The 115343-nt window shown below is 66.6% G+C and carries 107 protein-coding genes (1 of these 107 cut by a window edge); 51 read left to right on the plus strand and 56 right to left on the minus strand.

Going from position 1 to position 115343, the window contains the following annotated elements:
* Positions 1-161: 161 nt before the first annotated feature.
* From AB0H00_RS16765 to AB0H00_RS16785, 5 genes are all read right to left on the minus strand, one after another.
* A complete protein-coding gene (locus AB0H00_RS16765) occupies positions 162-446 on the minus strand; it encodes a WhiB family transcriptional regulator (RefSeq protein WP_357267123.1) in 285 nt (94 codons plus the stop codon).
* A 627-nt stretch (positions 447-1073) separates the two neighbouring features.
* A complete protein-coding gene (locus tag AB0H00_RS16770; protein WP_357266704.1) occupies positions 1074-3221 on the minus strand; it encodes an ATP-dependent DNA helicase UvrD2 in 2148 nt (715 codons plus the stop codon).
* A 122-nt stretch (positions 3222-3343) separates the two neighbouring features.
* Positions 3344-3820 carry a MarR family transcriptional regulator gene (locus tag AB0H00_RS16775; RefSeq protein ID WP_357266707.1) on the minus strand — a complete coding sequence of 159 codons (477 nt, stop codon included), beginning with the start codon at positions 3818-3820 and terminating at the stop codon, positions 3344-3346.
* A gap of 9 nt (positions 3821-3829) precedes the next feature.
* Positions 3830-4252 (minus strand): EVE domain-containing protein, encoded by a 423-nt coding sequence (locus AB0H00_RS16780; RefSeq protein ID WP_357266710.1) that lies wholly within the window; start codon positions 4250-4252, stop codon positions 3830-3832.
* Positions 4249-4671 carry an SRPBCC family protein gene (locus AB0H00_RS16785; protein ID WP_357266713.1) on the minus strand — a complete coding sequence of 141 codons (423 nt, stop codon included), beginning with the start codon at positions 4669-4671 and terminating at the stop codon, positions 4249-4251. The genes AB0H00_RS16780 and AB0H00_RS16785 overlap by 4 nt, the downstream gene beginning before the upstream one ends.
* A 116-nt stretch (positions 4672-4787) precedes the next feature.
* Here AB0H00_RS16785 and AB0H00_RS16790 point away from each other — a divergent pair, with 116 nt between their 5' ends.
* Positions 4788-5018, plus strand: coding sequence for a mycoredoxin (locus tag AB0H00_RS16790; RefSeq protein WP_357267126.1), 231 nt, complete (start codon positions 4788-4790; stop codon positions 5016-5018).
* A gap of 35 nt (positions 5019-5053) precedes the next feature.
* Here the strand turns inward: AB0H00_RS16790 and nudC are convergent, their stop codons facing one another.
* From nudC to AB0H00_RS16810, 4 genes are all read right to left on the minus strand, one after another.
* On the minus strand, positions 5054-5959 hold the full coding sequence (gene nudC / locus AB0H00_RS16795) for an NAD(+) diphosphatase (RefSeq protein ID WP_357266717.1): 906 nt from the start codon (positions 5957-5959) through the stop codon (positions 5054-5056).
* 46 nt (positions 5960-6005) lie between these two features.
* The gene (locus AB0H00_RS16800) at positions 6006-7061 is read right to left on the minus strand and encodes an NAD-binding protein (RefSeq protein WP_357267129.1); all 1056 of its coding nucleotides are present in this window, start codon (positions 7059-7061) and stop codon (positions 6006-6008) included.
* A 300-nt stretch (positions 7062-7361) separates the two neighbouring features.
* On the minus strand, positions 7362-11399 hold the full coding sequence (locus AB0H00_RS16805) for an ATP-dependent DNA helicase (RefSeq protein WP_357266720.1): 4038 nt from the start codon (positions 11397-11399) through the stop codon (positions 7362-7364).
* Between the two features lie 129 nt (positions 11400-11528).
* A complete protein-coding gene (locus AB0H00_RS16810) occupies positions 11529-14957 on the minus strand; it encodes an ATP-dependent DNA helicase (protein WP_357266723.1) in 3429 nt (1142 codons plus the stop codon).
* A gap of 93 nt (positions 14958-15050) precedes the next feature.
* On the opposite strand from AB0H00_RS16810, the gene AB0H00_RS16815 reads away from it, so the two are divergent.
* The 8 genes from AB0H00_RS16815 (at position 15051) to mtnC (ending at position 22601) form a co-directional block, all read left to right on the plus strand.
* Positions 15051-15827, plus strand: coding sequence for an alpha/beta fold hydrolase (locus AB0H00_RS16815; RefSeq protein ID WP_357266726.1), 777 nt, complete (start codon positions 15051-15053; stop codon positions 15825-15827).
* 4 nt (positions 15828-15831) lie between these two features.
* Complete coding sequence (locus AB0H00_RS16820; protein WP_357266729.1) at positions 15832-16137, plus strand: MGMT family protein; 306 nt, start codon at positions 15832-15834, stop codon at positions 16135-16137.
* Between the two features lie 46 nt (positions 16138-16183).
* Complete coding sequence (locus AB0H00_RS16825) at positions 16184-16939, plus strand: VOC family protein (protein ID WP_357266732.1); 756 nt, start codon at positions 16184-16186, stop codon at positions 16937-16939.
* 82 nt (positions 16940-17021) lie between these two features.
* Positions 17022-18764 carry an NTP transferase domain-containing protein gene (locus tag AB0H00_RS16830; protein WP_357266735.1) on the plus strand — a complete coding sequence of 581 codons (1743 nt, stop codon included), beginning with the start codon at positions 17022-17024 and terminating at the stop codon, positions 18762-18764.
* A gap of 467 nt (positions 18765-19231) precedes the next feature.
* Entirely contained in the window at positions 19232-19411 is a 180-nt protein-coding gene (locus tag AB0H00_RS16835) for a hypothetical protein (RefSeq protein ID WP_357266737.1), read from the plus strand.
* A 288-nt stretch (positions 19412-19699) separates the two neighbouring features.
* Positions 19700-21346, plus strand: a complete 1647-nt coding sequence (gene mtnA / locus AB0H00_RS16840) for an S-methyl-5-thioribose-1-phosphate isomerase (RefSeq protein ID WP_357266740.1) — start codon at positions 19700-19702, stop codon at positions 21344-21346.
* Positions 21343-21918, plus strand: a complete 576-nt coding sequence (locus AB0H00_RS16845) for a cupin (protein WP_357266743.1) — start codon at positions 21343-21345, stop codon at positions 21916-21918. The genes mtnA and AB0H00_RS16845 overlap by 4 nt, the downstream gene beginning before the upstream one ends.
* Entirely contained in the window at positions 21915-22601 is a 687-nt protein-coding gene (gene mtnC / locus AB0H00_RS16850) for an acireductone synthase (RefSeq protein WP_357266746.1), read from the plus strand. Before AB0H00_RS16845 ends, mtnC begins: the two co-directional genes overlap by 4 nt.
* A gap of 23 nt (positions 22602-22624) precedes the next feature.
* Here mtnC and AB0H00_RS16855 read toward each other — a convergent pair whose 3' ends face one another.
* The 4 genes from AB0H00_RS16855 to AB0H00_RS16870 form a co-directional block, all read right to left on the minus strand.
* Positions 22625-23344: an MspA family porin gene (locus AB0H00_RS16855; protein WP_357266750.1), complete on the minus strand. Its 720-nt coding sequence runs from the start codon at positions 23342-23344 to the stop codon at positions 22625-22627.
* Between the two features lie 107 nt (positions 23345-23451).
* On the minus strand, positions 23452-24057 hold the full coding sequence (locus AB0H00_RS16860) for an MspA family porin (protein WP_357266753.1): 606 nt from the start codon (positions 24055-24057) through the stop codon (positions 23452-23454).
* A gap of 218 nt (positions 24058-24275) precedes the next feature.
* Positions 24276-25598, minus strand: coding sequence for a hypothetical protein (locus AB0H00_RS16865; protein ID WP_357266757.1), 1323 nt, complete (start codon positions 25596-25598; stop codon positions 24276-24278).
* Positions 25599-25650: 52 nt separating this feature from the next.
* Positions 25651-26325 (minus strand): RDD family protein, encoded by a 675-nt coding sequence (locus tag AB0H00_RS16870; protein WP_357266760.1) that lies wholly within the window; start codon positions 26323-26325, stop codon positions 25651-25653.
* Positions 26326-27362: 1037 nt separating this feature from the next.
* Between AB0H00_RS16870 and AB0H00_RS16875 the strand changes: the two genes are divergently transcribed.
* The 6 genes from AB0H00_RS16875 (at position 27363) to AB0H00_RS16900 (ending at position 35570) form a co-directional block, all read left to right on the plus strand.
* The gene (locus AB0H00_RS16875; RefSeq protein ID WP_357266763.1) at positions 27363-31046 is read left to right on the plus strand and encodes a nitrate reductase subunit alpha; all 3684 of its coding nucleotides are present in this window, start codon (positions 27363-27365) and stop codon (positions 31044-31046) included.
* 62 nt (positions 31047-31108) lie between these two features.
* Positions 31109-32884, plus strand: a complete 1776-nt coding sequence (gene narH / locus AB0H00_RS16880; protein ID WP_357266766.1) for a nitrate reductase subunit beta — start codon at positions 31109-31111, stop codon at positions 32882-32884.
* A complete protein-coding gene (gene narJ / locus AB0H00_RS16885) occupies positions 32881-33561 on the plus strand; it encodes a nitrate reductase molybdenum cofactor assembly chaperone (RefSeq protein ID WP_357266769.1) in 681 nt (226 codons plus the stop codon). The genes narH and narJ overlap by 4 nt, the downstream gene beginning before the upstream one ends.
* Complete coding sequence (narI, locus tag AB0H00_RS16890; RefSeq protein ID WP_357266771.1) at positions 33558-34316, plus strand: respiratory nitrate reductase subunit gamma; 759 nt, start codon at positions 33558-33560, stop codon at positions 34314-34316. The genes narJ and narI overlap by 4 nt, the downstream gene beginning before the upstream one ends.
* A 226-nt stretch (positions 34317-34542) precedes the next feature.
* Positions 34543-35067 carry a DMT family transporter gene (locus tag AB0H00_RS16895; RefSeq protein WP_357266774.1) on the plus strand — a complete coding sequence of 175 codons (525 nt, stop codon included), beginning with the start codon at positions 34543-34545 and terminating at the stop codon, positions 35065-35067.
* On the plus strand, positions 35064-35570 hold the full coding sequence (locus AB0H00_RS16900) for a DMT family transporter (protein WP_357266777.1): 507 nt from the start codon (positions 35064-35066) through the stop codon (positions 35568-35570). The genes AB0H00_RS16895 and AB0H00_RS16900 overlap by 4 nt, the downstream gene beginning before the upstream one ends.
* A 145-nt stretch (positions 35571-35715) precedes the next feature.
* Here the strand turns inward: AB0H00_RS16900 and AB0H00_RS16905 are convergent, their stop codons facing one another.
* The 5 genes from AB0H00_RS16905 to AB0H00_RS16925 form a co-directional block, all read right to left on the minus strand.
* A complete protein-coding gene (locus AB0H00_RS16905; RefSeq protein ID WP_357266780.1) occupies positions 35716-36168 on the minus strand; it encodes a VOC family protein in 453 nt (150 codons plus the stop codon).
* Between the two features lie 153 nt (positions 36169-36321).
* Complete coding sequence (locus AB0H00_RS16910) at positions 36322-37173, minus strand: class I SAM-dependent methyltransferase (RefSeq protein WP_357266783.1); 852 nt, start codon at positions 37171-37173, stop codon at positions 36322-36324.
* Positions 37174-37217: 44 nt separating this feature from the next.
* Positions 37218-37646, minus strand: coding sequence for a PIN domain nuclease (locus AB0H00_RS16915; RefSeq protein ID WP_357266786.1), 429 nt, complete (start codon positions 37644-37646; stop codon positions 37218-37220).
* Complete coding sequence (locus AB0H00_RS16920; RefSeq protein ID WP_357266789.1) at positions 37637-37831, minus strand: type II toxin-antitoxin system VapB family antitoxin; 195 nt, start codon at positions 37829-37831, stop codon at positions 37637-37639. Before AB0H00_RS16920 ends, AB0H00_RS16915 begins: the two co-directional genes overlap by 10 nt.
* 256 nt (positions 37832-38087) lie before the next feature.
* Positions 38088-38534, minus strand: a complete 447-nt coding sequence (locus tag AB0H00_RS16925) for a cupin domain-containing protein (protein WP_357266792.1) — start codon at positions 38532-38534, stop codon at positions 38088-38090.
* A 206-nt stretch (positions 38535-38740) separates the two neighbouring features.
* Between AB0H00_RS16925 and AB0H00_RS16930 the strand changes: the two genes are divergently transcribed.
* The gene (locus tag AB0H00_RS16930) at positions 38741-40444 is read left to right on the plus strand and encodes a metallophosphoesterase (protein WP_357266794.1); all 1704 of its coding nucleotides are present in this window, start codon (positions 38741-38743) and stop codon (positions 40442-40444) included.
* 6 nt (positions 40445-40450) lie between these two features.
* Here AB0H00_RS16930 and AB0H00_RS16935 read toward each other — a convergent pair whose 3' ends face one another.
* A complete protein-coding gene (locus tag AB0H00_RS16935; protein ID WP_357266797.1) occupies positions 40451-40786 on the minus strand; it encodes a TfoX/Sxy family protein in 336 nt (111 codons plus the stop codon).
* An 807-nt stretch (positions 40787-41593) separates the two neighbouring features.
* Here AB0H00_RS16935 and AB0H00_RS16940 point away from each other — a divergent pair.
* The 3 genes from AB0H00_RS16940 to AB0H00_RS16950 all read left to right on the plus strand — a co-directional run bounded on the left by AB0H00_RS16940 (position 41594) and on the right by AB0H00_RS16950 (position 44547).
* On the plus strand, positions 41594-42076 hold the full coding sequence (locus AB0H00_RS16940) for a hypothetical protein (RefSeq protein WP_357266799.1): 483 nt from the start codon (positions 41594-41596) through the stop codon (positions 42074-42076).
* Between the two features lie 696 nt (positions 42077-42772).
* Positions 42773-43255 (plus strand): hypothetical protein, encoded by a 483-nt coding sequence (locus AB0H00_RS16945; protein ID WP_357266802.1) that lies wholly within the window; start codon positions 42773-42775, stop codon positions 43253-43255.
* On the plus strand, positions 43252-44547 hold the full coding sequence (locus AB0H00_RS16950) for a flavin-dependent oxidoreductase (protein WP_357266805.1): 1296 nt from the start codon (positions 43252-43254) through the stop codon (positions 44545-44547). Before AB0H00_RS16945 ends, AB0H00_RS16950 begins: the two co-directional genes overlap by 4 nt.
* A gap of 30 nt (positions 44548-44577) precedes the next feature.
* Here the strand turns inward: AB0H00_RS16950 and AB0H00_RS16955 are convergent, their stop codons facing one another.
* From AB0H00_RS16955 to AB0H00_RS16980, 6 genes are all read right to left on the minus strand, one after another.
* Positions 44578-45336 (minus strand): sirohydrochlorin chelatase, encoded by a 759-nt coding sequence (locus AB0H00_RS16955; RefSeq protein ID WP_357266808.1) that lies wholly within the window; start codon positions 45334-45336, stop codon positions 44578-44580.
* Positions 45333-46574, minus strand: a complete 1242-nt coding sequence (locus tag AB0H00_RS16960) for a uroporphyrinogen-III synthase (RefSeq protein WP_357266811.1) — start codon at positions 46572-46574, stop codon at positions 45333-45335. The genes AB0H00_RS16955 and AB0H00_RS16960 overlap by 4 nt, the downstream gene beginning before the upstream one ends.
* Before the next feature lie 4 nt (positions 46575-46578).
* Positions 46579-46980 carry a nitrite reductase small subunit NirD gene (gene nirD, locus AB0H00_RS16965; RefSeq protein WP_357266814.1) on the minus strand — a complete coding sequence of 134 codons (402 nt, stop codon included), beginning with the start codon at positions 46978-46980 and terminating at the stop codon, positions 46579-46581.
* A gap of 64 nt (positions 46981-47044) precedes the next feature.
* Positions 47045-49570, minus strand: a complete 2526-nt coding sequence (gene nirB, locus AB0H00_RS16970) for a nitrite reductase large subunit NirB (protein WP_357266817.1) — start codon at positions 49568-49570, stop codon at positions 47045-47047.
* Positions 49571-49599: 29 nt separating this feature from the next.
* Complete coding sequence (locus AB0H00_RS16975) at positions 49600-51057, minus strand: nitrate/nitrite transporter (RefSeq protein WP_357267132.1); 1458 nt, start codon at positions 51055-51057, stop codon at positions 49600-49602.
* 332 nt (positions 51058-51389) lie between these two features.
* Positions 51390-52529: an MFS transporter gene (locus tag AB0H00_RS16980; RefSeq protein ID WP_357267136.1), complete on the minus strand. Its 1140-nt coding sequence runs from the start codon at positions 52527-52529 to the stop codon at positions 51390-51392.
* Positions 52530-52702: 173 nt separating this feature from the next.
* Here AB0H00_RS16980 and AB0H00_RS16985 point away from each other — a divergent pair, with 173 nt between their 5' ends.
* Both AB0H00_RS16985 and AB0H00_RS16990 read left to right on the plus strand, forming a co-directional pair.
* A complete protein-coding gene (locus AB0H00_RS16985) occupies positions 52703-53374 on the plus strand; it encodes a FadR/GntR family transcriptional regulator (protein ID WP_357266820.1) in 672 nt (223 codons plus the stop codon).
* Positions 53375-53589: 215 nt separating this feature from the next.
* Positions 53590-55074 (plus strand): MFS transporter, encoded by a 1485-nt coding sequence (locus AB0H00_RS16990; protein ID WP_357266822.1) that lies wholly within the window; start codon positions 53590-53592, stop codon positions 55072-55074.
* Positions 55075-55455: 381 nt separating this feature from the next.
* Here the strand turns inward: AB0H00_RS16990 and AB0H00_RS16995 are convergent, their stop codons facing one another.
* From AB0H00_RS16995 to AB0H00_RS17005, 3 genes are all read right to left on the minus strand, one after another.
* Positions 55456-55947: an RDD family protein gene (locus AB0H00_RS16995; protein ID WP_357266825.1), complete on the minus strand. Its 492-nt coding sequence runs from the start codon at positions 55945-55947 to the stop codon at positions 55456-55458.
* A 364-nt stretch (positions 55948-56311) separates the two neighbouring features.
* Entirely contained in the window at positions 56312-56737 is a 426-nt protein-coding gene (locus AB0H00_RS17000) for a cytotoxic translational repressor of toxin-antitoxin stability system (protein WP_357266828.1), read from the minus strand.
* A complete protein-coding gene (locus tag AB0H00_RS17005) occupies positions 56737-57150 on the minus strand; it encodes a prevent-host-death protein (RefSeq protein ID WP_357266831.1) in 414 nt (137 codons plus the stop codon). Before AB0H00_RS17005 ends, AB0H00_RS17000 begins: the two co-directional genes overlap by 1 nt.
* Before the next feature lie 287 nt (positions 57151-57437).
* Between AB0H00_RS17005 and AB0H00_RS17010 the strand changes: the two genes are divergently transcribed.
* Together AB0H00_RS17010 and AB0H00_RS17015 are read left to right on the plus strand one after the other, a co-directional pair.
* Positions 57438-60215, plus strand: a complete 2778-nt coding sequence (locus AB0H00_RS17010) for a DEAD/DEAH box helicase (RefSeq protein WP_357266834.1) — start codon at positions 57438-57440, stop codon at positions 60213-60215.
* A 146-nt stretch (positions 60216-60361) separates the two neighbouring features.
* Positions 60362-61594: a hypothetical protein gene (locus AB0H00_RS17015; protein WP_357266836.1), complete on the plus strand. Its 1233-nt coding sequence runs from the start codon at positions 60362-60364 to the stop codon at positions 61592-61594.
* Between the two features lie 49 nt (positions 61595-61643).
* Here AB0H00_RS17015 and AB0H00_RS17020 read toward each other — a convergent pair whose 3' ends face one another.
* From AB0H00_RS17020 to AB0H00_RS17065, 10 genes are all read right to left on the minus strand, one after another.
* Positions 61644-62417: an ESX secretion-associated protein EspG gene (locus tag AB0H00_RS17020; protein ID WP_357266839.1), complete on the minus strand. Its 774-nt coding sequence runs from the start codon at positions 62415-62417 to the stop codon at positions 61644-61646.
* A gap of 96 nt (positions 62418-62513) precedes the next feature.
* Positions 62514-63179, minus strand: a complete 666-nt coding sequence (locus tag AB0H00_RS17025; protein ID WP_357266842.1) for a hypothetical protein — start codon at positions 63177-63179, stop codon at positions 62514-62516.
* Positions 63180-63213: 34 nt separating this feature from the next.
* On the minus strand, positions 63214-63996 hold the full coding sequence (locus AB0H00_RS17030) for a hypothetical protein (protein ID WP_357266844.1): 783 nt from the start codon (positions 63994-63996) through the stop codon (positions 63214-63216).
* The gene (locus AB0H00_RS17035) at positions 63996-64319 is read right to left on the minus strand and encodes a hypothetical protein (RefSeq protein WP_357266847.1); all 324 of its coding nucleotides are present in this window, start codon (positions 64317-64319) and stop codon (positions 63996-63998) included. The genes AB0H00_RS17030 and AB0H00_RS17035 overlap by 1 nt, the downstream gene beginning before the upstream one ends.
* A complete protein-coding gene (locus AB0H00_RS17040; RefSeq protein WP_357266850.1) occupies positions 64319-64978 on the minus strand; it encodes a hypothetical protein in 660 nt (219 codons plus the stop codon). The genes AB0H00_RS17035 and AB0H00_RS17040 overlap by 1 nt, the downstream gene beginning before the upstream one ends.
* A 198-nt stretch (positions 64979-65176) precedes the next feature.
* Positions 65177-66451 (minus strand): hypothetical protein, encoded by a 1275-nt coding sequence (locus AB0H00_RS17045; RefSeq protein ID WP_357266853.1) that lies wholly within the window; start codon positions 66449-66451, stop codon positions 65177-65179.
* Positions 66451-66834 (minus strand): hypothetical protein, encoded by a 384-nt coding sequence (locus tag AB0H00_RS17050; RefSeq protein ID WP_357266856.1) that lies wholly within the window; start codon positions 66832-66834, stop codon positions 66451-66453. The genes AB0H00_RS17045 and AB0H00_RS17050 overlap by 1 nt, the downstream gene beginning before the upstream one ends.
* Before the next feature lie 15 nt (positions 66835-66849).
* Positions 66850-67374: a DUF3558 domain-containing protein gene (locus AB0H00_RS17055; RefSeq protein WP_357266859.1), complete on the minus strand. Its 525-nt coding sequence runs from the start codon at positions 67372-67374 to the stop codon at positions 66850-66852.
* 230 nt (positions 67375-67604) lie between these two features.
* Positions 67605-67817, minus strand: a complete 213-nt coding sequence (locus AB0H00_RS17060; RefSeq protein WP_357266862.1) for a DUF397 domain-containing protein — start codon at positions 67815-67817, stop codon at positions 67605-67607.
* Positions 67814-68689 carry a helix-turn-helix transcriptional regulator gene (locus AB0H00_RS17065; RefSeq protein WP_357266865.1) on the minus strand — a complete coding sequence of 292 codons (876 nt, stop codon included), beginning with the start codon at positions 68687-68689 and terminating at the stop codon, positions 67814-67816. Before AB0H00_RS17065 ends, AB0H00_RS17060 begins: the two co-directional genes overlap by 4 nt.
* Before the next feature lie 161 nt (positions 68690-68850).
* Here AB0H00_RS17065 and AB0H00_RS17070 point away from each other — a divergent pair, with 161 nt between their 5' ends.
* From AB0H00_RS17070 to AB0H00_RS17100, 7 genes are all read left to right on the plus strand, one after another.
* Positions 68851-69261 carry a hypothetical protein gene (locus AB0H00_RS17070; RefSeq protein WP_357266868.1) on the plus strand — a complete coding sequence of 137 codons (411 nt, stop codon included), beginning with the start codon at positions 68851-68853 and terminating at the stop codon, positions 69259-69261.
* Positions 69258-69566, plus strand: a complete 309-nt coding sequence (locus tag AB0H00_RS17075; protein WP_357266871.1) for a hypothetical protein — start codon at positions 69258-69260, stop codon at positions 69564-69566. Before AB0H00_RS17070 ends, AB0H00_RS17075 begins: the two co-directional genes overlap by 4 nt.
* 51 nt (positions 69567-69617) lie before the next feature.
* Complete coding sequence (locus tag AB0H00_RS17080) at positions 69618-69881, plus strand: hypothetical protein (protein WP_357266874.1); 264 nt, start codon at positions 69618-69620, stop codon at positions 69879-69881.
* A gap of 265 nt (positions 69882-70146) precedes the next feature.
* Positions 70147-70695 (plus strand): hypothetical protein, encoded by a 549-nt coding sequence (locus tag AB0H00_RS17085; RefSeq protein WP_357266877.1) that lies wholly within the window; start codon positions 70147-70149, stop codon positions 70693-70695.
* 435 nt (positions 70696-71130) lie between these two features.
* On the plus strand, positions 71131-71784 hold the full coding sequence (locus AB0H00_RS17090) for a Uma2 family endonuclease (protein WP_357266880.1): 654 nt from the start codon (positions 71131-71133) through the stop codon (positions 71782-71784).
* 238 nt (positions 71785-72022) lie between these two features.
* The gene (locus tag AB0H00_RS17095) at positions 72023-72562 is read left to right on the plus strand and encodes a GNAT family N-acetyltransferase (protein ID WP_357266883.1); all 540 of its coding nucleotides are present in this window, start codon (positions 72023-72025) and stop codon (positions 72560-72562) included.
* Positions 72563-72661: 99 nt separating this feature from the next.
* A complete protein-coding gene (locus AB0H00_RS17100; RefSeq protein WP_357266886.1) occupies positions 72662-73528 on the plus strand; it encodes a hypothetical protein in 867 nt (288 codons plus the stop codon).
* 12 nt (positions 73529-73540) lie between these two features.
* Here the strand turns inward: AB0H00_RS17100 and AB0H00_RS17105 are convergent, their stop codons facing one another.
* The 7 genes from AB0H00_RS17105 to AB0H00_RS17135 form a co-directional block, all read right to left on the minus strand.
* Positions 73541-74674 carry an SCO2521 family protein gene (locus AB0H00_RS17105; protein WP_357266889.1) on the minus strand — a complete coding sequence of 378 codons (1134 nt, stop codon included), beginning with the start codon at positions 74672-74674 and terminating at the stop codon, positions 73541-73543.
* Between the two features lies 1 nt (position 74675).
* On the minus strand, positions 74676-75689 hold the full coding sequence (locus AB0H00_RS17110) for an SCO2522 family protein (protein WP_357266892.1): 1014 nt from the start codon (positions 75687-75689) through the stop codon (positions 74676-74678).
* A 54-nt stretch (positions 75690-75743) separates the two neighbouring features.
* Entirely contained in the window at positions 75744-76655 is a 912-nt protein-coding gene (locus tag AB0H00_RS17115; protein WP_357266895.1) for an SCO2523 family variant P-loop protein, read from the minus strand.
* 4 nt (positions 76656-76659) lie between these two features.
* On the minus strand, positions 76660-78552 hold the full coding sequence (locus AB0H00_RS17120) for an SCO2524 family protein (RefSeq protein WP_357266898.1): 1893 nt from the start codon (positions 78550-78552) through the stop codon (positions 76660-76662).
* A gap of 172 nt (positions 78553-78724) precedes the next feature.
* Positions 78725-79576 carry a TIGR02569 family protein gene (locus AB0H00_RS17125; RefSeq protein ID WP_357266901.1) on the minus strand — a complete coding sequence of 284 codons (852 nt, stop codon included), beginning with the start codon at positions 79574-79576 and terminating at the stop codon, positions 78725-78727.
* A gap of 103 nt (positions 79577-79679) precedes the next feature.
* Entirely contained in the window at positions 79680-80864 is a 1185-nt protein-coding gene (moeZ, locus tag AB0H00_RS17130) for an adenylyltransferase/sulfurtransferase MoeZ (protein WP_357266904.1), read from the minus strand.
* A gap of 203 nt (positions 80865-81067) precedes the next feature.
* Positions 81068-82246 carry a DUF3152 domain-containing protein gene (locus AB0H00_RS17135; protein WP_357266907.1) on the minus strand — a complete coding sequence of 393 codons (1179 nt, stop codon included), beginning with the start codon at positions 82244-82246 and terminating at the stop codon, positions 81068-81070.
* A 283-nt stretch (positions 82247-82529) separates the two neighbouring features.
* On the opposite strand from AB0H00_RS17135, the gene AB0H00_RS17140 reads away from it, so the two are divergent.
* Entirely contained in the window at positions 82530-83195 is a 666-nt protein-coding gene (locus AB0H00_RS17140; RefSeq protein WP_357266911.1) for a TetR/AcrR family transcriptional regulator, read from the plus strand.
* 79 nt (positions 83196-83274) lie between these two features.
* Here the strand turns inward: AB0H00_RS17140 and AB0H00_RS17145 are convergent, their stop codons facing one another.
* Together AB0H00_RS17145 and AB0H00_RS17150 are read right to left on the minus strand one after the other, a co-directional pair.
* Positions 83275-83502, minus strand: a complete 228-nt coding sequence (locus AB0H00_RS17145) for a DUF3107 domain-containing protein (RefSeq protein WP_357266914.1) — start codon at positions 83500-83502, stop codon at positions 83275-83277.
* A gap of 268 nt (positions 83503-83770) precedes the next feature.
* On the minus strand, positions 83771-84322 hold the full coding sequence (locus AB0H00_RS17150) for a YceI family protein (protein ID WP_357266916.1): 552 nt from the start codon (positions 84320-84322) through the stop codon (positions 83771-83773).
* Between the two features lie 102 nt (positions 84323-84424).
* Between AB0H00_RS17150 and AB0H00_RS17155 the strand changes: the two genes are divergently transcribed.
* Complete coding sequence (locus tag AB0H00_RS17155) at positions 84425-85261, plus strand: helix-turn-helix transcriptional regulator (RefSeq protein ID WP_357266919.1); 837 nt, start codon at positions 84425-84427, stop codon at positions 85259-85261.
* Positions 85262-85341: 80 nt separating this feature from the next.
* Here the strand turns inward: AB0H00_RS17155 and AB0H00_RS17160 are convergent, their stop codons facing one another.
* On the minus strand, positions 85342-86043 hold the full coding sequence (locus tag AB0H00_RS17160) for a ferritin-like fold-containing protein (protein ID WP_357266922.1): 702 nt from the start codon (positions 86041-86043) through the stop codon (positions 85342-85344).
* Between the two features lie 618 nt (positions 86044-86661).
* Between AB0H00_RS17160 and AB0H00_RS17165 the strand changes: the two genes are divergently transcribed.
* Positions 86662-88410, plus strand: coding sequence for a DEAD/DEAH box helicase (locus tag AB0H00_RS17165; RefSeq protein WP_357267139.1), 1749 nt, complete (start codon positions 86662-86664; stop codon positions 88408-88410).
* Between the two features lie 18 nt (positions 88411-88428).
* Positions 88429-89658, plus strand: a complete 1230-nt coding sequence (locus AB0H00_RS17170) for a hypothetical protein (RefSeq protein ID WP_357266924.1) — start codon at positions 88429-88431, stop codon at positions 89656-89658.
* A 315-nt stretch (positions 89659-89973) separates the two neighbouring features.
* Here the strand turns inward: AB0H00_RS17170 and AB0H00_RS17175 are convergent, their stop codons facing one another.
* Entirely contained in the window at positions 89974-90597 is a 624-nt protein-coding gene (locus AB0H00_RS17175; RefSeq protein WP_357266927.1) for a hypothetical protein, read from the minus strand.
* Between the two features lie 3 nt (positions 90598-90600).
* On the opposite strand from AB0H00_RS17175, the gene AB0H00_RS17180 reads away from it, so the two are divergent.
* The 4 genes from AB0H00_RS17180 to AB0H00_RS17195 all read left to right on the plus strand — a co-directional run bounded on the left by AB0H00_RS17180 (position 90601) and on the right by AB0H00_RS17195 (position 92895).
* Entirely contained in the window at positions 90601-90939 is a 339-nt protein-coding gene (locus AB0H00_RS17180) for a nitroreductase/quinone reductase family protein (protein WP_357266930.1), read from the plus strand.
* Between the two features lie 81 nt (positions 90940-91020).
* Positions 91021-91626: an acid phosphatase gene (locus tag AB0H00_RS17185; RefSeq protein WP_357266933.1), complete on the plus strand. Its 606-nt coding sequence runs from the start codon at positions 91021-91023 to the stop codon at positions 91624-91626.
* The gene (locus tag AB0H00_RS17190) at positions 91623-92153 is read left to right on the plus strand and encodes a GNAT family N-acetyltransferase (RefSeq protein ID WP_357266936.1); all 531 of its coding nucleotides are present in this window, start codon (positions 91623-91625) and stop codon (positions 92151-92153) included. Before AB0H00_RS17185 ends, AB0H00_RS17190 begins: the two co-directional genes overlap by 4 nt.
* Positions 92154-92166: 13 nt before the next feature.
* Entirely contained in the window at positions 92167-92895 is a 729-nt protein-coding gene (locus AB0H00_RS17195; RefSeq protein WP_357266939.1) for an endonuclease V, read from the plus strand.
* Here AB0H00_RS17195 and AB0H00_RS17200 read toward each other — a convergent pair.
* Positions 92874-93287 carry a hypothetical protein gene (locus AB0H00_RS17200; protein ID WP_357266942.1) on the minus strand — a complete coding sequence of 138 codons (414 nt, stop codon included), beginning with the start codon at positions 93285-93287 and terminating at the stop codon, positions 92874-92876. The two genes, AB0H00_RS17195 and AB0H00_RS17200, sit on opposite strands and share 22 nt — an antisense overlap.
* 182 nt (positions 93288-93469) lie before the next feature.
* Here AB0H00_RS17200 and AB0H00_RS17205 point away from each other — a divergent pair, with 182 nt between their 5' ends.
* Both AB0H00_RS17205 and AB0H00_RS17210 read left to right on the plus strand, forming a co-directional pair.
* Positions 93470-94414 (plus strand): diacylglycerol kinase family protein, encoded by a 945-nt coding sequence (locus AB0H00_RS17205; protein ID WP_357266945.1) that lies wholly within the window; start codon positions 93470-93472, stop codon positions 94412-94414.
* A 252-nt stretch (positions 94415-94666) separates the two neighbouring features.
* The gene (locus tag AB0H00_RS17210; RefSeq protein ID WP_011211115.1) at positions 94667-94921 is read left to right on the plus strand and encodes a WhiB family transcriptional regulator; all 255 of its coding nucleotides are present in this window, start codon (positions 94667-94669) and stop codon (positions 94919-94921) included.
* Positions 94922-95190: 269 nt separating this feature from the next.
* On the opposite strand, the gene AB0H00_RS17215 is transcribed toward AB0H00_RS17210, so the two are convergent.
* The 4 genes from AB0H00_RS17215 to AB0H00_RS17230 all read right to left on the minus strand — a co-directional run bounded on the left by AB0H00_RS17215 (position 95191) and on the right by AB0H00_RS17230 (position 98187).
* A complete protein-coding gene (locus tag AB0H00_RS17215) occupies positions 95191-96705 on the minus strand; it encodes a histidine kinase N-terminal domain-containing protein (protein WP_357266948.1) in 1515 nt (504 codons plus the stop codon).
* Positions 96706-96727: 22 nt separating this feature from the next.
* Positions 96728-96943, minus strand: a complete 216-nt coding sequence (locus tag AB0H00_RS17220) for a biotin/lipoyl-binding carrier protein (protein WP_357266951.1) — start codon at positions 96941-96943, stop codon at positions 96728-96730.
* A 244-nt stretch (positions 96944-97187) separates the two neighbouring features.
* The gene (rsrA, locus tag AB0H00_RS17225) at positions 97188-97454 is read right to left on the minus strand and encodes a mycothiol system anti-sigma-R factor (protein WP_357267142.1); all 267 of its coding nucleotides are present in this window, start codon (positions 97452-97454) and stop codon (positions 97188-97190) included.
* A 100-nt stretch (positions 97455-97554) separates the two neighbouring features.
* The gene (locus AB0H00_RS17230) at positions 97555-98187 is read right to left on the minus strand and encodes a sigma-70 family RNA polymerase sigma factor (protein WP_195096945.1); all 633 of its coding nucleotides are present in this window, start codon (positions 98185-98187) and stop codon (positions 97555-97557) included.
* Positions 98188-98481: 294 nt separating this feature from the next.
* Between AB0H00_RS17230 and ybaK the strand changes: the two genes are divergently transcribed.
* Together ybaK and AB0H00_RS17240 are read left to right on the plus strand one after the other, a co-directional pair.
* Positions 98482-98976, plus strand: coding sequence for a Cys-tRNA(Pro) deacylase (gene ybaK, locus AB0H00_RS17235; protein WP_357266954.1), 495 nt, complete (start codon positions 98482-98484; stop codon positions 98974-98976).
* Positions 98977-99048: 72 nt separating this feature from the next.
* A complete protein-coding gene (locus AB0H00_RS17240) occupies positions 99049-99369 on the plus strand; it encodes a hypothetical protein (protein WP_357266957.1) in 321 nt (106 codons plus the stop codon).
* Between the two features lie 64 nt (positions 99370-99433).
* Here AB0H00_RS17240 and AB0H00_RS17245 read toward each other — a convergent pair whose 3' ends face one another.
* Positions 99434-100225, minus strand: a complete 792-nt coding sequence (locus AB0H00_RS17245) for an SOS response-associated peptidase (RefSeq protein ID WP_357266960.1) — start codon at positions 100223-100225, stop codon at positions 99434-99436.
* A gap of 168 nt (positions 100226-100393) precedes the next feature.
* Here AB0H00_RS17245 and AB0H00_RS17250 point away from each other — a divergent pair, with 168 nt between their 5' ends.
* The 5 genes from AB0H00_RS17250 (at position 100394) to rsgA (ending at position 107065) form a co-directional block, all read left to right on the plus strand.
* On the plus strand, positions 100394-101902 hold the full coding sequence (locus tag AB0H00_RS17250) for an aldehyde dehydrogenase family protein (RefSeq protein WP_357266963.1): 1509 nt from the start codon (positions 100394-100396) through the stop codon (positions 101900-101902).
* 328 nt (positions 101903-102230) lie between these two features.
* On the plus strand, positions 102231-103415 hold the full coding sequence (locus AB0H00_RS17255) for an FAD-dependent oxidoreductase (protein ID WP_357266966.1): 1185 nt from the start codon (positions 102231-102233) through the stop codon (positions 103413-103415).
* A 70-nt stretch (positions 103416-103485) separates the two neighbouring features.
* Positions 103486-104430 (plus strand): RNA polymerase sigma-70 factor, encoded by a 945-nt coding sequence (locus tag AB0H00_RS17260; RefSeq protein WP_357266969.1) that lies wholly within the window; start codon positions 103486-103488, stop codon positions 104428-104430.
* Between the two features lie 341 nt (positions 104431-104771).
* Positions 104772-106064: a 3-phosphoshikimate 1-carboxyvinyltransferase gene (gene aroA / locus AB0H00_RS17265; protein ID WP_357266971.1), complete on the plus strand. Its 1293-nt coding sequence runs from the start codon at positions 104772-104774 to the stop codon at positions 106062-106064.
* Positions 106040-107065: a ribosome small subunit-dependent GTPase A gene (rsgA, locus tag AB0H00_RS17270; RefSeq protein WP_357267145.1), complete on the plus strand. Its 1026-nt coding sequence runs from the start codon at positions 106040-106042 to the stop codon at positions 107063-107065. Before aroA ends, rsgA begins: the two co-directional genes overlap by 25 nt.
* 328 nt (positions 107066-107393) lie before the next feature.
* Here the strand turns inward: rsgA and secA are convergent, their stop codons facing one another.
* Positions 107394-110255: a preprotein translocase subunit SecA gene (secA, locus tag AB0H00_RS17275; RefSeq protein ID WP_357266974.1), complete on the minus strand. Its 2862-nt coding sequence runs from the start codon at positions 110253-110255 to the stop codon at positions 107394-107396.
* Positions 110256-110895: 640 nt separating this feature from the next.
* Between secA and AB0H00_RS17280 the strand changes: the two genes are divergently transcribed.
* The 4 genes from AB0H00_RS17280 to AB0H00_RS17295 form a co-directional block, all read left to right on the plus strand.
* Positions 110896-112317: a wax ester/triacylglycerol synthase family O-acyltransferase gene (locus tag AB0H00_RS17280; protein ID WP_357266977.1), complete on the plus strand. Its 1422-nt coding sequence runs from the start codon at positions 110896-110898 to the stop codon at positions 112315-112317.
* Between the two features lie 40 nt (positions 112318-112357).
* The gene (locus AB0H00_RS17285) at positions 112358-112921 is read left to right on the plus strand and encodes a hypothetical protein (protein WP_357267148.1); all 564 of its coding nucleotides are present in this window, start codon (positions 112358-112360) and stop codon (positions 112919-112921) included.
* A gap of 142 nt (positions 112922-113063) precedes the next feature.
* On the plus strand, positions 113064-114221 hold the full coding sequence (locus AB0H00_RS17290; protein ID WP_357266980.1) for a ferredoxin reductase: 1158 nt from the start codon (positions 113064-113066) through the stop codon (positions 114219-114221).
* A 46-nt stretch (positions 114222-114267) separates the two neighbouring features.
* On the plus strand, positions 114268-115343 hold the 5' portion of the coding sequence (locus AB0H00_RS17295; protein ID WP_357266982.1) for a fatty acid desaturase. Its footprint extends 388 nt past the window's final position; 1076 of the gene's 1464 nt are visible here — the first part of the coding sequence; it begins with the start codon at positions 114268-114270; the stop codon falls past the right edge of the window.

Here is a 115343-nt window from a genome sequence, read left to right on the forward strand (position 1 = left end):
GCCTCCGGGCCTGACGCTCACGCTGTGTCCATCACGGCATGAGCGGGGCCCTACGTGGTTACGCCAGCTGCCGCCTCCGGGCCTGACGCTCACGCTGTGTCCATCACGGCATGAGCGGGGCCCTACGTGGTTACGCCAGCTGCCGCCTCCGGGCCTGACGCTCACGCCGGGATCGCGACCTTGCGTGGACGGCCACGCGGGCGCTTGCGGGCGATCACGACACCCTGGTCGAAGATCTCACCGCCCCAAACACCCCACGGCTCACGCCGATCCATGGCCGCGCTCAGGCAGCCCTTGCGGATCGGGCAGGTCGCGCACAGCGCCTTTGCCTGCTCCAACTGGACCGGGCTCTCGGCGAACCAGAGATCCGGATCTCCAGCGCGGCAAGGCAGGACCTTGGTGACCTCTCGGGCCCGAGTAGTCGACGCCACGGCTCGGCATGTCACGTCAGTAGCGGCCTGCGGCCAACCCTGTGCGGTGAACACGTCGTTCTCCTTCAACTCGTTTGCAGCGGTTCGTTTCGTTGTGTCGCGAAACCGGTGCCGGTGGCTGAAGGGCCGAAAAATATTGGCCACGGTTTCGCTTCATGCGATCCGTGGCCAGGAGGTCGGGAGGAGGTCCCTACCTAAGTCGACATCTGCGTCGAGTCCTGATCACGGTCGCTGGGTGTGCGGTGCGGAGGCGTGCTGCCCGCGGATCCGCCGGCTCGAGTCCGGCTTCATCCGTGACGGCGCCGACTGCTGCCTGAGCAACTGCCGGGTGCCAACCCACGCTGGGCTTGTCCTGAATGAGGGTGCGGATAGGCGCATGCATGGAGGCAGAATTCACCTGCGTCCCAAAGGCGCCGAACGCACTGATGCAGGACAGACCGATCCCCTGCAAGGCGAGGATCCCCCGGGAGGCCGCCATGGGCGCATTGACCGCAACGCCATAAGCGTTGAAGTTCACGATGTTGTCCATTGCTCTGCCTCCCTCCTGTACTCGTGGTGTTTCGGTAACGGTGCGCGCCGAGATGACCTCCCAGTGCGTGACTCCCACCATATGCAAGTTCGCCTACGGCGACAACCTATTTTCTACCTGCGGTTTTGTGATCTAGATCGGAGCCGGGACGCGACGATCGCGAGAACCTCGGCGCCGTACTGGTCGAGCTTCTTCGCACCGATGCCCGGAATCGCGGCCAGCGCGGCGTCATCGGCGGGGAGTTGTTCGGCGATCGCGGTGAGCGTGGTGTCGGTGAATACCACGAATTCCCGCACCCGCAACGCTTCCGCCTTTTCCGCGCGCCACTCCTGAAGCGCGACAAGCAGTTCCGTGTCCAGCTCCGCCGGGCAGCGGCGGCAGCGTCCGAGCATGGTCGCGTAAGTGCCGATCAGCGGCTTGGCACACACTCGGCAGGTCGGGCGGATACCGTTCGACGTGGTGACCGGCGCCGCGACGCGTGAGGCGGGCGAGTCGTCGGGGACGAGGCCGTTGAGGAACCGCGAGCGCCGCCGGGTGCGCCTGCCACCCTCGTTCCTCGCCAGCGCCCAGGACAGCCGCAGCTGCTCACGCGCCCTGGTAACGCCGACATAAAGCAGGCGCCGCTCCTCCTCCAGCGCGGCCTCGTCGGCGACCGAGCCGTCGTCGGCGAGGACGTGCCCGATCGGCAGGGTGCCGTCGGACAGGCCGACGAGGAACACCGCGTCCCACTCCAAGCCTTTGGCGGCGTGTAACGAAGCCAGCGTGACACCCTGCACCGTCGGTGCGTGCCTGGCCTCTGCTCGGGCGGCGAGTTCGCGCAACAGCCCGGTCAGATCGAGCCGGTCGTCGTGGCCGACCAACTCCTCGGTCAGGCGCACCAGAGCAACCAGCGAGGACCAACGTTCCCGCGCCTGGGCGCCCACAGGCTCGGTGGCGGTCAGGCCGAGCGGGGCCAGTACCGCGCGGACCAGCGAGACCAGGGCGGTGCCGCTGCGCGCCTGGTCGGGCAGATCGTCACGGGCCATGGCCTGCCGTAACGCCTGCACAGCCTGCCTGACCTCGGCACGCGCGAAGAAACCCTCGCCGCCGCGCACCTGGTACGGGATGCCGCGTTCGGTGAGCGCCTGCTCGTAGCCCTCCGACTGGGCGTTGATGCGATACAGCACGGCGATTTCCGCGGCGGGCGTACCGCCGTCGATCAACCGCTCGATCGCCTTCGCCACCGCGGCGGCCTCAGCGGGACCGTCGTCGTACTCGGCGAACGTCGGCTCCGGTCCGTCGGCACGCCGGCCGATCAGCTGCAGCCTGGTGCCCGCGATGCGGCCGCGCGCCACTCCGATCACGCGGTTGGCCAGCGACACCACCTGCGGGGTCGAGCGATAGTCGCGTTCCAACCGGACCACGGTGGCTTCGGGGAAGCGGCGGGAGAAGTCGAGCAGATAGCTGGGGGTGGCGCCGGTGAACGAATAGATCGTCTGGTTGGCATCGCCGACCACGGTGAGATCGTCGCGGTCACCCAGCCAAGCGTCGAGCACTCGCTGCTGCAGCGGCGTAACGTCCTGGTACTCGTCGACCACGAAACTGCGGTAGCGGCCGCGGAATTCGTCGGCAACAGCCGGATAGTCCTCCAACGCGGCGGCGGTGTGCAGCAGCAGATCGTCGAAATCCAGCAGTAGCCCGTCCGGCGTCGCCTTGAGCTTCTCGTAGCCCGCGTAGACGTCGGCCACTCGCATCGCGTCATACGGAGTTTCCCGGCGGTGCTTGGCAACCGCGGCCGCGTAGTCCTCCGGCGCGATGAGCGAGGCCTTCGCCCATTCGATTTCGCTCAGCAGGTCACGGACGCTGTCGGTGCCGCTGGAGAGACCAGCCCGGTTCGCCGCCTGCGCGACGATCGGGAACTTACCGTCGATCAGCCGCCACGGCACGTCTCCGACGATCTGCGGCCAGAAGTATTTGAGCTGCCGCAGCGCGGCCGCGTGGAAGGTCCGTGCCTGCACCTGAGTCGCGTCGCCACCAAGGCCGAGCGCGCGCAGGCGACCGCGCAACTCCCCCGCCGCGCGCGCAGTGAAGGTCACCGCGAGCACCTGGTCGGCCTTGACATGCCCTTCCGACACCAGATAGGCGATGCGGTGAGTGATGGTCCTGGTCTTGCCCGTGCCCGCGCCCGCGAGCACGCACACCGGACCGCGCGGCGCGCGGGCGGCGGCGGCCTGCTCGGAATCGAGGTCGGCGAGGTCGAGTGCGGGCACGCGGTCCATCATGACAGCGCCCACTGACACACGCCGTGGCGAGCGGCGTCATCGCGGACATCGGCCGGCTCACCACTGCGGCATTCTCCCCGCGCAGGACCGAGGCCTTGTGCACTCGCTCAGCGCGGTCGGGGTCAGTGCACGCCGCGGTCGCGCAGCAACCGCAGGGCATCGGAGAATGCGCCACTGCTCGAGCCGAGTGGTCCGAAGAATTCCTGGTCGCAGGATTCGACTGCGACTATCGCCCGATTCACCAGCACCGCACCGGCTTCGGTGGGCACCAGCGCTTTCGCCCGACGATCGCCCGGATGGTCGCGGCGCTCGAGCAGACCCTTCTGTTCGAGCGTGCGCAGTACCTGGGAGGTCATCATCGGGTCGGTGGCGGCGTGCTCGGCCAGGTCACGCTGTCGCACCGGATCGTCGCGCCGGTCCGCGAGGTAGGTCAGCGAGGCGAGGAGCACGAACTGCACGTGCGTCAGGTCGAACGGGGACAGCGCCGCCCGCTGTGCGGCCTGCCACCGGTTGGTCACCTGCCACAGCAATAGGCCAGGACTCTCGTCGGCCTCGCGAAATCTGGTGCGCAGTCCGGCATCCAGCGCTCCCTCGTGCATCGGCCTCCCTCACTCGTCCCGCATTGCCCGCGCGATCAGCGCGTAGTCGTGCGCGCTGAGTTCTACCAAGCCACGGCGCAGCACCACGCCCCAGTTCGGCACGCTGGTGAGGTCCAGATCCGCGCGCAGCGCCTCGATCGGGATCTCCCGTGCCCCGGCGCGATAGCTGACCGACCGGCGCCACGGCTGGAAGCAGCCGTCGTCCTGCGGGTCGGCCTGCCAAACCGGCCGGTCGTCGATGGTGCCGATCGCGGTGAACGAGCGCACCGGCGCACCTGCCCGCATTCCTTCGCGCGGCGAATAGTAGACCAGTCCGTCGCCGGGCCGCATCCGCTCCACCGCCGAGCGTTTGCCGTGGTTGGCCTGCGCGATGCCGAGCCGCACACCGCGCAGGACGTGTTCGCGGGACACGACACCCAACCAGTACCTCACGCCTTCACCCCCTCGACGACGGAGACCAGTGCGTCGAGGTCGGGCTGTACGGACCTTGCCAGGTCGGCGCCGAGGATTTTCTTCCACAGCGAGCGCAGCGGACCGTCGATCGAGACCCTTACCGTCACCACGGTGCGGCCGGCTGTGACGCCGACCTCGTGGGCGAAGGTCAGCCGTGCACCGAACAGTTTCGAGACGTCGACGAACTCGGAATCGGTGAGGCGCTCGATGACGAACTCGACCTTCGGGCCGCCCTTCGGCTTCAACGTCCCGGTCGAGCCCTCGGCGAACGGCCCGCTCGAGCGCACCCACTCGATGTCGGTATTCCATTCCGGCCAGGTGGCCACATCGGCCCAGCGTGCGAAGAATGCGGCGGGCGGCGCGGTCGAGGTGGTGCGCGCGGTGGCGATGATCGTCATCGTTTTAGTATGTGCGCTTACTAAAATTCGCGCAAGCGGAGCGGAGTTCGAGTTGGAACAGTGAGCGGTCGTCCAACGTTGCACGGTTCGTGACTGACGCGAACCATGACCTGACGATGTACTCGACCACTTGGTGCGGCTACTGCCGCAGGCTGAAGAAGCAGCTGGACGAGGCCGGAATCAGCTATGTCGAGATCGATATCGAGCAAGATCCGGCGTCGGCCGAGTTCGTCGGCAGCGTCAACGGCGGCAACCACGTGGTGCCGACGGTGAAGTTCGCCGACGGTTCCACCGCGACGAACCCGTCGCTGGCGGCCGTCAAGCAGACGCTCGCCACGCTGTCCTGACCATTCCGCGCGGACCGCACAGCCCGTGCGGTGGCTCAGTCGATCGCAGCCCAGGATTCGACGATGGTGCGCGCGATGGAGATCGAGCCCGGCAGCAGCAGCCGCTGGCCTTCGCCCTGCGCCGACCAGTCCCCCACCGCCAGGGCTTCGCGCACCTCGGCGCGGGTGAACCAGTGGGCCTCGGCGATCTCTCCGTCGGAGAAGGCCAGCGGCTGCTCGGGATCGGCGACCGCGGCGAAGCCGACCATCAGCGACCGCGGGAACGGCCACGGCTGGCTGCCCAGGTAACTGATCTCACGCACGTCGAGGCCGACTTCCTCGCGCATCTCCCGCTCGACGCAGCGTTCCAGCGACTCGCCCGCCTCGACGAACCCGGCGAGCAGCGAGAACAGCGACTTGGGCCAACTGTGCTGCCGGGCGAGTAGCGCCCGCTCGCCGCCGTCGTGGATCAGGCAGATCACCGCGGGATCGATGCGCGGGAACTCCTCGTAGCCGCTCTCGGCGATCCGCGACCATCCAGCCTTGGACGAGGCCGTCAGCGCGCCGTCCGCGCCGTCGAACCTAGCCTTGTCGTGCCAGTTCAGCAGCGCGCTCGCGGTGGAGAGCAACCCCGCGGTGCGATCGTCGATACTGCCGCCCGCCAGCGCCCGCAGATCGGTCAGCGGGCCCTCGAGTTCCGGATCGCGCACCGCCCACAGGTGGATGCCGTTCTCGACACCCAGGAACACCGCGGCGGGGCTGGGCTCGGCGGACAACTCTACAGCCGCCTCCATGACCAGGGCGCCGCTGTCGAAGCGCACCTGCCCGCGCCGGTTGACCCGCAGCAATCTCGCCTGGTCCCAGCCTTCCTTCAGCGCCTGGGCGTCGCCCCGGATCTCCTCGGCCCGGTCGATCACGGAGCGGGACAGCAGCGGAACACCGTTGAGTTGAAATGCGGACACGCTTCGAGACTATCGCGCCCGAGTTACCAGCCCGTTCGTGCCGGTGTCACTTGCCCACCCTGCGGATGTACAACAGTTTGTCGCCTGCCTCGATCGCGTCGACCTCGGGCTCGCCGACACGCACCAACACCCCTTCACGCACCACCCCGAGCACGATGTCGCTGAGATGCCGTGGCGAACCCCCGATCTCGGACGGCTCCACCTCGCGTTCGGCGACCGCGAAGCCGTGCTCGGGAGTGAGCAGGTCCTCCATCACCTCCACCACGGTCGGCGTGGTCGTCGCGATACCGAGCAACCGCCCAGCGGTCTCGGACGACACCACCACCGAGTCGGCGCCGGACTGCCGCACCAGGTGGGTGTTCTCCGCCTCCCGGATCGCGACCACGATCTTGGCGGCCTTGTTCAGCTCGCGGGCGGTCAGCGTGACCAGCACGGCGGTGTCGTCGCGGTTGGTGGCGACCACGACCGCGGCGGCGTTCTGCACACCAGCCAGCCGCTGCACGTCGGACTGGGTGGCCGACCCGTGCACCGTGACCAGTCCGGCGTTCGCGGCCGCCTCCAACACGATGACATCGGTGTCGACCACGACGATGTCGGCCGGATGCACACCGTCACCGAGCATGGCGTCGATCGCGGTCCGTCCTTTCGTGCCGTATCCGACGACCACGGTGTGATTGCGCACGCTGTGCCTCCATCGCTGAATCTTGAAAGCCTGCCGGGAGCGTTCCGTCAGCACGCCGAGCGTGGTGCCGACCAGCACGATGAGGAACAGGATGCGCAGCGGGGTGATGATGATGATGTTCGCCAGCCGCGCTTCGGCCGTCACAGGGGCGATATCACCGTATCCGGTGGTCGACAGCGACACAGTCGCGTAATAGAACGCGTCCAGGAATGACAGTTCGTCGCCCGAGTTGTCGTGGTATCCGTGACGACCGAGATACACCACCAGCGCGGCCAGAAACAGCAGACTGACCGCGAACAGCACCCGCCGGGTCAGCGAAATCCATGGACTGGTCTGGATTTCGGGAATGCGCAGCACGCCGACCAATGCGAAGTGTGGGCGGCTCGACAGCTCGAGGCCGCGTGATCGGTCACCGAACACCGGATGCACCCGTCCTATCGTCGCACGCGTCGGTCATACATTCCTCGCCCTCCGGCACAGTGTTTATCTTTGCAGCGCCTACGGCACTGGGTGTTCGCGGCCCCCTTCTGGCTCGGGCCACACGAAATGCAGAACGCTGGGCCCAGGCTCGTTTTCGAGCGAAGCGAGACCGAACATTGCCCGTTCGCGGCTCGGCTCGCGTCCGAGCGGCCGAAGCGTCCGCGACGAAGTCGCCAGCGGCGGGTACTCGGACGCGAGCCATCAGGGGGCCGCGAACACGCGGCGCCGCAGGCGCTGCAATCAAACACGGGCGACGCTCCTGATCAGCTCGACCAGTTCGTCCGGACCGGCCAGCGTCGCGGGCGCGATGGTGCGCCCGGTGCGCACGTAGTGGAACGCGGCCCCGATCCGATCCAGCATCTCCCGCTCGGACCGGCCCTCTCGCACGGCCATCAGCCGAGCCCAGGCCAGGCGGTAGACGGCAAGCTGCATGGCGACCGCGGGTTCCTCGGCGGCGGTCGGCTCGGCGCCGGTCTTCCAGTCGACCACCACCCAGCCGCCGCCCGGTTCGGCGAACACCGCGTCGATCCGCCCGCGGATCACGGTGCCCGCGATCGAAGTTTCGAACGGGACCTCGACCTCGATCGGGCTGCGATTCGCCCATGGCGAGTCGAGGAACGCGTCCTGCATCGCGGTCAGCTCGGCATCCAGGCCCGCGTCGGCCGCGCCGCCGTCGGCCGCGCCGGGCAGTTCGTCCAGGCCGAGCAGACGGCTGGCACCGAACCACCGCTGCACCCAGGCGTGGAACGCGGTGCCGCGGCGAGCCAGCGGATTCGGCGGGTAAGGCAGCGGGCGGCGAAGGCGTGCGGCAAGTTTCGCCGGGTCAGCACGCAGTTCGACCAGTGCTGTCGCCGCGAGCTGGCCGGGAAGCTCGACCGTTTCGGCGGCGGCAGCGGCCGCCTGATGTTCAGCGAGCAGGGCGTCGACGTCGGCGGCCCAGCCCTCGGGGTCGTCCGGGTCATCGGGCGGGAGCACGAAGCGCGGATCGAAGGCGTGATCGTCGGCCGACAGGTACTCCTCGACCGGGTCCGGCGGCACGGGCTCGCCGTAGTCCTGCTCGAGATCCGCGTGCGGGTCGACGTATTCCCTTGCGGAGTCGACATGGGGATCGCCGGCGAACTCGTCCATCGGGTCCGGGGGGAGCTCGTCGTCGGGCGGGTAATGCTCGGGGCCGCCGATGCGACCGTGAGCTTCCTGGTCTGCCGCTATGTCGTCAATGGTCGACGTCGGAACGAGGTCGAAATCGAGGGTGAGTTCCTCAGCGCGGCGGGCCGTGGCGGTGCTGTGCGCATCCGGTTCGTGTGCTGTGGCTTGCCTCGCGGAGGCCGGGCGGGCCCGAAGCTCGGCAAGGGCCGTGCGGACCAGCGCGGCACCCTGCTCGATGGGGTCACGCCGGACGCCCAGCGGATCGCGTGGCCAGTGCGCGGTGGCGGGGTTGTCCGCGAAAGGGTTGACCGCGTCGGCGGCGGGCGGCTCGTCCCAGCGGTCGATCGCCAGGGCGCCGTTCGCCGGACTGTCGGGGGCCTCGCCCGCGCGCTTCAGCTCCAGAAGAAAGTCCGAAGGCCCCTTCGGGGAGGTTCCGGTTTCGGCCCAATGGTGGGCCGAAACGAGGAGGACACGTTCGGTTCTGGTGAGCGCGACATAGAACAGTCGGCGCTCCTCGTCGATCCGGCGGCGCTCCAGCGCCTCCTTATGCGCTTTGATCGCCCGTTCGAGGTCGGCGCGGTCGTAGAGGTCGGTGAGATCGAGAACCGGGACGCCCTCGGCCGCGTCGTCCTGCTTGCGGTCGCCACGCAGGGTAGTAGGCAGCTCGGCGAGCGCGCCGAGCCACGTGCCGGAACCTCCTTTCGACGGGAACACGCCGTCCACCACATGCGGAACCGCGACGACCGCCCATTCCAGGCCCTTGGCAGCGTGTACGGTCAGCACCTGCACCCGATCCCGGGCGACTTCCACTTCTCCCGGTTGCAGCCCGTTCTCGACCTCCTCCGCGGCGGCGAGGAACGCGAGCAGCCCACCCAGCGAGGCTCCGGTGTCGGCGGCGTATCCGGCAACCACCTCGGCGAACGCGTCCAGGTGCTCGCGCCCCGCGCCGGTACCCGCCATTGCTCGGCGAGCCTGAGTCTCCACACCCACACCGATGGTGCGTTCGACATCCGCGACCAATTCCGCCAACGGCTGCCCGCTACGCTCGCGCAGCGCGGCCAACTCACGCCCCAGCGCTTCGAGTCGGGCGAAACCGGCCGCCGAATACTGCTCCGCCGGACCGGGGTCGGCGATCGCGTCCGCAAGGCCCGCCTGTTCCGCGGGTTCCGGAGCCACCTCACGCAGCGCGGCGTCGAGTGCGGCGCGGTCGGCGATCTCGGCCGTGTTCTCCTGCGCGGGTCGCCTGATCGACAAGTCTCGGGCCCGGCGGGCGAGTGCCGCGATGTCGGCGACGCCGATGCGCCAGCGAGCGCCGGTCAGCACGCGCATGGCGGCGCTGCCCGCACCGGGTTCGGCGACCAAACGCAGGGTCGCGACGATGTCGGCGACCTCCGGGGTGGCCAGCAGACCGCCGAGTCCGACGATCTCCACCGGAAGTCCTTGCTCGCGAAGCGCTTCCGCGAGCGGTGCGGCATCGGCATTGCGGCGCACCAGCACCGCAGACGTCGGCGGCTCCTGTCCCGCCGTACGCCGGGCCGACCATTCCACGGCAATCCGCTCGGCCACCCACTCACGTTCCTCGGCGACAGTTCCGGTCAGCGCCAAGGCCACGACACCCGGTCCCGCGTCGGGTTTGGCGCGTAACGCGTCGACGGTCACACCGCCTGCCTCGATCGCTGAGCGGCGCAATGGTTCCGCGACCAGGTTCGCCAGCGCCAGCGCCTCGGGCGGGTTGCGCCAGCTGGTCAGCAGCGGCAGCGTCGGGGCGGGAACACCGGGCGCGCGGGGGAAGTCGGTGGCGAAGCGGGGCAGGTTCGCCGCTGACGCGCCGCGCCAGCCGTAGATCGACTGCATCGGGTCGCCGACGGCGGTCACCGCGAGACGCTGTCCAGTGCGCGGCTCGCCCCCTCTCGACGAACCAGAGATTCCGTCGTGTGCACCGGCACGCGGCGATGGCCAGGCCCGCGTCGGTGGATCGAAGTGCAGGTCGTGTGCACCAGCGTGCGGTGACTGCACCTCTCGCATCAGAGGGTCGGGGTGCGGGTCGTCTGCACCGGCGCGCGGCGACGACGCGTCCCCCGTCGACGAATCCGGGTGCGCTGCGGCGTGCTGCGACGACGGGTCCGCGTACCGGTCGTGTCCGCCGGGGCGGGTGGGTCCGTGCTCGGGCATGGACTCCGGTGACACGGACCCGGGCTCGTGGTCCGTCGCCGACTCCGGAGCTCCGCCGAACAGCGCGGCCAGCAGCACCCGCTGGGCATGGCCGGTGTCCTGATATTCGTCGAGCAGGACCAGCCGAAAACGGGCACGCTCGGCGGCGGCGACTTCGGGATACTCGGCGGCCAGCCGCGCCGCGAGCGACATCTGCGCGCCGAAATCCAGTGCTCCGCGGCGGCGCAGCGCATCGGCGAGCTGCTGCACCAGCGGAAGCAGGGCGACTCGTTCGCGCTGCACCTGCAAAATATTCAACAGTGCCTGACTGGGCCCGCCGCGCTGGCGTGGACCCGCGGGCAGCGTGTGCACCAGCTTCGCCAGCTCGGTGTGTGCCTCGGCCAACTCCTCGGCCTCCACCAAGTGCTCGGCCAGCTGACCGGACAACGCGAGCACCGCCTCGGTGACCGACACCGGCGTGCGATCGGTGTCCAGATCGCCATCCCAACCGCGGACGACCTGGTGAGCCAGCTGCCAGAGCTGGGTCTCGGTGAGCAGCGTCGCGGAGGGTTCCACCGGAAGCAGCAGCCCGTGCTCGGTGAGCAGCCTGCCCGCATACGAGTGATAGGTGCTGATCTCCGGTTCCGCTCCGGCCAGCTGGGCTCGCAACTGTCCGGTCGCGTCGAGTTCGCGCAGCAGCGGCGCACCGGCGAGCCGGGCGAGCCGGGTACGAATGCGGGCGGTCAACTGCTGCGCGGCCTTACGCGTGAAGGTCAGTCCGAGTACCTCGTCGGGCAGTACGAGCCGGTTCGCGACCATCCACACCACGCGTGCGGCCATCGTCTCGGTTTTGCCCGCGCCCGCGCCCGCGACCACCAGGGTCGGGCCCGGCGGAGCCGCGATCACGGCGGCCTGCTCATCGGTCGGCGGGGGCAAGCCGAGCGCTTCCGCCAGCCGGTGCGGTGTCACCCGGTCGGTCACGGCCGCGCCTCGCCGACGATACGCCGCGCCGGGTTCGAGGGTGCGGCGCACGGCTCACTCATGCCCGCGCCTCGCTGACGCTCGGCTCCGGCATGACCGAGAACTCGGCCCTGCCCATGGTTCGCTCGCTCACTCGTCGGTCACCTGCCTTCCGCGATCCTGCACGGGGCAGCTGCCGGCCACCGCGCAGTGGCGGCAGCCGTCGTTGCGCATGGCGACATAGCTCGGGCCCTGGGTGGCCGCTGCGGCTTCGTGAATCGTCGTGCGCCACTTGGCGAGTGCCTCGGCATCCAGCGCGGGCTGCATACGCTGAGCCGCGCCCTCCTTGCTGCTCGGTTTGGCGACGTACACCAAGCGGGCTCCGCCGGGCTCGCCGATCGGTTCGGGTCCGCCCGTGGCTTCGGATTCGGCCGGCGTGTCGAGAGCTCCCGTTGCCGCCGCCACCTGATAGGTCGCCAACTGGGCATGATCGACGGCGGCCTGCTTGGTGATCGGTGACTTTCCGGTCTTCACATCCACGATCACGAAGCGCCCCAACGCATCTCGCTCCAGCCGGTCGATGCGGCCCCGGATCCGCACGGCGCGTTCGTCTTCGGTCCGGGCAGGCAGCACGCAGTCGACCGGAACCTCGACACCGGCCTGGGTGAGTTCGCCGCGAGTGTTGCTTACCCACGCCATGAACGTCTCCAGCATTGCCTCGGTGCGGCGCAGCTCCTGCCGGGAGTGCCAGCCCGAACCGGGATCCACCGCCCGCCATGCGTGGTCCAGCGCCGCACGCACCTGCGCCTCGGGCACTTTGCCCGCGAGCGCCTGCACCAACGTGTGCACCAGGTTGCCCTTCACAGCATGCGGATTGTCGCCGTCGGTGCCGCCGTGGCGTTCCAGCGCCCAGCGCAGCGGGCAAGTGCGCAGCAGCTCGACGGTGGAGGGCGAAAGGCCCACCGCGCCTTCGTCTTCGGCCCACAGCGGCCGCTGCGAGCTCAGTTCCGCGATGCCGTACCAGTCGTCGGGATGGGTGCCACGCACACCCGCGTCCGCGAGCCGCGCCAGCTGGTGCGCGGCGCGCCGCCTGCGCTGCGGGTCGGCCTGGGGATCGCAGACCACGCCGCGCAATTCGGCCACCAGCGAGTGCATCACCAGGGCGCGGCCGGGATCGACGACCGGAAGCGCGCCTGGCTCGCTGGCGTCGTCGTGCCCGAGCAACTCGGTGAGGAACCGCGACGGCACCAGATCCCGTTCGCCGGACACCGACTCCACGGCGGTCACGAGCAGAGACCGGCGGGCGCGGCTACACGCGACGAGCAGCAACCTGCGCTCCTCGGCGAGGATCGGAGCCGCGCGGCTCACCCGCTCCCCCGCATCGATCACGCCCGCGGTGAGGTCGACCAGGTCCTCGGTGTGCAGCAGGGTTCCGCGCGACCGCGGGTTGGGCCAGATCCCTTCCTGCACCGCCGCGACCGCGACCACATCCCATTCCCGTCCCGCGGCGGCGTGCGCGCTCAGCAGTGCCACCGCCGCACCTGGGGCGGTGCGCGGTGCGGCGTCGTTCGGGATCTCCTGTTGGAGCAGGTAATCGACGAAACCTTCGATACTTGCCCGCGGCAACCGGTCGACATAGGCGGCGGCTGCGTCGAACAGTCCGACTGCCGCGTCCAGATCGCGGTCGGCCTGCATGCCGACCGCGCCGCCGCGCTCGGATTGCGCCACCCAGCGCCGCTCCAGCCGGGAACCGGTCCACAGCGCCCACAGCACGTCCTCCAGGCCCGCGCCGCGCCTGCGCGCCTTGCGCGCCCGGTCCAGCGCGTCCAGCACCCGGCGCAGCGGCGCCGCCTCGACCTCCGTGAGCCTGTCCAAGATCGCCAGGTCGCCGGACCCGATCAGCAGGTCGCGCAGTACCTGCGCGGAGGGGCGGTCGATCTCGCCGCTGCGATCCGGCGGCTGTTCGTCGCTCGTGGATCGAACCCCGTCGGAAACCGGTGTGTCCTTGGACCTGTTGCGTTCCAACTCCAGCACCGCGCGCCGGACGCCGCGTCGCAATCGGCGCAATGCGATCTGGTCGGCGCCGCCGAGCGGCCCTGCCAGCAAATCGAGTGCATCCTCCAGCTCGAAGTCCGGTTCCGCGCCGTGCCTGCGCGTCGCCTCCCCGGCCAGCACCGCGCGCAGCGACAGCAACATCCAGGCCGCGCCGCGCCTGCGCGCCAGCGGTGTATCGAGCGCGGGCTGCTGCACCGGCACACCCGCCGCGAGCAGCGCGCGCCGCAGCGGCGCCAGCGACAGCGGCACCGAACGGACGATCACCGCCATCCGCGACCACGGCACCCCGGCGGTGAGGTGCGCGCGGCGCAGATGGTCGGCGATGAGTGCGGCCTCCTTCGCGGGGGTGGCGAGCACGCGGACCCGCACCTCGGTGCCATCATCGTCCGGTTCGATCGCGCGACGCGGCACAGGTAGGCGCTGCGGTGCCGCGCCGGGCAGGCGTGCCGCGATGCGCGCGACCGCGAGCCGCACCTGGCCGCTGAAACGATGGTTGTCTCGTAGGACGATGCGCTGGCCGTCCGGTGCGTCCAGGTCGGCGAGGAAGCGAGCGTCGGCGCCACGGAAGGCGAAGACAGCCTGATCGGGATCGCCCGCGATCACCGTGGTCCGCGCGCTGTGCCCGATCACCTTGACCAGGATCGCCGCTTGCGGGTCGAGGTGCTGTGCGTCGTCGACCAGCAGGTACCTGATCCTGGCGCGTTCCGCGGCAAGCAGATTCGGGTCGGCGGCCAGCGCGTCCAGCGCCGCGCCGACCAGTTCGGCGGCATCCAGCGCGGGCGCCGTCGCCTCCGGCGCCTCCACGCCGACCGACCAGCGCAGCAGCATGGTCTGCTCGTAGCGGAGGGCGAACCTGCCCGCCGCCACCCATTCCGGCTTGGCATGCTCGCGCCCGAGCCGCACCAGATCCTCCGGCCCGATACCGCGCTCGGTGGCCCGGAGCATGAGGTCACGCAACTGCTCGGCGAACCCACCGAGCGCGAGCGCCGGACGCAACCGCTCCGGCCACAATCCGGGCGCGCCCTCGGCAATGTCGGCCAAGTCACCACGCAGCATCTCGCGCAGCACCGCGTCCTGCTCGGCACCGGTGAGCAACCGTGGCGGCGGATTGCCGTGCGCCGTGGCGTGCCTGCGCAGGACCGAGAAGGCATACGAGTGCAGCGTGCGAACCAGCGGCTCACGGGTAGCGCCGGGCACTCCGCCCTCGGCGCCGGGTTCCGGCCCGGACAACCGCGCCGTGACGGCATCGCGTGCGGCGCTCGCCGCCTGTTTCGAATGGGCGAGCACCAGCACCGATTCGGGATCGGCCCCGGCCGCGATGCGCGCGGCGGCGACGTCGACGAGCAGGGCCGTCTTGCCCGTACCCGGTCCGCCGAGCACCTGCCACGGCCGCCAACCCGAACGGGTCGGCCCAGCCTCGGCCGAGGCGTCCACCAGCGCGCGAACGTCGGCATCCCATGCCCACGGCTGGGGCGCCACCACTTTCCGGCGAACAAGTCGCACCGCGCCATCCGATCGCACCACGCGGGCTATTGCAACAGACACGACCGACACGCCGTCACGCCACTCCGCGCGACTCGCCCTGCGCCCAATTCCCGCGCAGGTCAAAATGGACCGGTGTCTGTCTTGAATGTCCACCGGTTCGGTCCGACGACCGGACCGGTGGTGCTCGCCCTGCACGGCGTGACCGGCCATGGCAAACGCTGGGAAGACCTGGCCACCCGGCACCTGCCCGATGTCCGTGTTCTCGCCCCCGACCTGCGCGGACACGGTCACTCGACGCCGCTGCCGCCGTGGAACTTCGAGACCATCGTCGCGGACCTGGTCGAGCTGCTCGCCGCGGAGGCCGACGGACCGGTGGTGGTGGTCGCGCACTCGTTCGGCGGCGCGTGTGCACTGCATCTCGCCCATCGGCATCCGGACCTGGTGCGCTCGCTGGTGCTGCTCGACCCGGCCATCGCACTGGAACCGGAGTTGCTCAACGAGATCGCGCTGTCCACACTGGTCTCGGCCGACTACGGCAGCGTCGAGGAGGCCCGTCAGGACAAGCTGGACACCGGCTGGGGCGACGTGGAGCCACGCCTGCTGGAGGCCGAACTCACCGAGCATCTGCTGCCCACCGCGGACGGACGTTTCGGGTGGCGGATGAGCCTGCCCGCGATCAACTCCTACTGGGGCGAGCTGGCACGCCACTGGGTGTTGCCGCCCGCCGACCTGCCGACGGTGCTGGTGCAGGCGATGAAGGTCGACCCGTCCTTCGTCACGCCGGAGTTCCGTGCGGCGCTCACCGCGCGCATGGGCGAGAACCTGGCCGTGCACGAATGGAATTGCGATCACATGGTCGCCCAGGCACGTCCGGCCGAGACCGGCGAACTCGTGCGCTCAGTACTCTGATCGGATGCCCACCACCGATGCCCAGGTCGAGCAGGTGCGCGCCCTCGTTGCTTCGATCCCGGCGGGCCGGGTGGCCACCTACGGCGACATCGCCGCGGCGGTGGGGCTGTCCACCCCACGCACGGTGGGCTGGATCATGCGCACCGACGCCGCCGACCTGCCCTGGCACCGGGTGATCGGCGCGGGCGGCAAGCCCGCCGCACACTTGGCCGGCCGCCAGCTGGGACTGCTCGCCGAGGAGGGCGTGCCGATCCGGGACGGGCGAGTGAACCTGCGCGCCGCACGCTTTCCGTTCCTTTCCGCGCGCTGATTCGAAAGACCTCCGGGCCGGGCACGCGCCCAGTACGGTTGATTTCATGTCCACCCGCCTGGCATGTGTCGCGTTCGACACCGACCAGCCGCGGTTCGTCGCGGACTTCTGGGCCGCGCTGCTCGGCTGGGCTGTCACCCTCGACCGCCCCGACGAAGTGGACGTCGCGGCACCCGATCCCGACGGCCTCGACATCGCCCTCGCCTTCCTGCCTGCCGCGCGGGCGAAGAGCGGTAAGAACCGCATGCACCTCGATCTGGCCAGCCGATCGATCGATCATCAGCGCATCCAGGTGGACCGGGCACTGGCGCTGGGTGCGCACCCCGTCGACATCGGCCAGGGCGCGGTGCCATGGGTAGTCCTCGCCGATCCCGAGGGCAACGAGTTCTGCGTGCTGGAGCCGAGGGAGGAGTACGTGGACACGGGCGCCGTGGCGGCCATCGTGGTCGACACGCGCGACCCGGTGCGGCTCGCCGAATTCTGGTCGGCCGCCTCCGGCTGGCCGGTCACGCACCACAATGCGCGGGTGGCCGGGCTACGTTCGGCGACCGGCCTCGGCTCCTGGCTGGAGTTCGTGCGCACACCTGATCACAGGTCCGGTCGAACCAGGCTGCACCTGGATCTCACCTTGTATCCGGCCGATGACCAGCCCGCGGAGGTGGCCCGGCTCCGCGCCGCCGGCGCGACTCCACGCGAGCCGATCGCCGCGGATCCCCGCGCTGCGGACTACCTTGCACTCGCCGATCCGGAGAACAACGAACTCCGCCTGCGGCGACTCGCCCGCGACTGGTCGACCACGTGATCCACGCCGTCCGCTGCCGGGCTTTCCGGTAGCGACGAATTAGCATGTCCGCCATGGTGCACCTAGCTCGAGGTCGTGGCGTGTGACGGCCGCCGACGCGATCGTGCTCGCGGGCGGCCGGGCCAGCCGGATGGGCGGCGTGGACAAACCCGCGATCATCATCGGCGGCCGCTCCATGCTCGAGGCGGCGCTGGCCGCCGTAGCCTCCTGCACGCACACCGTGGTGGTCGGACCGCACCGACCCGAGCTGCCCCCTCAGATCAGGCAGGTCAGGGAAGTGCCACCGGGGTCTGGGCCGGTGTCGGCGATCGGGGCGGGGCTGCGCGCCCTCGGGTCGGCCGCGCCGCTGGTGGTGGTGCTCGCGGCCGATCTGCCGTTCCTGTCGGGACAGACGGTCGTCGAACTAGCGAGGCACGCCACGGAATCCGGCGCGGACGCGGTGTTCGCGGCCGACGAGTCAGGACGTCCGCAGTACCTGATCGGCGTGTGGCGGAGGGCCGCGCTGGCGGCCGCTTTGGACCGGCTGGACTCGCTGATCAATCAGCCGATGAAGGCGTTGGTTCCGGACGACTCGGCGATCATCGCGCTGCCCGGGGTCGCCGACTGTGACACCGAGGAGCAGGTGCGGCAGGCCAGGGCCGCGGTCGAAACGCCGCGCCAGCAGCCACCCATGGATCTCGACCAGGCGCGAAATATCCTGCGCGGCACGCTCACCCGGCTCACCGCCTACGAGGCCGACCTACGGTCGGTGCGCGGCGCCGCCCTCGCGGGCCCGCTGATCGCGGCCGGGCCGCTGCCTCGCTTCGATGTGTCCGCGATGGACGGCTACGCGGTGTCGGGCGACGGGCCGTGGCGCCTGCGGCGCGATGTCGGCTTCGCAGGCGGACGGCGTCCGGTCGGGCTGCTGTCCGGCGAGGCGCTGCGGATCGCCACCGGCGCGCACGTACCGGACGGCACCACCGGCGTGCTCCGCGATGAGTTCGTCCGCGTCGCCGACGACATTCTTTATCGGCTGCCGGACATTCCGCTCCGCGACGACATCCGCCGCCGCGGCGAAGACCGGGAACTCGGCGATCTCGTCGCGCCGGAGGGGACTCCGGTCACCGCGGCGCTGGTCTCCGCGGCAGCGAGCGTCGAGGTCACCGCCGCGCCGGTGCGCGGCCCGGTGCGCGCGCGCATCATCATGACCGGTGACGAGATCCGCAGCGAGGGTCCGCTGCAGCGGGGCCAGACACGCGACTCTATCGGGCCTATCCTGCCGGACCTGCTGTCCTGGTATGGCATCCGCACCGCCGACCGCGTGCACCTGCGCGACACCCCGCACGGTTTCGACGAAGTCCTCGCCGCCGCAGCGGATTGCGACCTGCTGGTGATCGTCGGCGCGACCGGCGGCGGCGCCGCCGACCAACTGCGGGCCGCGGTGGCCCGTGCCGAGGCCCGGATTCTGGTGCGGCGCCTGCGCCTGCGCCCCGGTGGGTCCACTGTCGTCGCCCAACTCTCCTCGGGCACCACGGTTCTCGGCCTCCCTGGTAACCCGTTGGCGGCCGTCGCGACGCTTATGGCCTTGGCTCCCGCGATCGTCGCGGGCCGGACCGGCGCATCCCCGGCCCGTCCGCTGCACGGTCCGCTGCGCAACGCGGGCGCGATCGCAGGCTCGGTTCCGCGCATCGTCCCCGCCCGCGCCGCCGCCGGGGGCGGCTGGCTCGGCGACCCGACCATCCGCACCACCCACCTCGGTGGCCTGGTCGACCGCGACGGCCTCGTCATCGTTCCCGTCGATGCCGCCGACGACGCGATCGTCGAATTTCTGCCCCTGCGTGGCTGAGGTCGAAGCGGCGCGCTTGACGCAGTCGGTGTCTCTCGAAAGATTTTGTGGCGCTCGGCTTTCGAAGCGTCGACGGAAGATCGCCGGTGCGGCGTTATAGGTCGGCACTCGCGCTGACGGTCACGTCGTCGTGGCAGCAGCCTGTTTCGAGTCCCGACATGAGCGTTCGGGAGAATCAGCGCGATCGCGCACTTCTTGCGCAAGGCGCCCCGAACAGGTACCCGACTTGACGGAATCCAGTTTTCCGGATACACCACAGGGCACGATCGAAGGAAATAGCCCATTCGCCGCCCAGACGACCGAATTCCTTATCGAAACCCACGTGCAATAGACTCTCTACCTGCGGAAATGTCACGTTATGGCCGCTAAAGCCCATATTTTTCCGACCCCCTTCCGGAAGCGATATCTGATGGCTATCGTGTTTGTGGTTAGGCGAATATCAATCACCCGGAAAGGACCGAGTGGAGATGGCTGAAAAGTCTAAGAAAGCGCCTAAGAAAATGCCGAAGCAGATGCAGAGGCAGCAGCAACAACAGCGCCAGGAGCAGGACACGCCCGAGAGCGCGAATCCCGAAGGCCGCCGGTCCGGCAACCAGCGCCAGTCGGAGACGCCCGACCGGCGCGGCGAGCAGGACCGCCGCTACTAACTGATCTGCACCACACCGCGCCGCCGGTTCCCCTCCTCCGGGACCGGCGGCGGCGGTCGTCCTGACACCCTGCGCGACCCGCCGACCGGCCTCCGCACAAGGCTTACCCGCGAGAGGCGATCCTGCTGCTGATCGAGGGGGTCGACCCGAACTACGACCCGCGCGAACGAGCCGCGAAGCTGCGTTCCGAGGCGGCCGGAGCCGCCTGACGCGAATGTCGGCCAGCGACCAGCGTCCGATACCGTTGACCAGGCACGACACTGCTCGACGCGATGAAGGATGTGCCTGATGGACGACAGTTCTCTGATCTGGGACGACGGTGCGCTCGTCACCATCGACCAGCGCGGACTGCCGCACGAGGCGCGCGAGCTGCGGTTGCGCACGGTCGACCAGGTGATCGACGCCATCAAAGTTCTTGCCATTCGCGGCGCGCCCGCGATCGGTATCGCGGGCGCGTTCGGCGTGGTCATCGCCACGGCGGCGCACACCGCCGACGGAGTGGTAGACGAGCAGGCGGTGCACGCCGAGGCGAATCGGATCGCGGCGGCCCGGCCCACCGCGGTCAACCTCGCCTGGGCTGTCGAGCGGGTACGGGCCGAGGTGGGGAAGGGCGCGGACGCCGTGCTCGCCGAAACGCTCGACATGCTGGCCGAAGACGGCAGAGTGAACCGGGCCGCCGCGACCAACGCCGCGGACCTGGTGCGGGAACTCTGCCCCGACCGGCCGCTGCGGATACTGACCCACTGCAACACCGGCAGGCTCGCGACCAGCGCATTCGGCACCGCTATCGGCACGCTGCGGGTGCTGTCCGAGCGCGGCGCGCTCGAGCACGTCCTGGTCGGCGAGACCCGTCCGCTGCTGCAGGGCGCCCGCCTGACCACCTGGGAACTGGCCGAGGCAGGCATCCCGCACCGGCTGACCGTCGACTCCGCCGCCGCCTGGGCGATGGCCACCGGGCAGGTCGATTGTGTGCTGGTCGGCGCCGACCGCGTGACCGTGAACGGCGACGTCGCCAACAAGATCGGCACGTACTCCCTTGCGCTGGCGGCCCGCCACCACGGCATCCCGTTCCTGGTGGTCGCCCCGGAGTCGACCCGCGATCCGCATATGACCACCGGCCGCGAAATCGTGGTCGAGGAGCGAGCGGCGGCCGAAGTGACCGGATTCGGCGGCGTGGCAACAGCTCCCGCGAACACCGAGGTCTTCAATCCGGCCTTCGACGTGACGCCGGGCAACCTGGTGACAGCGGTGGTCACCGAGCGCGGCGTGGTGCATCGCTCGGACCCGTCGCACGGCACGGCGATCGCGGACATCGCACGCGAGCTGTATCGGCGCGGCTGGATGCCCGGCACAGCGGGCAACATCTCCGTGCGCACCGGTGAAACCGCCGTCGTCACCGGAAGCGGTCTGTCCAAGGGCGAACTGACCGAGCACGACATGGTCACCGTCCGCGTCGCGGACTCGGCGGCGGTGTCCGGCCGTGGTCGTAAACCCTCGGCGGAGACCACGATTCACACCGCCGTCTATCGGACCGGCCCGGCTCGAGCCGTGGTGCACATCCACCCGCCGTACGCCACGGCGCTGGCCACTCGGCCGGCCGTTCGCGACATGGTGACCACGATTCGGATCACCGATTACGAGCTCATCAAGGGGCTCGGGGGCAGCGATCCGGCCACCATCGACATCCCTGTGTTCCCGAACTGGCCGGACGTGCCGCGCATCGGCACGGACATCGAGCGCTATCTTCTCGACCACCCCGATACTCCCCCGGTCCTGTTCATCGCGGGCCATGGGATCACCACGTGGGGCGATAATCTTTCCCAGGCGCGTGATCGCGCCGAATGCCTGGAGGCGCTGTGCGAGCTGGTGTCGCGGACCGGTAGCCCAGCCGCGTTCGGCTCGCGTGACGATATTCTCGAGATTGGATCGACATGACCCTGCTCCAGGTGATGGCCGCCGGCAACGCGGCCGACGTTCGCTTACGGACCACCGACGACGAGCTGATCGGCACCGAATTGGCCAGGCATGGCATCACTTTCGGCCGTTGGCCGGTGGTCGAGAACGCCGCGTCCCGCTCCTCGGACGATGTGCTCGCCCAGTACGCGGCCGAAGTCACGGAGCTGAACCAGTCGGGGCGCTACCGGCACATCGACATCGCCCGCATCCATCCCGACGACGCCGACCCACAGTGGCCGCAAGTCGCCAGGGGTGCGCGGGAGAAGTTCCTCGATGAGCACCGGCACGCCGAGGACGAGGTGCGTTTCTTCGCCGCCGGCCGCGGCTGCTTCTACCTGCACTTGGACGACGAGGTGCTTGCCGTGGTGTGCGCTGGCGGCGACCTGCTCTCGGTGCCCGCCGGAACGCTGCACTGGTTCGACATGGGCGCGCGCCCGGACTTCATCGCCATCCGCTTCTTCGAGGAGGAGGACGGCTGGGTCGGCGATTTCACCGGCGACAAGATCAGCGCGGGCTTCCCCACTCTCGACGAGCTGCTCACCGCATCGTGATCAGCGCCGTCGTCGTCGACATCGAGGGCACCACCAGCCCCACCCGTTCGGTCCGCGAAGACCTGTATGGCTATACCCGCGAACGGCTTCCGAATTGGCTGGCCGAAAACAGTGCTACGGCAGCGGAGCCCGTGCTCGCCGCGACCAGGAAACTGGCCCGGCGGACGGACGCCGACCCTGCCGAGGTCGCCGAGATCCTGCGCACCTGGCTCGACTCGGACGTCAAGGCCGAGCCGCTCAAGACCGCCCAAGGCCTGATCTGTGCGGAGGGCTTCCGCGCCGGTGCGCTGCACGGCGAGTTCTTCCCCGATGTCCGGCCCGCGCTCACCGCGTGGCGCGCCGCGGGCTTCGCACTGTACGTCTACTCCTCAGGATCTGTTCGCAACCAACAGGATTGGTTCGCCTTCGCGCGAGGCGGCAGCCTCGCCGAGCTGATCAGCGGATACTTCGATCTGACGACGGCAGGCGGCAAACGCGAATCCTCCTCCTACGGGACGATCGCGGACGTCATCGGCATCCCAGGTGAACGCATCCTGTTCCTGTCCGACCACCCGGACGAGCTCGACGCGGCCGTCGCCGCGAGCTGGCGGGTCGTCGGCCTGGCCCGCCCCGGCGAGCCCAATCCCCCACGGCCCCCACACCGTTGGGTCGACACGTTCGCCGACATCGACCCCGCCGACTAGCACGCACCCGTCCGAAACGCGGACTACCCGATGCTGAAGGGCTGCCCCCAGAGGGTCTGCGAAGCGTCCATGACATTGTCCTGCACGACGATTGTCAGATACGAACGCGCCTCGGCGTAGCCCGCGCAGCCGTCGATCGACAATGTGTGGTCCACGTACTGCGTGGTACCTGAGCTACCGCTGAAGTTGTAGGTCTCGATCTGCTTGGTGGCGACCTTGCCCGGTTTCAGCTGCAGCGACATATCGGGGTCGGCATATGGCGTGATCCCCGAGCTGTTGGCGCTCGCGCCAAGGTCGTAGCTTCCCACTGTCAGGCCACCGCCCCCACCTCCACCACCGGCACCGCCCGAGCTGGATGGGTTTCCACCCCCATCAGGCTGCGCACCACCGCCGGATGTGTCCGGTCCCTGACTTTTCGGCTGATCGGCCGCGTCACCACTGGCGTTGACGTGCACGCCAGAACCGAGATCGACCTGGCAGCCGACCAGATAGCCGGTCTGGATGCGGCCCCCGGTGACCGTAACTCCGGCTGGCGCGTCGACACTCACCGAGGTAACGCCGGAAACCCACACGTTGCGGGAGAGGGGACTCGACGCTATCGACGGAGAGACCGTCACATGCTCCCCACTGCGGTCGACCTGGACGACCACCCCATCGCGAGTGGTGAACTGGCCGTGCCCGTCAGGCAGCACCACCTGTGTGTCGGCATTCGCCGAACCGGTCCCGACCAGTATGACGGGCACGCAGGCACACGCCACCATTGCAGTGCACAGCGGACCTCGCACGGCACGTTTCCTCTCTCCCGATCGAACTATCACCGATCTCCTTGCGGCATCGGAACGTGTGGAACTCATCCGATGCTGAACGGATCGCCGTACAGCGTCACCTCGGCCGAACCACGCTGATCGGTCACGGTCAGTGTGGTGAATGCACGAGCCTGCGCATATCCAGCACACCCATCGACCTGGACACTTCGATCGTGATACTCGAAGCCGACCGCACCGGCTCGAGGATCGATCTGCTTGGTGTCGAATTTCACCTGCGAGACACCTCCCGGCACCAGGTTGATGCTGGGTGCCAGTTCCGGTGAAACCGAACCCGGGGCCACGTACACGTCACCGCCCACAGTCACTCCACCGGACAGATCGGCCTGGCATCCGATCAAATACCCGGAGACGAGAGTGCCGCCGGTCGCGCCGGCGACCGTGGCGTACACGGTGCCTGACATGCTCGCAGTGCGTGACAAGCCGTTGTACGCGAGCGACGGGGAGACCACCGCGCTCTCCCCTGTGCGGCTCAGCTCGATCCGCACACCCGTCGCCGTCGTGAAATCCTGTTTACCGTCGGGCAACGGCACCACCGTATCGGCCTGGGCCACACCGCATCCGAGCAGTAGTACCGCGAGCCCCAGGCCGATGCCGGCGGGCAATCGGCCGAACCCAGCAACCAACCTCATCTTTTCCTTCTGCTCGAACGTCAGCGAACGCCGCCCACGGTCGCGTCCGCAGCTGAACTCCAGCTGGGAGCCAGCAGGGGATCTGCTGGGACTTTTCGGGGACGGCAACGGCCGATCCCCGTCGAGACGGATCACTTCGCCGTGCTCCCCGCACCGTGACCGGATTCCGGCAGCGCTTCGAGGCGACCCGATTGTGCAGGTCACCGCCGGATCAGCGGCTATTCGCGCTCGCGCCTGTCAGTAGTGTTCGTGTCGTCCTGTTCCCCGGTTTGTTCCCCAACACCCGGGCCGATTGCCCGGCGGCCCCTTCGGGTTCGATCCCATCGCAGACGGCGATGCAGCACCGGCAACCACAGCAACCCGAGCACGGCCAGCCCGAGCGCATGCCACGGCAACCGCCACCACCACCCCACCACTGCGCCGAACGTGCCGTCCGATGCCTGCGGAGCAGCGTAGGACCAGGCCAGAAAGGCATCGCCGACCGGAAACATCCCGAATCCGTACCGCTTGCCCGAACCTACGGACACGGGCACCCCCAGTGCCTCACCCAGACTGGTGAGCGGACCGGCCAGCGAGCGGTCGCCGTGGACGCGCGCGGCACCGAGCGCCACTACCGACGCGGACAAGCTCGCCCCGAACAGCAGCGGGCCGGAGTCGACATCCCCCTCCCCGTCGACCCCGTGCGGATACTCCCGCACGGCGGGCAGCCCGAGCGGTCGGGCGGCGAATGTCGAACGGAACAGCCGGTACTGCTCATCTGCCCAGTCCTTGTCGACTTCCGGCAGGAAGCGTTGGATGAGCGACTGGGAGGATCCCCGTGCTCCCTCCGCCATCGGCAGTACACGGTGTGGAAGCAACCCGGTGGCCGGGTCGAGTCGTGCCCGCGCCGCCGCCGTCCAGTGCTCGACCACCGCCCCGAACCGCGGCTCGAGCACTCGATCGTGCATCCGCAGCGCGGCCACCGCCACCACGCTGTCCACCGGCCACGCCTGCCTCGGATACGCAGGCAGGAACGGCCCTTCCGCCTCGAACGACGCCGCAAGCTCGGCACAGTCCGCGCCGAGCCGCGCTGCCTCCGGAGCGGCGGGCCCGGCCAGTTCGACCACCGCGCCTCGCAACCTGCTCGACCACCCCGCGTAGAACACTCCATATCGCGGACGCAGCCATGAATCGAAAACCGCTGTACCGGAAGTTGATTCGAGCTGCACGAGCGCCCATCGGGACTGTTCGAGCGCGCGTTGCCGGTACGACGGCTCGGCCTGCGCAACCTCTGTCCACGCCAGGCCATAGAGAACATGGGAGAAGAAATACCCTTCGGGAAAGTATCGCTGCATCCGCTCACCCGCACCCGAGCGCAGCTCCTGCCCGAGGAACCGCAGCTGCGCCACCACGTCGGCAGGTCCCGGTTCCGCGCCGTACAGCCGTACCTGCGTCACCACCACCACTGCCGTCAGCGCGAGGACAGCCACAGCGTCCATAACGCGCCGAGACCAGCGCAGTATTTGCCGCCGACGGGCAGCTGAGCTCAGTACCGACCGCATCGGCTTCGCCTCCTCCGAAAATCTCCAGATCTCGAGTCGCCGACAGACGACGTCACATCCGATGTAGCCACGCCTCAATCGTGATCAGCGTGTAGGCCGATACCGCGCAAAGCGCGGTGATGAACCAGGGCGCCAGGCCACGCGACGACCGCTGCCCGGGCTGTGCGGCGACCGGTTCCCGACCGCGCACCACGATCGTGTTCGCAAGCATGTCCGCGACTGTGCGTCGCCGCGCATCGAACAGCGGCCACAAGAACCCGAGGCAGCCGGGGAGTGTGTCAGCGATGTGGGCGAGCTGCCGAAGGAAACTCCGACCGGCACCCACCGGGCGGTGTGTACGCGGGTCCACCACACGCAGGCCCGTCACGAGCTTGCCGAGACTCCGCCCCGTCCGTCCCTGCACGACTACGGTGTTCACCGCACTCAGGATCATGGCAGTGACCAGCATGAGCACGTACAACCACATAGCCACGTCCCCCGGATGAATGGGCGCCACCCCGTTGACACTGGCCCCCCACGGGATGTTCTCAATCGCCTCGCCATAGATCAGGATCTCGAGATTCTCCGCGAAATCCACCGCGAAGCCCTCCGTGTTCATGGGGTCGTACAACATGTTCCAGTCGATATACGTTGCCAGCGCCAAGAGCGCCACAACCACCAGAAGATCGATGAATCCGGCCGACATCCGTAGATGCCATGGGGCGTACCGGGGCTCACCTGTTGACATCGCAGGTTTCTGACACGGTGCCCAGTACGACCGCTTCGGCCGCTGCGAACAGCGGCGATTCGAACGGGTTCATGGTCGAATGTCCTTTCTGTATCGCCGACTGTTTTCCATTGGTGAAGGCATCCAGTGGTAGCCGCTCACATGGGCACGCGCCGAATCCGTGCATTCACGTCCTCTTACAGATCCGAATTGGATGTGCGTGTACTTGCAGGTGTAAGTGGACATCGGGGGTTGCGCCGCGATAGTGCGAGCGGTATCGGCCAGAACTAGCGCGGGAAGCCCGAGGCGAACCAGGCGGGTTGCGATCATCAAGACTCCTGTTCGAAATCGAAGATTACTGTCGCAGTAGAACGCGGGCGCCTGTTCGGCGTCAGAGTCCGAGTCCGTATGGATTCCAAAGATGGACCGCTGGTTTCACGATCACCCTTGCCGATCGGTCTTAAGGAATCCTTAACGAAAGGTAAGCACGGTGGACCGGTCGCGGCTCCCGCACAAGCATTTTCTTGCCGCAGCGCATCACGACCGGCCCGAACAGGGGAATACCTTCGCGTCGACGAAATCGACCGCCAAACCTTGCTGAGACCACCTCGATGACGTACACAATTCCCCGATATCACACAAATTCGCAGCGAATAGCTTTCCGTTCGACTAAAACGCGGCCGTAAATGCGACACCGAAGCGCGCAAAAACGAGTGCACCGAACATCTCCGCGAGCCCGCCCGGTTGTGTTAACAAATGTAAAGCGCCGGAGAACCAGTCGTTTCCAAAGCATCACCGAGACTCGCGCGAACCCTGCCTCTGGACACTACTTCCGCCAGGTCATAGCGCATCTCCCCTGTTCGGGTCGCGCCCGACACCTCGAACGCGCTGCACGACCATGACCACCACGTTGCGGCATTCTCACAACTCACGTCCGCCATAAATGGGCTGTGAGAGAGTCGTTTGGTCCGCCGTACCCCGCTCCTTACAGTCGGAACATCACACCGATTTCACAGCTCGAAGGGGACGTCGTGGTTAATTCGCGTAGCCAGGATCGCGTGCCCTCCGCCCCGGCCACGGACGCCGGGGACGCGCTTCTTCGGCTGGGAAAATACTTCCACCGCGGCGAGGTGTCCTCCGACCATCGCACGCTGCACAAGGTCGGTGGCCGCAGCGCCGACGAGTTCTACCGGGACCGGTGGTCGCACGACAAGGTTGTGCGCTCCACGCACGGCGTGAACTGCACGGGATCCTGCTCATGGAAGATCTACGTCAAAGACGGTGTGATCACCTGGGAGTCGCAGCAGACCGACTATCCGTCGGTCGGGGCCGACAAACCCGAGTACGAGCCGCGCGGCTGCCCGCGTGGCGCCTCCTTCTCCTGGTACACCTACTCACCGGCCCGGGTGCGCTACCCCTACGTGCGCGGCGTGCTGCTCGAGCTGTACCGGGAAGCCAAGTCCCGATGGAAGGACCCGGTGCTCGCCTGGGGCGAGATCGTCGAAGACCCGGAGAAGGCGCGCAGTTACAAGGCCGCCCGCGGCAAAGGCGGATTCGTGCGCGCCGAGTGGTGGGAGGCAGCCGAAATCGCCGCGGCCGCCCACGTTTACACGATCAAGCAGTACGGACCCGACCGAGTGGCCGGGTTCTCCCCGATTCCAGCGATGTCGATGGTCAGCCATGCCGTCGGCGCCCGGTTCATCTCGCTGCTCGGCGGATCGATGCTGTCGTTCTACGACTGGTACGCCGATCTGCCGGTGGCCTCGCCGCAGGTGTTCGGCGACCAGACCGATGTGCCCGAGTCCGCGGACTGGTTCGACGCGGGCTACCTCATCATGTGGGGCTCGAACGTGCCGGTGACCAGGACACCGGACGCGCATTACATGACCGAGGCCCGCTACCGCGGCCAGAAGGTCGTCGTAGTCTCTCCCGACTACGCGGACAACACCAAGTTCGCCGACGAGTGGGTCCCCGCCCGTCCGGGCACCGATGCGGCATTGGCCATGGCGATGGGACACGTGGTGCTGAAGGAATTCTTCGTCGAGAAGAAGACCTCGCGCTTCCTCGACTACGTCAAGCGCTACACCGACCTGCCGTTCCTGATCACCCTGGACGAACGCGACGGCGCGTTCGTGCCTGGCAAGTTCCTCACCGCCGCCGATCTCGGTCAGGTCGGTGAAGGGGTCGAGTTCCAGACGGTGCTGCTGGACGCGCAGGCGCGACCGGTGGTGCCCAACGGGTCGCTCGGGTACCGATTCGGCGCGGCAGGCACCGGACGCTGGAACCTCGATCTCGGGGATGTCGATCCCCTGCTGACTCTGTACGGCCGCACCGATGATGCTGCGGCCGTGCGGATTCCCCGCTTCGACAGCGACAGGCCCGGCGTGCTCACCCGCGGGGTGCCCATGAAGACCGTCGCAGGCAAACGGGTGACAACGGTCTTCGATCTGCTGCTCGCCCAGTACGGCGTCAGCCGCGACGGTTTGCCGGGCTCCTGGCCGGCCGGCTACAACGATCCAGCCGAGCCCTACACCCCGGCCTGGCAGGAGACCATCACCGGCGTTCCCGCCGCGCAGGCCGAGCGCATCGCGCGGGAGTTCGCCGACAACGCTGATCGCTCCGGCGGCCGGTCGATGATCCTGATGGGCGCGGGCACCAACCACTGGTTTCATTCCGACCAGATCTACCGCGCGTTCTTCACCCTTACCCTGCTGACCGGATGCCAAGGCGTGAACGGCGGCGGCTGGGCGCACTACGTCGGCCAGGAGAAATGCCGACCGGTCACCGGGTGGTCCACGCTGGCCTTCGGGTTGGACTGGCAGCGTCCGCCGCGGCAGATGCAGGGCACGGTGTTCTGGTATCTGACCAATGATCAGTGGCGCTACGACCCGTTCACCGCGGAGTCGTTCGCCTCACCGCTGGGCGCGGGGACGTTCGCCGGTCGCACCGCAGCCGACAACATCGCCCTGGCGACCCGGCTCGGCTGGATGCCGAGCTACCCGACCTTCGACCGCAATCCCCTCGACCTCGTGGATGAGGCCGAGGCCGCGGGCAAGACGGCGCAGGAACACGTGGTGGACGGGCTGAAGTCCGGAGATCTGCGGTTCGCCTGCGAGGACCCGGACGCGCCGGAGAACTTCCCGCGCTGCCTGACCGTGTGGCGGGCAAACCTGCTCGGCTCCTCCGGCAAGGGTAACGAGTACTTCCAGCGCCACCTGCTCGGCGCCGATTCCAACCTGCAGACCACCGACGCCACCGGTGTACGGCCGCAGGAGCTGACCTGGCGCGAGACCGCCGCCACCGGAAAGCTGGATTTGCTGCTGTCACTGGACTTCCGAATGACCAGCACCACGCTGTTCTCCGACATCGTGCTACCCGCGGCCACCTGGTACGAGAAACATGACCTCTCCTCGACCGACATGCACCCGTTCGTGCACGCCTTCTCCCCGGCGATCTCGCCGCCTTGGGAGGCGAAGACCGACTTCGACGCCTTCCACCGGATCGCGCGTGGCTTCTCCTGGATGGCCGAAAAGCACCTGGGCACGCGTAAGGACCTGGTGGCCGTGCCGCTGCAGCACGATACGCCGGACGCGACCGCGCAGGCGGGTGGCCGGGTACTGGACTGGAAAACCGGTGAGTGCGAACCGATCCCGGGCAAAACCATGCCGAAACTGGTGGTCGTCGAACGCGACTACCCGAAGCTGGCCGAGAAGATGGCCGCGCTCGGGCCGCTGATCGATACGCTCGGCGTCACCACAAAGGGTGTCACCACCTATCCCGATCAAGAGGTCGAGTACCTCGCCGGAATGAACGGCACCGTGGTTTCCGGTGTGGCGCAAGGGCGTCCGTCACTGGCCAAAGATACACACGCGGCCGAGACCATTCTCGCGCTCTCGGGTACCACCAACGGCCGACTCGCTGTGGAGGGCTTCCACGCGCTGGAGCGCCGCACCGGCACCGAGCTGGCCGACTTGGCGGCCGAGCACGAGGGCAAGCGAATCTCGTTCGCCGACACCCAAGCTCGCCCAGTGCCGGTGATCACCTCGCCGGAGTGGTCGGGCAGCGAAACCGGCGGGCGCAGGTACTCGCCGTTCACCATCAACACCGAACGCCTCAAGCCGTGGCACACACTGACCGGGCGGCAGCACTTCTACCTCGACCACGACTGGATGATCGAACTCGGCGAACAGCTGCCGATCTTCCGCCCTCCGCTGGACATGACGGCGTTGTTCCGCGAGCCGTCCATCGGCGCGGTCGACGACCGGGGCGTCACCGTGCGCTACCTGACACCACACTCGAAATGGTCGATCCACTCCGCCTACCAGGACAACCTGCACATGCTGACGCTCTCCCGCGGCGGACAGACGATCTGGATGTCCGACCGGGACGCCGCGAAGATCGATGTCGCCGACAACGATTGGATCGAGGCGATCAACCGCAACGGCATCGTGGTGGCCCGCGCTATCGTCAGCCATCGGATGCCGGAGGGCACGGTGTTCATGTACCACGCCCAAGACCGGGCGGTGGACGTGCCGCGCATCGAAGGCATCGGCGAGGACACCAAGGGCCGCGGCAAACGCGGCGGCATCCACAACGCGCTCACCCGCATCATGATCAAACCCTCGCATCTCATCGGCGGCTACGCGCAGCAATCCTTCGCGCTGAACTACCACGGCCCCACCGGAAATCAGCGCGACGAGGTCACCACGATCCGCAAACGCTCGCAGGAAGTGGAGTACTGACATGAGTTCGACGAGGCCACCACACTGCGTCCGTGAACGCTCGCAGAAAGTGGAGTACTGACATGCGAGTCATGGCACAGCTGGCCATGGTGATGAACCTGGACAAGTGTATCGGCTGCCACACCTGCAGCGTCACCTGCAAGCAGGCGTGGACCAACCGGGGCGGAACCGAGTACGTCTGGTTCAACAATGTGGAAACCCGCCCCGGGCAGGGCTATCCGCGCCGGTACCAGGATCAGGAGAAGTGGAAGGGCGGCTGGACGCTGAACAAGCGCGGCAAGCTCACTCTGAAGTCGGGCTCTCGGATCAAGCGGCTGCTCAATATATTCGCCAATCCGGACCTGCCCACGGTGGACGACTATTACGAGCCGTGGAGCTACGACTATGACAACCTGCTGTCCTCGCCGCCGATGGACACCACACCCGTCGCCCGCCCCAAATCGCTGATCACCGGGGCGGATACGAGTATCACCTGGGGCGCGAACTGGGACGACGACCTGGGCTCCGGTCCCGAGCAGGTCGGTAAGGATCCACTGCTGGCGAAGCTGTCCGACCAGGTGAAGCTGGAGTTCGAAGAGACCTTCATGTTCTACCTGCCACGCATCTGCGAGCATTGCCTCAACCCGTCGTGTGCGGCGTCGTGCCCGTCCGGCGCGATCTACAAGCGCGCCGAAGACGGCATCGTCCTGGTGGACCAGGACAAATGCCGCGGCTGGCGGCAGTGCGTATCGGGCTGCCCGTACAAGAAGATCTACTTCAACCACAAGACTGGCAAGGCGGAGAAGTGCACTTTCTGCTATCCACGTGTGGAAGTCGGCATACCGACGGTGTGCTCGGAGACCTGTGTCGGGCGGCTCCGCTACATCGGTGTGCTGCTTTACGACGCTGACGCCGTATCGGAGGCCGCGTCGGTCACCGAGGACAAGGACCTGTATCCGGCGCAGCTCGGGGTGTTCCTCAACCCGCACGACCCGCGGGTGGTCGCCCAGGCCGAACGCGCCGGGATCTCCCCGGAGTGGATTCAGGCGGCCCAGGATTCGCCGGTCTACAAGCTGATCGTGGACTACCAGATCGCGCTGCCGCTGCACCCGGAGTACCGCACCATGCCGATGGTCTGGTACGTGCCGCCGCTGTCACCGGTGGTCGACGTGCTCGCCGGGACCGGGCACGACGGCGAGAACGTGTCGAACCTGTTCGGCGCCATCGACGCGCTGCGCATCCCGGTGGAATACCTGGCCGAGCTGTTCACCGCAGGCGATGTCGGGCCGGTGCGCGCTGCGCTGCAGCGCCTGGCGGCGATGCGCTCGTTCATGCGGTCGGTGAATCTCGGAGAGGAGCCCGATCCCGCCATCGCGCCGTCGGTGCGCCTCGCACCCGAAGAGATCGAGGCGATGTACCGACTGCTGGCCATCGCCAAGTACGAGCACCGCTACGTCATCCCCACCGGCGCGGGAGCTCGTGCGCACGAATTGGATTCGCTCGCCACCGGGTGCAGTCTGGATACCGACGGCGGTCCAGGCATGACGGCATTCGACCAGATGGTGGACAAGTTCCACCTCACCGACACCAATGGTGCTGCGCCGCAAGAGAAATCGTCGCGGGTAAACCTTCTGAATTGGGACGGCAAGAGCACCGAAGGCCTGGTGCCGACCAACGGCGCCGCGAATGGCACGAGTAACGGAGCGCACGTCGACGACTCGGCGGGCGGCAAGACCAGCAAGGCACACGCCAACGGCGCCGCCGGCGGTGACACCGACGGAAGGCACACCACGGGCACGGACCGCAATGGTGCCGTAGCTGGTGACCCGACCTCGGCGCCGAGCGGAGCCGGGCGATGAGCCTGCTGAAGTTGCGCCGCCGCCCCGAATCCGCGGTGCAACTCGCCCAGCGCGACCGCCATCTGGTGTGGCGGATCGCCGCACTGCTGCTGGACTACCCGACCGAGCAGACGCTGGCCATGATCGACCAGTTGACCACTGCCGCGACCGGATTGCCGGATGTGATCCGCGAGCACTTGAAAGAGTGCCTCGAGTACCTTCAGGTGACCGCGCCGTTGGAGCTGGCGGCCTCCTACGTCGAGACCTTCGACATGCGCCGCCGCGCCAGCCTGCACCTGACCTTCTACGCCTACGGCGACACCCGCAAGCGCGGAATGGCGCTGCTGCGGTTCAAGCACGCCTACCGGCACGCCGGGGTAGAACTCGGCAACGAAGAGCTGCCCGACCATCTGCCGGTGCTGCTGGAGTTCGCCGCCACCGTCGACCCGATCGGCGGTGAGCGGCTGCTCGGCGAGCACGTTCCCGTTCTGGAGCTGCTGCGGCTTTCGCTGTCCGACAACGGCTCTCCATACGCTGGGGTGCTCGCAGCGGTCGGGGCGACATTGCCGCCGCCGACCACCGCCGACCGGCGGCGCATCGCCGAACTCGCCGCGCAGGGCCCGCCCGAGGAAGAGGTCGGGTTGGAACCCTTCGCGATGGACCCCGCTCTGTTCGACGGATCGGAAGGCCGACGATGAACGCAACGCCGCATCTGCCGACCGCGCTGTGGCTGATCCTGCCGTATATCGCGTTCACCTCGTTCGTACTCGGCCATCTGTGGCGCTACCGCAACGATCAGTTCGGCTGGACCACCCGCTCCTCACAGATCTACGAAAGCCGCCTGCTGCGCCTGGGTAGCCCGCTGTTCCACTTCGGCATGCTCGGCGTGATCGGCGGACACGTGCTCGGCGTGCTGATCCCGGAGTCGTGGACCGCCGCGGTCGGCATCTCCGAGCACGCATACCACCTGATCGCCGTCTCGGCGGGCTCGGTAGCCGGCCTCGCCGTGCTCGCGGGCGTCGCCATCCTGGTCTACCGGCGGATCACCGTTCCCGCCGTCCGCAAGGCCACTACCGGCAACGACCGCCTGATGTACGTCCTGCTGGCCGCGGCGCTGATCACCGGCCTGCTCAACACCTGGGGCAGCAACTTGCTCTGGGGCACCTACAACTACCGCGAGACGGTCTCCCCCTGGTTCCGCAGCCTGTTCACGCTCGCCCCCGAACCCGAGCTCATGGTGGACACCCCGTGGACCTTCCAGGCGCACGGCCTGATCGTTCTCACGTTGATCGGCTTCTGGCCCTATACCCGGTTGGTGCACATGTTCAGCGCCCCTGTCGGCTATCTGGTACGGCCCTATGTGGTCTACCGCAGCAAGGAGTTCGACGCGCCGGACAAGCGCCGCTATGCCCGTGCCTGGGATGCGCCGGTGACACCGGAGCGCTGGCGCTGACGAACATGTGAAGCACTGCCCGGCAAGGGGATTCGCCGACGACGAACCCCGTGTGGGATTATCTGCCGCTATTGACGGTGCCGTTATTTAACGGTACGTTGCACAGGTCGCGACAGGTGGTGTCGCTAGCAGACGGAGATATGGTTCCTCCTCCAGAGGGTCCGGTCGAGCCGCATCGCTGGTTCGTGATGGCGTTTACCCCCTGAACCGAAGGACGTGTCTCGTCGTGGCCGTCGTCAGCCTTGGGCTTGTATTTCTGTTCATCCTCGTGTCCGGTGGGCTGCGGTCCATCGAGGTCGGGTGCCAGAACACACAGAAAATCTATGTGCGGAACACGTGGCTGTGCGCGGTGTTCTCGTATGCCGTTGCACTGGCTGGGTTTTTGATTTTCCTCGCGGTGTCGCGGTTGGTCTCGGACTCGCCGCTACCGACCCTCGACGATGTGCGGCACATGCCGTGGTGGGCACCGTTCGGTGGCCTGATCGGCGGCGTGGCGGTGGTCGGCATGATCACCGTCGCCAAGTACGTCGGCGTGGCGACCTTCAACGCGGTCGTCATCGTGAGCGAAATGCTGGTCGCGCTGGTGATGGACGACCTAGGCCTGATGGGATTCGCCGCCAGAGAGATGACTCCGCCTCGTCTGTTGGCCGCCGGTTTGATCACGGCAGCGGTTTACCTGATGGCCAGCGACTCGACGAAGCAAGAACCTGCCCCCCGCACCGCTGAGCCGGCCGAAAGGGTTTCCCGATGACGACGACCAACACAACCGAGACACGCATGGCGCTGCCGCGCTGGGCGATGGTCCTGATCTTCGTGTTCATGCTGGTCGGCGGCGCGTTGCGGTCCGTGGAGGCCGGGTGCCAGAACACACTGAAGCTGGCACTGAAGAACGTGTGGCTGTGCGGGGTGATCTCCTATGCCGTAGCCCTCACCGGCGTCGGCGCGATTCTCGTTGTCTGGCTGATCATTTCGCGCCGTCGGGAGTGGCCGACCCGCGCCGACCTCGCGGCTATGCCCACATGGGCGCCCGTCGGCGGCCTCACCGGCGGCGCGGCGATCTTCGCGATGATCACCGTCGCTTCCAGCGTCGGAGTCGGCACGTTCAATGCCTTGATCATCGCCGGTCAGATGTTTCTAGCGGCAGCGATGGACCACTACGGAGTGATGGGCTTCCCACGGCGCCGCATCAATTCCCGACGAGTCGCCGCGTGCGCCATGATCATCGTCGGCTCCTACCTGATGGCGAAATACTGAGACGCTTCGAATATGGGTGGCGTCGGAGTCGGGCAAGGCTGGACAAGTCCGCGTTCGTCCACGAGCTGACGGCGGAACGCTGTCATCGACGACGCTGTCGCCCACTGGAAGACCCGCCCGAACGGAGAGCGGGTCTTCCGGCATGTCAGGCGTTGTCGTAAGCGTCCCGGAGGACCTTGACGTCGAGCTTGGACATCGAGCGCAGGGCGGTGCCGACGGCCATGGTCTTGGCGGGATCGTCACCGCTCATCAGCTCCAGCAGCGCGGAGGGCACCACCTGCCAGAACAAGCCGTAGCGGTCGGTGAGCCAACCGCAAGGCCCCGGCAGACCCCCTTCGGTGAGGGCATCCCACAAGCGGTCGACCTCGTCCTGGGTGTCCACGACGACCTGCAACGACGCCGCGTCGGTGAGCGGATGGTCCGGCCCGCCGTTCATGATCGTGATCGCCTGGCCGTCCAGGTCGAGCGAGACGATGAACGCCGAGCCATCGGAGTTGCGCGAGATATCGACCACCCGCGAATTCGGAATCACCGAGGCGTAGAAGTTGGCGGCTTCCTCGGCACCGTTCTCGAACCAGAAGAAAGTATTGACCGACATGATGTGCTCCTTGTCGTGTACGACCTGCTGTCACCCCTTGGTCGAAGCCACCCACACCCATTCGACATAACTCTCGAACTTTTTCGAGATATTTTCCAGCCCCATCCGCCAACCGTTCCGCACCGACACCCGGAAGTCCATTGTCGACAACCTCTAGGTGGTAGCCACGAGCAGCTCCTCCGAAGACGAGGGGCGCAGGCCATCGGCGCGGTCGGCGAAGTAGCGCCGGGTGAGGGCGGCCGCCGACACGTGCTCGGTGGCGGCGAAACCAGCTTCCCGGGCCGAGGCAGCGATCTCCGACGGGGTGAAGAAGCTGATGAACGGCGTGCCCGCTGCGCGCGCGGCGTCCTCGGTCCGCTCGCGTTGGGGCCGCTCGTCCGGTTCGACGAGCTCGAATGGCACGATGAACGTCATGGCCAGCGTGGCGCCCGGTGCCAGCGCGGCGAGGTGGCGTAGCGTGCCGGCGGTCGCGTCTTTCGTCAGATACATGGAGACGCCGGTGGAGGCCACCACCGCGGGTCGTTCCGGATCGAACCCCGCCTCGACCAATCGGTCCCACCATCCGGCCTCGAAATCCACCGGTACCAGTCGCAGCCACTCCGGGAGTCCGTAGCCGAGCTCGAGCAGGCGTTGGCGCTTCCATTCCTGCGGTCCGGGCTGATCGACCTCGAAAACCGTCAATTGGGCTGCGACTTCCGGTCGACGCTGGGCGAAGGTGTCCAAACCTGCCCCGAGGATGACGTACTGGTCGACGCCGCGGGCCGCCTGCCGCACGACGAGATCTTCGATGAAGCGGGCACGGGCGACGACCGTGGCCCTCGAACGGCTGGTGGTCCGCAGGTCCATGTCGGGACGTTCGCGCCAGTCGTACCCGGGAGCCGCAAGCCGCAAGCCGATCTCGTCGTCGAGCACGTGCGGGGGTGGGTCGACCTGAACGTGCAAGGCCCGCCACAGTGCCACCCGCAGTGCCGTACTCTCCGGTGCCACGGTCTGCTCGACCGGCATAATGATCTCCTTCGTCTACGTCCGATGCCGTCTCGGAGGCTGGTTCAGCCGCCGGTGCCGGGAGGCACTATCCACTCGGTGGGCTGACCGGTCAGGTCGGCGATGATGTCGAAGTCGTGGTCGTAGTGCAGCACGGTGAGGCCGGCCAGTTCCGCGGTCGCCGCGATGATCAGGTCAGGCAGCGGCCTGCGGTGCTGACCGCGCTGCGCGAGCTGGCGCTGAACGTCGAGAGCGCGCCGCAGGGCGGCGTTATCAGTCGCGATCCACGGCAGCGCCTCGAGCGCCGTGTTCACGCGCAGATAGTCGGAACTGTTCCGTGCCGAATACAGCAACTCGAGGACGATGATCTCGCACACCGCGAGTCGCCCGGCCGCGATTTCCTCATCGAGCCGGCGGGCGGCCTCAACAGAGGTGTAGCGCTGGGCGTGAGCGCTCTTGTCGGCCAGGAACACCGGCTGTTCGGTCACTCCCATGCCCCGCGCATCGTGTCCGAATCCAGCTCCAGCCGCACCGACCGCAGGGTTTCGACAGCTTGCGCCCGCCGACGCTCGGCCAACACGTGTTGCAACGCGCGGTTGACCGTCTCCGTCTTGCCAGTGGTGCCGAGCACCTTCGCTGCCTCGGCCCAATCGTCAGTGAGGTCGATCGTGGTGCGCATCTAAATCGCCTCCATCATGATGCATCCAATACGTCTACGATGATATCGCCAATCTAGGGAATTTCGCATCATCGAGGACCGGTTGCACCGCGGACTATCCGAGCTGCGACCAAGACCGGGCATGCGCGAACTGGCCGCCGAAGCCGAAGCAGCGCTGAACCCGCTCCCTACTGGCACCGGGCCGCAGCCCGTAGGGCACCGACCGACCTCTTCCTGGAGCCGCGCTCCGACGGCGGCGGGTCGGGCGCGACGTCGACTAAGCGCAGGACGGCGCCGGGGCATCCACGAACAGCGGCTTGCCGATGGGCGGGGCGTAGACCACGTCGAGAATCAGTGGTTCGGTGCCGAGGTTGCGGCCGATGTGGATGTTCCATTCGCCGGCGGGCTCGTAGATGAAATCGCCCGTACGGTAGATGGGAGCGTCGCACTCGGGCCCAGGATGGGTGAGCGTGCCCGCGCGGACGAAGCCGAAGACGGGGCCGTCATGGTAGTGCCAGCCGGTGGAACCACCGGGGCCGATGGTGATTTCACGGACGACGATATCGGTGGCCGCGACAAAAGGCAGCAGTCCGGCGGGAATCTGCGCCTGACCGAGGGTGACCGCGGTGATGTCCGTGCCGGGCGTCGCGTGCGCGGTCGCCACCCCCGCCAGTGCGCCGACGAGCACGACCGCCGCGAACGCGGTACGGGTGAAGGTCGCCATCACGGCAGCCTAGCCACGGCGGCGCCGCACCGGACCCGTTATGCGAGCGAGAAATTGGCCCAGCACCTGCCAATCGCTCTATTTGCGCGAATTGTCCGGATCGCGTTCGCGATCGTAAACGTGTGCGGACACTGTTCATCCATTGTTCCCGCACACGGTGCGATGCCGAGTTGCCCAGACTGCCCGGTCCGTACAACATCAGCGGTATGCCGTCCACTCCGCTGAATCCAGCAGGCGACATTCCGGATACCGGAATTCCTGGCCGTCTCGCCGCCGATATGACCATGACGGAACAACACGAATGGCACCGCGCCTACCTGCGCCGCCATCCGGTGTCCCGGCGCAATATCCTGCGTGGCGCCGCGGCGGCCGCGGCCGTCGCCACGGTCGGCGTCTCGCCGTTCGGCCGGCGTGCCTATGCCGAGGAAGCCCAACTCGCGGTGGGCGGACGACACGTCGGATACGGGTCCGACGCCGCGAGCCAGCTGCGCTTCGCGGGCCAACTGTCGCGGCGTCCGGCGGGCGCCACGGTGTATCTCGACCACGGCCCCACGCCGGCGCTGGGCGCGACGGTCGAGGCCGAAGTGCGCGATCTGCTCACCCAGGTGCCCACCGCCGACGGCGGGGTCCTCGCCACGGAACAGTTCTATGTCCACGCTCCGGTGGACGGCCTACCCGGCCGGGTACCGCACTTCTACCGCTGGCGGACCTCCGACGGGTTCGTCGGCGACATCCGCACCGCAGCGCCCGCGATGCCGACCGGACGAGCGGGGGTCCTGCCGTTCCGCTTCACCATGATGGGCGACCAGGGCACCGACGGTACTCCGGCGCTGCCGGACGGCGTCGCGCCTGGCGACTACGACGACAAGTACTACAAGGCCGACAACGATCCGGCCACACCGCATGCGAGCAATGTGCTGCGCCAGATCGCCGCGGCCCGACCGGATTTCCACATCCTGGCCGGCGACATCGCCTACGCCGACCCCTCCGGCGCGGGAAAGCCGGGTCAATTCGTCGCGCACGGAGCGCGACCGGCGAGCGGGTTCGACAAGTACAACCCCTACGTGTGGGATGTCTACTTCGGCGCCATCGAGGTCAGCGCCGCGCAGACGCCGTGGCTGTTCACCACCGGCAACCACGACATGGAGGCGACCTACGGAGCACTCGGCTACGGAGGACATCTGGCGCGGCTCGACTTTCCCGGCAACGGCCCGGCGGGCTGTCCCTCGGCGTACTCGTTCACCTACGGCAACGTCGCGGTGCTCTCGCTGGACGCCAACGACGTCTCCTACGAGATCCGTGCCAACTCCGGCTACTCCGATGGTGCGCAGACCAGTTGGGTGCAGCGCGCGCTAGCCGCCTACCGCGCCGACCGCGACATCGATTTCATCGTCTGCTTCTTCCATCACTGCGCGTACTCGACCACCGAAGCGCACGCCAGCGACGGCGGTGTGCGCGACGCCTGGGTCGAGCTGTTCGACCGCTACCAGGTCGACTTGGTGCTGCAAGGCCACAACCACGTCTACGAGCGCACCGATCCGATCCGCGGCGGCAGCGCGACGAAGGTCGCGGGCGACAACGCGATCGTCTATCCGGAGACCGACGGCACCGTCTACTACACCGTCGGCGGGGGCGGGCGTCCCCGCTACGACTTCCAGCCGGATTCGCAAGAGTCCTTCCGCGGCAACGAGCTACCGGACACCACGGTGCCGAACAGTTACGTCTGGACGCCCGGCGGCGGCAAGCAAGAGGAGGCCGCACCATGGTCACGAGTTCGGTTCCGGAACTACTCGTTCCTGCGTGTCGACGTCCGCCCCGGCATCTTCGCCAGCGAGATGGACGTGGTCGCGGTGGACGAGTATGGCCGCGAGTTCGACCGGGTGACCTTCCGCCGCCAGGTCCGGCCCTGAGCCGGGCTACTTCCTCTTGGGCGGGAGGGTCCGAGCGTAGGCGACGCCGCGCTCGACCCACTCCCGCAGCACCTCGTCGTCGTCGGCCGCCTCCGGGGCGACCCGGAGCCAGCCGACCATCTCGCGACCCCCCATGACCATGGGCTCGACCGAGTCGCCGACCAGCCGCTCGCCCTCGTCCGGGTCGACACGGACCATCAAGCCCCCTTTGCCGCTGGCCGCCACCGCCATGTTCCCACCGATCAGGAATGCCAGGCCGCCGAACATCTTCTGCTCGGTGCACTCGGGACCGGGCACGATCAGTTCGCGGATCCGCTCGGCCAGTTCCTCGTCGTATGCCATACCGGGATTGTCCGCTCCCGGTATGACAGATTCGCGGCTGAACGCCCAGCGCGGCGGCGAACAACGGCCAGGTATCAGGACGTGCGCGCCACCTTCCCGAACACCTCGTCCGGATCGGACCGAACCAAGTCGGTGATGATCTGCGCCGATGACCGCATCTCACTATGCACCGTTCATGCCGCGCTGCACTGGTCACAAGCAGCTACCTGGTGCGCCCAAAGCTCCGCGACCGATGATCAACGGTTCGGTGGCACACCGGCTGTCGTTGCGCCGACGCCATCACCGCGCGCCACATCCTTGCTGTTCGGTCTTCTTCGCGACGGTATTCGACTCGCGTCCCCCGCGCAGGAAGGCTGCCACTGCCCTCCTACCTACGGCCTACCGATGCCAGGTCTGCAGGTAGTCGGCCATGCTCGTCTCGATTGACCGCTCCAGTCACCGAATCGGCACGGTCCGCGAGCCGACCGGTGACGATCTGCCAGAACTTTGCGAGGTTGAGTCGAATGGTGTTCTACACGCTGCGTGGGGGATTGATGCGTTCGGGGTTGCAGACGGTGTCCATTCGGAGCGGGGGCGGCAACCGATGAGTCGCCGCGCAGAGGCACACCGGGTGTTCACGGCGTGTGGGCACCTGACCGGGATGGCGACCCCGCGTACGTGCCTGCTCGATGTGATGGCCGCTCGCGGCCTCGCACACGTATGTGCGTTACCGGCGTGATGGCGCACCGAACTGCCACCGGCTCGGCACGGAGAGCGCTCATGTCGTCTGACGGCTCGGCAGAGTCTGTTCCTGCCCATCATGTCGCGGTGACCGAACGGGCGATCCGCCCGGATTCCGAGCGGCTGATCAGGCTGCTGCGGGACAGCGATAGCGCAACCCGGACCCTCGCGGCCTGGACCGGCGGCCCGGTGCTGCTGGAGGTCGTGGACCGACACGATGACCGGCTTTCCGCCACCGAGTTCGCCGACCTCGATCTTTGGCGGCCGGAACCGGTGCAGCGGCGGAAAATACGCTTGCTGAACAACCGCAATCGCGTGCTTTCGGAGGCGACAGCCATCGTCGTGCTCGGCCGGGTCCCGTACCGCACAGCCCTCGCGCTCCGAGACGGCGACGTGCCATTGGGATTACTCCTTGCTCCCTTACATCCCAAGCGGCACACACTCAGCGTGGTACGCGGCTCCGACGACCAGCCCGACAACCCGCTGTTCGACATCACCGCCCGACTGGACGTAGGTGGCAGCCCAGTCGCGTTCGTGCGCGAGCGATACCTGCCAGAGGTGCTGCGGTGATGTGACAGGCGCGCATGGCCATGTGCGACTTCGTGATCCGATAGTACCGACCGAAAAATGTTCGGATGCCGAATCCTCTGGTCCATTCGGACCCGGATCAACGAAATGATCCACCCGTGGACACACTTTCGCGCCGGCCACCTCGATGATCAACTCCACGCGCGTCCGGACGTGCTGATACACCACCGGATACGTCACCAACGCCGGCAAATGCCGCCCGTGCCGGATCGGCGCGGTCACCCCATCGGCACGGAAGCGGGTGACATGCACCACAATCACATTGCCGTGCATGTCGGTGACCGAGAAAACCTGCGCCGCAATCGCTCCTCTGACAGCGGCGTGGACATGTCGGTCGAGTTGTGGCTCCACGACCGTTCCAGCTCGACGATTCGGCCTTCATCTGGGCTTTCATCTCGAGAATCAACCGGCCCCGCGGGCCGATGCCACGAGCAACTGCTCCACGGTCGGCGCAGAATCGGAAACTTGCAAGCACATCAGTAGCCGGATCCACGATCAAGCCGCCACACCGCTCGAAGCGCAAGTCGCAAAGTTCAATGGTTACAATGCCTTTCGAGCGGTGCTGATCCTGGCCGGGGGGCGCAGCGTTCCTGCCCATTCAGCTACCAATGTTTTCCCCGTGGAGCGCTCATGTCGTTTGACGGCTCGGCAGAGTCTGTTCCTGCCCATCATGTCGCGGTGACCGAACGGGCGATCCGCCCGGATTCCGAGCGGCTGATCAGGCTGCTGCGGGACAGCGATAGCGCAACCCGGACCCTCGCGGCCTGGACCGGCGGCCCGGTGCTGCTGGAGGTCGTGGACCGACACGATGACCGGCTTTCCGCCACCGAGTTCGCCGACCTCGATCTTTGGCGGCCGGAACCGGTGCAGCGGCGGAAAATACGCTTGCTGAACAACCGCAATCGCGTGCTTTCGGAGGCGACAGCCATCGTCGTGCTCGGCCGGGTCCCGTACCGCACAGCCCTCGCGCTCCGAGACGGCGACGTGCCATTGGGATTACTCCTTGCTCCCTTACATCCCAAGCGGCACACACTCAGCGTGGTACGCGGCTCCGACGACCAGCCCGACAACCCGCTGTTCGACATCACCGCCCGACTGGACGTAGGTGGCAGCCCAGTCGCGTTCGTGCGCGAGCGATACCTGCCCGAGGTGCTGCTGTGATCAGCGGGACCGACGCGGGCGTGCTGATCGCCGGCGCCGGGATCGCGGGGCTGACCACCGCGCTCAGCCTGCACGCCGCCGGCGTCGAATGCGTGGTGGTGGACAAGGCGCGGGAACTCACCACCGCGGGCGTCGGCATCAACCTGCTGCCGCATGCCGTGCGTGAATTGACCGAACTCGGTTTCGGCGACGAATTGGCCGCACTCGGCGTGCCCACCGCCGAGATGATTCATTACGACCGGTTCGGCAATCAGATCTGGTGTGAGCCGAGGGGAATCGCGGCGGGTTACCGATGGCCGCAGTACTCCATCCACCGCGGCGAATTGCAGCTGATGCTTTTGCGTGCGGTGACCGAGCGGCTCGGCGTCGACGCGGTCCGGACCGGAGTGGCGCTCAGCCGCTTCGCCGACACCGGGGACGGAGTGCGAGTGCACTTGCTCGACCGCCGTACCGGCGAGCTGGGATCGTGGGATGGCGACGCGCTGATCGGCGCGGACGGGCTGCACTCGGCGGTTCGCGCTCACCTGCATCCCGGCGAGGGCCCGCCGATCGGCTCCGGCATCCGGATGTGGCGGGGTACCGCGATACGCCAACCGTTCCTCAATGGACGGACCATGATCATGGCGGGGTGCAATACGGCGGCGAAGTTCGTTGCGTACCCGATTTCGCCGACTGTCGACGGTCTGGCGACCATCAATTGGGTGGCGGAAGTCCGTCGGCCCGATGCGGGGTTCGCCGCGGACTGGACGGCACGGGGTCGGCTCGACGACGTGCTGCCGCACTTCGCCGACTGGCAGTTCGACTGGCTGGATGTGCCGGAGCTGATCCGGGGCGCCGATTCGATCTTGGAGTATCCGATGGTGGACCGAGATCCCCTGGCCTACTGGGGTACCGACCGGGTCACCTTGGCCGGCGACGCGGCACATCCGATGTATCCGATCGGGTCGAACGGCGGATCCCAGGCGATCCTGGACGCGCGCGAGCTGGCATATCACCTGGCGACCGCACTGGACACGCCGGCCGCGCTGGCCGGCTACGAGCGTGCGCGGCGGGAGACGGTCAACGCGATCGTGCTGGCCAACCGGGAGTTGGGACCTGAGCGCATCTTGCGCATGGTGGCGCGGCGGGCCCCGCACGGATTCGCCCGGATCGAAGACGTGCTGTCCGAACAGGAACTCGCCGCGATCGGCGATGCCTACCGGAGCACCAGCAGCAGCGACGCGTCGACGCTGAACACCCGCGCTTCCTGGACTGCGCCGGCGCGCGCCGCGGACACCGCCGCGCTCACGTGACCATCCGCAGGGAAGGGCGGATTCGAGAACTCAGCGAGCGCGCGCCCGGACGATCTCGCGGGCGGCGGCCCGGTAGCGGTCGGCGATGAGCCGGACGACGGCCGAGTGCACGCCGATGGGTTCGGCGACGCCATCGGCGCTCGCTTCGTGCAGACGCTGCTGGAACAGGCCGTGTGCCAGCAGATACGAGGCGATGAATACCCGTCGCGCGCCCGAGGCACGCAGGTCGGCGACCACCTCCGGTATGCGGGGCGCACCGGTCGCGACGTAGCCGATGCGGACCGGAACGCCGAGGCGTTCGGCCAGCAGCGCGGCCGCACGCCGAACGTCCTGCCGGGCACGGGCATCCGAGGAGCCCGCCGCAGCGAAGACCACCGCGTCACCGGGCTGCCAGCCCGCGGCGCGCAGGCGCATCGTCATGATCCGCGCCAACGCTGGATCGGGTCCCATGGCCGGCGTCACCACCACCGCGGGATGGGCACTCTCTGCCACTTCGCGTGGCACGTCCTGGTAGACGTGGTACCCGGAAGCCAAGAACGCCGGAACAAGCACCGTGGGAACGGCTTCCTCAGCCGGCGTCACCAGGTCGCGCAGCACCTCTGACGGCGAAGGGCCGAGCACGTCGACGAAAGCCGTGCGCACCCAGGGTGCTTCGCCGGCCTCGGTGCCGGGCCCCGAAATCCCGGCACCGAGTTCCTTCGACACTGCTTCGGCGAGCGCCGCGATCATCTGCACACCCTTGGTGCTTCGGGTCCCGTGGGCCACCAGCACCAGGGCGGGCGAGGTCACCAGCTCCCCGCGGCCTGGATGTACCGCGGTGCCCGGGTCGGAATTCCGATACCGGGTACCTGCGGGCCTCCTGTCGCCTGGGGCCGTGGGGTGTTGTCGATGCACTCCGCGGGGTCCAGCGCGAGCCGGTATCCGCGTTTGACCACGGTCTGAATCGCTTTCGGTGTGCCGAGCCCGGCACGGAGGCGGGCGATGGCGGTCTCCACCGCGTGCGTGTCGTCGCCACCGCCGGGCAGCGCGGCGAGGAGGTCCTCGCGGGAGACGACCCGTCCGGGCTGCCTGGCCAACGAGCGCATCAAAGCCATCGGCGCGGGCGCGAGCTGGCGCACCTGACCGTCGACCACCACGCAGGCGCCCCGCACGCTGATGTGGTGACCCGCGGCGTGGATTCGATTGGCGCGCCGCGGCAGTTCCTCGGCGACGTGGCGGGCCAGCGCACCGAGCCGAGCGCGGCCCGGCATCGAGGTGGGCACCCCGAGCTCTTCCAGCGGCGCCGCCGTGATCGGGCCGACGCATGCGGGCAGCACCCGGCCGCGCAGCGCGTACAACAGACCTTCGAGCAGCCCGGTCTCCTTGGCGCGCATCAACATCGACGCGACCGCGGGCGCGCTGGTGAAGGTGACGCAGTCCAGGCTGGAAGTGACGATGGACTCGATCAGCTGATCCATCGGCCCCCGGTTGTCCGGCGGCACCCAGCGATACACCGGCACCGGCACGACATCCGCGCCGGCGCAACGCAATACCTCACAGAAGTCGGGCACCGGCTCCCACTCGGTGGTCGCGCCGTGCAGCTGCACCGCGATTCGGACGCCCTCCACGCCCTCGGCGAGCAGGTGGTCGAGCACCTCCGCGGAGGACTCCGAGACGGGCGACCATTCCTCGCGCAGTTCAGCGGCACGGATGGCACCCTTCGCCTTCGGGCCGCGCGCGAGCATCCGGGTGACACCGAGCGTGCCGCGCAGATCCTCGGCCAGTCCCCAGCCTTCGGCCGCCTCCATCCACCCGCGGAAACCGATGCCGGTGGTGGCCACGGTGATCTGGGGTGGATCGGCGACAAGCTGCCGGGTGACTCGCTCCAGCTCGGTGTCGTCGGCCAGCGGAATGATCCGGATGGCTGGTGCGGACACGGTGGCGGCCCCTCGCCGTTCGAGCAGCGTGGCGAATTCTTCGGCCCGTCTGGCGGCCGTGATGCCGACCGTGAACCCGGCCAGGCCGGGGCCGGTGTCAAGTGTTGTCATGCCGTCATCCATCCGAGGAGACGAGTCCGGATGGCACCGGCTCGTTGGAAATCGAAACGATGCCGTCGTCCACGCGCACCGCGTACACCGGCAGCATCGCCGATTCGTCGTCCAGGCAGCGCCCGTCGACCAGGGAGAACGCCTGCTTCAACAAGGGCGAGGCCACGACGGGCACGCCGCCGCGATCCCCGACGATACCGCGCGACATGACCGCGGCCCGCCCGATCGGGTCGATATTGCCGACGGCATAGAGCATGCCGTCGCTCTGCAGGAACAGCGCAGCCTGTTGGCCACCTTTCAGCAACACCGCAACGCCGCGGCCGGGAATCAAGTAGTCGAGCCGGCATGCGTGCGTCCACCCAGTGGTGGTTGCTGCGGCGATGCCAGGGGTATCGATCACGGTCATCGGTGTCATCCTCCAAACGCCTTACTCATTCGTACCGACGTTCTGTTTCCGTGCGGTTAAGCGGTCATTTCCCCGGCGTGGCGATAGGCACTTCCGGAAGTCCGAGCAGGACGGGAACCTTCCGCTCCCCGGTTTCGTCGAAGGAAATCGTCGGATCGGCCTCCTCCGGGGCATTGACGAACGAGACGAAGCGAGACAGCTTCTCTTCGTCTTCCAGCACAGCGGCCCACTCGTCGCGGTAGCCCGCGACATGCTGGGCCATCGCCACCTCCAGATCCTCGGCGATGCCGAGGCTGTCCTCGCAGATCACCTGCTGGAGGTATTCGATACCGCCTTCGAGCGCCTCCTGCCATGGCGCGGTGCGCTGCAGACGATCGGCGGTGCGGATATAGAACATCAGGTAGCGGTCGATGTACCTGATCAGCGTCTCGTCGTCGAGGTCGCCCGCGAGCAGCACCGCGTGCTTCGGGGTGAGGCCGCCGTTGCCGCCGACGTACAGGTTCCAGCCGTTCTCGGTGGCGATCACACCGACATCTTTGCCGCGTGCCTCGGCGCATTCACGCGCACAGCCGGAGACCGCCAGCTTCAGCTTGTGCGGCGAGCGCAGGCCACGGTAGCGCTTCTCCAACAGCACGGCCATGCCGACCGAGTCCTGCTGGCCGTAGCGGCACCAGGTGGAGCCGACGCAGCTTTTCACGGTGCGCAGCGACTTGCCGTAGGCGTGGCCGGATTCCATGCCCACGTCGACCAGTCGCTTCCAGATCAGCGGCAGCTGCTCCACGCGCGCGCCGAACAGGTCGATGCGCTGGCCGCCGGTGACCTTGACATACAGGCCGAACTCCTTGGCCACCTCACCTATGGTGATCAGCTGCTCGGCGGTGACCTCTCCGCCCGGCATCCGGGGCACCACCGAATAGGTGCCGTTCTTCTGCAGGTTGGCCAGGAAGTGGTCGTTGGTGTCCTGCAGCGCGGCCTGCTCACCGTCGAGGATGTGGCCGCTCGAGGTGGAGGCGAGGATGGAGGCGACGGTCGGCTTGCAGATGTCGCAGCCGGTTCCCTTGCCGTACTTGGCGATCAGGGCCGAGAAGGTGCGGATGCCGGTGACCTGGACGATCTGGAAGAGCTCGGCACGCGACTGCGCGAAGTGCTCGCACAGCGCCTTGGACATCTCCACGCCGGACTGCTCGAGCAGCTTCTTGATCATGGGAACGCAACCGCCGCAGGAGGTTCCAGCGGTAGTGCACTTCTTGATGCCGGGAATGTCGCAGGCGCCGTCCGCGATCGCCCCGCAGATCGCGCCCTTCGTCACGTTGTTGCAGGAGCAGATCTGCGCGTCGTCCGGCAGCGCGTCCGCACCGAGCTCCGCGCCGGCGGGTGAGATCAGCGCGGCCGGTTCGGCGGGCAGCGGACGGCCGACGAGCGGCCGCAGCGCCGAGTAGGCGGAGGCGTCGCCGACCAAGATCCCGCCGAGCAGGATCTTCGCGTCGTCGGAGACGACGAGTTTGGCGTAGGTGCCCTTGGCCGCGTCGTGCAGCACCACCGAGAGCGCGCCCGCAGTGGTGCCGTGGGCGTCGCCGAAGCTTGCCACGTCGACGCCGAGCAGCTTGAGCTTGGTCGACATGTCCGCGCCGGGGAATTCGCCCGCGCCGCCGAGCAGCCGGTCCGCGACGATCTCTGCGGTGCTGTATCCGGGCGCGACCAGCCCGTAGCACACGCCCTCCACGGCGGCGCATTCGCCGATGGCCCAAATGTTCGGGTCGGAGGTCTGCAGCCCGAGGTCGGTGACGATGCCGCCGCGGGGGCCGACCTCGAGGCCCGCGTCGCGGGCGATCTGGTCGCGCGGGCGGACACCGGCGGAGAACACCACCAGCCCGGCCTCGATCACCGACTCGTCCGACAGCGTGACCTGCACACCCTGGTCGCCCGACTCGATCGAGGAGGTGCCGACACCGGTGTGCACGTGCAGGCCGAGATCGGTGACCAGCCGCTCCAGGATGGCGCCGCCCCCCTCATCTACCTGGGCGGGCATCAGTCTGGCGTTGAACTCGACCACATGCGGGGTGAGCCCGAGCAGTCGCAGCGCGTTCGCGGCTTCCAGGCCGAGTAGGCCGCCGCCGACCACCACGCCCGACGCGCCGGGTCCGGCGGCTTCCGCGGCCGCGCGGATGCCGTCCAAGTCCTCTATGGTCCGGTAGACGAAACACCGGGGGTGGTCGTGGCCCGGCACCGGCGGCACGAACGGGTAGGAGCCGGTGGCCAGCACAAGCGCGTCGTAGGCGAGAGTGTCACCGGCCGACGTGGTCACCTTGCGCGCCTCGCGGTCGATCGACTCGGCGCACTGGCCGAGCCGCAGCTCGACCAGGTCGTCACCGGCATACTCGTTGCCGGGCAGCGCCAGCGCGCTCGCGTCCCAGGCGCCCACGTAGGACGACAGACCTACCCGGTCGTAAGCGGGCAGCGGCTCCTCGCTGAGGATGACGACCTGCCACCGGCCTTCGGTGTCACGCGAACGCAGCGCCTCGACGAACCGGTGTCCGACCATGCCGTGGCCGACGACCACCGCGGTCTTGCGATCGACTGTGGGGTTCATCTGTTGGTCCTCCTGGACTGGATCGAAGGTCAGGCGCGGGTCGACGAGCCGGCGGACTGGGACGAGCGGGTGGCTTCGGCATCGAGCACGAACGCCTCGGCCCGCACCACGACATCGGGGTCCGCAGGGACGACGCGCACACCGGGGCGACGCAGGAAGACCGCCCAGACCACCAGCGCGCAGGCCACGTAGAAGGCCGTGAACACCCAGAACGCCGTAGTCGCCGAGGTAGTGGAGGCGTACGAGGAGCGCAGCACGAGGTTGATGGCGACGCCACCGAGCGCGCCGATGGCGCCGACGAATCCGATGAGCGCACCGGAGGTGTTCTGCGACCACGCGGCCTGTGCGGCGGTGCTGCCGTCCAGGCTCTTGGACTTCGCGTCGAACACCGACGGAATGATCTTGGTGACCGATCCGTTGCCGATACCCGACAGCACGAACAGCACGATGAATCCGATGACGAGGGTGGTCATCACCGGGCCGCTCGCCACACCGCCGTTACGGTCCGCCAGAGTGCTCGCCGTCGCGACCAGAACCGCGGCCGCCATCATTGCGCCGAACACGTACAAGGTGACCCGGCTGCCGCCGATCCGGTCGGCCCACTTTCCGCCGTAGGGCCGGGCCAGTGAACCGAGCAGCGGGCCGACGAACGCGATCTGCGCGGCGTGCAGTGTGGCCTGCACGACGGTGTCACCGCCGGCCTTGAAGCTGATCTGCAGCACCTGGCCGAAGGCGAAGCTGTAGCCGATGAAAGAGCCGAACGTGCCGATGTAGAGGAACGCGATCGCCCAGGACTGTGGCACCTTCAGCGCGGTGAGCATGTAGGACAGATCGGCCTTCTGATTGGGCAGGTTGTCCATGTACAGCGCGGCGCCGAGACCGGCGAGCGCGACGAGCACCAGGTAGACCGCGCAGATCAGCGAGGCGTAGCCGTTGCCGAGCGTCGCGATGACCAGTAGACCGATCAGCTGGATCACCGGAACGCCGATATTGCCGCCGCCGGCGTTCAGGCCGAGCGCCCAGCCCTTCAACCGCTGCGGGTAGAAGGCGTTGATGTTGGTCATCGAGGAGGCGAAGTTGCCGCCGCCGAAGCCCGCGAACGCCGCGACCACGAGGAACGTCCCGTACGGGGTACCGGGCTGGTTGACGAAGTACAGCGTGAGCAACGTCGGGAGCAGCAGCAGGACGGCGCTGAAGACCGTCCAGTTGCGCCCGCCGAACCGCGCGGTCGCGACGGTGTAGGGAATCCGCAGAAACGCGCCGACCAGAGTCGGCATCGCGACCAGGAAGAATTTGCCCGCGGCGTCGATGCCGAACTTGTCGGCCGGCATGAACAGCACCATCACTGACCAGATCGACCAGACCGAGAATCCCACGTGCTCGGCGATGACCGACCAGATCAGGTTCCGCTTGGCGATGTCCTTGCCGCCCGCTTCCCAGGCCGCGACATCTTCGGCATCCCAATGCTCGATGTGCGGGCGCTGGATCGTCGTCCGTCCCAGCGCTCCCCAGCGGTTGCGCGTCAGCGTGCTCAACAGGGCCTCCCAAAATCGGTTGGCCCCACGGTAGAAAACAGGTATTGCCGAAATGCTGCGCGAAATGACCGTCAAATCAACGGTTGCTCACGATTATCCGAGAACAGACGTGAGTTCCGGCAAATGTTTCGGGCATGTGACACAACGATTTCCGTGCGTCGACAAAGGGGCCGATTCCGAATTCGGCAGCCGGTGAGATGTGACGCGCACAGCATGCCCCGGCCCGCACACCCACGCAACTCGAACGGTGAGATCGCGGTGCGCCGCGATCGCACCGTCGAATATCACCAGGTGTCTTCGAGCATTCGCGGTTTGCATGCCTGCCAGGCACCCGCCAGCAAGACAAGCACCGCGACACCGAGCAGCGCGAACGGTGCGAGCCAGCCCCCGGTCGCCGTGTGCAGGATGCCGAACAGCAGTGGACCGACGCAGGCCACGGCGTAACCGACGCCCTGGGTGAAGCCGGACAGCGCGGCCGATCCGACTGCCGTGCGGGTGCGCAGGTTGATCAGGGTCAGCGCCATCGGGAAGGTGCTCGGACCGAGACCGAGCAGCACGACCCACAGGATGGTCGCGCCCATCGGCGCGATCAGCAGCCCCGCGAACGCGACGAAGTACAACACCGCGCAGGCCACCACGACGAGGAACGGATTGCGGAACCGGGCGACCACCGTCGGCGCGGTGAGCGCCGCGACCAGACCGACCACAGCGAACAGCCCGACCATCGCGCCGCCGAACCCGGCATCGGCGCCCGCCTCGCTCAGAATCTTCGGCAACCAGGCGAAGATGGCGTACGTGGTCAGCGAAGTCATGCCGAACATGCCGGACATGCCCCAGGCGATCGGCGAGCGCCAGACGCGTCCGGTCCGCGGTGCGGGCGCGGCCGTCGTGTCCGCGCGGTCACGGCCGCGGCGGTCGCGCAGCACCCCGATCCACGGCACCGCCGCCGCGAAACCGAGCAGCGACCACACTCCGATCGAGACCCGCCACCCGTGCGCGTCGGCGAGTGGAACCGCCGTGAACGCGGGCACGACGGTGCCCAGCTGCACCATCATGATGTACAGCGAACTGGTCACGGCGAGGCGATCCGGAAAGTACCGCTTCAGCAGCGGCGGGATCACCACATTGCCGATGCCCATCCCGGCGAGCGCGAGCGCGGAGAACACGAGTAGTTCTCCGGTGCCGGACACCAGCACCCGGATCAGCATGCCCGCGCCCGCCATCAGCATGGCGGTCAACGCGGTGCGCTCCAGTCCGAGACAGCGAGCCATAACCGGGGTCAGCAGTCCGGACAGCGCGAACATGGCGGTCGGGATCATGCCGAAAACGCCGACCACAGCGGTGCCGTAACCGATCTCCGCGCCGATCCGCTCGGCCAGCGGGCTGAACGCGGTGACGGCGACCCGTAGGGTGAGCGCCGACATCACAATGGCGGCGAGGACCAGCAGGCGGCCCTCCGTCAGTGCGCGTCGACGGCGCTCGACCAAGACGGATTCCTGACGGACCTGAGTTTCCGGAAGGGTCGTTGTCACCGAGAAATCATAGGATGACCGGATGATGACGGGCAACAGTTTGTGACGGGCGGTACCCTGTCGGAGTGCAACCCGTCCGGCGAACCAGCCTCATCGCTCAGGTGACCGAGCAGCTGCGTGCCGAAATTCGTTCCGGCCGTTGGCCGATCGGCTCCCGAATTCCCACCGAACCAGAGCTCACCGAGCTCACCGGCACCGGCCGGAACACCGTGCGCGAAGCCGTCCAGGCCCTCGTGCACGCGGGCATGCTGGAACGTCGGCAAGGCTCGGGCACCTATGTGATCGCCGCCTCCGACCTCGGTGGCACTCTGGGGAAATACTTCGCCGACGCCGAGGAACGCGACATCCTGGAACTCCGCCTGGCACTGGACACCACCGCCGCCGGGCTGGCGGCGCGCCGCCGCGACGACACCGACATCGCGAACCTGCTTCGCCTGCTCGGCGAACGCGACAAGGTGTGGGAGGACGACCCGGCCGCCGCGATCGCCGCGGATGTCGAACTGCACCGCGCGATCGTCGTCGCGAGCCACAACACGGTGTACCTCGAATTCTACGATTCGCTGCTGCCTATTATCGAGCAAGTAATTCGTGCACGGACTTTGAAGTCCAACAACTCCTATCCCGAGGAGCACGCCGAATTGGTGCACGCGGTGATCGATGGCGATCCCGAGCGATCCGCCTCGGCGGCGAGGTGCTTTCTCAATTCCTTGATCGCTGAGTATCCGGACGCGCGATAACGGCGAAAACCAGGCTCGCGAGGACACCAGGTAACCAAGTGGTCACCATCGGAATATTCCCGATGTGAGTCCGATTTGCCTGGAACGTCACGGAGCGCCACCGGGACGCAACAACCGGCTCATACCTTTGTCTCGACCGTAGCTAGGCACTCGACAGCCGCCGGCGGCGCTTTCGCCGCGATGAGGGCCGGTCGAGCCGAATCGAGAGGAAGCCGATGACCGCCGTAGTAGCTGCCACCGGCCAGCAGTCGCCGACAACGACTTTCGAGTACCGCAAACGCGGACGCTGGCTCCACCACTGGGACCCGGACAACACCGAATTCTGGGAATCCGGAGGCGCGAAGACTGCCCGCAAGAATCTGCTCTTCTCGGTGTTCGCCGAAAACCTCGGCTTCAGCATCTGGGTCATCTGGGGCACCGTGGTCACCAGCATGGGCGCCGCGGGCTTCGGCTTCCTCGCCGGACTCGGCAGCGGCAACCCGACCGCGGTGAGCAACGCACTGCTGCTGACCTCGACGCCGACCCTGGTGGGCGCGGCGCTGCGGATCCCGTACACGTTCGCCATTCCCAGGTTCGGCGGCCGAGCGTTCACCGTGTTCAGCGCGGCGATGCTGCTCGTGCCGACCCTCGGACTGGCCTACTTCGTCAACCAGCCCGGCACACCGATGTGGGTGTTCATGGTGCTCGCGGCGCTGGCCGGCGTCGGTGGCGGAAACTTCTCCTCCTCTATGGCCAACATCAACTTCTTCTTCCCGGAGGGAAAGAAGGGCTCGGCGCTCGGCATAAACGCCGCGGGCGGCAACCTCGGCGTCGCGCAGACCCAGCTGGTGCTGCCGCTGGTGATCACCCTCGGCACACATATCTTGGCCAAGGACCCCGCTGGCTATCGCTTCGGCATTACACTCTCGGTGCTGGTCTGGGTGCCGTTCATCCTCGCGGCCGCGTTCGGGGCGCTGCGTTATATGGACAGCATCAGCACCGCCAAGTCCGACGGTAAGTCCTACCGGCTCGCGCTCACCAACCAGCACACCTGGGTGATGGCGATCCTGTACATCGGCACCTTCGGCTCGTTCATCGGCTTCTCCTTCGCCTTCCCGACGCTGATCAAAGCCAACTTCCCGGACCTGGCCAAGATCGGCTGGATCACCACGCTCGGCAACCTCGCCTTCCTCGGCGCGCTGGTCGGCTCGTTCAGCCGTCCGTTCGGCGGCTGGGTGTCCGACAAGGTCGGCGGCGCCAAGATCACGTTGTACGTGTTCGGCGGCATGGCGGTATCGGTCGCGCTGATCATGGCCGCGCTGCAAATGAAGAGCTTCCCGCTGTACCTGATCGCGTTCCTGCTGCTCTTCGTGCTGACCGGCGTCGGCAACGGCTCGACCTACCGGATGATCCCGACCATCTTCAGCGCGGAGTCCAAGAAGTACGCCGCCGAGCACGGTCTCGACCTGACCGAATCCGCCGCCTCGGCCAAGCGCCAGGCGGGTGCCGCGATCGGCGTCATCGGCGCGGTCGGCGCGTCCGGCGGCTGGCTGTTGCAGCAGGCGCTGCGCCTGTCCAACACGAACTACCACAGCATGGCACCCGCGTTCTGGGCCTACGCCGGAGCCTTCCTGGTGATGGCCGGCGTCACGTGGTGGTTCTACCTGCGGTCCACGTTCGCCATCCAGCGAGTCCCCTCGCTCGCCTACGCGAAGGTGTAACCGCCGCGGCGTGTCCCGCGATCCACATAGCGCGGGGCAGGGAGCGCAATGGCCGCCGAGACCTTCCGGCAGGCACGCGCCCACCGCACAGAGACCGAACGTCCGCCGAGTCGCCCGGGGTGTATCCCGGGTCCGGCAACGGGTCCCGGCCTCCACCGGGACGACGACGGACGTTCGGTCTCGTTGCTCATTGCCGCGATCACGTCCGCGCCAAGTCCTACTCGACGGATCAGCAGGTGCACGACATCCGCTGGCAGCGACTCGCGCGGAGGGCTCCGGGATGGCCCGATTCGGCACCACGCACTCGAGCACGCACTGCCAGAACGTAGGGTTCCCGCGCCGCGGCACCGAATTCCCCAGGGACGCGGCGGGTAATGGTCGTCAACCGAATATTTGAAGCACCTGCAGGGATAAGCTCACGGCGCCGAAGCCGCCGCTGAACCATTGCTTGATCAACTCCCACAGTGTTGCCCTAGAGCCGTCGGGATGGTGCAGCCGGAAGGCGAACAGCGCTTTGCCGACAGTCGTGTGCAGCACGCGCTGCACGAAGGTGCGATGGATGAAAGATGATGCGAGCCAGGCGAATACAGCGAGCGGCACCGCGGTCTGCGGTCGGTCGGAGTATGTGGTGACGGCGAACCAGACCGCTGCACCGATGCCGAGGTGCAGCGCCATATCGATCACCAAGGCAACGACCACGAGGGACCCCTTCAGCACGCGCCGGGCATCGTCTACCCAGGGACTGGAGACAACCAGCTCCTTGTCCTTCTTCGGCTTGATCTCGGGTGTCGGATCGGTGTACTGCGGCTGCCCATCGCCGTGACCGTTGTACCCGCTGTACATCGCGGCCGGTATCGGTGGTCGGTTCGCCATCACGTTGCCATCCACTCCGGAATTCGCAGTGCCGTGCGGTGTTTGTTGCCGGTACATTGCACCCTCGATGAATCCTGAGTTCCGCTGCTCCATAGTGGCCCGGTAGTTTACCGCCGCCCAAAATCCGTGGCGGTGCGGCGTGCTCGCGGGGTAATTCTGAAGGTCGATGTAAAGCGTTCCACCACAACGGCTTGGTGTCGACTTCAGCCGGGTCCTCCAGGGGTCCGCGCTCGAACCGGGTGTCGAGGACGTTGTGTTCCTCTCGGGCGACCTCGACGCAGTCCTGCGAAGTCCGCCCAGTGACAACACTTAATCCAACTCCCTGACCACGCGTCGGCAATGCCGTGCTGAGTCCGGTTACAGTTCAATTACCTTCGGTCCAGAAGCGTTGAAGGCGGGCAATCGCCTGTTCCTTGCTCATTGCCGCGATCACGTCCGCGCCGAGTCCCACTCGATGGATCAGCAGGTGCACGACATCCGCTGGCAGCGACTCGCGCGGAGGCTCCGGGATGCCCCGACTCGGCACCACGCGCTCGAGCACGCACTGCCAGAACGTTTCCTCGGTGACGTCGAGTTGATCCCGAAGGACATGCGACCACAGGGCAGCACCGTAGCCTGTGCGATCGACCGGATGGGAGATACGTGTGCGCAGTATCCTTCCGTCCGGGAGTCCGAATTCGTATGTCACGTGGTGGGTTCCGGTACGGCCACGCGCATCACGCACCTGTTGCCAACCCTCCGCCTTGCAGAACTGCTCATGCCGATCCCGCGTGGGTTCCGGCCATGTCATCAGGCGGCTCCGAGCAACCAGTCGCGCAACTGCGCGTCGTCGCTGAGGCCGATCAACTGCACAAGACCCCAGTTCTCCCGGTGGTTCGGAGCCGTGCGCAATCGGCTTTGCCAGTCGTCGGCGTACTCACGGAGCGCAAGGATCACCTCGTCCACCGCTTCGTCGAAGGTGGCGCCGTCGGCGGCGATCGGAAGTCCCGGCAGAAACACCGACCAGCCCTCGTTCTCCGCCACTACCTCGGCACCGGCGGCACACAGCTTGGTCAAGGCATAACGTAGGCGCTCCGCATCGACCACCGCCGCGTATTCGGCATCACGACGAACCGTGGCGACTCGCCCCTGTCCCGCAGCATCCAGCAAATCTTTCAGGTGTGCGCGGGCTTCGGTGTAGCTCTCGTAATGCACGGCAGACATGGCACCTCCATTGACTACATCCAGCATCCCGGACGCCTGGCAGTACGTCAAGTACTTTAAGTACGTCGAGTACGCGTCATTCGCTGACCTAGACCCGACGTCCGTCGTCGCAGGCGCCCAGCACAGAAGAGCCGCGCGCGCCCGTGTTCTCCGCGTGTGATCCCGACGAAACTCCTGCCGGAAGTTGACCTCTCGAAGGGTGATCGGTTGTCGTCGCCGCGGTCGGCTATCGTGGCGGCGTCGTTCAGTCTCGTCACGCCGAGTCACCGGCAATGGTGGGAATCGGCATGTTTCAGTCCACGGAGGTCGCGGTCAAGTCGATGGACAACGAAGGTGACAGTCCCGCGGCAACAGGCACTACGCCAGTACTGCTCTGGTTGAAGATCGCAGATCCATCAACCGCACTCCCGGTATATCCACCCGGCACCGACGTTCGGGTGCTACTCCCCTCGGATGGGCGCTTCGCCGACTTGAAACGTCAGCTTCTCGCGGCCCGAGTACCTTTCCGTGAGGTCGGTTACCTGCTGGAGCAAGAATCCGTCAGCACGCTGAACGAACAGGGTCACCTCACCGTGGCTGTCGCACCGTCCGGTCCGGCACGGATGTCCGCACAGAAGCGTCCCCCCATCACAGGGGCCGCGGCGGAAGCGGCACGCGACGCGTTCGAGCTGATGTGGCACAGCCATGCGGCTGCCGATGGCGCGGTAGTCCGTCCACTTCCGATAGAGCACGTCGTGCCGCCCGAATGGGTTCGATTCCTTCCCCATCCGCTGGTCAATCCGGCACAGGCCGAAGCGATTCCGCACATCATCGGCAGCGATGAGCACCTGATGGTGGTGGCGCCGACCGGAGCAGGCAAAACCGTCATGGGCATGGTCGCGGTCCTGCGCACAGTCTTGGAGCAACGGAGGAAGGCCGCCTGGCTGGTACCACAGCGTTCGCTCACCGATGAGTTGAACGATGAACTCGACAGCTGGCGCCGACGCGGACTGCGTGTCGAACGGCTTTCTGGCGAGTATCGGGTTGACGCGCAACGTATTCGAGACGCGGACCTGTGGGTGACAACTACCGAGAAGTTCGAGGCGATCTGCCGGACCTCCTCGCTCAAGGAGGCGTTGGCCGAGGTCGGCTGTCTGGTTGTCGACGAGATCCATCTGCTGGGCGACGCGACCAGAGGACCGTTCCTGGAGGCGATTCTGGCTCGCGTGCGCGGTACGGACTCATTGATCCGGATTATCGGACTGTCGGCCACCGTCGCCAACGCCGACCAACTCGCGGCATGGATGCACGCACGGACGGTTCGGGTAGCCTGGCGCCCCACTCAGCTCACATGGCAACTACCTACCGTCCCCAACAGTGCCGACTGGAGTTTGGTCGAAGCCGCCAAGGCACGGCTGACCACTGCCATCACTCACATGGTGGCGGCTGACCGCGGTAGCGTGCTCGTATTCTGCGGCAGTAAGCGCAACGTCCGCCGCACCGCCTTGATCATCGCGGCCAGTCGAGGCGCCAACGTCTTCGGCATCGACCCCGACGACACCGACGTGGTGCACAAGGTCTGCGCGGCAGCCGGTGTCGGCCTGCACTACAAGGGTTGGGAACACAAGCGGGAGGCCGAAAAAGGTTTCCGCGCACGCGAATTGAATGTCCTTGTGGCCACCTCGACGGTGGCTGCCGGGGTGAACATGCCTGCTCGTGCGGTGGTCGTGCAAGATACGGAGGTCGGGCTCAAAGCCATAGACGTCGCGACGGTGCAACAAATGTTCGGCCGCGCAGGGCGTGTCGGTGCCGGCGAGCGCGAGGGGTGGGCGTTCCTTCTCGTCGACGAGACCGAACGCGCGACCTGGCAACGCAAACTGCTCGCGGGATTCAGGGTCGACTCGCAGATCCAGTCGAGCCTGCCGGAACATCTTCTGGCCGAAGCTACCCAAGGCCGAATCCGTTCTGTGGCAGAGGCCGAGCGCTGGTGGGTGCAAACGCTGGCCTACCACCAGGGCAGCCGGGATATGACCCCGCTTCGACATGCCGTCCGGTTCTTGATCGATGGCGAGTTTCTCACCGAGACACAAACATCCGACGGCGAGCTGATGCCCTCCGAACTGGGCCTGCTGACGGCGCGGCTGATGGTGTCGCCGCAAGTGTGTCACCAGCTGCGTATGACTCTGTCCGAGTTCGGCATGCCGGAATCCGCACAAGCAGCTGAGGACCTGTTGGTCCAGACGGTCGCCTCCCATGTACCGAAACTCGCTCAGGCGGGAATAAGTGAGGACCTCAAGCCGCTCGCTGTCAGATTGAAGCTCGCCCGCGGAGTGGTCGCACATCTCAGTAACAACAATCTGGCGCGCTCGACCGAGGGCGCTTTCGCCTACCGCCCGGGTGACCTGGCGAGCGCCGCAATGCTGACTGTTGCCAACTCTCCGACCGAGTTCCATCAAGCCGCCCGCACCATCAGCGGAATTCCTTACGCCACGATGTATCCAATACTCGAGGAAGCGCCCCGCTACCTTCATTGGTTGGGCTGCCAGGGATTTCTGGGTACCGTGCACCCGTGGGTGGCGATCGTTGCCGCTGATCTGAGCAGACGGATCCGATGGCGGCGATGCCAGCCACCTCGGGGTGCCGGTCGTCTGCTGTGGATGTGCGAACAGATGGCCACACCCGCACACCTCGACGACGTAGTACCGGCCCTCTGGCAGGCAGCCAGGGCGCGCGCGCTCACCAATCCGGACTGGTCGGAAACCGGCAGACCAGAAGCATGCCGGCTGGACCAGCCGGAATACGCAGCGCTGCTGCGCGATCGCGCGACCAACACAATGCTGGAAAGCGCATCGGACGAGATGCACCTGATCGGGCCGACCACAGCCGCACTCGCTGTGTGGTGCGGAGCAAACTATGTGGTCAGTGCGACGACACAGGGAAGGGCGACAGCCGGTTTCCCGATAGGTGATGCGCAAGAGCGGGGATCAGCGATATTCACGTGGCGTGGGGATTACCGTGCGGTCGGCTGGCTCAACGTGTACTCACAGTGTCAGGTCACGTCAGATCACACCTCCGCTCTGACGTAGAGCACCTGTTACGCCGGCTGCGCTCCTTTCCGCAACAACAAACCCTGACTGGGCCCACGACGGTCGTCATCCGACTCTCTCATCATCAGCGTTTCCTGGTGCGTAGCACGATCGCCACGTGTTCTCCGCTATCCACATCATGGAAAATGACGACCATCATGGAGAACGACGAATTCGCGAACTTGATCGCAGACACGGTCATCGGCTCGACCGGGCTGGTCGAGCCGGGTTCTTCGGTAGTAGAGCGCGTCCCACCGGTATGGCGCCCGATCGCGTCTTCGCCCTATGCCCACATCCGGTGCGAGCTGGCGCTAGCGCTGTGGAATCTTGATTTCCTGCTGGTAGTGCCGCGGTTCGCCGCAGCTTTCCAGCGGGACGTTGTCGACGTGCGGGTGGGACTGCTGCGCGGCGACTGGGTGCTGTACTACGCCATCCGGCGGCGTTATCGGCCTTTCCTGCTGCGCATCGGCTGGCATCCGGAGACATTCGGCGCCCACCATCCGCCGCATTGGGGCTGCATTCCGGAGCCATTGCAGTTCTTCCTCAGCACGATCCATACCGGGTTCACCGCGCCGGACGGATCGTACGGACCGCTCCGGCCCCGTGACATGGAGGTGTACGAGGACATTCCCGAGTGCGACTACCGCGTGCGCAACTGGGACGCCGAGGCCGACGTGCCGAGCGACCGGGTGATGCTCCTGGCCAAGGCCGGTGGCATCTTCAACTGCTGTGTGTCGCCGGACTTTCCGTCCGGCACGATGGGGCGCGAAGCCGACGGCAATATTTCGCATGCCGAGGAGTTCGGCCTCTGCTTCGACGAATTCCTGAGCACCGGATTCGACACCGACACCGACGTCGACTTCATGGCTGAGCAGCAGGCCTCCACGTCTGCCTCGAACAGCCAGGCGCTCTCGATAGCTCCCGCCGCACTTCGGGCCGCAGCGGCAAGCGTCTCGCCAGTGGCACGAGCGGTCGGTGTCGTCCCGAAGCTCACCGAAGCCGTGGCGCGTCACCGAGTTGACGAATGCCTGGACGAGCTTCTGCGCCATCTGCCGGGTCCGGTGTCGCTCGACTACCCGGCCGGCCGTGGAGCCGTGGCGCCGTGCGACGACGGCATCGGGACCGAGTACCCGGTGCTGAGTCTCAGGCTGAGATGTCTGCTCGTCGGCCCAGCGAGGCATGAGACCGCGCAATATCTCGGGCTCATCACCGGCATGTGCCGCCACCTCGGATGGCGGGTCGACGACCCCGCCGACGGGCCGTCGCGGCGCCTGCGCACCCCCGATTACTATCGATTCATCGTCACGGACATCGGAGGCGCAATCCAGATCGACGTCGAGTCGCCAGGCTTTCCCCGAACCGCCGCGGAGCGCCTCTGAGTGAAGATCGGGTTATCGGTGCCTGATCCGCCGCATGACCGCACGGTGGTCAGTACGGCAGATGGACACCGTCGCGCACTTCGGTGACCGTTCGCGTGATCATCTGCTGCAAGGTGGCGGTGATTCGTTCGGCGGTGGTGGGTTTGATCGTCAATGTGTGCGTGCCGAAGGTGACGTAACGGCCGTCTTCTTCGACGTCGTTGACCTGGAAATCCTTACGGCCGTGAGTATGCCGATTGTCCACGCTGCCCATCGCGTACACACCGACATGGCCGATCAAAGTCATCGCGCGGGTGAAGAACTGCTCGAACTCCTCCCGCGGTGTCGGCCGCCAGGTATCGCGGACCGGCGGCCGTGGCTGCCCCAGCTCCTCGGCCGAAAGCTGCAGTTGCTTACCCCGTCCTGCGGCGCAGCCGGGGAGCACATCGACCACCGCGCGCGCCACCGCACCCTGGGACAGCAACGTCAACACCACATCACCGCCGTGCTCATGGTCCGGACCCGGTTCCTGCACCGCGACCGCGCCGTGCTGGTCATACACCCCCGCATGCGCACGCAGCTTGCGGTCCCGGCGGGCTCCGACGAACCCGGCGAGCTCCACCCGGGCCTCCGGTGCCAGCAGCACTTCGACCGCGCGCAGCAGGTCGTCGTCGATGTGCGGGCGCAGGGACTGCGCCGCGGCCTGCCGCAACCGCAGACTCTCCGAACGGAACTCCGTCGTGTGCTGGTGCTGCAACGGATAGGGCAACACGTCCCGGCCGGTGGATTCCCACAGAGTCCGGAATTCGAGCGAGGTGAACCGCCAGCTCTGCACTTCAGGCATGGGTGATGTCTTTAACGCGCTGGGATGTCACCGATTGCTCAGGATGAGCCCGCTCCGGCAGACGACCTGCGGTTCTCCCTCGCCGACGAGCCTCCCTCATCGCGTGCATCCTGCGCACGGGTCGATCTCCCATATCGCCAGCTCGGACTGCCGAGAGGGAGTGCCATCCCACGGATGGTTTTGGAAGTTCTTGTCGCTGAGGAAAGCTCGATACGGCGGATGGTTGGAACCCCAATTGGTGACAGATAGCTCGGCTGCGCGCTGTGCGACTTCAGTGCCTTTCAGCGCATGAGCGATGTCGGTAGCGGCCGCGCGAAGATCGTCGGGGCTGGTCGAGTCCCGCACGTTTAGGTCGACATATACAGAGACTTTCCCGGAACGGTCGGGTAAGTCGACCGTGTCCACTGCGAAGAAGCACGTGCCGGCCGGAAGCTGCAGTTTCGCCATCACCGCCGTGAACTGCTTCTCGTCCGGATTCTGGTAGTCCTTTGCCTCCATAATGATGCATTTGGCGGATTCTGCCGTAGCAAGCGGCGAACTAGGCATTGTCTTCACACTCGTGCCACTATCCGAACTGCAGCCTATAAGAAGTACTGCGGAGGCAACAGCAACCACACCGATCAATGCGGTTCTCACCCGAGAGCGGTCTGGGAAAGCAGCCAGTGATCGAATGGGTAGCAGTGATGCCGACATGACCAGAATTTTTCGGCGCACTTGACTTACCTCTCTTTCTGAATTTATATATGCGTCGAGCAAACCCATCGAATGATCAAATAATTTAAGATACCAACCGTATTTACTCAGCCAATTTCCATTCCGTCTTGTCATCGAACCCATCGGCTACCGATTCGGGCCAGTGATCCTTGCCGTCCGCTCCAGTCGGAAATCCGGGTGGATGGTTTACTATGTTCTTGAGTTCGTTCGATGATATAAACACCTTTGACTGAAGTTCGAAGAAGCTAGTGATAGTCCCTGCAACAAGTTCAACGGCGGTAACTATTGCGTCGTTGAACTTGTCTATCCCCCAGGGCGCTCCGACAACGGATGCGATCTCCTCCAAGGCAATCACCAGCTGAGCGAGCAGAGTCGCCAATTTGTCAATAATTTGCTTGTAGAAATTTCGGCCTTCAGCCGCTAGTGTCAAAAGTTCTGTATGAACTTTTTGGCACATGTCGGCTATGCTGATCATGGCCGCCGCCTGATAGGCCCTTGATTCTTTGAATTTCGTGTAAGCAGTCCCGTCCCAGTGTCCTTCCATACTCAGAGCGGGCCTGCCTTGAATACTGTAAACCCGCGATACTTCATTTCCCACCAATTGCCACTTCGCCGCATAGTCCATAAATAACAACGGTGCGGCTATTCCTTCGGCAGCTTCTTCGAGTTTCTCCAGCAGCGTCTTCAGATTTTCTTGCGCCTCGTCTCTGACGTCGGTATACATCAGGTAGGCTGACGTCCACGCCCATTTAAGTTTGTCGAACTTGTCATTCAGCTTGGCCGGTTGCTTTTTGACTTCATCAAGCTTCGCCCTGAATTCTTCGACGATTCCATCGAGTTCCTCTTTGGTAGTGGTTTCGCCCATTATATTGTGAAGTCCATTTCTCCGGCGAGCTTGTTAGTACTCTGCTCTTGTTCCGTTTGCTGTTGTTCGTAGGTGCTCGCTACGGTGTGCAGGGCGTTTCCAACCTGCTCAGCCGCGGCGGCTCCTTCCCTGAGACGCTCCTGAATGTATGCAGCCGCCAGGGAATACGAGCTCCACGCGCCAGCGAAGAGACCGAACTGTATCGCCGAGTATTTCAGCTCATCAATCGATGTTGCCGCATTTCGTAATCCCGGGGCAACATCATTGATCCACGCCTTGGATGCGTTCTCGAGAAGCTGGAGTTCTACTTTTAGATCAGCCATCAGATTTCATTCCGTATTAATTGTTGTTCGTGCCGGATCAGGCGATCCGTCAGTTCTTGGTCGGTCTCTTGGTCCAGGTAGATGTCCCGAACCAGTTTCGGCTTCTTCGCTCGAACCTGAGCGCAGCATTCCAGGATGTCTTGCGCGATGACTGTCCCGTCCACTGTCATGGCCCAGCTCGTGTCGATGGTGATCGATAGAAGTGCCGACCGCGTTGCGGTGACTGTTAGACCGGGCTCGTCATACTGGTTGTATCCGGGGCCGCGGACAGTGTATTCAGTATCCACGAAGAGGCTATTCCATGTCCTACGGAATTCTTCGTAGGTGCGCTTCTGCAGGAGCAGGGGCACGACCTCACGTAAGGATGGTTGAGTCGAAGGTGGTCGCTTACCGGACTCGACAAGAAGAACTGCCCGCTCGTAGAGGGCATAATGATAGGCGTCCATGATCGACTTGCCGTATTGCGATGGCTCGAATGCGTCCTTCCAGCGACGGCTCAGTTTTATATTTATCGGTAAGCGATCGTCACCGATTTCCACCTCAACTAGAGAAGATTTCTGTGGCGGCGTGAATGCGGCTTCGTCGGATTCACCGTTCTGAGCCGAATAGTCATCCATGTCATCCGGATCGTCGCCATAGAGGTAGTGATTCGAGGCCATACATACTCCTTTCCGATCTACTCGAGATGCCGATCGAGTCGGCCCCGACTGTGGGCAGTTTCAATGGACTGGCTGTCGTGGACTGCGACGGACAGGGCAGCACGTCGCGGCCAGTGGACTCCCATAGGGTTCGTAATTCGAACCAGATGAACGGCAATCTCCGCACTTCGGGCATGGAAATGTCCCTATCGTGCCGGGCTATTCGCCGATGACCGGCGGTACCGCCTTGGGCATGTTATCCAGCCCGGTGAGCTCATCTCCGTGTTCCTGAGTGACCAGGTAGTCCGGAATGCCCTTGCTGGATTCGTCATCGGACTTGCCGCCGCGCGCACCAGGTCCCGTTCCGCCCGGCATGCCGCCCATGCTGGAGCGGCCAGGAGCGGTTCCTGACCGCGCGGCGGCCGCGGTCGCGCTGGAGTTGTTCGGTGTGCCCGGAATCGAACGCCCCGGGCTTGGCACCGGGGCACCCGGCCCGGTGGGAGTTCCGGTGCTGCTCGGCGTGCCGAGATGCGGGTTGCCAGCGGTGCTGGACGTAGTGGTTGAGGCGGGAGTGGTCGAAGCCGGTGTCGTAAACGCGGGATCGGAGCTGGTCGACTGTGGTGTCCCGGCGTCCGTGGGCTGGGTGCTCGAAGGAGTGGTCGAGTCGTCAGAGGAGTCTGTGCCGAGAGGATTCGAGCCGGGGGATGGTGTGCCCGATGGGTTTCCGCTACCGGTATTCGTGCCACCGGTGTTGCTTCCATTGTCGGCACCGCCCGGGTTCGTGGCGGGCGCCGGACGGGGTATCACAGGCACATTGGTATCGGACTCCATCACGACCGGGGCGTACACGGTGCGCAGCACCCGCAATGCCTCGATCTTGGAATTGTGCTCGGCGACATCATCATTGCGCCAGCTGCGCCCGGCCAGAAGGCCGATCGCGTTATCCACTCCGCTGCGATGTTCCGGTGCATGCGGGACCAGTTGTTTGGTCGGTTCCAACCCGGTCTGCAATTCGGCCAACTTGCTGCTGGTCAGCCGGGCCGCATTCGTGACCTGCGCGCCTTGATCGGCGTAGTCACGGACGCCGCTCGCCGCCGCGTCGCGCGCTTCGCCCCGCCACACACTCTCATCGGTGGCCCGAGCCATCGCCAAGGTGAAAGTTTCCAGTGAAGTCTGATGCCGATCGGCGATGGTGTTCCACGCGGACACCAGGTCGCTGACCGCCTGCAGATCGATCTGATCGACCTTACTGCGCAGCGTCCTGACGTCGTGCCTTTCGAACTCGTCCGCATCGAGAACTTCCCTCGGCCGGAATTCTCCCTGGAAGCCGAGACCGGCAGCTCTGCTGCGCACGTCGTCCCGCTGCCGGTTGTATGTGTCCTGCACAGCATATGGATCGGCATCGGGCTGCACGCGGAAGATCCAGTCCGTGACATTGCGCAGCACTGTCAAACCCAGGTCCTCGACCGCCGGGTTACTGAATGGGTTACCCATTAGCCCACCTGCTCGGTGGTATTCGCGATCTGTGCCGCGTTCTCGATGTCGCGACCGGTGATGCGCTTGAACGAGATCGCCATGACCTCACGCATGTTCTTCACGGTTTCGATGTGTTCGTTGATCACCTGGTCGATCGAGTGATCCTCGCCGGTAGCCTGTTTCAGAAACTTCTTGACCAGGCCATCCGCCATCTTGAAATCACCGAAACCGGAGACATTCTGGGTTCTGCGAGTCAATCTGCGCATTGCTTCCAGATCGGCGATACGCTGGTCGCATGCCAACGCGCAGTGGTATGCGGCGTTCTCGTCATCGAGGTACAGTTCCCCGGCCCGAGCTTGGCTGGTGAATCGACTCCACAGCGCCGCGTTGTCCTCACTCATATAACCCCTCCCCGATCAGCGCGGTAGTACAGGCACTATCGACTCGCCGACGCGATATACGACTGTGCACGGGTCCTCGAGACCGTCCATGGCAGCTCGGTTCATGATGGCTAATTGGACGACGCCCTGGGACGTGGGGAACAGGACATCGCAATCGAGGTACATCGACGCGCCCTCGACCCTGAACTGCCGACCTTGACGTCCCGCGACCGTCACATCCTGAAAATTGACGTTCCCAGGCTTGCGTTCGAACTCTGCGGCCGTGCGACCAGTTGAATACACCGTAATGGAGTACTTGGATCCATCCCAGCTACAGATCTCCCAACCGGACTGGTGCACTCCACCGATACCAGCCTCCTCGGTCGCCGGATCGACTCCCGCCGCCCGCAACGCTTCATCGGAAATACCCGTGCACGGGTTGAACAGGGCGTTGACTGTAGTGGTGCTTGTGGTGGGTGACCCGCTCGTGGTGTCCCCACACCCAACGACACCCAACGCAAGCCCGAAACCGAGCAGCATCAACGTGATTCGGCGCCCCATCCCCACCCTCTCGACCCGTGACGGCTCAGATTGCGGCCACTCTAGCAGACGCCTCGCTGATCTGGCTTGGCCGCGACTCAGCCATCATCCCGCGCCTGAGATGCATGGAAGGACGGAAGGACAGCACCTCAATGAGGGTTTCTGGGTGACGGTGCGTCGCGTGGCTCGGTTGGATAGGACGATGCGCACCCGCCATACTTCTTCGCTAATTCCGAGACCAATCGCCTGGATCAGGCAGTGGGCCTGCGGAACTCTCCGTCCTTCACGACAGCGGCGAAAGCATCCCACTCGCCCGGCGCGAAGACCAGCGCCGGACCCGACGGGTTCTTCGAATCGCGGACACCGACGGAACCGGCGGCGAGCCACGCGACTTCCACACACGCCTCGCCGCCACCACTGCGGCTCGACTTGAACCACTTCGCGCCGGATAGCTCGATGCTCACTGTTCGTATCTCCTTGCGATGTGCCGGAGTAGATCTCTCGATGGTTGCTCTTCCAGTGCAGCACACCGGAGCTTGTCATGAATCGAACGAAAGCGTCTGATGTCGTCGTCTTCTTCGAAAATCATGGTTCCTATTGCACCCTCGATGTAGACGACGGGCGGCTCACTGTGCGGGAAGTCGACCGCGATGTACGGCGGTATCGCCAAACCGGCAGGGAAACCAGCAGTAAACGGAACGATTCGGATCGAGATGTTATCCCGTGTACCCATGTCTGCAACATGCCGAAGTTGTGAAGCCATGGTCCGATTAGAGCCGACAACCGTACGCAGCACCGTCTCATGAAGTAGAAATTCGGCTCGCACTGGCTTGTGTCGACGGGTAAGTATCGCCGATCGTTGCACTCGCAAAGCTACACGCCGATTCACTTCGTCAACGGTGTCAGTCGCCGTATACGTTTCGACATTCCGTGCGTACTCGGCAGTTTGCAATAGCCCAGGTATGACAAGCGATTGGAAGAAGTGTAATTCTGTTGCCGCAACTTCCAATTGGAGATACGTGTTGAATCCCGGTCGAATCAGGTGCCGGTAGTCCTGCCACCACACCTTCGTACTGGCCTGTGTTACAAGCGTCTTCAGATACTCTGTCCGATCTTCCGAAAGTCCATAGTACTGACAGATGAATTCGACATCCCGAACCTTGACCTTCTCGTTCTGACCGAGTTCGAGCCGACTGAGCGTGGACCGGCTGATCTCCAGAACTTCGGCTACTTGTTCGAGGGTGTGGCCGCTGGCCTGACGCGCGTCGCGCAGCGCCCGGCCCAGCTGGCGACGCGGCAGCGTCGTCCTGCTGAGGTCTGACTTCGTACCCACCACTCCGCTGTGTCCTCCCCTTGTTCTCACGATGCGACCTGCGTTTTCCCACGGCGAGAGTCGTCGTGCACCGAACTCGGGAAACGCTCAGGGCGTACGCATGGATTGCCGTGCTCCGGCGATTTCGAGTCCGCCTTCATCAGCACACTCCGCAGCATAAGGGCATGTCCGACGACACGAAAGAGAACTTCGAACGTTCGCAAACTCCATTGGCAGAACCGATTTCGCCCGATAACCGCGCCCAACCGAACGCGGTGGGGTTTGTGCGGGCCGAGGTGTCGGGCCTCCATGCGCCCCGGCACGCGGTCGCCGTCCAACGGCACGCCCGCTCATTGGGCTATCGGTACGTGTACACCGTCACTCCCCCTGGCGACAACGCCGATCCGATCGGGTTCGTGCTGGCTGTCGCGGCCGGGTTGGGCGTGGCCGCGATCGTGGTCTTCGACCTGGCCCAGGTCGATGACCAGCCCGCACGGGTCTGCGAGGACTTCGACCTGGAGACAGTGTGCCCGCCGGGCACGTGGGCACGGGTCACGTCACGAACTCACACCGTTGCGAAGGTGGTGGAGCGATGAAGCAGGATGCTCTGCTTACCCCCCACACCGATGTGCGGCTGGCACATGAGCAGATGCGGGTGCATCGGGTCTGGCGGGCCGAACGGTGTGTGTGGAATGCGGCGGCGTATCGCACGCTGGGATCGGGAGGACGGCCTGCGCCGCAGACGGTGAGCCCGCGCGAACGCGCCGCCGCGCGCGGTGTGCAGTTCCCGCCGCCGGATGAGCCCGGCCGCACCGACCGGAGCCCGGTCGCGCACACGCGGCAAGAGGTGCTGAAACGGCTCTCGGATTCAGCCACACCACCGGAACCGTTCCGGGGGTGAAAACGGTTGCGTCGGACCACGATCGGAAACACACACGCAGGTTGGCGACTGGTGGGGCATCGCATCGAAATCCTGTTCTTTCGCGACGACGCCGACCCCACGTCCGCCTACCGACTGCGCAATGACGGCGAAACTGTCCCGATTCCGTTGGGGCAGTGTGGGTTTGTCGCGTTCGACGAGCGCGCGTTACCGGATCTCGCTCAGGTGCGGGAGTGGTTCCCGCGCCACTTCCGGCTGTGGGACGCGGTACGCGCCCAATTCTGGGAGGCGTTGCTGCCCCCAAGCGGCGCCCGCGGCTCGACGAGTGGCACGTGACTGCGCCATAGCGCGAGTAGGCCCCTCCGTGGTGTGCCAGTCATCAGAACCGCAGACCTCCCCGTCCTACTCCACCCGCCGCACGCGGCGGCCGAATCGCCTGACCGCACCAGCGACCCGATGTGGGTCACCTACCCGAAAGAGGGAAATGCACAAGCGACGTAATCGCCAGCGGCACAATTCGAAAGCACTGCGGAAACCGACGCCGACATGGTCCACCATCCGATACCCGCCCCGTGCCACGATCGACGCGATACTCAGGGCCATGATGGCCGAACGCAACGCCGATACGGCCGACCCGAATATCGACACCATTCATTTCTGGGGCTTCGCCAGTGCGGACAACCTCGTCACGCAAGAGATGGCCCACACCGCGATAGTCCTCGATCCTGACGCCGAGCGCTCACCGATCCTGGATTCGGCCGAATGGCTGATGCGGAGACTCCCCGGCCGCCTGTGGGGGTTCGGGTTGGCGTACCGGACGGTCGGCGAGATGTTCAGCGGATCCGACGGCGTGCCCGAGGACGCGATTCAGGCGGCAAGGGCGGGCAGGCTGAACGAACGCGCCGGGGCCGACGAGATGTGCGCGGCAACGATTTTCGATGCCCGCGGACGCTCGTACACCGCACTGACCTACGCACACCTACCGGATCTGGGGCCGACACCTACCTGGGTCAACGACACACGCAATTCCACCGACACCTGGATTGCCCTGTTCGATCAGCGTGCCGTGGCGGCGCACGTTTGGGCGGCGGCGATAACGCTGGACCCGGACGGCAATCACGCCACCATAGCCCGGCTACGGACGCCATGAGGATGCGGAACTGACGCCTTCCGGCGGCGTACCGGGTTCGATCTGGGACTGGCAGCCTGCGCAAGTGGCGGCGGTCGCCGAACATCACGTCTCGCAGCACGAGCAGCGTCCAGCGATCGCCGAGCACCTCGACCGCGGCGTTGATAGGGCAGCCGGAGCGCGGCCCGTCGGGTGGGGATCTGCTGCTCGCCGCTCGTTCCAGCTCGCTTGTCTGGGCCACCGACCCTCAGGCTCCGCCATTCGCCGAAATTGGCGGTACAGCTGTCCTGGTTTGCCCGAAAAGCTCGATCCAGGCTGCCCCGCACCCACGGACCTACAAGCGAAAGGCACTCCATCTCCGCGCCCGTGGAACCCGCTCGAAACAAGCCGACCAGGCCCGACCTCAACTGCCACTCGGTCGCCCCCGAGGTGGGGCAGGTCATCTACCATCGCGGCATGCCTGCCCCGCGTACCGAGCGGCCGGACCTCCCCGAGTACATGACCTGGGAGGAGCTGGAGCGACTCCCGGAGGAAATCGCAGGCCAGATCGAGTTGTGGAACGGCCGCGTGGTGTGGGTTCGCCGTGACCCCTCCGAACATGAAATTTTCACGAATCTGATGTGGAACGCCTTGCGCCGCTGCGCCAGGAACGACATGTCGGAGCACACGCAGCATTGCTGGCGCGTCACGACGGAGACGAATATTTTCCTCGGCCGCAGCGGCAAGTCCGACTTCCTGACTCCCGACTTCCTCCTCCACCGGTGTCTCGAAACCCCGTACCAGGATGTCCGTGGCGGCGATGCCCTGCTGGTCGGCGAAGTCCTGTCCCCATCCAACACCCAGGCTGATATCGAGGCGAAGAAGGCTCGCTACGCGAGCGCCGGAATACCTTGGTACTGGGAAATCACCCTGGCTCGCGAAGCGAGCGCCATAGCGATCATCCGTGCCTACGCACTCGAGACCGGGCATGCCCAACTCCCGGACGGAGTTCGTCCGCTCCATGCGACCAACTACCTCATGGTCGGCGAATGGGCGCCCGGCGATTCGAACAGCATCGAGATCGACTTTCCCTTTCCGATCGCCATTTCCTGGTCCGAACTCGAATTCTGAACGCGCGACCTACACCATCGTCCGCGACAACGGCCGGTGGCGGATCGCGGCCGTGCAGAAGACCCAGCGCACACCGCTCATGGAAGTCATCTCCTTCAGGTGCCAGCCGGCCAGCCCGTCCGCCCGCTGATGGCCACCCCCACGGCTCTGCATGTTTGGCTTCGGCCGTCTCCACCCCGGAACCACGCGAGCGCTCTACTCTGGAAGCGAACTCACGCCGGGGTGGAGAGGTGAGGATGTGAACATCGCGAAAAGACTTGGGACACCGGTGTTCCGGTCTGCGCTGCTGGACGATCTCGCGGATATCGCCACACTCGAGCAGACGGAGTTCGCGGACCTGGCGTACCCATACTTCGCGTTGCGTCAGCTCTTCGATCTGCACGGAACGCAGTGGGTGGTCGCTGATCTCGACGGCACGGTCTGCGGCTATGCGATGGTGGCGCTCGGCTCGCCGCAGTGCGCCTGGGTGATCGGCCTCGCGGTCGCGCCACAATGCCGTGGCCGCGGCTACGGACGGGCGCTGATGGACGGCGCGCTGGCCCGCTGCCGGGTGGCCCAGGTAGACGAGGTGTTCCTCACCGTCCGGCCCACCGATCAATCGGCGTCGAACCTGTACAAGAATTCCGGATTCGTCTGGGCCGGACACGAAGAGCGCTACTTCGGCGCCGGCGAGCCCCGCGACGTTCTGGTTCGCCGAATCCAGTACCGCCCCAGTACACCGTCGATCACCGATCCGACCTCGGACGTCTGGCGCAAGCGCGGTCCGAGCTCGGAGTAGTCGACGAATTCCGTTGCTATGGTGGGTATCACGGCGCTTTGTTGCGCAGGCCCGGGGGGAGGAACACCCATTACCGAATTCGAAGATCCGGTCACCCACGTGCAGTTCGGGAATTCACCCGACATCTGGATCGATCAGCATGCGACGGGCTACGCCCAGGAAGTCGCGGACTACCTGGACGAGTTGACTGCCAGGACCAGACGACCGGACGAGAAGCCGCTCCTGGATTCGTTCAACAATCACGTCGAAAAGGTGGTCACCGCCTTCGATCATTCGAAGATCAAGCATCGTGGCGACAGCCTGCTCTTCTCCGACATCTACGCGGCGGCCGACGACACCACCACCGCAATGGACGAGGTCCTGCAGCGGGCGCACATCGAACTGCTGATGGCACTGCTGGCCGCGGAGGTCGAGCTGCGCGGCCCGCTACGCCTCAGCCGCACCCAGAACATGCGGCTGGCCGACACGTACGAGCAGCTCGGCCATCGCCTCCTCTCGGCCGAATTGCCCGGTCAGAAGGCCAAGACGTTTCTCCCCGGGCACGCGGCCATGGCCTTTCTGCGCGCCTCGGGTCTGCACGCACTCAATGAAGACATCGACGCGCAGGACCGCTGCGGCCTCGCGCTGGCCAGAGCGCGCAGGACGGCGATCTATCCGGCCTGGCGCCGCACCGCCGGGTGGGCCTCGGACCTGATGTGTGGCTACGGCTACCGGCCGTTCCGGCTGCTCGTCTGGATCGCCGCACTACTGCTCGTGTTCACCGTCGCGCTGTGGCTGAGCACGCCCATTCCGATCACCACATCGCTGCACATGTGCCTGATCAACTTCCTCAATCCGCTCGGCCTCGGCGATATCGAAAAGGTCAGCCGGGCCGGGCACGTCTTGCTCCTCATCGAGTCGTACGCCGGGATCGTCTCCACCTCGGTGTTTTTCGCGCTACTCGTCCGCCGATGGTTCCGGCTGTGACCGCACCTGAGCTCAATCCGGTGTGTTTATCTTGGAGGGGCGCATGGCGGCAAGGGTCGCCGCCGACATCCGGTCGCGCAGCTGACCCACCTGGGCCTGCCATTCCCGGGTGAAGCCAGGGTTGCGCTCCACTTGTTCCCATAGGCCGCGCAGCGCCCCGGGCGTGTGCGCGCCAGGCATCCAGAGGTGTGCCAGATGCGTGAGCAGCGGCGCGATGATTTCGGCCGATTCCGTGCTGGACGGCGGGTGGAGGTCGGCCTCCTCGACTACCGCGCGGGCGACCGTCAGCAGCCAGTCGTGCAGCGCGAGATCCTCGCAGAAACGGCGCGCAACCGCGAGTTCCGACTCGTCGTGCACCGTCACCAGCACGGTGCGCACCAGTTCGTCCTGCAACTGGAACCTCAGGATCGGCTGCGGCACGTCGGCGATTCGCGCGGCCCAGCGCAGGCGCGCCGTCCGCGTCTGCATCGGCGCATGCTGATCGAGCCCCATGTCCATCCGGATCCTGGCGAGCAGCCGCTGACTGATCGAGGCCAGATCCAAGGTGCCGTCGGGCTGCTCGCCCGGGGCGAGGAAACAGTCGGCCAGCTCACCACCGGTCTCGTCGGTGACCCGCGAGATCACCTCCATCACCCCTACTCGGGTCAGATAGTGCGCCCAGGTCTGCCGCTGACGTGTCTCGGCGGGAACGACCGTGGTGTGCGCCGAACTCTGCAGCACCCGTCCACCGACGACCACCGCGTTGGTGGCCACCGTCCCGACCGCTCGGACGCCGCCGCGCGGCCGGGTGGCCAGCTGGCAATCGACCCCGACCGCGATGGTCGGCGACGTGGCCAGCGTCGTCGGCCGCTCGCGCCACGGCATCTTTTCGCCGGGAATCAGTGCGAGCAGTTCCTCCAACATGTCGCGGCTCAGCGCCGTCGAATCCGGCACCAGACAGGTGCGAACCTCACCGAGCAGGATCAGCGGCCGGGTACCGGCAGCCGCGGGCGTCGGGGACTTTTCGGAGACTGCGCGCGGGGTCCTTCCGGCCAGTGGTGGCTGCCGGACCGACCGGCGGCCCCGGGGCATTGCCGGCCGCCGACGCAGCCTTCTGCCGTGCGAGGGCCGATCCGGGTCGGAACCGAAGTCCGATGCTTCGCCCATATCAAGATCCATCCAGCAGCAGGTGGCTGATCCGCTCGGTCACCTTGCGCGGCACCATGATCGGGACGTCCTCGTCGGTGCCCCGCGCGATGACCTGATCGACCACTTCTTCCTCGAGATCGATGTGATCGAGGATTACCCGCACCGCGTGTTCGATACCCAGGTACCGCTGCGGCAGCAGCGACAGCGAGCGGTAGGCGGCGAAGGGTTTGGCCTGCGGGTTGAGTTTCACCACGGCCGGCATCTCCCACCAATGCTGCGGCCACCCGTCCTCCGGCCGCCACAGCTGCGGATCCACGACGGGTTCACCGTCGTAGCGCAGCATCCCGAGCCGCAGCAGCTGCCAGATCGAGGCAAGGAAGGGGCACGACCATTTGGTGTGAACCTCCGCCCGCCCGTTCACCTTCTTGGTCTGCTTGGTCCACATCTGCACGTCGAGGAAGATCGAATGCTCGCGCCTGCCGAACTCCTCAGGCGGCTCGTACGGCAGGCGATGCATGGCCTGGCCCGGCTCGTCGTCGGAAGCGCGGCGCCCGTTGCACAGCCAGCCGGACTCCGCGGTGGGCGGACGACGCCCGGTCGAGCCCTCCGGCGGCTCGGCCACGATACGCGCGGCGACCATTTCGGCCAATTGGATGCGGCGCTCACCGGTCGAGCCGGACGGCGTCTCCCAGCAGCCTGCCTCGCGTGCCAAATAGTCGATGGTCACCCCGCAGTGCGCGGCGGCGCCGAGCAACTGGCCGAGGATCTCGCTCGGGTCGGTATCGTGCCGAAAATAGTCATCGATCAGGAAGCAGGTGCTCACCCGCACCCGTGGCCCGAACTCGGCCTTCGCGGCTGCGGTGAAAGCCGTGATCAACGGTGCGATCTTGCGGAACTGTGCGCGGATGCGCTCCTCGCCGTTGCTGAGATCGTTCATGTAGAAATGACCCACCTCGATGGACAGGTGGGACAACGGAACCTGGGCGATCCGGGTACGCTCGGTCGCTTCGCTATAGCCTGCTACGTAGTCCACGGGGATCGAAACCCTTCTAGGATGGCGCTTTCGGAAGCAGCGGCGAGTTCGGATCTATTCCCAGGTGGCCGCGTGCACGAGGCGACCGGCAAGCTGGTTGAAGGCGGCGGCGGTCTCCTCGTTGGCGATGCTGTTGGCCACATCGGCGTCGAGAATGATCTGCTCACGCCATTGCAGCACAGGCTCCACCGGTGTCTTGCCGAGCAGCGATGTCGCGCCGAGCCGATTCTTCCCGGCCAGCGTGACCAATGCTCCGTTCTGTTCTTGCAACCACTTGACCTGGGCCGCACCGGGACCACCGGTCATCTCGTTCAATTGTGGCACCGCGGTGCGCACGTAGCGAATGTTGGCGAGCAGCTTCTGCGGGTCGTGTTTCCACTGACCGCCGGTCTCCAGCAATCCGTGCGGACCGTGCACCAACCCGCTCGCCGCCAGGATGTGCTGGCGGGTCCAGCGGTGGAAGACCAGCCACCGCACCGTCTTCGAGGCCAGCTGCGGCGCCGCTGTGGCCCGCAGCACCAGCTCCATCGCCAGCGAGCGGCCCGCGCTCAGGTCCACGAAACAGACCTTGAATTCCTGTTCGAGGCCGACGAGGAGTTCCGTGCAGCGCTTGACCACCTCGTCGTTGATACTGTCGAACTCGGCGCCGCCTTCGTCACCAGGAAACAGTACGAGCCGTCCAGTCCTGGTCCGCATCTTGCGCAGGCCACTGCGATCGGTCTTGGCGCGCACGTCGATCTGCCGGGCAATACCGTTCTTCCCGAGCAGATACTCGTGCAGTCCGTCCCCCTCGGGAGTTCCCCGCTCCACCGAACCGATTTCGAACAAGGCGCCCGCGGTCGGCGAACCGAAGTCGAAATCGAGATAGACCACGCTCATCCCACTGAGGCACAGACGGTAGGCGAGGTTGCAGCTGGTCACCGAACGTCCGGTGCCGCCCTTGTCGGAGGTCGCGAACACGATCATGCGATTACGTGCTCCTTGTCGCGTCCATGCGGGCATAGGCCAGTTTGTGCAGTTCACGTAGCGCGTCGGCGGCGAGCACGAACGCGGTGCCCGCCTGTCTGCGAACCACCAGTTGCCTGGCTTGCTCCAGGTGCTCTTCCACCCGGTCCAGGGTGATCCTATTCTCCGAGAAGTCCTCGATACTGACGCCGAGCATTTCCTGGTTGAGCAAGTGCTCGGCCTCGTTGAGCAGTTCGACCGCGCGCACCACCATCGCGCGGGAGGTCAGCGGGGGCTCGCGGAACGTCCGGTCCGCGGTGACCAGGCATTCGATCACGCGTTCTGTCATGTACCAGGACGGATCGGTCTCCCGCGGCGTCCCGTTGCCGAAGACGCCGGCGGGATCGTCCCAGAGCCCGGACGCCTTGCCGGAGCTGATCATTCGCGCTTCCAGATGATCCATTGTCGATTTGGCCAGATCCATCAGCCGGTCGCGGGCCGTGATGTCGCCGGAGAGACGGGCGGCCTGCAACGTTCGCTTCAACAGCACCGCGGCGAAGTCGGAGACCTCCCAGTGCAACAGCGGCCCGTTGTCCACGGTTTCACTGCCGCGCAAGGACAATCGCACGCCGGGCGCGTGCAGCTCCACCGCGGGATCGTCACGCGTGGTCCTGCGGATGATCCGTCCACGCCTGGCCAGTTCATCGAAAATCGATACGGCTCTGGTCAAGTCGTCGTCGGAGGCGGTTCGGGCGATCAGGTCCTGGATCAGCACAGCGGACACGATGAGACTGAAGTAGTCCGATTCCTCGCCGTCGGAGGTGCGCCACGGGATATCCTCCAGCGGCCACGAACCGGACCCGAATCGGGCGACCGTCGACCAGTAGCGCTGAGTCAGGTCCCAGCGGATGCGCAGTGCCTCGGCCAGCCGATACTGCTGTTCATCGAGCAAGTCCAGTTCCCTGGTGCGCTGGGAGATCAGGTCGTTGATGCCGTCGAGCGCGATGACGGTGAAATACAGGTAGGGGCGCGGATCGGCGACACCGGGTTTTCTGGCGATGTCGCTGTCCACGAAGCCGACCGGCGCGGCCTCGCGGACCAGTCCCCAGCTCCAGCCGCATTCGAACAGCAGATCCTCGTCGTCGAGCTCGGTGTCCGGCGTCTGGCCGAGCGTGATGTCATTGCGCAGCCGCGCGCGGACCCGCTCCAGGCTGCGCGTGATGCCCTCGGCGACCGTTTTCTCGGGTAGGTCGCTCTGATTGAGCATGCCCAGCATCACTTGTCCGGCATCGGATTTGGGCTCGACGGTCGTGACGACGAAACTGCGCACCAGCCCGGTCATCGCGGCGGTGAGACGGGTGCTGAGCCTGGCGGCGAGCTTCTCGATCCGTTCGGTGAGGCTGCCGCGGGCCTCCGCGCGCACCCAGCCCTCGTAGACCCGGAGGAAGCGCAGCCCGGCGAGACACAGTGTCAGCGACATGGAGTAGGAGTCGACGACCTCGATACCCCGCTGCGCCGCAGTAGGTTCCCGCTCGTCGGCCGAGCGCAGGTAGCTGCCCGCGGCGAAGATGGGCTCGCCGTCCGGTTCGCCGGCACTATCCGGTTCGAAGTCCGGCCCCAAGCGTTGGGTGTTGCGCAGGATGTACTCCTCCAGCAACGTGACTACGACGGTGCCGATCTTCGTCTGGCCGCCGAACGGCGAGAGCACCGAACTGACGTCGTCGGCCATGCTGTCCGGACGATCCAGTGCGAGGCTTTCGATCTCGGTCGCAGGATAGAGCAAGCACAGCAACTGCTCGGAATCACTGATCGAGTTGGCGGGCTCGCGACCATCCCAGCGCCACTCGGCGCCGTTCCAGGATTGGGTCAGCACGGATCGCCACAGATCCAGAATCTGTTGCCTCGGTTGAATTCTCACCTGCCGCCGTCCTCACCCCTCGTCGCGGGCCGCGCTGGCCTCCAGCCCAGCAGAGACCCACGGCGGCGATACTGCGCAAAACTTATCACGGGTGGCAGGCGCGGCGTCGGGCTCCGCGCGATTCGATATCGCGCTGCGCGCACAACCATTCCGTACAGCAGATATTCCGAATTCAGAGCATGAGGCGCACCATGTCGGCGGTGCGCGCGAGACCGGGGAACGCCTCGGGCGTCGAGCGCGGGTGCAGTGCGTGTACCGCCAGCCGGAACATGACCGCCCGCAACAACATCTGCGACCACTCCGGCAGATCCGCCCAGCGCTCGAGCAACCCTTCGTCCGCGCCGCCCCAGGCCAGCGCATCGACCACGATCACGCCCGCCGCCCACGGTGCGGGCCGCCAATACGGCGTGATGTCGGTGAGGCCGGGCAGGTGGGAGCCCGCGAAAAGCACGGTACCGAACAGGTCGCCGTGCACCACTTGCGCGGGCGCCCGCACCGGCTTGCGCAGCGTGGCGAGCTGACCGATCAGCTCCATGCTGCGTTGGCCGTCCGGAGAGGTAGACAGCAGCGCACCGCCCGCGCGGAGGCTGCGCAGCGGCACCGCCTCCCAGGCGGCGCGGTCCGCGGCGACGAACACATCCACATCCACCCACGGCGCGACCGGCGGCTGCACGAGAAAACGCGGCCGCTCCAGCGTCGCCGTGGCCTGATGCAGTCGCAGTGACAACAACACCACCTCGTCGTGGCGCGGTTCGGGGGTGCCCTCCAGGTAGGTATCCGCCCGCCAGCCCGACACGACGTAGCGGCCATCGGTCGCGCGCACCGGACGGGCCACCCGCAGCCCGTCCACCTTCAGCGTCTCGCGCACCTTCGCCGACCACGCCGCGCGCGCGTGATCCGCGACCGGACTGAGCACCACGTCCCCTAGGCGCCAGCCACCGTCCCAGTCACCCAGCGCAACCGGGGTCACTTCGCGCAGACCGAACGTGGCACGCACGTGCTCGGGTGGTTCCACAGAAGTCACGGCCGTACCGTACGCTGTGTTGGTTTTGGCGCGCCTTCGGCGCGCCGTGTTCGCGGCCCCCTTATGGCTCGCGTCCGAGCGGCCATGCGCGGCCGAACACTGCTCAGTACACCGGCAGGGACTTGTCGACCTGGTTGGCCCAGGCGATGATGCCGCCCTGCAGATGTGTGGCGTCGGAGAAACCCGCGCGCTTGAGGGCGGCCAGCGCCTCGGCGGAGCGGATACCGGTTTTGCAGTGCAACACGATCGGACGGTTCTGCGGCAACTCGGACAGCGCCTCACCGGACAGGATGCGGTCCTTCGGGATCAGCTTGGCGCCCTCGATGTGCACGATGTCCCACTCGACCGGCTCGCGCACGTCGATCAGCTCGATCTCCTTGCCCGCGTCGATCAGATCCTCGAGCTCACGCGCGGTGATCGTAGACCCGGCGGCGGCCACCTGGCCTTCCTCGGACACCACGCCGCAGAACGCCTCGTAGTCGATCAGCTCGGTGATCGGCTGACGCTCCGGATCGCGGCGGAGCTTGATCGTCCGGTAGTTCATGTCCAGTGCGTCGTACACCATCAGCCTGCCCAGCAGCGGCTCGCCGATGCCGGTGATCAGTTTGATCGCCTCGGTGACCATCACCGAGCCGATCGACGCGCACAGCACGCCGAGCACGCCGCCCTCGGCGCAGGACGGCACCATGCCGGGCGGCGGCGCCTCCGGGTACAGGTCGCGATAGTTGATGCCGCGGCCGTCCGGCGCGTCCTCCCAGAACACCGAGACCTGGCCCTCGAAGCGGTAGATCGAGCCCCACACGTAGGGCTTGCCCGCCAGCACCGCGGCGTCGTTGACCAGGTAGCGGGTGGCGAAGTTGTCGGTGCCGTCGACGATCAGGTCGTACTCGCTGAACAGCTCGACCGCGTTGTCCGGCTCCAGGCGGATCTTGTGCAGCCGGACCTCGATGCCGGAGTTGATCTCCAGAATGGAATCGCGCGCGCTGTCGGCCTTCGCGCGGCCGATGTCGGATTCACCATGGATGATCTGACGCTGCAGGTTGGAGGCGTCCACCTCGTCGAACTCGACGATGCCCAGGGTGCCGACACCCGCGGCGGCCAGGTACAGCAGGGCGGGCGAGCCCAGCCCACCGGCGCCGATCACCAGCACCTTGGCGTTCTTCAGCCGCTTCTGCCCGTCCACGCCCAGATCCGGGATGATCAGGTGACGGCTGTAGCGGGCTACTTCGTCCCTGGTCAGCTCCGCGGCCGGCTCGACAAGTGGCGGCAGGGACTTCGGTGATGACACGTCCAGGACTCCTCGAATCGCGTTGGCCGATCGCAGCGGCAGTTGGCCCCTTTACGGGCTGCTCCCCTGTGCAACACCGCTGACCGAACCGTTCTTCCCCGCACATCGTCCCGCATCACCACCCTGCAGCGGTAGCCGCCCTACCCGGCGCGAGAGGTCGACGGTGTTCTGCGAGCGCTACCGCCCGCGGCTCATTCGACCACCTACCCGCGCGGGTAGGGCCACGGGTTGAAGCGGCAGCGCTTGCCATCCATCGGGACGACGCCGTCGGGGTCGAGGGTGGCGATGTCGTTGTTGTACGTGCCGAAGGTCTGCTGCATCATCACCGGCGCCAATCCGCCGTCGGTCTCGCACGGCTGATGGTGGTGGTAGCCGATGGCGTGGCCGACCTCATGGTTGATCTGGTACTGCCGATACGAGCCGATGTCGCCTTCGAAGGCCAGCGCCCCACGGACCCAGCGGACCTCGGAGAGCACCACGCGGCGGCTGTCGGCGTTGTAGCACGACGTGTCGATCGGAATGTCGAAACCGCATTCCTTGCGGCTGGATTCGCGCGAGGTGAGCGAGATGCGGAAGTCCGCGGCGCCCTGATCGACGCGGCGGAACGCGAACTTGCGGTCGTGCGCCCAGCTCTTCGGATTGGCGAGGGTGGAGTCCACCATTTTGGCGAACGACTCGTCGCCGCCGAAACCGGAGGCGTCCACGCCGTCCTCGATCTCGACGGTGTAGCGGAAGACGTTCGTTCCGGTGCCGATCTGGGCGGTGCTGCCCGGTACCACGCGCCAGCTGCCCGTGCCGGTCACGGCGAACGCACCACCCTCGGGCAGCGCCCCGGTCGGCAGATCGGTGGGAAAGTGTCCGTCTCCCGGCGGGGCTCCGATAATGCCCGCGGTCGCGGTGTGCGGGCTGAGCTGTCCGAGTCCGGGAGCCCCGCCCGCGCCTTCCGCGGTGTCGGTGCTGCGGATCGCGTCCGCGACTACAAGAACGGTGATCACGAAAAGCACCGGGAGGGCGTACGCCCGCCAGCCATAGGTGGAGACGAATCTGCCGAGTGCGCTTTGCTTCTTCGCATCCCGCTCGGGGCGACCCCGCGCTCTACCCTCGTCGGGTGCGGTGGGATCCCAGCGGGCACGCAGCGGTTGGTGTGATCGGTCGTCTGTGCTGTACAGGCCGAGCGGATCGTAGATCTCGACGCCGTCGCGATCGCGCGGCGGTGGGTTCGAATCGGCCTGCTGCCCAGGGGGTTCGGTGGTTCGAGTCGAGCGCTTCCGGTCGCCGGACCCACCGCCCCGGCCTGGTGATCCGCCATCGGCCCCGGACCTTGCCGCGGCGTCGGGTCGAGCCGCTTCACCCGATTTCGCGTCTGGCCCGGTTCTCGCCATGGGGCCCGACACTACGGAACCGGACGCGCCGGAGCCAGCGGGGCGGCGGGCTCCGCGCCTCCCGCCGGACGGTCTTTCCGGTCGGTCGGACACAGAGACCAGAGTCTCACAGCGGACGAGTCCCCACGGACGGGGAAGTGCGCCAGCCGCCTCGATGCGACAATTCTCACCGGGTGGCACGAGTTGCCCGACCCCGAGCTGCGGGCGGGCAACTACCGGGTATCGTTCATGGGATAACCCGGTGCACATCCCTTTTGCCGGGGAATCGACTGGGAGAGCCGACATGACTGACCTCGTGGACCGGATGACGTCCCGCCGATCGTCGTCCGGGGCAGCGGCACCCGCCAAACGCGGTACCCGGCTTCCGCGCGACGAGCGACGTCTACAACTGCTAGCGGCGGCAAGCGAAGTCTTCGTGCAGCGCGGCTACCACGCCGCGGGCATGGACGAGATCTCGCAGTGCGCGGGCGTGAGCAAACCGGTGCTGTACCAGCATTTCAGCAGCAAGCTGGAGCTGTACCTCGCGGTGCTGCAGAACTATGTGGACATGCTGGTGTCCAGCGTGCGGCAGGCGCTGCGGTCGACCACCGACAACCGCCAGCGCGTGCGCGCGGCGGTGCAGGCCTACTTCGACTTCGTGGACAACGAGATGCAGGGTTTCCGGCTGGTCTTCGAGTCCGACCTGACCAGCGAGCCGCAGGTGCAGCGCCGGGTCGAGCAGGCCACCGAGGCCTGCGTGGACGCGGTGTTCGACCTGGTGGCGCACGACTCCGGTCTGGACCCGTACCGTGCGCGCATCCTGGCCGTCGGTCTGGTCGGCGCGAGCCAGTTCACGGCGCGCTACTGGCTGGAGGCCGATCGGCCGATCCCGAAGGAGGAGGCGGTCGACACCACCGTCTCGCTCGCCTGGGGCGGCCTCAAGCACGTGCCGCTGCACCCGATCGGCTGAGCGAGCGCAGCGACGAAGGAGCCCCTGTTCCCCACCGATCGGGAACAGGGGCTCCACACGTATGGGCCGGAGACCGGTCTCAGACGGCGGCGAAACCGACGCGGCCGCCGGTAGCGGTACCGATCTCGACGTAGGCGACCTTCGAGGCCTGGATCAGGAACTTCCGGCCCTTCTCGTCGGTGAGCGACACGACGCCGCCTTCACCGCTCAGCGCACCGGACACCACCGCCTCGACCTCTTCCGGGGTCTGCGCGCTGTTGATCACCAGCTCACGCGGGCTATCCGAAATACCGATCTTGACCTCCACGGCCAACCTCCGAACTAAGAGTCCTGTGTTGTCGATCCCAGGCTAGTGCGCCCCCGCCTCTCCTGGTATTCAGGCCGTACCGGTGAGTGCCGACGACGACGCGTTCAGGTCCTGCATGTGGGCCGCTCCAGTTCTGGGTGTACCCGACGAGTTACCCATGTACCTGCGAAATCAGTCGTAACGCCGGGTGTTCGAAGATCATTTCGTCCGGTCGGGCGGGACGGTGTTCGCCTTTCGCGAACATCGTCCCGGCAGGTCTCCGCGGAACTTACTTCGGCTCGATGAGCTGAATATCGAGCTCGATCTTCACGGTGTCGCTGAGCATGCCGGGCATCGGGCCGCCGACACCGAAATCGGTGCGCTTGATGGTGCCGGTCGCGGAAAAACCCGCGTGCCGGTCGCCGGTCGGCCCGAAGTCCTGCACCCCGCCCCACTCGACCTCGAGAGTGACCGGCTTGGTGATCGCGCCGAGCGTTGCCTCGCCCTCGACCTGGAAGGTCTCCGCGACGGCCACCGGTCGGGCGGCGCGGAAGGTGAGCGTGGGACGGTTGGCGACATCGAGGAAGTCGGCGGTGCGAATATGCGCGTCCCGATCCGGGTTCCCGGTGTCGAACGAGTCGAGTTCGATGGTCGCGCCGATGGTGGCGGCGCCGGACTCGTCGACCACGAATTCGGTCTCGAACCGGGTGAATCCACCCCGCACCTTGGAGATGCCGAGGTGACGGATGGTGAAGGCGACCGAGGAGTGCGCGGTGTCCAGCGCCCACGAACCGGCTTTCAGTGTCTGGGTGGGCGTGCGGGCTTCCGAGGAGGTTGTCATACTCCCGACGATTGCCGGACCGCGGTCCGTTAACCAGACCGCCGTTATCCTGGACCTGCCAGGGCGCGGCTAACAATCCCAGGAAAAGGCACGATGGGGCACATGGCTAGGAACGGATTCGCGGAATTCCTCATCGCCCGGCGCGCCGAACTGCGGCCGTCGGATGTCGGGTTGCCCGAGGGCGGACGGCGCAGGACACCCGGCCTGCGCCGCGAAGAGGTCGCTGTCCGCGCGGGAGTCAGCGCCGACTATCTGGCCCGGCTGGAGCAGGGTCGCGACACCAACCCGTCGGTCGCGGTCATCGACGCGTTGGCCGACGCGCTGCTGCTGCGCGGCGGCGACCGCCACCACTTCAGCATGCTCGCCCTGGCCTCGGGCAATGAATCACGCTGCCCTGGAAGCGAATCCGCTCAGGAGCAGGTAGCGGAGACGATCGAGACCATCCTGCGTGCCCTGCATCCCACGCCCGCGTTCGTGGTCGGTCGTCGGCTGAACGTGCTCGGCTGGAATCAGGCATGGGTCGACTTCGTGGCCCCGCTCGGCCTGCTGGACCATGACGAACAGCCCAACCTGGCCTGGTACACCTTCCTGCATCCGGCGGCGCGGCGCGTCTTCCGCAACTGGGATGAGGCCGCCGACATCTTCTCCGCCACGCTCTCCCGTGCGAAACTCCGCTGGCCGGGCGACGATTCACTGCTGGAGACGATCGATGCGCTGCGCCGCCACCCAGACTTCGCGCAGCGCTGGAAGCCGCACCGGGTCGGCGCCCACATCTCCCGCACGCTGCACCTCGACCATCCCGTCCATGGGCCGGTCGACGTGCCGTTCGAGACTTTGGAGGCCGACCGCGACCAGAACCTCATCGTCTGGCTCGCCGACCGCGCCAGCACACACGCGCCCGGGCTGCGGCTGGTCCCCAACCGCGCGGTAAACGAGTAGGCGCCTGCGCGCCACAGGGAACGGACCCGCCGACCAGACCATTGCGTAGATCCACCGGCAGCAGCAGAATGCGCAGCGAATCAGATGCCGAGCACTGCCATTCGTTCGGCGTGACTGGCCTGCATCCGCTCGAAGAGCTCGGCGATGCCGTTGAGGTCGCCGGTGGCGATGAGGACCAGATCGGTGAGTTCGTCGCGCTGGGCCATCACGTACTGGGCCTGGGTGATCGCCTCACCGAGCAGGCGTCTGCCCCACAAGGTGAGACGGTCACGCTCGGAGCGATTGTGGACGACCGCGTTACGCACCTCTTCGACTACGAACTCCGAATGTCTTGTCTCGGCGAGCACATCACGGACCACCGCGGCGACATCGGGAGTGAGCGCGCCCGCGATCTCGGTGTAGAAGTCGGCGGCGATGCCGTCGCCGACGTAGAACTTCACCATCGACTCGAGCCAGGTCGAGGGATCGGTGGAGGCATGATAATCGTCCAGCGCCCGCACGAACGGCGCCATGGCGTCGAAGATGTCGGCGCCGCGCTCGGCGAGCGCGGCCTGGAGTGTCTTGAAGTGCTCCATCTCAGCGGCGGCCATCGTCGCCGCCGCCACCTTGCCCCGCAGCGTCGGCGACAACTTGGCCTCCTCGGCCAGCCGATAGAACGCGGAGATCTCACCGTAGGCGAGGACCGCGAACAGATCGGTCACTCCGGGATGGCTCGCGGGGATGGAGAGGTTTGCTGGGTCGGTCGACGTAACACCTAGCGCGGCAGGTGACTGTGCTCCCATACGCCCCACCCTAATACTCCGCGCGGACCATGCGGCCTCTGTCAGCAACTTCTCGAGGTAACTCCATGTCGTGTCGCGGGCGGTCGGTCCGGCCAGGATGCCGAGGTGACTGCGCGGCGCCCGACGCCCACCTCCCTGACACCGGCACCGAAATAGCCGACACCGGGTAGCGGTTCGATGGTCGGCCAAATTTGCCGCGCCGGATGAATTGCCATGTGGCGCAGCGTACGTCGACGGCTGACGCGACGAAAGCGCACTTCGGTTTTCGAAAAATCGGACAGCGCGCCGTGGCGGCAATTCGAATCGCGCACAATATCACGCTACAATCACTGCGGACAACGGAAAGTTTCGCTCGACAGAGTTGCCGGACGCCGCGCCCGCACATCGTGGGTACGCCGCTACGACCGCCGACCGGTTTCGAGTGCGAGGTTTTTGTTGGACAGGAAAATGTGCGCGCACCAGATCCGCGTCACCAGTGCGCCGCGCCGATGTCTTTCCAGGTAGCCGCCGTTTTATGGCCGGCGCCGACATCCAGAGCGTGGCCGGGTGAGTATCGCAGGCGGAGACGTGGTTGTCGCGGGCCGCCCGGCCCGCCCCACCTCGTGCGCGTGTGACGCGATTACGAGGAAGGCACGAACCCTGAGCAAGATCACAGTCGATCAGGAACCCGGACTGGCGGACACCCTGTTGACGGCCGAACTGGACGCAACGCATACCGCCCCGACTTTCGCCGAATTAGGAGTTCGCGAGGAAATCGTCCGCGCGCTCGGCGAGATCGGCATCGAACGTACTTTCGCCATTCAAGAACTGACCCTCCCACTGGCGCTCGGCGGTGAGGACCTCATCGGTCAAGCCCGCACCGGCATGGGAAAAACCTTCGGATTCGGTGTGCCGCTGCTGCACCGGATCGCGACCGCTCAATCCGGCACCACCCCCCTGGACGGCACGCCGCGAGCGCTCATCATCGTGCCGACCAGGGAACTCTGCGTCCAGGTCACGCAGGACCTGCATAACGCGGGCAAATACCTGAGCAATCACCAGGGCCCGCTGCGCGTCGCGTCCATCTACGGCGGCCGACCCTACGAAGCGCAGATCGCGGCACTGCGCTCAGGCGTCGACGTGGTGGTCGGCACCCCGGGCCGACTGCTGGACCTCGCCGACCAGCAACATCTGATCCTCGGCAAGATCGGCGTGCTCGTGCTCGACGAGGCCGACGAGATGCTCGACCTCGGGTTCCTTCCCGACATCGAGCGCATTCTCGGCATGGTCCCGGACAAGCGCCAGACCATGCTCTTCTCGGCGACCATGCCCGGCCCGATCATCACGCTGGCGCGCACCTTCCTGACTCGCCCGACGCACATCCGGGCCGAAGAGCCGCACGACTCCGCCGTGCACGACCGCACCGCGCAGTTCGTCTACCGCGCACACGCGCTGGACAAGAGCGAGTTGGTCGCCCGCATACTGCAAGCCGAGAGCCGGGGCGCCACGATGGTCTTCACGCGCACCAAACGCACCGCGCAGAAGGTGGCGGACGAGCTGGCCGAGCGCGGTTTCGCGGTCGGCGCGGTGCACGGCGATCTCGGTCAGATCGCCCGTGAGAAGGCGCTGACCAAATTCCGCAAGGGCGCCATCGACGTGCTGGTCGCGACCGACGTCGCCGCCCGAGGCATCGACATCGACGACGTCACGCACGTCGTCAACTACCAGTGCCCGGAGGACGAGAAGACCTACGTGCACCGGATCGGCCGCACCGGCCGGGCCGGCCGCACCGGCGTCGCGGTGACGCTGATCGACTGGGACGAGCTGAACCGCTGGTCCGCGATCAACACCGCACTCGGCCTCGGTATCCCCGATCCGGTCGAGACGTATTCGAGCTCGCCGCACCTGTACTCGGACCTCGGTATTCCGGAGGGTGTGAGCGGCATGATCCGCAAGCCCAAGCCGGAACGCGAACCGGACGGGGTCGTGGTGGAGCGCCCCGACCGTGCACCGCGCAAGCGCAACCGTAGGCGCACCCGCGCCGGTCAGCCGATCGACGGCGCCGAACCGAACGGCACCGGCGACGCGACCACCGGCGACGAAGCCGGACCGGTGGCGGAAACGTCCCCCGACGCCGAGTCGTCCGACAAACCCGCACGCCGCAGGCGCAGGCGGCGCAAGCCCGCCGAAGGCGCCACGGACAACGGCTCCTCGGACAATGCGGCGGAGGGCACCGAGGCCGACACCCCGCCTGACAGCGGCGAGGGCGACGCCGAGTCGTCCGACAAACCCGCACGCCGCAGGCGCAGGCGGCGCAAGGCCGCCGAGGGCGAGACGACCGAGGGCGACACGAGCACGGCCGAGACCACGGCAGCCGCGTCGGTCTGATCCGCTAGTCTCGCACTCGTGCTCGCACCTGAGCGGCGGACGCGCGCCGACATCATCTCCGCACTGACGATCGCGGTTCTCGTGGTGGTCGCGGGGATCGTGGTGTGGGCGCACGGTGACTCGCCCGGCACCGAATCGGTGACCGCGGCCACCACCGTGCCGACGCCGGTCGCGGCCGATCAGTTGCCGACCTCGCTGCGCGAACTGTGGCGTGCGCCGGACAACGCGAGTGCGCGGGCGCTCGTGTCCGGCGGCGTCGCGGTGACCGGTGCCGACGGCACCGTCACCGGCCGCGATCCGCGCACGGGCAGCCAGCTGTGGAAGTACCAGCGCGACATGCCGCTGTGTGGGATCGAGGGCCAGTTCGGCACGGTGGTCGCGGTGTACCGCGACCACCGTGGCTGCAGTCAGTCCACCTTGCTCGCCGGAGACAGCGGCGCCCGGCGAACCGCGCGCAGCAGCTACATGGACCCGAATGTGCGCCTGTCGGTCGACGGCACGTATGTGGTCGCTCAGGGCCCGGAGCGGTTGGAGGTGTGGCGCTCGGATCTGGTGCGCACCCTCGAGTACGGCTTCGTCGACGCGCCGGTGAACGTGAAAACCCAACCGCGCAAAGGCTGCGCGCTGCTGTCGGCGAGTTCCAGCCCCTCCCGGTTGGGTGTCCTGGAACGCTGCCCGACCGACCCCGCCAACCGGCTGACCGTGCTCAACCCGGCGCCGAAGGACAACACGGTGCCTGAAGAGTACGGTTCGCACGTCTTGACCGGTCTCGGCGCCGAGTCTCCCGACGCGCGGGTGATCGCGGTGTCCGACAGCCGAATCGTGCTGTACCTCCCGGGCGCGTCCGCGGGCACGGAAAAGCTGCCGCCGCGCCTTGCGGTGTACGACGGGAACGGTAATCCGATTGTGCTGCATGATCTTTCGGCGCCGCTGAGCGAAACGAGCACGACGACGCGGATCGGCTCGGCATACCTGGTGTTCACCGGCAACAGCGTGATCGCCTTGAACGGCAGCACATTCGACCCGCTGTGGACCGCCCCCCGGGCCCTCGGCAGCCCCGCCGCCATGGCGGGCCGCTTGCTCGTGCCGGTCGCCGGCGGCATCGCAATCCTCGACCCCAGCTCCGGCGCCGAACTGACCCGCATACCCCTCGACCGCCCCGGATACGACAACTCCCCGATCTCCCTCGCCGTGCTCGGTGGCACCGTGCTGGAGAAGCGCGGCGACACCCTCTACGCCCTCGGCTGAGTGTGACAAAGCGCCGTATCTGTCACTGATGGTCGCTGCTGGGCAGGCGTTTTTCGGTGGATGAGGCAGCGTTTCTGTCACTGGATCGGCAGGTTAGTTGTCACTGATCTTCGCGTTCAGCGGGCAGCCTGTGGATGGATACGCTTGGATGTCGGGGGTGGGGTTGAGCGTTGAACCTGTGTGGTCGCATGCCTGCGTGTGGACCGAGCTGGTGGTGCCGGTACATGTTTCCGGCGATGCGAAGAGAGCGTCACGAGCGGATTCTCGGTGGTCGGTGTCTTGCCGGGTAGGCATCCGTTCGCCTCGTCCCAGACCTCAGGAGCGGAAGCCGATAACACCGAAACCTGATCGTGCCCCCGCGTGCCGCACCCAGCTGAGACACTGCATGACGGCCTCCACGACTTCGGGCTCCAGCGGTGGCGCGTGTCCCGACTCATCGACCGCCTGTTTGGTGGCCTCGAACTGCTCCAACGCCTGTGCGATGTGCTCGGGCGTCCATTCGCCACAGCCCGGTGTGTAGGGGTTCGGAAGGAGACCGGGCAGATCGCTGTTGCGGCTGAAGGATTCCACTGATACAGCGGTGATGCCCAGGTCCCGCAGGCCCTGGTCGACCACCGACAGCCAGTCACCCCGGTGTGGTGTGAAACAGTCGTTGTCGAGGAACGAGCCGGTGAGTGAGCACAGTCGCTGGTAGGCGTAGCCGTACTGGAAGGCGTGATCCTCGTTCTCGCTGAAGGGCCCGCTGTGGATGACCGCGCGCAGTGCCTCGTATGCCGTGGGGGCGCCTTGCTCGATCTCGTGGCTGAAGTAGTCGTCGTCGCGGGCCAGGTCGTCGCCGAACTTGTCGCGGATCACCTCGAGCAATTGGTCATCGCGGGATCCGACCAAAGCGCGCGTAGCAGCAACGTCGAGCAGGTAGACGCTCAGAGAAGAACTCATGGGATGACCCTACTAAGGGCTGCTGACAATGCTGTACACAGCGGCCGACCCGCGCAGCACGTCGTGCCGCTCGGCCTGTTGCGGCGCGGCGACGTCATGTACGTCAGCTCGTTCATAGAGGACAAATATCCAGCTTGGTACTACAACGTCAAAGCCGATCCGAAGGTCACGATCGATATCGGCACGGACAGATTCGCTGCCACCGCACGAGCCCTCGAGGGGGACGAGTACGAAGAGTTCGCACGCTGGGCGCTCGAAAACAACCCGCTCCTCGCCGACTGCCAGGCCAAGGTGTCGCGGGCGCTGCCTCTGGTGGTGTTGACACCGGCCGAATGCGGCTGACAACCGGGCCGCGATACGGGTCTGAAGGCAGCGCGTCGGGCGAGCCGACTCGAGCGGTGTGACGTAGCCCATGATGGATTCATGTCCGCACTAGACGACGCCCGCGTTGTGCTGCTCCGGCACGGCGAGACCAGCTGGTCCACTCAGGGGCGGCACACCGGCCGAACCGATCTGCCGCTCACCGAACGCGGTGAGGAGCAGGCCAGGGCAGCGGGCACCCTGCTGACCGCGCTGGCCCTGCGGGCCCCGCTGGTACTCACCAGCCCGTGGCAACGCGCGGTGCACACCGCGACGCTGGCCGGATTCACCGACATCGTGGTCGACGCCGACCTGGCCGAATGGGACTACGGCGCCTATGAGGGATTGACCACCCCGCAGATCCGCGAGTCCGTACCCGACTGGACCATCTGGACAGGAGCAGTCCCCGATGGCGAGACCGCCGACGAGGTGCGTGCCCGCACGGGCCGGATGCTCGCCTCCGTGGCACCGGTGCTGCCGGATCGGGATATCGTGCTCGTGGGGCACGGCCACTTCTCCCGGGCGTTGATCGCCCGGTGGGCCGAATTCGACATCCTGGAGGGCCGCCGCTTCGCCATGTCGACCGGCGCGCTGACCGTGCTCGGCTACGAACACGACGCGCGAACCATCCATGCGCACAACCTGCTATCCCACGGAGCATCACTGTGACCCGATCCGGCCCCGCCGCCACCGACCCCGCCGCCGACCTCGGCGCGGCCGTCCTGCGACGCGCCGTCCCCTCCGACGTGCCCTCGCTCGTGGGCCTCGTCCACGACTTGGCCGAATACGAGAAGGCTCAGCACGAGTGCACGGTCACCGCCGAGCAGCTGGACACCGCGCTGTTCGGGCCGGAACCGAAAGTCTTCGCGCACGTGGTCGCGGACGACACCGGCCCGGTCGGCTGCGCCATCTGGTTCCTCAACTTCTCCACCTGGGACGGGGTGCACGGCATCTACCTGGAGGACCTGTATGTCAAGCCGGAGACCCGAGGCAAGGGCTACGGTAAGGCGCTGCTGGCGGCACTGGCGAAGGAGGCCGTGGACAACGGCTACAGTCGCGTCGCCTGGTCGGTGCTGACCTGGAACCAGCCCTCGATCGACTTCTACGAGTCGATCGGCGCCGTGGTGCAGGACGAGTGGGTCGGCTACCGGCTCGCGGGCGCCGCCCTCGGCACGCTGGCCGCCGAGGCGCGGTAAAACGGCACCGGCCATGTCGTGGCTCGCGCACGTCGACCACCTTTCCTGGCCGACGACGGCCGAGGAAGCCATGGTGATCCAGGACGACCTACGGCCGCGGGTCGATCAGCGCACCGCGCCGGGCATGCGGTTCCACACGGTAGCCGGGCTCGACTCCGCCTATGACGACACCGGCGCCGTCGCCGCGGTAGTCGTCCTGGACGCCACCACTCTGAGGCCCGTCACCTCTACCGTGGCGCACGGCGTCGCCACCTTCCCCTACGTGCCCGGCCTACTCGCCTTCCGCGAGATCCCGACCACCCTCGCCGCCCTCGAAAAGCTCGATTCCGCACCTGATCTGTTGGTCTGTGACGGACAGGGGCTGGCGCACCCGCGCCGTTTCGGCTTGGCCTGCCACCTCGGACTGCTCACCGGAGTGCCGACGATCGGCGTCGCGAAGACCGTATGGGGCGAGTACGCCGAGCCCGGCCGGGAGCGCGGCGCTGCCACCGACATCACCATCGACGGAGAGGTGGTCGGACGCGCGCTGCGCACCCGGACCGGCGTGAAACCCGTGTTTGTGTCCGTCGGCCACCGCATCGACCTCGACACGGCGTGTGCGCAGGTGCTCGCCCTGACCCCGCGCTACCGGCTGCCCGAAACCACCAGGCACGCCGACCACCTCTGCCGTGCGGCGCTGCGCACCGGCCGCTATCCCGCTTCCGGAGCGGCTGCCTCGAACTACTCCGGCTCGACCCCGTAGTCCTGCGCCATCCAGCGGGTCGACGGCGGCGCGAACAGCAGCACGAGCGCGGTGACCGCAGCGATCCCGAGCAGCGCGCCGTAGGCCGGCTGGTGCGAATCGGTGAGCAGTGACCAGGTGACCGGAAGCAGCAGCAACTGGGCGATGACGGCGATCGCCCGACCCCAGCGCTTCCCGAGCAGCAGTCCGATGCCCGCGGCCAGCACCGCACCGCCGAGGATGCCGAACCAGGCGGCCGTTCCGTACCCGCTCGTCGCGCTCTGGTCGTGGCCGAGCAGCCCGCGCACGACCAGCACGACCGCCACGACCACGGCGGCAACCCCTTCGAGGGTCACCACACCACCGGCCGAACGCACCGTCGTCGGCACACCGGCTGAAGCGTTGTCGTTCATCGGGACACCTCGTCGGCACTCGGCTCGGCCGTGCTTGTGGTTCGCTCGCTGCGCTCGCTCACGCGGCAAGCCTACGACCCAGACGAACGGGACACCGCCGTGGCGTCGGCCGAGGGGCGCGAGCCCCCCAGGTTGCGTTCGCCGCTTTCCGGCACGGGTCCGGAGCGAACTAGGCTGCGAAGGTGCGGACGCTCCTGATCGTGAACCCGAATGCCACCTCGACTACGCCGGCAACGCGGGACCTGCTGGCGCACGCGCTGGAGAGCCGCACCCAGCTGACCGTCGCACACACCCAGCATCGCGGCCATGCCGCCGAACTGGCGCAGTGGGCCGCTACCAATGAGATGGACTTGATCGTGGTGCACGGCGGCGATGGCACCGTCAACGAGACCGTCAACGGTTTCCTGCCGCTACCCGAACTGAACGACGGCCAGGCCTGGCTGCCCCGCCTCGGCGTGATCCCCGGCGGCTCGGCGAACGTCTTCGCCAGAGCGCTGGGGATCTCGCACGATCCGGTCACCGCGACCAACCAGCTCATCGACCTGCTGACACTGGACAAGGACCGCAGAATCGGGCTCGGAATGGCCGATGACCGCTGGTTCTGCTTCAGCGCCGGCGTCGGCTTGGACGCCGACGTGTGCGAGGCGATCGACGCAAGCCGCGCCGACGGTCACCCGGTCACACCCGCGCGCTATGTTCGAACAACTGTGCGGCAATTCTTCCGAGCCAGACGCAGGGAACCGACAATTCGGATCGAAATACCGGGTCATCTGGCGGTGCGCGGTGTGCACTACGCCTTTGTTACGAACACCACACCGTGGACCTACCTGAACACCACCCCGGTGCACACCAATCCGGGCACCCGGTTCGAGAGCGGACTCGGACTGTTTGCCGTCCGCTCGATGGCCGTGCTCCCCACTCTGCTGCTCGCGCGTCAACTTCTTGCTGCCAATGGAAACCCCAAGTCCCGCAACTTGATTCGTGAAGACGACGTTCCCTCCGTAAGAATCGAGACCGAGGAACCCATCGGTTTGCAAATCGACGGCGACTTCATCGGAAAGCGCAACGTGGTGGAGTTCACGTCGGTACCCAACGTCCTCGGGGTGATCGCGCCTCAGCCGGACTGAGTGCGAAACGCCGCGAAAAACATCGCGGTTGTGCTGCAAAAACCCGGTAGAGCGAGTACAAAGGACCGGGCAGGTACCCCGTAGGGGGACTTTGAGACCGTGAGCTTCCCCACGGTGCACCGCATGCCTATTGACATCTACGGTGTTCGTGAAAGCATTCACAAGCAACCGTGCGGAAACATTCGAGTCGCACAAGTGAACGAACCAGAAACCATAGGCGCCCTTTGCGGCGCCCAGCAAAGGAGCAGAGGAATGGACTGGCGCCACAAGGCCATCTGTCGCGATGAGGACCCCGAGCTGTTTTTCCCGGTGGGTAACAGTGGTCCGGCGCTCGCACAGATTGCCGATGCCAAGCTGGTCTGCGCTCGCTGCCCCGTCACCGCCGACTGCCTATCCTGGGCCCTGAAGTCCGGACAGGATGCCGGTGTGTGGGGTGGTATGAGCGAGGACGAGCGCCGGGCACTCAAACGCCGGAACGCGCGCACCCGCACCCGCACTGTCGTCTAGCCAGACGACCCGCATTACCGGGCCATTCAGCCCGGCTCGGTAACGCATCTTCAGCCCGGCACCCGCAAAGGTGCCGGGCTGTGTTGTATTCGTGGCTGTGTTGTATGCGCGGCTGTCGCAATCACCGGATGCTGCGATTACGGCGCGACGCAACCACACCGGCCCAACCCCCGGTTCCGAGCGCAGCGAGACCTAGCATTCCCGTTCGCGAGCCACAAGGGGGCCGCGAACACGCAGCGCCGCAGGCGCTGCAAAACAAACACAGCAAATTATCGCGCGGAGCGGCGGCCCAGAGGGACGCGCAGTACCGCGTCGGTGCCGATGTCGGCGCCGGGGTGCAGGCCGATGGAGCCGCCCAGTTCGGCGGTCACGAGGGTGCGGACGATCTGGAGGCCCAGGCGGTCGGAGGATTCCAGGCTGAAACCGGAGGGAAGACCGCGGCCGTCGTCGCTGATGATCACGTCGAGCCAGCGGGCCGAGCGTTCGGAACGGATGGTGACGGTGCCGTTCTCCCCAGAGTCGAAGGCATGCTCGATGGCGTTCTGAACCAGTTCGGTCAGCACCATCACCAACGGGGTCGCGCGCTCTGCGGAGAACACACCGAGCGAACCGGCCCGGCGCACCTTGATCCGGGCGGTGTGCACGGTGGCGACGTCGGCCATGATCGGCAGCAGCCGGTCGACGACCTCGTCCAGGTCCACCTCTTCGTCCACCGACATCGACAGCATCTCGTGCACCGATGCGATCGAGGTGACCCTGCGCACCGACTCGGTGAGCGCCACCTGCGCCTCCTCGTTCTCGGTCCGGCGAGCCTGCAGGCGGAGCAGCGCGGCGACGGTCTGCAGGTTGTTCTTCACCCGGTGGTGGATCTCCCGGATGGTGGCGTCCTTGCTGAGCAGCGCGCGGTCGCGGCGCTTGACCTCGGTGACGTCGCGAACCAGTACGGCGGCGCCTGCCAGTTCACCGTGCGGGCGCAGCACCAAAGTGCGCAGCAGCACGGTCGCGCCACGCGCCTCGACCTCCATGCGCCGTCCGGTCCGCCCGGCCAGGGCAGCCTGGATGTCGCCGACCACCTCTTGCGCGTCGAACGGGTCGGTGATCAACGAGCGGGTGGTGACGGCGAGATCCTGTCCCGCGAGATCGGCCTGCAAACCCATCCGGTGGTATGCCGACAACGCATTCGGGCTGGCGTAAACGACGATGCCCTCGGTATCGAGCCGAATGAAACCATCCCCGGCGCGCGGGCTGGAATGGGTGGCCGCGCGGTCCTCGGTGGTGGGAAAGGTGCCGTCGGCAATCATCTGGCACAGGTCGTCCGCGCAGGCAACGTAGGCGATCTCCAGCGTGCTGCGCACCCGGGAACGTTGCAGGTCGGTGTCCCGGCTGAGCACCGCGATCACGTCGTCGCCGCAGCGCACGGGAATGGCCTCGCGCACGGCGTGCACCGGGCGCGGATGGTAGACGCCGGAGGTCTCGACATCACTGTCCGCGCGCACGACCTTGCCGGTTACCAACGCCTCGAACACTTGAGGATGATCGGCTTTCAGCGCCAACGTGCCGACCATGTCCTCCTGGTGCACGGTGGGCGCCGTGGTAGGTCGGCACTGGGCGACGCACACGATGTCGGCCCCCGCCGATACCGGGCCCGCTCCGACCCAGAGCAGCAGGTCGGCGAAGGACAGATCGGCGAGCAGCTGCCAATCGCCCACGACCCGCTGCAGATGGTCGACGGCGACGCCGGGCAGGTCGGTGTGCTCGGCCAGGAGCTCGCTCAGAGTCGCCATGAAGGTCTACCGCCGCGCTAGGTCAGGAGATGACAGCGATCAGGTGGCCCGCCTTGATCGCGTCGCCCTCCTTGACGCCAATCGAGGTCACGGTGCCGCTGGACTCCGCGACCACCGGGATCTCCATCTTCATCGACTCGAGGATCACCAGGGTGTCGCCCTCCTGCACGCTGGCGCCTTCCTCGACGACCACCTGGTAGACGACCGACACCAGCTCGGCGAGTACTTCCTCAGCCATGACACCCCATTCACTCGTTGGCCTGCATCCGCTGAAGCTACAGCCAACCACACATGAAACAATGTGCTTCAACCAGAAGGGAGACTACTCATGGGTAAGCGCGGACGTAAGAAGCGCAGCAGGAAGGGCAACGCTGCCAACCACGGCAAGCGGCCGAACGCCTGAGCGAAACGCTCAGCCGAAAAGCATGAAGCGGCACGCACTTCCCGCGGGGAAGGCGTGCCGCTCGGCATGTCCGGCTCGACTACTCCGACGTCTCGACAGTGCTCTCGATGAACGTGGTCGATTTACGGATCTCGATGGTCAGTCGCTCGCGTAGGGAATCCGGCGCGCGGTCGCCGCCGCACTTTCGGCTGAGCAGACCCTTGATCTTCTCCTCGATGCCGTAGGCCTCGATACAAGGGCCGCAATGGTCCATGTGGTGCCGCAACCGGGCTCTGGTGGCGTCGTCGCATTCGCCGTCCAGCATCAACCACACGTCGGCGAGTACCGCCGTGCAGTCGAGCTCCATGTCGGGGTCCCGTTCGTTACTCACGACTCCACCTCGTCGGCGCTCGGTTCCGTCGTGACTACCGCGGTAGCTGCGTTTGCGGCTCGCTCGCTACGCTCGCTCACTGCTTGACCTCCTGGCGTTCCCCCGAACGGTTGAATCCGCGCTCGCGCGCCACATCGGCGAGCAAACCCTTGAGTTGCTTGCGGCCGCGGTGCAGCCGGGACATCACCGTACCGATGGGAGTGCCCATGATGTCGGCGATTTCCTTGTACGGGAAGCCTTCGACGTCGGCGTAGTACACCGCCATCCGGAATTCTTCTGGCAGTTCCTGCAGTGCCGCCTTGATGTCGTCGTCCGGTAGCGCGTCCAGCGCCTCGACCTCGGCCGAGCGCAGCCCCTGCGAGGTGTGCTCGGCGGTCGCGGCCAGCTGCCAGTCGGTGATCTCGTCGGTCGGGTACTGCGCGGGCTGACGCTGTTTCTTGCGGTAGGAGTTGATGTAGGTGTTGGTCAGGATTCGATACAGCCAGGCACGGAGGTTGGTGCCTTCCCTGAAGGACTTGAATCCCTGAAACGCCTTGACGTAGGTCTCCTGCACCAAGTCTTCGGCGTCGGCCGGATTTCTGGTCATGCGCAGCGCGGCGCCGTAGAGCTGGTCGAGCAGCGGGAGCGCGTCCCGCTCGAAGCGCTGAGCCAGCTCGGCATCGTCGACCGCGGCGACATCGTCGGCCACCACGTCATCGTCGCTCGTCACACCTGTCCCTTCGATCGCCGTACTTGCCAAATCTACCGGCAACGGCATGTCGAGCGAGAATCCGGCTCGTGTCGGTAACGCCTCGGTCCATCCCGGACGGTCGTCGAGCAGCAGTGGCACCGACATCTCCTTCACGTCTTTACAGGGCCTTGTCACGTGCGACAGAGGGCTGAAATCCCTCCGAGCGCTATGTATCGCCTACAACATGCGCGGCCCGCGCTGTGTTCCCGTAGCCACTGTCCTGCACCAAGAGCCGTTGCCGCCCCCGCTGGTCGCGCCGCTAGAGTTTCGGCCATGGCAGGAGCCTCGACCCCGGCGATCCGTACCCTGGCCCAGGCGGGGGTGGCCCACCGTGTGCACACCTACAAGCACGACCCGCGTGCCGACTCCTACGGCACCGAGGCGGTCGACGCGCTGACCGCCGAGCTCGGGCTCGCGGCCGAGCAGATCTTCAAGACCCTGGTCATCGAGCTGACCACCGGCTCGCTCGCGGTGGCCGTGCTTCCGGTGCCGAACACGTTGTCGCTCAAGGCCGCCGCCGCGGCGCTCGGGGCATCTAAGGCGAGCATGGCCGACAAGACGCGGGCGGAGAAGACGACCGGGTACGTGCTCGGCGGCATTTCCCCGCTGGGCCAGCGCAAGCCGCTGCCCACCGTGGTCGACGCGTCCGCGTTGTCCTGGAACCGGGTGCTGTGCAGCGCGGGGCGGCGTGGACTGGAGATCGAGCTGGCGCCCGCCGATCTGGTCCGGCTGACTTCAGCGGTGACAGCGCCGGTGGCGTCGGTGTAATTCGGCCCGATTCGCTGTGATCTGTGCGTTACTGAATGGGCCAGGTTCATTCGACTCGAGGATGTGATGCGAATGTCCGCGCAGCATTTGCGCACCATGATCGTCGCGTTGTTCGGAGCTTTCGTCTTGGCTCTCGGTTCGGTAACGTTCTTTGCCTCGGAGTCCACCGCCGCGCCGAACACCGCGTCGGTCACGCAGGTCAGCGACTACCCCTTCGATGGTCTAGGCACCGATGACGCCCCCTCCGGTGGGGGGAAGCTGAAGAAGGACGAGAAGTCCGAGAAAGCCGAGAAGCTCGGCGGGAGTGTGACCAGCAAGATCATCGATCTTTTCGCCGGGGTTATCAAGTGCGGGCTGAATATCATGACCCCGAGCGTGAAGTGCTCGCTCTGATCGGCTGGTCTCGACGAACCGGGCAGTTCGGCTGCCCGGTTTCGTGTCTTCCCGGTCCGGTGGATCAGAGCAGGCTGATCTGCCCGCCCTCGGCCTGATCCTGCACTCGGGCAAGCAGTTCCGGCCCATTGTTGCGCACGCTGTTGACCAGCGCGGGTACCGGCCGCGGCACGATCCCCGCGACCACCTCTTCGCTCGGGGTGTCCAGCAGGCCGGCCGGCGCAGGATGATCCGGATCCAGCCAGGCGTCCCAATGCTCCTTCGGCATGGGCAGCGGCATCCGGTCGTGGATGCGGGTCAGGTCGCCGATCGCGTCGGTGGTCAGGATGGTGCACGACAGCAGCGGTTCGCTCTCCGGCTGGGAACGATCGCGCCACACCGACCACAGGCCCGCCATGTAGAGGCGGGATCCGTCGGCATTCGCCATGTAGTACGGATGCTTGGCGACCTTGCCCTTCGCGCCCGGCTCGGCGTTCGGGGCGACCACCCACTCGTACCAGCCGTCCATCGGCACCAGGCAGCGCCGATACTTCACCGCATCTCGGAAGGCCGGCGTGGTGGCGGCCTTGTCGGCGCGGGCGTTGAACAGCGGCTTCCCCTTCACCGGGACGCCGCGCTCAGCGGCCTTGGTCCACACCGGGATCAGTCCCCAGCGCATGCGCCGGATACGCAGCGTCGGACTGTCGTCCTCGCGCCCTTGTTGGTGCCGCTCGACGATGGTCAGGACCTGGGTGGTCGGGGCGACGTTGTAGTTGGTGAACGCGGCTGGAGCGCCGTTGGTCTCGGTCTCGTCGATCGCATCCAGCTCGACCGCGAGCCTGCCGGGGTCGGTGGTGGTCGCATATCGTCCGCACATATCCCGATACTCCCACCCGCCGCCGACAGTCTCGGGGACAATCGATCAGTAGTTGATGATTAGTTGAGAGTTTTGACATAACATTCTCTCACAGAGTTGGTCACTACGCCCCTTCATTCGGGCGTACGCACCAACCCAGCCACCGCAGACGGCAAGAGGAGACCCACTGTGACATCCACCGACACCGAACCGGCCGATCACGATACGGCACTCACGTCGGTCGATCCGGCGACCGGCGAGGTGATCGGCACGCACGTCATCGCCGACGACGCCGCGGTGGCCGCGGCGGTCGCGAAGGCCCGAGCGGCGGCAGCCACCTGGGGCGCGCTGAGTTTCGACGAGCGGCGTGGCTACCTGCTGCGCTGGTCGAGCAGGTTGGCGCAGAACTCGGAGAAGTTCTGCGAGCTGATTCACGCCGAGAACGGCAAGCCGCTCGACGACGCCTTTCTGGAGCTGATGCTCGCACTCGAGCACATCTCATGGGCGGCCAAGCACGCCAAGAAGGTTCTCTCCCCCAAAAAGATCTACCCCGGCGCGCTGATGTCGAACTTCGCCGCCCGGCTCGAGCAGCGCCCACTCGGCGTAATCGGCGTGATCGGTCCGTGGAACTACCCGGTCTACACCCCGAACGGCTCCATCGCGTACGCCTTGGCCGCGGGCAACACCGTGGTGTTCAAGCCGAGTGAATTCTCGACGAGCATCGGCAATTTCCTCGCCGACGCGTTCGCCGAGGCGAACCCCGAACTGCCCGAGGGGGTGTTCGTCACGATCAACGGTTACGGCGCCACCGGCGCGGCGCTGGTCCGCTCGGGCGTCGACAAGATCGCCTTCACCGGCTCCACGGCCACCGGTAAGCGGATCATGGCCGCCGCGGCGGAGAACCTCACCCCCATCCTGCTGGAATGCGGCGGCAAGGACGCGGTGATCGTCGCGGCCGACGCCGACATCAAGGCCGCCGCCGACGCTGTTGCCTGGGGCGCTACCGCCAACAGCGGCCAGACCTGCGCGGGTGTGGAGCGGGTGTACGTAGACCGCTCGGTGCGCGAGGAGTTCGTCGCCGAGGTCAAGCGCATCCTGACCGACATCAAGCCCGGCTCCGACGACAAAGCCGCCTACGGTCCGATGACCATGCCGAGCCAGGTAGATATCGTGCGCCGCCACATCGAGGACGCGCTGAAGAACGGCGGCACCGCGGTGCTCGGCGGGACGGAGTCGGTCAAGGCCCCATTCATCGAGCCGGTCGTGCTCGTGGATGTGGACGAGAGCTCTGAGGCCGTGTGCGAGGAGACCTTCGGCCCCACCGTCACCATCCGCACCGTGGACAGCGTGGACGAGGCGGTCGAGCTGGCCAACAACTCCAAATACGGCCTGGCCGCCGCGGTGTACTCGAAGGAGAACGGCCTGGACATCGCACGCAGGCTGCGCGTCGGCGCCACCTCGGTGAATTCGGTGCTCGCCTTCGCCGCCATCCCTGGCCTGCCCTTCGGCGGAGTCGGCGACTCCGGCATCGGCCGTATCCACGGCGAGCCCGGCCTGCGCGAATTCGTCCGCCCGCACTCGATCGCGCTGCAGCGCTTCGCCATCCCCGGTATGGCGTTGCTCAGCTATTCCCGCACCAAATCCACCATGAAGCTGCTCCGCAAGCTGGTCCCGCTCCTGCACGGACGGCACAGGTAGGGAAAGCAAAGCTGTCCAAGTGGTTCGGGTACTCGACGCCACGTCGGGTGCCCGACCGCGCGTTCTCGAACACCTCAACCTCACAGCACCAACCGACATGGCTCTAGCCGCTACGCCGCCGCCCGCACCTAGCAGCGATGGCGGGGTGCCGGTTCCGGTTGCGGGCGCTGCCGGTGTCGCAGGACGGAGCTCCCGACCGCCCGAAGTTTCGACTCCCTTGCCGCCCAGCTGGATCATGGTGACGTAGGTCACAACAACGAGTTGTCACGTTCGGACGGGTTGTCTTGTCCCATAGCCGACCACGCAGAACGAGCCCAGGGAGCAAGCGATGAACACCGACACCACCCCCCGAGAAATCGTCGTCCTCGGTGCCGGCTACACCGGCATGCTGGCCGCCATCCGGCTGGCTCGCAATACCCGCAAACTGGATGTGCGCATCACTTTGGTGAACCCCTCGGTCCGCTTCACCGAGCGGCTGCGCATGCACCAGGTCGCCGCCGGCCAGAAATTGGCCAACCACGATATTCCCGCCCTGCTGACCGGTTCGGGCGTCGACTTCCACCAGGCCGCCGCCACCGCCATCGACGCCGAGGCCCGCCTGATCACCCTCGACGACGGCGCGATCCTGCACTACGACAACCTCGTCTACGCGCTCGGCAGCAGCACCGACACGAGCACCGTGCCCGGGGCGAACGAGCACGCCTGGACGCTCAACGATCCCCGCCTGGCGCACCGCTTTTCGCAGCGCCTGACCGAAGTGGCTCTGGCCGGTGGCGGCGTCTCCGTCTGCGGCGGCGGACTTACCGGCGTCGAAGCCGCCGCCGAGATCGCCGAGGCACACCCGGGCCTGACCGTCACGCTCGTCAGCCATGCCGAACCCGGCTCGATGCTGGGGGACAAGGCCCGCGCCTACCTGAACCGAGTCCTCGACCGGCTCGGTGTGGTCCGCAGGGTCGGCGTGAAGGTCACCAAGGTGCTGCCCGATGCCGTGCGACTGGACACCGGTGAACTGATCGCCTCGGAGCTGACGCTGTGGACCACCGGCGTCAAGGTCTCACCACTGGCCGCTCAGGCCGGAATAACCACGGACTCGAAAGGTCTCATCGTCACCGACCCCACCCTGCGCTCGGTGTCACACCCGGAGATCCACGCCATCGGTGACGCTGCGCTGGTTCAGCAGAACTGGGGCCAGGTCCACGGCACCTGCCAGAGTGGTTTGCCCACCGCCGCCTACACCGCCGACACCCTGGCCCGGCTGCTGCGTGGCAAGACCGTGAAGCCATTCCGCTATGGCTACTTCCACCAGCCGGTGAGCCTGGGCCGCAAGGACGCGGTCATCCAGTTCACCAATGCCGATGACACCCCGAACCGCTGGTACCTCCGGGGCAAGGCCGCAGTCGCCTATAAGCAGTCGGTGAGCAGCACCCCGCCGCTGGCCTTCAAGATGAGCAAGTACATGAAGGCGCAGGTACAGCTGTCCAAGGGCGGCCGCGCCACCCGCGAAACCGCATGATTCCCCGGAGGCGGAGGCCGGATGACGAATCCGGCCTCCCAGTGGACCCTGATCCCCGCGACCAGTAGATATGAGTCCTATGCAGGACCACAACACCGATAGGCAGCCCCCCGCCGCCGAGCGGACCGACGCACCGATCGACCCCTTCGTCGAACACCGCCGCCTGCTCTTCGGCACCGCCTACCAGATGCTCGGCAGCGTCGCCGACGCCGAGGACATCCTGCAGGAGGCCTGGCTGAAATGGAACGCGGCAGACCAAGCTTCGGTAGAGCACCCCAAGTCCTACCTGGTCCGCACCATCACCAACCTCTCGCTCAACCGCCTCACCTCCGCCCGGGCCACCCGCGAAACCTATGTCGGCCCATGGCTTCCCGAACCGCTGCTCACCGCACCCGACACCGCCGAGGAGACCGAGATGGCCGACACCGTGTCGACCGCCATGCTGGTCGTCCTCGAAACACTCAATCCCACCGAGCGCGCTGTCTTCGTACTGCGCGAGGTGTTCGGTTACACCTACGCCGAAATCGGCGGCTTCCTGGATCGCCCCGAGGCGACCGTCCGTCAGATCTCGCACCGTGCACGCAATCACGTGCAGGCCCGCCGCCTGCGCTTCGACGCCGACGACGAATCCCGCAAGGAGATCACCGAGAAGTTCATGGCCGCCTGCCACGGCGGCGACCTCAACGCCCTCATGGAACTGCTCGCCCCCGACGTGACCCTGTGGAACGACGGCGGCGGCATCGTCACTGCGGCCCGCCGCCCGCTGCACGGCTCGGACCATGTGGCACGCTGGATGCTGGGCGTCATGGCCAAGCCGGTCTCCGCCGACATCCGCCTCGAATCCGCCATTGTCAATGGCGAACTCAGCATTATCGGTGTAATCGGAGACTACCGGGTCGGCGCGCTCACCTACGACATCGTCCACGGCCGCATCGAAAACATTCGCTTCCAGGTCAATCCGACCAAGCTCGGTGGCATCCAGTCCGCGGGCGAAGCCTCCTCCGAGGGACTCTGAGAACAACCCCTCGAGCCGGAAATGTAGATATGCGGAAGAGCTACCGGCGTCGGCAGGTGCTGCGGCCCCCACCGGTCACGCTCGATCGGTCGACTCTCGTCGGTGACCAGCCGGGCCAGAGGACACGTTTCTTACCGGCACCCGATACGCCAGCTGGACTTCACACCGCGGCGTCACCATACCCATGGGTACAGAGCGGCGATAACCACTCCGGCTTGGATGGCACTGGTCATAACTCCTTAGCACCGGATCGATCGGATCACTCCTGGACCCCCATCAAAGGGCCGCGAACAAGCAGCGCCGCAGGCGCTGCAAAAACCACACAGTGCGATGATGGACGAGTGACTTTCTGGCCAGCGCCCCATGTCGATGTCCCCGTGCACGCGACCGTGACCCTGCCCGGATCTAAATCGATCACGAACCGGGCCCTCATCCTGGCTGCCTTGGCCGACGGCCCCTCGACGATCACAGGCGCGCTGCGCAGCCGGGACACGAACCTGATGATCGCCGCGCTGTGCGCGCTCGGCGCGCGTATAGAGGGGGACGGCGACACACTGTCGGTCACCCCGGCCGCGCTGGGCGGTGGCACGGTCGACTGCGGGCTAGCGGGCACCGTGATGCGCTTCCTCCCACCGGTCGCGGCGCTGGCGTCCGGCGATGTCACACTCGACGGTGACGAGCAGGCCAGGATCCGCCCGCTTCGCACGATCCTCGACGCATTGCGCAGACTCGGCGCCGACATCGACGGCGACGCGCTTCCGTTCACGGTGCACGGAACCGGCGCGCTGCGGGGTGGCATGGTGACCATCGATGCGTCCGGGTCGTCTCAGTTCGTCTCGGGCCTGTTGCTTTCGGCTGCCCGCTTCGAGGAGGGGCTCGTCGTGCACCACGACGGCAAGGCGCTGCCCTCGATGCCGCACATCGAGATGACCGTGGAGATGCTGCGCCGCGCCGACGTGCGGGTGCAGGCGCCCGCGGACAACCGCAAGGCGCAGACCTGGGCCGTCGAGCATGGACCTATCCGGGCGGTGGATTGGGAGGTCGAGCCGGATCTGTCCAACGCGACCCCGTTCCTTGCCGCGGCCGCGGTCACCGGCGGTGAGGTCAGCATCCCGCACTGGCCGCGGTTGACCACTCAGCCGGGCGACGTGATCCGCGAGATTCTGGTTCGGATGGGCGCCGAGGCACGAATCTTCGACGGCATCCTGACCGTGCACGGCCCCGACCGGCTCGCGGGCATCGACATCGACCTGCACGACGTAGGCGAGCTGACTCCGACCGTCGCGGCCCTGGCCGCACTGGCCGATTCCCCGTCCCGGCTGCGCGGAATCGCGCACCTGCGCGGACACGAGACCGACCGGCTGGCCGCATTGTCCACCGAGATCAACCGGCTCGGCGGTAGGGTCACCGAAACCGAGGACGGACTGGAGATCGTGCCGGCGGAGTTGCACGGCGGCAAGTGGCATTCCTACGCCGATCACCGGATGGCGACGGCGGGAGCAATTCTCGGTCTTCGGCTCCCCGGCGTCGAGATCGAGGACATCGGGACCACCGCCAAGACGCTACCGAACTTCGTCTCGCTGTGGGAGCGGATGCTCGACCCCGTGCTATCCGGTCAAGGAGGAGTGCGCTGAGCCGGGCAGGACGCTCCACCGCCAGCTACGACGAATCCGACGTCCGGATCCGGCCGGGACGCAGTTCCCGCCCCCGCACCAAGACTCGGCCGCAGCACAGCAATGCCGAAGCCGCCATGGTGGTCTCCGTCGACCGCGGCCGGTGGGGGTGTGTACTCGGTGGCGATCCGGATCGACTGATCGTCGCCATGCGAGCCAGAGAACTCGGGCGCACTCCCATCGTGGTCGGTGACCAGGTGGATGTGGTCGGCGACCTGTCCGGAAAGCCGGACACCCTGGCCCGTATCGTGCGGGTCGCCGACCGCCGAACAGTATTGCGCCGCACCGCCGACGATACGGATCCGTTCGAGCGGATCGTGGTCGGCAACGCCGAGCAGCTGTTCATCGTGGTCGCCCTGGCCGACCCACCACCGCGAACCGGTTTCGTCGAGCGCGCGATGGTCGCGGCGTACGCTGGTGGGCTGCAGCCGATCCTGTGCCTGACCAAGCACGACTTGGCCGCCGACTCCGAATTCGCCTCGTCCTTCGACGATCTGGATCTCATCATCATCTACGGCGGTGTCGACGACCCGCTCTCGCCGGTGCTCGAACTGCTCGACGGCAGGCTCACCGCCTTGATCGGCCACTCCGGTGTCGGCAAGTCGACCCTGGTGAATCGCCTTGTGCCGGAAGCAGATCGGGCGGTCGGTGTGGTTTCCGGCGTCGGTAAGGGCAAACACACCTCCACCCAGTCGGTAGCTATTTCCCTTCCCGACGGCGGCTGGGTCATCGACACCCCCGGCATCCGCTCCTTCGGCCTGGCCCACATCACCCCCGACGACGTCATCGCCGCCTTCGACGACCTCGCCGCCGGCATCGAGGATTGCCCTCGCGGCTGCAACCACCTCGGCCCACCGGCCGACCCCGAATGCGCCCTCGACAACCTCCCCGGCAAGGAACGGCGGGTTGCCGCCATCCGTATGTTGCTGACCGCCCTCAACTCCAATGAAAGCTGGTCCTGACGGGTCGAGACGTCGCGGGCATGGTCACCGAGCGGGGAACCTCACCTACGCTGATCGGCACACTGCTCCGAGGCAATCCGGCCGGGGACAGCCCGGATTGATCCGGCTCGATCGACTGGATCCGCGCGGCGAAAACACCCGCTGCGCCGATGCCATCCCCCTCGACGAGACCACTGCCACACTCGGCGACACCTGTTGAGCCTCTGTCGCTGGCTTACCGGCGCGCTGAACAGCGTTTGCCGTCATGGGCAGAAACGGCCGGCACGGAAACTCACACGACAGCACGAAGGCGCCCAGGAAACCCTGGGCGCCTTCCTGACTCAGCTGATCAGTGCCGGCGACGCGACTTCGGTCCGCGCCTGCCCTTCGCATCGGTGCGGGCGGCTTCACGACGCTCGCGACGGGTGGGCTGGGTGCCGTCCGCGCCGTACTCCTCGGCATCGCTGTGCACCGCGGCGCGTCCGCCCTCGTCCGGACCCGAGTAGCTGAAGCCGCGCGGGCCGCTCTCGTCGATACCCTTGGCACGCAAGGCGGCCGGGACACCGTTGCCGGTGGCGACACGTGCCTCCTCGGTGGGCAGGGGACGCGGCGCGGTCATGGCTCCGACCGGCGAACGCAGGCCCGGGTCGACCGCGACGCCCTCCGGCTGCGGCTGCTGCACCTCGACCTGGAGGTTGAACAGGAAGCCGACCGATTCTTCCTTCAGGCCTTCGAGCATCGCGGCGAACATATCGAAGCCCTCGCGCTGGTACTCGACCAGCGGGTCGCGCTGCGCCATGGCGCGCAGGCCGATGCCCTCCTTGAGGTAGTCCATCTCGTAGAGGTGCTCGCGCCACTTGCGGTCGAGCACCGAAAGCAGCACCTGACGTTCGAGATTGCGCATGCTGCCCACACCCGCTAGTCCGTCGATCTCGGCTTCGCGGCGCTCATAGGCATCGTGCGCGTCGTCCAGCAGCGCCTCGAGCAGTTCCTCGCGGGACAGCTCGCCCGCTTCGCCGATCTCGGTTTCGCCGGTCAGATCCTTGTAGTCCACGCCCACCGGATACAGCGTCCCGAGCGCCGTCCACAACTTGCCCAGATCCCAGTCCTCGACATACCCGTCGGCGGTGGCACCGTCCACGTATGCGGTGATCACGTCCGTGATCATGCCCTGGACCTGCCCCTCCATGTCCTCGCCGCGCAGGATCCGGTTGCGCTCGCCGTAGATGACGGTGCGCTGCTGGTTCATCACCTCGTCGTACTTGAGGACGTTCTTGCGGATCTCGAAGTTCTGCTGCTCGACCTGGGTCTGCGCGCTCTTGATCGCCTTGGAGACCATCTTGGCCTCGATCGGCACGTCGTCCGGCAGATTCAGCCGGGTCATGATCGCTTCCAGCGCGGCGCCGTTGAAGCGGCGCATCAGCTCGTCGCCCAGCGACAGGTAGAAGCGGGACTCGCCGGGGTCGCCCTGACGGCCGGAGCGACCGCGCAGCTGGTTGTCGATGCGGCGCGACTCGTGCCGCTCGGTGCCGAGCACATACAGGCCACCCGCCTCACGCACCGCATCGGCGTCCTCGGCGGTCTGCGCCTTGACTTGATCCAGGGTCGGCAGCCAGGCCCGCTCGTACTCCTCGGGCGTCTCGACCGGGTCGAGACCCTGCTTGCGAAGCAAGATGTCGGTGATGATGTCCGGGTTGCCGCCGAGCACGACGTCAGTACCACGACCAGCCATGTTCGTCGCCACGGTCACCGCACCCGGCCGTCCGGCCTCGGCGATGATCTCGGCTTCCTTCTCGTGAAACTTCGCGTTCAGCACGTTGTGCGGGATGCCGCGCTTGGTGAACTGTTTGGACAGGTACTCCGAGCGCTCGACGCTGGTGGTACCGATCAGCACCGGCTGGCCGTTCTCGTGCCGCTCGGTGACGTCGTCGACCACGGCGGAGAACTTGGCCTCTTCGGTCTTGTAGATCAGGTCCGACTGGTCGGCACGGACCATCGGCTTGTTCGTCGGGATCGGGACCACGCCGAGGGAGTAGATCTGGTGCAACTCGGCGGCCTCGGTCTCGGCGGTACCGGTCATGCCGGACAACTTGTCGTAGAGGCGGAAGTAGTTCTGCAGCGTGATGGTGGCCAGCGTCTGGTTCTCCGGCTGGATCTCGACCTGTTCCTTGGCTTCGATCGCCTGGTGCATGCCCTCGTTGTAGCGGCGCCCGACCAGGATGCGGCCGGTGAACTCGTCGACGATGATCACCTCGCCGTCGCGGACGATGTAGTCCTTGTCGCGGGCGTAGAGCTCCTTGGCCTTGATGGCGTTGTTCAGGTAGCTCACCAGCGGCGAGTTGGCGGCCTCGTACAGGTTGTCGATGCCGAGCTGGTCCTCGACGAATTCGACGCCCGCCTCATGCACGCCGATCGTGCGCTTTTTGATGTCGACCTCGTAGTGCAGGTCCTTCTTCAGCAGTGGCGCGATGCGCGCGAACTCGGCATACCACTTCGAGGAGGCGTCGGCCGGACCGGAGATGATCAGCGGGGTGCGCGCCTCGTCGATCAGGATGGAGTCGACCTCGTCGACGATGGCGAAGTTGTGCCCACGCTGCACCAGGTCGTCCAGCGAGTGGGTCATGTTGTCGCGCAGGTAGTCGAAGCCGAACTCGTTGTTGGTGCCGTAGGTGATGTCGGCGTTGTAGGCCGCCCGCCGCTGGGCGGGGGTCATGCCGGACAGGATCACGCCGACCTCGAGACCGAGGAAGCGGTGCACGCGGCCCATCCACTCGGCGTCACGCTTGGCCAGATAGTCGTTCACCGTGACGACGTGCACGCCGTCGCCGCTGATCGCGTTCAGGTAGGCGGGCAGCACACAGGTGAGGGTCTTGCCCTCACCGGTCTTCATCTCGGAGATGTTGCCGGTGTGCAGCGCGGCGCCACCCATGACCTGCACCTTGTAGTGCTTCTGACTGAGCACTCGCCAGGACGCCTCGCGCGCGACCGCGAATGCCTCGGCCATCAGCTGGCCGAGCGGATCGCTCTCGCCCTCGTCGACCATCTCGGCGTAGCGCTCGCGGAACTCATCCGTCTTGCCACGCAGCTCGGCGTCGGTGAGCGACTCGTAGTCCGACTCGAGGTCGAGCACCTGGTCCGCGAAATGCGAGAGCCGCTTGACAATGCGACCCTCACCAATCCGTAGCAACCTCGTCAGTGTCAGCGCAGGCACGGGTCTCGTCAGTCCTCTGGTCGGTGTGTCTATCGTGTCGTCGGCCCCCGGGCCGGTGCGGGCCCACGCGGTGGCGCGGAATCCGCGGCATGCTCCATGGTAATGCGGCATCCATGGTAGGCGCCGACGAGCAGCGACGTGCCGCCTCCCATGCCGTCAGGGCCCGTGACACGCACGTTGCCACCCACAGTACGCGCGGCTGACGGGCCGATTTCCCCGGCGAGCACGCTCCACGCGGGTTACCCGGCGAACGCTCGATCACCGAGTGTGCCGGTATCGCCGCGGTCGCCAGAGCAGCGAACTATCGGCGAATCCCTTGGCACCGAGGCCGTTTCACGAAATGCCCGACGACACAAGACGTCCGCTCAGCGCGCCCATTTCCACGTGGGCTGCCGTGCCGGACGCGTTGACAGGATGGCCTGTCTCTCGGTCGACGACGCGACGGTCCGACACGCTGCGCAACCGAACGCCCCGCCGACCGTGCATCCCAGCCCCTGCTGTGATCGAATCGAGTTCCCTACCACCCGGAGGGTTGCGGGGCGCACCGATTTCACCGGATATGCCACAACGGGACGAGGCAACCGTTGTCGCGGCAGCACAATAGGCAGGTACGGCATCGGGAAAAGGAGCACCGGGCAGCGTGATCACGAGACTGACGCCGCAGGACGCGTCGTTCTATCGGCTCGAGTCGAGCAGCAATCCCATCCACATCGGCTCCCTCGCGATCGTCCTGAACACCGACTCCGGCGCCGGAGCAGGCACGCCGATCTTGAACTACGACCGGCTGGTCGACCTGGTCGATGCCAGGCTCCCGCTGGTGCCGAGATATCGGCGCAGGGTGCGGGAGGTCCCGCTGTCGCTCGGGCGGCCGGTCTGGGTCGAGGACAGTCGATTCGACATCACCTACCACATCCGACGCTCGGCGCTGCCCGCTCCTGGCACCGATCAGCAGCTGTACGAACTGGTCGCCCGGCTCGCCTCCCATCCCCTGGATCAGAGCAGGCCACTGTGGGAGATGTATCTGATCGAAGGTCTGTCCGAGGGCCGCTGTGCGATCTTCACCAAGTCGCACTCGGCACTGGTTGACGGAGATACCGCGCTGGAGATCGGCCACGTGATCCTCGATGCGGGGCCCGCAACGCGCGAGCTGGCCGACGACGCCTGGATCGCGCCGCGCGAACCCAGCGACGTCGAACTGCTGGTCGGTGCGCTGGCCGATCTCGCGGCGCAGCCACGCAAGGCGCTGGATGTCGCCCGCGACGCGAGCGCGAGCGCCTTCGCGGTGATCGGCACGGCGAGCAAGGCGGTGGACTCGGTGGTGTCGGCGGTGCGGGCCGCGGCGACCGGTGCCCCGGACAGCCCGCTGAACGGCCCTACCTCCCGCAGCCGTCGCTTCGACGTGGTGCGCACCGACCTGGCGGACTACCGCACGATTCGCACCCGCTTCGACTGCTCCACCAACGACGCGATCCTCGCGGTGGTCACCGGCGCGCTGCGCAACTGGCTGCTGTCGCGCGGTGAGGCACTCACCGAGTCGACCACGCTGCGGGCGGTCGTACCCATGTCGGTGTATGTCGAAGGGAACGGCGGGAATCGGCTCAAACCGGCGGGCGAGGTGTCGACGTTCCTGATCGATCTTCCGGTCGGCGAGCCGAATCCGGTGATGCGCCTGTCGCACATCGCGCACGCCACCGAACTCAACGGCAGAAACCAGCGTGGCGTCCGCGCGCGCACCCTCGTTCATCTGGCCGGGTTCGCTCCGGCCAGCCTGCATGCGATGAGCGTGCGGGCGGCGAGTACGTTCGCAGAGCACACGTTCAACTTGGTGATCACCAACGCGCCGGGTCCGCAGACGCCGATGTTCATCGGCGGCGCGCGGATGCTGGAGATGTACCCGGTGGCGCCACTGCTGCGCAACCAGGCGTCGAGCATCGGGATCACGTCCTACGACGGACGCGTTTTCTTCGGACTCAACGCCGACCGCGACGCGATGGCCGACATCGGCGTGCTCGCCGCGTCGGTCCGCGATTCCATGGAGGAGATGCTCGGTGCCTGCGTCTGACCAGAAGAAGCTACGGGTCTACATCCCGGCGACGGTGCCGATGCTGCGCGAGCTGGTCGCGAACGGGGAGCTGGCACCTATCGGCGGCACCGCGTTCGCCGTCACCCCCGCGCTGCGTGAGGCATACGCCTCCGGTGACGACGAGGAGCTCGGCGAGGTGGCCATCGGCGAGGCTGCCCGCGCGTCGCTGCGCCTGCTCGCCGCCGAGCGCGAGCAGATCGCCGAGTCCGACCAAGACGCAGCAGAAGCAGCAAACACAGCGAACACGGAAAACGCAGCGCCGACCGACGACGCCGCTCCGGTCGCCCCCGGCAGCTCGGTCTACCGGCGTGCGGTGATCGCCGCCGACGTGACGGGTGCGAAGCTGCGGCCCGATCTCGACGACGCGGTCGTGCGCCTGGCGGGTCCGATCGGCTATCCGCAGATCGCCTCCGTGCACGTCGACTTAGCGGACGCCGAGCCAGAGGTGGCCAAGGCGGTCGACGTGATCGATGCGGCCGATCTCGGCGATACCGACGCCGAGTTCGTGCTCGGCGACGCCGAGGATCACCAGCTGGCTTGGTACGCCGCGCAGGAGCTGCCATTCCTGCTCGACCTGCTCTGACTCACGCATCGTCCGAGCCGCAGGGCGTCCATACGACACCGTTGCGCCCGGGCTTGCCACCGCCCGAACCTACGATGCCGTAACCTGGCAGGTGAGGCGCGTCCGATCGGCGCATCCGACGACAAGGAGACGAACGGCAGCGATGGGTTCGAAAAGAGGGGGATTCTCGGTGCGGGGCGTCCGCGAGTGGCTGGAGGCGCCGGCCGCGAGTGTCGCCGAGCGCGGCGGCAGGCTGAACGTCCTGCGCGGCGCCGTGGCACGGGTGACTACCCCACTGCTGCCGGACGACTACCTGCACCTGGCCAACCCGCTGTGGTCGGCGCGCGAGCTGCGCGGGCGCATCGTCGAGGTGCGCAAGGAAACCGCGGACTCCGCGACACTGGTGATCAAACCGGGGTGGGGCTTCGACTTCAAATACGATCCCGGTCAGTACATCGGCATCGGCATCCTGGTCGACGGCCGCTGGCACTGGCGCTCGTACTCGCTGACCTGCCCCCCGAACTGGAACGAGCCGGGACACGGCGGCAAGCGACTGATCTCGATCGCCGTGAAGGCGATGCCGGAAGGCTTCCTGTCCAGCCACCTGGTCAGCGGTGTTCCGGTCGGCACCGTCGTCCGGCTCGCCGCGCCGCAGGGCGGCTTCGTGCTGCCCTACCCCCCGCCGGAGAAGGTTCTCTTCCTCACCGCGGGCAGCGGTATCACCCCGGTCATGTCGATGCTGCGCGCGATGGACCGCCGCGACCTGGTCACCGACGTGCTGCACCTGCATTCCGCGCGCACTGCCGACGACGTGATGTTCGGCGCGGAACTGCGCGCGCTGCACGATCGGAATCCGAGTTTCCGCTCGCACCTGCATCTCACCGGCGAGCACGGCAAGTTCGCGCTCGCCGACCTCGACACGAAGTTTCCCGACTGGCGAGAGCGGCACACCTGGGCGTGCGGCCCCGCGGCGATGCTCGACGAGATCGACAGCCACTGGCGCGACGCCGGCCGGTCCGACCGGCTACACGTGGAGCGATTCGAGATCGAGCGCTCGGCGGTCGGCGAGGGCGGCACGGTCACTTTCGGCAAGTCCGGGCGCACCACCGAGGTGGATGGCGCGACCAGCCTGTTGGAGGCGGGCGAGTCCGTCGGCGTACGGATGCCGTTCGGCTGCCGCATGGGGATCTGCCAGACCTGTGTCGTCACCGTGAGTTCCGGTTGCGTGCGCGATCTGCGCAACGGAGACGAGCGCCGAGAGGGCGACAAGGTGCAGACCTGCATCTCGGCCGCCGCAGGCAACTGCACCCTGGACGTGTAGTCCGGCAGGTACCCTCGATCTAGTCCGAGTAGGGAAAGGACCCCCGGTGGCCATCGCCGACATCAAGACGTTCGCCCACCTGACAGCGTCCGACATCGAGACACTGGGGCAGGAGCTCGATGCGATCCGGCGCTCGGTGGAGTTGTCCCGCGGTGCACGCGACGCGAGGTACATCCGACGCTCGATCGCGGCGCAGCGCGGTCTCGAAGTGGCGGGCCGGGCCGTGCTGTTCGGCAGTCGCAACCGCTGGGCATGGCTGGCGGGCACCGCGCTGCTCTCGGTCGCCAAGATCATCGAGAACATGGAGCTCGGGCACAACGTCAGCCACGGGCAGTGGGACTGGATGAACGACCCGGAGATCCACTCCAGCTCCTGGGAGTGGGACATGACCGGCCCCTCGTCGCAGTGGCGCCGCGCGCACAACTACTCCCACCACACTTACACCAACGTCCTCGGCAAGGACGAGGACCTCGGCTTCGGCATCATGCGGATGACCCGCGACGAGCAGTGGAAGCCGATCCACCTGATGCAGCCTCTGGCGAACCTACTGCTGGCAACTACCTTCGAGTGGGGCATCGCGCTGCACGACTTGAGCATCGAGAAAGAGTTGGCAGGCACCCAGCCCGGCGAGCTCATGTCGCAGCCGAACAGGGACATCGCCCGGAAGATCTCCCGGCAGGTGGCCAAGGACTTCCTGATCTACCCCGCCCTAACCGGACCGGCCTTCAAACAGACCCTGAAGGCGAATGCGATGGCGAACCTGGTGCGCAACCTGTGGGCGTACGCGGTGATCTTCTGTGGCCACTTCCCCGACGGCGCGGAGAAGTTCACCATCGAACAACTCGAGAACGAGACCAGCGCTGAGTGGTATCTGCGCCAGATGCTGGGCAGCGCCAACTTCAAGGCCGGGCCCGCTATGGCGTTCATGAGCGGCAATCTCTGCTACCAGATCGAGCACCACCTGTTCCCTGATCTGCCGAGCAACCGGTACCCGGAAATCGCGGTGCGGGTGCGCGAGCTGTGCGACAAATACGACCTTCCTTACACCACCGGTTCGCTCGGCAAGCAGTATCTGCTCGCGTTCCGTACCATCCACAAGCTCGCGCTGCCGGACCGGTTCCT

This window comes from Nocardia sp. NPDC023852, assembly GCF_040639505.1.
GTDB lineage: Bacteria > Actinomycetota > Actinomycetes > Mycobacteriales > Mycobacteriaceae > Nocardia.

Bases quoted from the DNA above. Each gene is read 5' to 3' on its own strand.
- AB0H00_RS17000 (WP_357266828.1), bottom strand. From the start codon at position 56,737: ATGACATGGCCGGAACCCACGCGGGATCGGCATGAGCAGTTCTGCAAG.
- AB0H00_RS17085 (WP_357266877.1), top strand. From the start codon at position 70,147: ATGATGGCCGAACGCAACGCCGATACGGCCGACCCGAATATCGACACC.
- AB0H00_RS16770 (WP_357266704.1), bottom strand. From the start codon at position 3,221: ATGATGGACCGCGTGCCCGCACTCGACCTCGCCGACCTCGATTCCGAG.
- AB0H00_RS16980 (WP_357267136.1), bottom strand. From the start codon at position 52,529: ATGTCGGCGCTCACCCTACGGGTCGCCGTCACCGCGTTCAGCCCGCTG.
- AB0H00_RS17025 (WP_357266842.1), bottom strand. From the start codon at position 63,179: ATGGGTTTGCTCGACGCATATATAAATTCAGAAAGAGAGGTAAGTCAA.
- narH (WP_357266766.1), top strand. From the start codon at position 31,109: ATGCGAGTCATGGCACAGCTGGCCATGGTGATGAACCTGGACAAGTGT.
- AB0H00_RS17175 (WP_357266927.1), bottom strand. From the start codon at position 90,597: ATGAGTTCTTCTCTGAGCGTCTACCTGCTCGACGTTGCTGCTACGCGC.
- AB0H00_RS17010 (WP_357266834.1), top strand. From the start codon at position 57,438: ATGTTTCAGTCCACGGAGGTCGCGGTCAAGTCGATGGACAACGAAGGT.
- AB0H00_RS17070 (WP_357266868.1), top strand. From the start codon at position 68,851: ATGTCCGACGACACGAAAGAGAACTTCGAACGTTCGCAAACTCCATTG.
- AB0H00_RS17045 (WP_357266853.1), bottom strand. From the start codon at position 66,451: ATGGGTAACCCATTCAGTAACCCGGCGGTCGAGGACCTGGGTTTGACA.
- AB0H00_RS17115 (WP_357266895.1), bottom strand. From the start codon at position 76,655: ATGATCGTGTTCGCGACCTCCGACAAGGGCGGCACCGGACGTTCGGTG.
- AB0H00_RS16870 (WP_357266760.1), bottom strand. From the start codon at position 26,325: ATGTCAACAGGTGAGCCCCGGTACGCCCCATGGCATCTACGGATGTCG.
- AB0H00_RS17035 (WP_357266847.1), bottom strand. From the start codon at position 64,319: ATGGCTGATCTAAAAGTAGAACTCCAGCTTCTCGAGAACGCATCCAAG.
- AB0H00_RS17195 (WP_357266939.1), top strand. From the start codon at position 92,167: ATGTCGTGGCTCGCGCACGTCGACCACCTTTCCTGGCCGACGACGGCC.
- AB0H00_RS17075 (WP_357266871.1), top strand. From the start codon at position 69,258: ATGAAGCAGGATGCTCTGCTTACCCCCCACACCGATGTGCGGCTGGCA.
- AB0H00_RS16785 (WP_357266713.1), bottom strand. From the start codon at position 4,671: ATGACGATCATCGCCACCGCGCGCACCACCTCGACCGCGCCGCCCGCC.
- AB0H00_RS17140 (WP_357266911.1), top strand. From the start codon at position 82,530: ATGACTGACCTCGTGGACCGGATGACGTCCCGCCGATCGTCGTCCGGG.
- AB0H00_RS16900 (WP_357266777.1), top strand. From the start codon at position 35,064: ATGACGACGACCAACACAACCGAGACACGCATGGCGCTGCCGCGCTGG.
- AB0H00_RS17055 (WP_357266859.1), bottom strand. From the start codon at position 67,374: ATGGGGCGCCGAATCACGTTGATGCTGCTCGGTTTCGGGCTTGCGTTG.
- rsrA (WP_357267142.1), bottom strand. From the start codon at position 97,454: ATGGAGCTCGACTGCACGGCGGTACTCGCCGACGTGTGGTTGATGCTG.
- AB0H00_RS16825 (WP_357266732.1), top strand. From the start codon at position 16,184: ATGTCCACCCGCCTGGCATGTGTCGCGTTCGACACCGACCAGCCGCGG.
- AB0H00_RS17150 (WP_357266916.1), bottom strand. From the start codon at position 84,322: ATGACAACCTCCTCGGAAGCCCGCACGCCCACCCAGACACTGAAAGCC.
- AB0H00_RS16790 (WP_357267126.1), top strand. From the start codon at position 4,788: ATGTACTCGACCACTTGGTGCGGCTACTGCCGCAGGCTGAAGAAGCAG.
- AB0H00_RS17155 (WP_357266919.1), top strand. From the start codon at position 84,425: ATGGCTAGGAACGGATTCGCGGAATTCCTCATCGCCCGGCGCGCCGAA.
- narJ (WP_357266769.1), top strand. From the start codon at position 32,881: ATGAGCCTGCTGAAGTTGCGCCGCCGCCCCGAATCCGCGGTGCAACTC.
- nirD (WP_357266814.1), bottom strand. From the start codon at position 46,980: ATGACCGTGATCGATACCCCTGGCATCGCCGCAGCAACCACCACTGGG.
- AB0H00_RS17220 (WP_357266951.1), bottom strand. From the start codon at position 96,943: ATGGCTGAGGAAGTACTCGCCGAGCTGGTGTCGGTCGTCTACCAGGTG.
- AB0H00_RS17005 (WP_357266831.1), bottom strand. From the start codon at position 57,150: ATGTCTGCCGTGCATTACGAGAGCTACACCGAAGCCCGCGCACACCTG.
- AB0H00_RS17285 (WP_357267148.1), top strand. From the start codon at position 112,358: ATGCTGCGCGAGCTGGTCGCGAACGGGGAGCTGGCACCTATCGGCGGC.
- AB0H00_RS17260 (WP_357266969.1), top strand. From the start codon at position 103,486: ATGAGTCCTATGCAGGACCACAACACCGATAGGCAGCCCCCCGCCGCC.
- AB0H00_RS16920 (WP_357266789.1), bottom strand. From the start codon at position 37,831: ATGCGCACCACGATCGACCTCACTGACGATTGGGCCGAGGCAGCGAAG.
- AB0H00_RS17290 (WP_357266980.1), top strand. From the start codon at position 113,064: ATGGGTTCGAAAAGAGGGGGATTCTCGGTGCGGGGCGTCCGCGAGTGG.
- AB0H00_RS17030 (WP_357266844.1), bottom strand. From the start codon at position 63,996: ATGGGCGAAACCACTACCAAAGAGGAACTCGATGGAATCGTCGAAGAA.
- AB0H00_RS17255 (WP_357266966.1), top strand. From the start codon at position 102,231: ATGAACACCGACACCACCCCCCGAGAAATCGTCGTCCTCGGTGCCGGC.
- AB0H00_RS16910 (WP_357266783.1), bottom strand. From the start codon at position 37,173: ATGCCGGTCGAGCAGACCGTGGCACCGGAGAGTACGGCACTGCGGGTG.
- AB0H00_RS17160 (WP_357266922.1), bottom strand. From the start codon at position 86,043: ATGGGAGCACAGTCACCTGCCGCGCTAGGTGTTACGTCGACCGACCCA.
- AB0H00_RS16845 (WP_357266743.1), top strand. From the start codon at position 21,343: ATGACCCTGCTCCAGGTGATGGCCGCCGGCAACGCGGCCGACGTTCGC.
- ybaK (WP_357266954.1), top strand. From the start codon at position 98,482: ATGGCAGGAGCCTCGACCCCGGCGATCCGTACCCTGGCCCAGGCGGGG.
- mtnA (WP_357266740.1), top strand. From the start codon at position 19,700: ATGGACGACAGTTCTCTGATCTGGGACGACGGTGCGCTCGTCACCATC.
- AB0H00_RS16995 (WP_357266825.1), bottom strand. From the start codon at position 55,947: ATGGCGAACCGACCACCGATACCGGCCGCGATGTACAGCGGGTACAAC.
- AB0H00_RS17090 (WP_357266880.1), top strand. From the start codon at position 71,131: ATGCCTGCCCCGCGTACCGAGCGGCCGGACCTCCCCGAGTACATGACC.
- AB0H00_RS16905 (WP_357266780.1), bottom strand. From the start codon at position 36,168: ATGTCGGTCAATACTTTCTTCTGGTTCGAGAACGGTGCCGAGGAAGCC.
- AB0H00_RS16925 (WP_357266792.1), bottom strand. From the start codon at position 38,534: ATGGCGACCTTCACCCGTACCGCGTTCGCGGCGGTCGTGCTCGTCGGC.
- nirB (WP_357266817.1), bottom strand. From the start codon at position 49,570: ATGAACCCCACAGTCGATCGCAAGACCGCGGTGGTCGTCGGCCACGGC.
- AB0H00_RS16860 (WP_357266753.1), bottom strand. From the start codon at position 24,057: ATGAGGTTGGTTGCTGGGTTCGGCCGATTGCCCGCCGGCATCGGCCTG.
- AB0H00_RS17180 (WP_357266930.1), top strand. From the start codon at position 90,601: ATGACCCTACTAAGGGCTGCTGACAATGCTGTACACAGCGGCCGACCC.
- AB0H00_RS17240 (WP_357266957.1), top strand. From the start codon at position 99,049: ATGTCCGCGCAGCATTTGCGCACCATGATCGTCGCGTTGTTCGGAGCT.
- AB0H00_RS16930 (WP_357266794.1), top strand. From the start codon at position 38,741: ATGCCGTCCACTCCGCTGAATCCAGCAGGCGACATTCCGGATACCGGA.
- AB0H00_RS17245 (WP_357266960.1), bottom strand. From the start codon at position 100,225: ATGTGCGGACGATATGCGACCACCACCGACCCCGGCAGGCTCGCGGTC.
- AB0H00_RS16960 (WP_357266811.1), bottom strand. From the start codon at position 46,574: ATGACAACACTTGACACCGGCCCCGGCCTGGCCGGGTTCACGGTCGGC.
- AB0H00_RS16865 (WP_357266757.1), bottom strand. From the start codon at position 25,598: ATGCGGTCGGTACTGAGCTCAGCTGCCCGTCGGCGGCAAATACTGCGC.
- AB0H00_RS16835 (WP_357266737.1), top strand. From the start codon at position 19,232: ATGGCTGAAAAGTCTAAGAAAGCGCCTAAGAAAATGCCGAAGCAGATG.
- AB0H00_RS17185 (WP_357266933.1), top strand. From the start codon at position 91,021: ATGTCCGCACTAGACGACGCCCGCGTTGTGCTGCTCCGGCACGGCGAG.
- AB0H00_RS17105 (WP_357266889.1), bottom strand. From the start codon at position 74,674: ATGGGCGAAGCATCGGACTTCGGTTCCGACCCGGATCGGCCCTCGCAC.
- AB0H00_RS16775 (WP_357266707.1), bottom strand. From the start codon at position 3,820: ATGCACGAGGGAGCGCTGGATGCCGGACTGCGCACCAGATTTCGCGAG.
- AB0H00_RS17210 (WP_011211115.1), top strand. From the start codon at position 94,667: ATGGACTGGCGCCACAAGGCCATCTGTCGCGATGAGGACCCCGAGCTG.
- AB0H00_RS17020 (WP_357266839.1), bottom strand. From the start codon at position 62,417: ATGCCTGAAGTGCAGAGCTGGCGGTTCACCTCGCTCGAATTCCGGACT.
- AB0H00_RS17015 (WP_357266836.1), top strand. From the start codon at position 60,362: ATGACGACCATCATGGAGAACGACGAATTCGCGAACTTGATCGCAGAC.
- AB0H00_RS16935 (WP_357266797.1), bottom strand. From the start codon at position 40,786: ATGGCATACGACGAGGAACTGGCCGAGCGGATCCGCGAACTGATCGTG.
- AB0H00_RS16990 (WP_357266822.1), top strand. From the start codon at position 53,590: ATGACCGCCGTAGTAGCTGCCACCGGCCAGCAGTCGCCGACAACGACT.
- AB0H00_RS17215 (WP_357266948.1), bottom strand. From the start codon at position 96,705: ATGGCGACTCTGAGCGAGCTCCTGGCCGAGCACACCGACCTGCCCGGC.
- AB0H00_RS17200 (WP_357266942.1), bottom strand. From the start codon at position 93,287: ATGAACGACAACGCTTCAGCCGGTGTGCCGACGACGGTGCGTTCGGCC.
- AB0H00_RS17050 (WP_357266856.1), bottom strand. From the start codon at position 66,834: ATGAGTGAGGACAACGCGGCGCTGTGGAGTCGATTCACCAGCCAAGCT.
- narI (WP_357266771.1), top strand. From the start codon at position 33,558: ATGAACGCAACGCCGCATCTGCCGACCGCGCTGTGGCTGATCCTGCCG.
- AB0H00_RS16820 (WP_357266729.1), top strand. From the start codon at position 15,832: ATGCCCACCACCGATGCCCAGGTCGAGCAGGTGCGCGCCCTCGTTGCT.
- AB0H00_RS16915 (WP_357266786.1), bottom strand. From the start codon at position 37,646: ATGGGAGTGACCGAACAGCCGGTGTTCCTGGCCGACAAGAGCGCTCAC.
- AB0H00_RS17135 (WP_357266907.1), bottom strand. From the start codon at position 82,246: ATGGCGAGAACCGGGCCAGACGCGAAATCGGGTGAAGCGGCTCGACCC.
- AB0H00_RS17040 (WP_357266850.1), bottom strand. From the start codon at position 64,978: ATGGCCTCGAATCACTACCTCTATGGCGACGATCCGGATGACATGGAT.